The 114,890-nt window shown below is 73.0% G+C and carries 98 protein-coding genes, 1 pseudogene and 1 riboswitch (2 of these 100 only partly in view); of the genes and pseudogenes, 51 read left to right on the top strand and 48 right to left on the bottom strand.

Annotation, left to right across the window (positions count from 1 at the left end):
- On the bottom strand, positions 1–1,779 hold the 5' portion of the coding sequence (locus tag ACN9MM_RS05260; RefSeq protein ID WP_426362531.1) for a VanW family protein. 18 nt of this gene lie to the left of the window's left edge; 1,779 of the gene's 1,797 nt are visible here — the first part of the coding sequence; the start codon lies at positions 1,777–1,779; its stop codon lies beyond the left edge, outside the window.
- Between the two features lie 573 nt (positions 1,780–2,352).
- On the opposite strand from ACN9MM_RS05260, the gene ACN9MM_RS05255 reads away from it, so the two are divergent.
- The 4 genes from ACN9MM_RS05255 (at position 2,353) to ACN9MM_RS05240 (ending at position 9,213) form a co-directional block, all read left to right on the top strand.
- A complete protein-coding gene (locus tag ACN9MM_RS05255; RefSeq protein WP_382870858.1) occupies positions 2,353–2,682 on the top strand; it encodes a putative quinol monooxygenase in 330 nt (109 codons plus the stop codon).
- Between the two features lie 94 nt (positions 2,683–2,776).
- Positions 2,777–3,811 (top strand): LacI family DNA-binding transcriptional regulator, encoded by a 1,035-nt coding sequence (locus tag ACN9MM_RS05250; RefSeq protein ID WP_426362529.1) that lies wholly within the window; start codon positions 2,777–2,779, stop codon positions 3,809–3,811.
- 132 nt (positions 3,812–3,943) lie between these two features.
- Positions 3,944–8,422 carry an aminotransferase class I/II-fold pyridoxal phosphate-dependent enzyme gene (locus ACN9MM_RS05245; RefSeq protein WP_426362528.1) on the top strand — a complete coding sequence of 1,493 codons (4,479 nt, stop codon included), beginning with the start codon at positions 3,944–3,946 and terminating at the stop codon, positions 8,420–8,422.
- Positions 8,419–9,213, top strand: a complete 795-nt coding sequence (locus ACN9MM_RS05240) for a class I SAM-dependent methyltransferase (RefSeq protein ID WP_426362527.1) — start codon at positions 8,419–8,421, stop codon at positions 9,211–9,213. The genes ACN9MM_RS05245 and ACN9MM_RS05240 overlap by 4 nt, the downstream gene beginning before the upstream one ends.
- On the opposite strand, the gene ACN9MM_RS05235 is transcribed toward ACN9MM_RS05240, so the two are convergent.
- The 10 genes from ACN9MM_RS05235 to ACN9MM_RS05190 all read right to left on the bottom strand — a co-directional run bounded on the left by ACN9MM_RS05235 (position 9,204) and on the right by ACN9MM_RS05190 (position 21,970).
- Positions 9,204–10,478, bottom strand: a complete 1,275-nt coding sequence (locus tag ACN9MM_RS05235; RefSeq protein ID WP_426362526.1) for a beta-galactosidase — start codon at positions 10,476–10,478, stop codon at positions 9,204–9,206. The genes ACN9MM_RS05240 and ACN9MM_RS05235 overlap by 10 nt on opposite strands.
- Positions 10,475–11,569, bottom strand: a complete 1,095-nt coding sequence (locus ACN9MM_RS05230) for a glycosyltransferase family 4 protein (RefSeq protein ID WP_426362525.1) — start codon at positions 11,567–11,569, stop codon at positions 10,475–10,477. Before ACN9MM_RS05230 ends, ACN9MM_RS05235 begins: the two co-directional genes overlap by 4 nt.
- A complete protein-coding gene (locus tag ACN9MM_RS05225; protein ID WP_426362524.1) occupies positions 11,556–13,205 on the bottom strand; it encodes an ArnT family glycosyltransferase in 1,650 nt (549 codons plus the stop codon). Before ACN9MM_RS05225 ends, ACN9MM_RS05230 begins: the two co-directional genes overlap by 14 nt.
- The gene (locus ACN9MM_RS05220; RefSeq protein ID WP_426362523.1) at positions 13,202–14,074 is read right to left on the bottom strand and encodes a PIG-L deacetylase family protein; all 873 of its coding nucleotides are present in this window, start codon (positions 14,072–14,074) and stop codon (positions 13,202–13,204) included. Before ACN9MM_RS05220 ends, ACN9MM_RS05225 begins: the two co-directional genes overlap by 4 nt.
- Positions 14,056–15,900, bottom strand: coding sequence for a glycosyltransferase (locus tag ACN9MM_RS05215; RefSeq protein ID WP_426362522.1), 1,845 nt, complete (start codon positions 15,898–15,900; stop codon positions 14,056–14,058). Before ACN9MM_RS05215 ends, ACN9MM_RS05220 begins: the two co-directional genes overlap by 19 nt.
- Positions 15,897–18,359 (bottom strand): lipopolysaccharide biosynthesis protein, encoded by a 2,463-nt coding sequence (locus tag ACN9MM_RS05210; RefSeq protein ID WP_426362521.1) that lies wholly within the window; start codon positions 18,357–18,359, stop codon positions 15,897–15,899. Before ACN9MM_RS05210 ends, ACN9MM_RS05215 begins: the two co-directional genes overlap by 4 nt.
- Positions 18,356–19,807 (bottom strand): glycosyltransferase family 4 protein, encoded by a 1,452-nt coding sequence (locus tag ACN9MM_RS05205; protein ID WP_426362520.1) that lies wholly within the window; start codon positions 19,805–19,807, stop codon positions 18,356–18,358. The genes ACN9MM_RS05210 and ACN9MM_RS05205 overlap by 4 nt, the downstream gene beginning before the upstream one ends.
- 5 nt (positions 19,808–19,812) lie before the next feature.
- Complete coding sequence (locus ACN9MM_RS05200; RefSeq protein WP_426362519.1) at positions 19,813–20,562, bottom strand: glycosyltransferase; 750 nt, start codon at positions 20,560–20,562, stop codon at positions 19,813–19,815.
- Between the two features lie 144 nt (positions 20,563–20,706).
- Positions 20,707–20,880 (bottom strand): hypothetical protein, encoded by a 174-nt coding sequence (locus tag ACN9MM_RS05195; protein ID WP_426362518.1) that lies wholly within the window; start codon positions 20,878–20,880, stop codon positions 20,707–20,709.
- 295 nt (positions 20,881–21,175) lie between these two features.
- Complete coding sequence (locus ACN9MM_RS05190; protein ID WP_426362517.1) at positions 21,176–21,970, bottom strand: glycosyltransferase family 2 protein; 795 nt, start codon at positions 21,968–21,970, stop codon at positions 21,176–21,178.
- A 218-nt stretch (positions 21,971–22,188) separates the two neighbouring features.
- On the opposite strand from ACN9MM_RS05190, the gene ACN9MM_RS05185 reads away from it, so the two are divergent.
- From ACN9MM_RS05185 to ACN9MM_RS05160, 6 genes are all read left to right on the top strand, one after another.
- Complete coding sequence (locus tag ACN9MM_RS05185; RefSeq protein WP_426362516.1) at positions 22,189–24,024, top strand: glycoside hydrolase family 15 protein; 1,836 nt, start codon at positions 22,189–22,191, stop codon at positions 24,022–24,024.
- A gap of 46 nt (positions 24,025–24,070) precedes the next feature.
- The gene (locus tag ACN9MM_RS05180; protein ID WP_426362515.1) at positions 24,071–24,358 is read left to right on the top strand and encodes a hypothetical protein; all 288 of its coding nucleotides are present in this window, start codon (positions 24,071–24,073) and stop codon (positions 24,356–24,358) included.
- A gap of 187 nt (positions 24,359–24,545) precedes the next feature.
- Positions 24,546–25,622: a phosphatase PAP2 family protein gene (locus tag ACN9MM_RS05175; RefSeq protein WP_426362514.1), complete on the top strand. Its 1,077-nt coding sequence runs from the start codon at positions 24,546–24,548 to the stop codon at positions 25,620–25,622.
- A 43-nt stretch (positions 25,623–25,665) separates the two neighbouring features.
- Entirely contained in the window at positions 25,666–27,885 is a 2,220-nt protein-coding gene (locus ACN9MM_RS05170) for an NADP-dependent isocitrate dehydrogenase (protein WP_426362513.1), read from the top strand.
- Between the two features lie 118 nt (positions 27,886–28,003).
- Positions 28,004–28,297 carry a hypothetical protein gene (locus tag ACN9MM_RS05165; protein ID WP_382870892.1) on the top strand — a complete coding sequence of 98 codons (294 nt, stop codon included), beginning with the start codon at positions 28,004–28,006 and terminating at the stop codon, positions 28,295–28,297.
- Between the two features lie 86 nt (positions 28,298–28,383).
- Complete coding sequence (locus ACN9MM_RS05160) at positions 28,384–29,868, top strand: sigma-70 family RNA polymerase sigma factor (RefSeq protein WP_426362512.1); 1,485 nt, start codon at positions 28,384–28,386, stop codon at positions 29,866–29,868.
- 4 nt (positions 29,869–29,872) lie between these two features.
- Here the strand turns inward: ACN9MM_RS05160 and ACN9MM_RS05155 are convergent, their stop codons facing one another.
- From ACN9MM_RS05155 to ACN9MM_RS05140, 4 genes are all read right to left on the bottom strand, one after another.
- On the bottom strand, positions 29,873–30,361 hold the full coding sequence (locus ACN9MM_RS05155) for a CAP domain-containing protein (RefSeq protein ID WP_426362511.1): 489 nt from the start codon (positions 30,359–30,361) through the stop codon (positions 29,873–29,875).
- A 319-nt stretch (positions 30,362–30,680) separates the two neighbouring features.
- Positions 30,681–31,553 (bottom strand): universal stress protein, encoded by an 873-nt coding sequence (locus ACN9MM_RS05150; RefSeq protein WP_426362510.1) that lies wholly within the window; start codon positions 31,551–31,553, stop codon positions 30,681–30,683.
- Positions 31,554–31,692: 139 nt separating this feature from the next.
- A complete protein-coding gene (locus ACN9MM_RS05145; RefSeq protein ID WP_426362509.1) occupies positions 31,693–33,054 on the bottom strand; it encodes an acyl-CoA dehydrogenase in 1,362 nt (453 codons plus the stop codon).
- A gap of 260 nt (positions 33,055–33,314) precedes the next feature.
- Entirely contained in the window at positions 33,315–33,770 is a 456-nt protein-coding gene (locus ACN9MM_RS05140) for an RrF2 family transcriptional regulator (RefSeq protein ID WP_426362508.1), read from the bottom strand.
- Between the two features lie 452 nt (positions 33,771–34,222).
- Between ACN9MM_RS05140 and ACN9MM_RS05135 the strand changes: the two genes are divergently transcribed.
- Positions 34,223–35,086 (top strand): glutathione S-transferase C-terminal domain-containing protein, encoded by an 864-nt coding sequence (locus ACN9MM_RS05135; protein ID WP_426362507.1) that lies wholly within the window; start codon positions 34,223–34,225, stop codon positions 35,084–35,086.
- Between the two features lie 27 nt (positions 35,087–35,113).
- On the opposite strand, the gene ACN9MM_RS05130 is transcribed toward ACN9MM_RS05135, so the two are convergent.
- A complete protein-coding gene (locus ACN9MM_RS05130) occupies positions 35,114–36,151 on the bottom strand; it encodes an NAD-dependent epimerase/dehydratase family protein (protein WP_426362506.1) in 1,038 nt (345 codons plus the stop codon).
- A 143-nt stretch (positions 36,152–36,294) separates the two neighbouring features.
- On the opposite strand from ACN9MM_RS05130, the gene ACN9MM_RS05125 reads away from it, so the two are divergent.
- Entirely contained in the window at positions 36,295–36,540 is a 246-nt protein-coding gene (locus tag ACN9MM_RS05125) for a DUF5133 domain-containing protein (protein ID WP_426362505.1), read from the top strand.
- 115 nt (positions 36,541–36,655) lie between these two features.
- A complete protein-coding gene (locus ACN9MM_RS05120; protein ID WP_426362504.1) occupies positions 36,656–39,043 on the top strand; it encodes an ATP-binding cassette domain-containing protein in 2,388 nt (795 codons plus the stop codon).
- 43 nt (positions 39,044–39,086) lie between these two features.
- On the opposite strand, the gene ACN9MM_RS05115 is transcribed toward ACN9MM_RS05120, so the two are convergent.
- Both ACN9MM_RS05115 and ACN9MM_RS05110 read right to left on the bottom strand, forming a co-directional pair.
- Positions 39,087–39,698 (bottom strand): DUF6058 family natural product biosynthesis protein, encoded by a 612-nt coding sequence (locus ACN9MM_RS05115; RefSeq protein ID WP_426362503.1) that lies wholly within the window; start codon positions 39,696–39,698, stop codon positions 39,087–39,089.
- 205 nt (positions 39,699–39,903) lie between these two features.
- On the bottom strand, positions 39,904–41,175 hold the full coding sequence (locus ACN9MM_RS05110) for a D-alanyl-D-alanine carboxypeptidase family protein (RefSeq protein WP_426362502.1): 1,272 nt from the start codon (positions 41,173–41,175) through the stop codon (positions 39,904–39,906).
- Positions 41,176–41,515: 340 nt separating this feature from the next.
- Between ACN9MM_RS05110 and ACN9MM_RS05105 the strand changes: the two genes are divergently transcribed.
- Both ACN9MM_RS05105 and ACN9MM_RS05100 read left to right on the top strand, forming a co-directional pair.
- Positions 41,516–43,411 carry an NAD-binding protein gene (locus ACN9MM_RS05105; protein ID WP_426368679.1) on the top strand — a complete coding sequence of 632 codons (1,896 nt, stop codon included), beginning with the start codon at positions 41,516–41,518 and terminating at the stop codon, positions 43,409–43,411.
- 165 nt (positions 43,412–43,576) lie between these two features.
- Positions 43,577–44,782, top strand: a complete 1,206-nt coding sequence (locus ACN9MM_RS05100; RefSeq protein WP_426368678.1) for a cytochrome P450 family protein — start codon at positions 43,577–43,579, stop codon at positions 44,780–44,782.
- A gap of 84 nt (positions 44,783–44,866) precedes the next feature.
- On the opposite strand, the gene ACN9MM_RS05095 is transcribed toward ACN9MM_RS05100, so the two are convergent.
- From ACN9MM_RS05095 to ACN9MM_RS05075, 5 genes are all read right to left on the bottom strand, one after another.
- A complete protein-coding gene (locus tag ACN9MM_RS05095) occupies positions 44,867–45,097 on the bottom strand; it encodes a hypothetical protein (RefSeq protein WP_382870916.1) in 231 nt (76 codons plus the stop codon).
- A 62-nt stretch (positions 45,098–45,159) separates the two neighbouring features.
- Positions 45,160–45,633: an NUDIX domain-containing protein gene (locus tag ACN9MM_RS05090; protein WP_426362501.1), complete on the bottom strand. Its 474-nt coding sequence runs from the start codon at positions 45,631–45,633 to the stop codon at positions 45,160–45,162.
- 56 nt (positions 45,634–45,689) lie between these two features.
- Positions 45,690–46,895 carry an FAD-dependent oxidoreductase gene (locus ACN9MM_RS05085; RefSeq protein ID WP_426362500.1) on the bottom strand — a complete coding sequence of 402 codons (1,206 nt, stop codon included), beginning with the start codon at positions 46,893–46,895 and terminating at the stop codon, positions 45,690–45,692.
- Positions 46,892–48,436 (bottom strand): FAD-dependent oxidoreductase, encoded by a 1,545-nt coding sequence (locus tag ACN9MM_RS05080; protein ID WP_426362499.1) that lies wholly within the window; start codon positions 48,434–48,436, stop codon positions 46,892–46,894. The genes ACN9MM_RS05085 and ACN9MM_RS05080 overlap by 4 nt, the downstream gene beginning before the upstream one ends.
- Positions 48,433–49,902, bottom strand: coding sequence for an FGGY family carbohydrate kinase (locus ACN9MM_RS05075; RefSeq protein WP_426368677.1), 1,470 nt, complete (start codon positions 49,900–49,902; stop codon positions 48,433–48,435). The genes ACN9MM_RS05080 and ACN9MM_RS05075 overlap by 4 nt, the downstream gene beginning before the upstream one ends.
- 302 nt (positions 49,903–50,204) lie before the next feature.
- On the opposite strand from ACN9MM_RS05075, the gene ACN9MM_RS05070 reads away from it, so the two are divergent.
- Both ACN9MM_RS05070 and ACN9MM_RS05065 read left to right on the top strand, forming a co-directional pair.
- The gene (locus ACN9MM_RS05070) at positions 50,205–51,179 is read left to right on the top strand and encodes a hypothetical protein (protein WP_426362498.1); all 975 of its coding nucleotides are present in this window, start codon (positions 50,205–50,207) and stop codon (positions 51,177–51,179) included.
- 75 nt (positions 51,180–51,254) lie between these two features.
- A complete protein-coding gene (locus ACN9MM_RS05065) occupies positions 51,255–52,787 on the top strand; it encodes an amino acid permease (RefSeq protein ID WP_426362497.1) in 1,533 nt (510 codons plus the stop codon).
- 120 nt (positions 52,788–52,907) lie between these two features.
- Here the strand turns inward: ACN9MM_RS05065 and ACN9MM_RS05060 are convergent, their stop codons facing one another.
- A complete protein-coding gene (locus ACN9MM_RS05060) occupies positions 52,908–53,675 on the bottom strand; it encodes a GntR family transcriptional regulator (RefSeq protein ID WP_426362496.1) in 768 nt (255 codons plus the stop codon).
- 183 nt (positions 53,676–53,858) lie between these two features.
- Between ACN9MM_RS05060 and ACN9MM_RS05055 the strand changes: the two genes are divergently transcribed.
- A complete protein-coding gene (locus ACN9MM_RS05055; RefSeq protein WP_426362495.1) occupies positions 53,859–55,199 on the top strand; it encodes a DUF2252 domain-containing protein in 1,341 nt (446 codons plus the stop codon).
- A 28-nt stretch (positions 55,200–55,227) separates the two neighbouring features.
- Here ACN9MM_RS05055 and ACN9MM_RS05050 read toward each other — a convergent pair whose 3' ends face one another.
- From ACN9MM_RS05050 to ACN9MM_RS05000, 11 genes and pseudogenes are all read right to left on the bottom strand, one after another.
- A complete protein-coding gene (locus ACN9MM_RS05050; RefSeq protein ID WP_426362494.1) occupies positions 55,228–56,667 on the bottom strand; it encodes an NAD(P)/FAD-dependent oxidoreductase in 1,440 nt (479 codons plus the stop codon).
- A 23-nt stretch (positions 56,668–56,690) separates the two neighbouring features.
- Positions 56,691–57,263, bottom strand: coding sequence for a PadR family transcriptional regulator (locus ACN9MM_RS05045; RefSeq protein ID WP_426362493.1), 573 nt, complete (start codon positions 57,261–57,263; stop codon positions 56,691–56,693).
- A gap of 46 nt (positions 57,264–57,309) precedes the next feature.
- Positions 57,310–59,325: an FAD-dependent oxidoreductase gene (locus tag ACN9MM_RS05040; RefSeq protein ID WP_426362492.1), complete on the bottom strand. Its 2,016-nt coding sequence runs from the start codon at positions 59,323–59,325 to the stop codon at positions 57,310–57,312.
- Between the two features lie 167 nt (positions 59,326–59,492).
- The gene (locus ACN9MM_RS05035; RefSeq protein ID WP_426362491.1) at positions 59,493–60,356 is read right to left on the bottom strand and encodes an ATP-binding cassette domain-containing protein; all 864 of its coding nucleotides are present in this window, start codon (positions 60,354–60,356) and stop codon (positions 59,493–59,495) included.
- The gene (cbiQ, locus tag ACN9MM_RS05030; RefSeq protein WP_426362490.1) at positions 60,353–61,102 is read right to left on the bottom strand and encodes a cobalt ECF transporter T component CbiQ; all 750 of its coding nucleotides are present in this window, start codon (positions 61,100–61,102) and stop codon (positions 60,353–60,355) included. The genes ACN9MM_RS05035 and cbiQ overlap by 4 nt, the downstream gene beginning before the upstream one ends.
- 5 nt (positions 61,103–61,107) lie before the next feature.
- On the bottom strand, positions 61,108–61,788 hold the full coding sequence (locus ACN9MM_RS05025) for an energy-coupling factor ABC transporter substrate-binding protein (RefSeq protein ID WP_426362489.1): 681 nt from the start codon (positions 61,786–61,788) through the stop codon (positions 61,108–61,110).
- The gene (locus tag ACN9MM_RS05020) at positions 61,785–62,483 is read right to left on the bottom strand and encodes an energy-coupling factor ABC transporter permease (RefSeq protein ID WP_426362488.1); all 699 of its coding nucleotides are present in this window, start codon (positions 62,481–62,483) and stop codon (positions 61,785–61,787) included. The genes ACN9MM_RS05025 and ACN9MM_RS05020 overlap by 4 nt, the downstream gene beginning before the upstream one ends.
- 29 nt (positions 62,484–62,512) lie before the next feature.
- Positions 62,513–62,718: riboswitch (cobalamin riboswitch) on the bottom strand.
- Positions 62,719–62,796: 78 nt separating this feature from the next.
- On the bottom strand, positions 62,797–63,252 hold the full coding sequence (locus tag ACN9MM_RS05015) for a PTS-dependent dihydroxyacetone kinase phosphotransferase subunit DhaM (protein ID WP_426362487.1): 456 nt from the start codon (positions 63,250–63,252) through the stop codon (positions 62,797–62,799).
- Complete coding sequence (gene dhaL, locus ACN9MM_RS05010) at positions 63,249–63,869, bottom strand: dihydroxyacetone kinase subunit DhaL (RefSeq protein WP_426362486.1); 621 nt, start codon at positions 63,867–63,869, stop codon at positions 63,249–63,251. Before dhaL ends, ACN9MM_RS05015 begins: the two co-directional genes overlap by 4 nt.
- Before the next feature lie 25 nt (positions 63,870–63,894).
- Positions 63,895–64,887 (bottom strand): dihydroxyacetone kinase subunit DhaK, encoded by a 993-nt coding sequence (gene dhaK, locus ACN9MM_RS05005; protein ID WP_426362485.1) that lies wholly within the window; start codon positions 64,885–64,887, stop codon positions 63,895–63,897.
- 448 nt (positions 64,888–65,335) lie between these two features.
- A pseudogene (locus ACN9MM_RS05000) lies at positions 65,336–65,702 on the bottom strand (IS5/IS1182 family transposase); the annotation flags it as partial.
- An 89-nt stretch (positions 65,703–65,791) separates the two neighbouring features.
- Here ACN9MM_RS05000 and ACN9MM_RS04995 point away from each other — a divergent pair.
- The 10 genes from ACN9MM_RS04995 (at position 65,792) to ACN9MM_RS04950 (ending at position 74,237) form a co-directional block, all read left to right on the top strand.
- Positions 65,792–66,157: a hypothetical protein gene (locus ACN9MM_RS04995; RefSeq protein WP_426368961.1), complete on the top strand. Its 366-nt coding sequence runs from the start codon at positions 65,792–65,794 to the stop codon at positions 66,155–66,157.
- Between the two features lie 97 nt (positions 66,158–66,254).
- Entirely contained in the window at positions 66,255–66,623 is a 369-nt protein-coding gene (locus ACN9MM_RS04990; protein ID WP_426362484.1) for a hypothetical protein, read from the top strand.
- Positions 66,624–67,038: 415 nt separating this feature from the next.
- Positions 67,039–68,061, top strand: coding sequence for a helix-turn-helix domain-containing protein (locus ACN9MM_RS04985; RefSeq protein WP_426362483.1), 1,023 nt, complete (start codon positions 67,039–67,041; stop codon positions 68,059–68,061).
- 135 nt (positions 68,062–68,196) lie between these two features.
- Positions 68,197–68,556 carry a hypothetical protein gene (locus tag ACN9MM_RS04980; RefSeq protein ID WP_426362482.1) on the top strand — a complete coding sequence of 120 codons (360 nt, stop codon included), beginning with the start codon at positions 68,197–68,199 and terminating at the stop codon, positions 68,554–68,556.
- A gap of 159 nt (positions 68,557–68,715) precedes the next feature.
- Positions 68,716–69,171 (top strand): hypothetical protein, encoded by a 456-nt coding sequence (locus tag ACN9MM_RS04975; protein WP_426362481.1) that lies wholly within the window; start codon positions 68,716–68,718, stop codon positions 69,169–69,171.
- 109 nt (positions 69,172–69,280) lie between these two features.
- Positions 69,281–69,736 carry a hypothetical protein gene (locus ACN9MM_RS04970; RefSeq protein WP_426362480.1) on the top strand — a complete coding sequence of 152 codons (456 nt, stop codon included), beginning with the start codon at positions 69,281–69,283 and terminating at the stop codon, positions 69,734–69,736.
- A gap of 78 nt (positions 69,737–69,814) precedes the next feature.
- Positions 69,815–70,723: a hypothetical protein gene (locus ACN9MM_RS04965; RefSeq protein WP_426362479.1), complete on the top strand. Its 909-nt coding sequence runs from the start codon at positions 69,815–69,817 to the stop codon at positions 70,721–70,723.
- The gene (locus ACN9MM_RS04960; RefSeq protein WP_426362478.1) at positions 70,724–72,271 is read left to right on the top strand and encodes a peptidoglycan-binding protein; all 1,548 of its coding nucleotides are present in this window, start codon (positions 70,724–70,726) and stop codon (positions 72,269–72,271) included.
- A complete protein-coding gene (locus ACN9MM_RS04955; protein ID WP_426362476.1) occupies positions 72,268–72,981 on the top strand; it encodes an ABC transporter ATP-binding protein in 714 nt (237 codons plus the stop codon). Before ACN9MM_RS04960 ends, ACN9MM_RS04955 begins: the two co-directional genes overlap by 4 nt.
- Positions 72,975–74,237, top strand: a complete 1,263-nt coding sequence (locus ACN9MM_RS04950; protein ID WP_426362475.1) for an ABC transporter permease — start codon at positions 72,975–72,977, stop codon at positions 74,235–74,237. Before ACN9MM_RS04955 ends, ACN9MM_RS04950 begins: the two co-directional genes overlap by 7 nt.
- A 24-nt stretch (positions 74,238–74,261) precedes the next feature.
- Here the strand turns inward: ACN9MM_RS04950 and ACN9MM_RS04945 are convergent, their stop codons facing one another.
- The 5 genes from ACN9MM_RS04945 to ACN9MM_RS04925 all read right to left on the bottom strand — a co-directional run bounded on the left by ACN9MM_RS04945 (position 74,262) and on the right by ACN9MM_RS04925 (position 79,393).
- The gene (locus ACN9MM_RS04945) at positions 74,262–75,032 is read right to left on the bottom strand and encodes a hypothetical protein (RefSeq protein WP_426362474.1); all 771 of its coding nucleotides are present in this window, start codon (positions 75,030–75,032) and stop codon (positions 74,262–74,264) included.
- Complete coding sequence (locus tag ACN9MM_RS04940; RefSeq protein ID WP_426368676.1) at positions 75,016–76,245, bottom strand: hypothetical protein; 1,230 nt, start codon at positions 76,243–76,245, stop codon at positions 75,016–75,018. Before ACN9MM_RS04940 ends, ACN9MM_RS04945 begins: the two co-directional genes overlap by 17 nt.
- A 218-nt stretch (positions 76,246–76,463) precedes the next feature.
- Positions 76,464–77,126: a deoxynucleoside kinase gene (locus ACN9MM_RS04935; RefSeq protein WP_426362473.1), complete on the bottom strand. Its 663-nt coding sequence runs from the start codon at positions 77,124–77,126 to the stop codon at positions 76,464–76,466.
- 325 nt (positions 77,127–77,451) lie between these two features.
- Positions 77,452–78,690 (bottom strand): MFS transporter, encoded by a 1,239-nt coding sequence (locus ACN9MM_RS04930; RefSeq protein ID WP_426362472.1) that lies wholly within the window; start codon positions 78,688–78,690, stop codon positions 77,452–77,454.
- Between the two features lie 109 nt (positions 78,691–78,799).
- Positions 78,800–79,393, bottom strand: a complete 594-nt coding sequence (locus tag ACN9MM_RS04925) for a malonic semialdehyde reductase (RefSeq protein WP_426362471.1) — start codon at positions 79,391–79,393, stop codon at positions 78,800–78,802.
- A 116-nt stretch (positions 79,394–79,509) separates the two neighbouring features.
- On the opposite strand from ACN9MM_RS04925, the gene ACN9MM_RS04920 reads away from it, so the two are divergent.
- A complete protein-coding gene (locus ACN9MM_RS04920) occupies positions 79,510–80,016 on the top strand; it encodes a MarR family winged helix-turn-helix transcriptional regulator (protein ID WP_426362470.1) in 507 nt (168 codons plus the stop codon).
- A 61-nt stretch (positions 80,017–80,077) separates the two neighbouring features.
- On the opposite strand, the gene ACN9MM_RS04915 is transcribed toward ACN9MM_RS04920, so the two are convergent.
- Positions 80,078–80,227 carry a hypothetical protein gene (locus tag ACN9MM_RS04915; RefSeq protein WP_426362469.1) on the bottom strand — a complete coding sequence of 50 codons (150 nt, stop codon included), beginning with the start codon at positions 80,225–80,227 and terminating at the stop codon, positions 80,078–80,080.
- A 370-nt stretch (positions 80,228–80,597) separates the two neighbouring features.
- Here ACN9MM_RS04915 and ACN9MM_RS04910 point away from each other — a divergent pair, with 370 nt between their 5' ends.
- Positions 80,598–81,017, top strand: coding sequence for a TOBE domain-containing protein (locus ACN9MM_RS04910; protein WP_426362468.1), 420 nt, complete (start codon positions 80,598–80,600; stop codon positions 81,015–81,017).
- Between the two features lie 61 nt (positions 81,018–81,078).
- Here ACN9MM_RS04910 and ACN9MM_RS04905 read toward each other — a convergent pair whose 3' ends face one another.
- A complete protein-coding gene (locus tag ACN9MM_RS04905; RefSeq protein WP_426362467.1) occupies positions 81,079–81,468 on the bottom strand; it encodes a VOC family protein in 390 nt (129 codons plus the stop codon).
- 87 nt (positions 81,469–81,555) lie between these two features.
- On the opposite strand from ACN9MM_RS04905, the gene ACN9MM_RS04900 reads away from it, so the two are divergent.
- On the top strand, positions 81,556–82,602 hold the full coding sequence (locus ACN9MM_RS04900; RefSeq protein ID WP_426362466.1) for a molybdopterin-binding protein: 1,047 nt from the start codon (positions 81,556–81,558) through the stop codon (positions 82,600–82,602).
- On the opposite strand, the gene ACN9MM_RS04895 is transcribed toward ACN9MM_RS04900, so the two are convergent.
- The gene (locus tag ACN9MM_RS04895; protein WP_426362465.1) at positions 82,583–83,251 is read right to left on the bottom strand and encodes a DUF4097 family beta strand repeat-containing protein; all 669 of its coding nucleotides are present in this window, start codon (positions 83,249–83,251) and stop codon (positions 82,583–82,585) included. The two genes, ACN9MM_RS04900 and ACN9MM_RS04895, sit on opposite strands and share 20 nt — an antisense overlap.
- A gap of 295 nt (positions 83,252–83,546) precedes the next feature.
- On the opposite strand from ACN9MM_RS04895, the gene corA reads away from it, so the two are divergent.
- From corA to ACN9MM_RS04815, 16 genes are all read left to right on the top strand, one after another.
- Positions 83,547–84,629 (top strand): magnesium/cobalt transporter CorA, encoded by a 1,083-nt coding sequence (gene corA, locus ACN9MM_RS04890; protein WP_426368675.1) that lies wholly within the window; start codon positions 83,547–83,549, stop codon positions 84,627–84,629.
- Between the two features lie 134 nt (positions 84,630–84,763).
- Positions 84,764–85,627 carry an FG-GAP repeat domain-containing protein gene (locus ACN9MM_RS04885; RefSeq protein WP_426362464.1) on the top strand — a complete coding sequence of 288 codons (864 nt, stop codon included), beginning with the start codon at positions 84,764–84,766 and terminating at the stop codon, positions 85,625–85,627.
- Positions 85,628–85,733: 106 nt separating this feature from the next.
- Positions 85,734–86,060, top strand: a complete 327-nt coding sequence (locus ACN9MM_RS04880) for a cupredoxin domain-containing protein (protein ID WP_426362463.1) — start codon at positions 85,734–85,736, stop codon at positions 86,058–86,060.
- Between the two features lie 164 nt (positions 86,061–86,224).
- Positions 86,225–87,166 (top strand): SDR family oxidoreductase, encoded by a 942-nt coding sequence (locus tag ACN9MM_RS04875; RefSeq protein WP_426362462.1) that lies wholly within the window; start codon positions 86,225–86,227, stop codon positions 87,164–87,166.
- Between the two features lie 25 nt (positions 87,167–87,191).
- Positions 87,192–90,107: a BTAD domain-containing putative transcriptional regulator gene (locus ACN9MM_RS04870; RefSeq protein ID WP_426362461.1), complete on the top strand. Its 2,916-nt coding sequence runs from the start codon at positions 87,192–87,194 to the stop codon at positions 90,105–90,107.
- Between the two features lie 35 nt (positions 90,108–90,142).
- Positions 90,143–91,339: an FAD-dependent monooxygenase gene (locus tag ACN9MM_RS04865; RefSeq protein WP_426362460.1), complete on the top strand. Its 1,197-nt coding sequence runs from the start codon at positions 90,143–90,145 to the stop codon at positions 91,337–91,339.
- A 96-nt stretch (positions 91,340–91,435) separates the two neighbouring features.
- Positions 91,436–91,618 carry a CsbD family protein gene (locus ACN9MM_RS04860; RefSeq protein WP_426362459.1) on the top strand — a complete coding sequence of 61 codons (183 nt, stop codon included), beginning with the start codon at positions 91,436–91,438 and terminating at the stop codon, positions 91,616–91,618.
- Positions 91,619–91,799: 181 nt separating this feature from the next.
- Positions 91,800–92,123, top strand: a complete 324-nt coding sequence (locus ACN9MM_RS04855; RefSeq protein WP_426362458.1) for a plasmid stabilization protein — start codon at positions 91,800–91,802, stop codon at positions 92,121–92,123.
- 161 nt (positions 92,124–92,284) lie between these two features.
- Positions 92,285–94,684, top strand: coding sequence for a SpoIIE family protein phosphatase (locus tag ACN9MM_RS04850; RefSeq protein ID WP_426362457.1), 2,400 nt, complete (start codon positions 92,285–92,287; stop codon positions 94,682–94,684).
- A 160-nt stretch (positions 94,685–94,844) separates the two neighbouring features.
- Positions 94,845–95,855 carry a LacI family DNA-binding transcriptional regulator gene (locus tag ACN9MM_RS04845; RefSeq protein WP_382858468.1) on the top strand — a complete coding sequence of 337 codons (1,011 nt, stop codon included), beginning with the start codon at positions 94,845–94,847 and terminating at the stop codon, positions 95,853–95,855.
- 212 nt (positions 95,856–96,067) lie between these two features.
- Positions 96,068–99,406: a CARDB domain-containing protein gene (locus ACN9MM_RS04840; RefSeq protein ID WP_426368674.1), complete on the top strand. Its 3,339-nt coding sequence runs from the start codon at positions 96,068–96,070 to the stop codon at positions 99,404–99,406.
- A gap of 205 nt (positions 99,407–99,611) precedes the next feature.
- Positions 99,612–103,898, top strand: a complete 4,287-nt coding sequence (locus ACN9MM_RS04835; protein WP_426362456.1) for a discoidin domain-containing protein — start codon at positions 99,612–99,614, stop codon at positions 103,896–103,898.
- 229 nt (positions 103,899–104,127) lie between these two features.
- Positions 104,128–105,546: an ABC transporter substrate-binding protein gene (locus ACN9MM_RS04830; protein WP_426362455.1), complete on the top strand. Its 1,419-nt coding sequence runs from the start codon at positions 104,128–104,130 to the stop codon at positions 105,544–105,546.
- A gap of 82 nt (positions 105,547–105,628) precedes the next feature.
- Complete coding sequence (locus tag ACN9MM_RS04825; RefSeq protein WP_426362454.1) at positions 105,629–106,591, top strand: carbohydrate ABC transporter permease; 963 nt, start codon at positions 105,629–105,631, stop codon at positions 106,589–106,591.
- Between the two features lie 16 nt (positions 106,592–106,607).
- Entirely contained in the window at positions 106,608–107,483 is an 876-nt protein-coding gene (locus ACN9MM_RS04820) for a carbohydrate ABC transporter permease (protein ID WP_426362453.1), read from the top strand.
- A gap of 55 nt (positions 107,484–107,538) precedes the next feature.
- On the top strand, positions 107,539–109,143 hold the full coding sequence (locus ACN9MM_RS04815) for a glycoside hydrolase family 13 protein (RefSeq protein ID WP_426362452.1): 1,605 nt from the start codon (positions 107,539–107,541) through the stop codon (positions 109,141–109,143).
- 28 nt (positions 109,144–109,171) lie between these two features.
- On the opposite strand, the gene ACN9MM_RS04810 is transcribed toward ACN9MM_RS04815, so the two are convergent.
- Together ACN9MM_RS04810 and ACN9MM_RS04805 are read right to left on the bottom strand one after the other, a co-directional pair.
- Positions 109,172–109,423 carry an EF-hand domain-containing protein gene (locus ACN9MM_RS04810; protein ID WP_382858488.1) on the bottom strand — a complete coding sequence of 84 codons (252 nt, stop codon included), beginning with the start codon at positions 109,421–109,423 and terminating at the stop codon, positions 109,172–109,174.
- Positions 109,424–109,468: 45 nt separating this feature from the next.
- Entirely contained in the window at positions 109,469–109,834 is a 366-nt protein-coding gene (locus ACN9MM_RS04805) for a winged helix-turn-helix transcriptional regulator (protein ID WP_426362451.1), read from the bottom strand.
- Between the two features lie 212 nt (positions 109,835–110,046).
- Between ACN9MM_RS04805 and ACN9MM_RS04800 the strand changes: the two genes are divergently transcribed.
- Positions 110,047–110,574 carry an SRPBCC domain-containing protein gene (locus ACN9MM_RS04800; protein ID WP_426362450.1) on the top strand — a complete coding sequence of 176 codons (528 nt, stop codon included), beginning with the start codon at positions 110,047–110,049 and terminating at the stop codon, positions 110,572–110,574.
- Here ACN9MM_RS04800 and ACN9MM_RS04795 read toward each other — a convergent pair.
- Together ACN9MM_RS04795 and ACN9MM_RS04790 are read right to left on the bottom strand one after the other, a co-directional pair.
- A complete protein-coding gene (locus ACN9MM_RS04795) occupies positions 110,564–111,136 on the bottom strand; it encodes an antibiotic biosynthesis monooxygenase (protein ID WP_426362449.1) in 573 nt (190 codons plus the stop codon). The genes ACN9MM_RS04800 and ACN9MM_RS04795 overlap by 11 nt on opposite strands.
- A gap of 67 nt (positions 111,137–111,203) precedes the next feature.
- Positions 111,204–111,728, bottom strand: a complete 525-nt coding sequence (locus ACN9MM_RS04790; protein WP_426362448.1) for a hypothetical protein — start codon at positions 111,726–111,728, stop codon at positions 111,204–111,206.
- 294 nt (positions 111,729–112,022) lie between these two features.
- Here ACN9MM_RS04790 and ACN9MM_RS04785 point away from each other — a divergent pair, with 294 nt between their 5' ends.
- From ACN9MM_RS04785 to ACN9MM_RS04775, 3 genes are all read left to right on the top strand, one after another.
- Entirely contained in the window at positions 112,023–112,202 is a 180-nt protein-coding gene (locus ACN9MM_RS04785) for a hypothetical protein (protein ID WP_426362447.1), read from the top strand.
- 146 nt (positions 112,203–112,348) lie between these two features.
- Complete coding sequence (locus ACN9MM_RS04780) at positions 112,349–112,813, top strand: VOC family protein (RefSeq protein WP_382858500.1); 465 nt, start codon at positions 112,349–112,351, stop codon at positions 112,811–112,813.
- Between the two features lie 139 nt (positions 112,814–112,952).
- A complete protein-coding gene (locus ACN9MM_RS04775) occupies positions 112,953–113,555 on the top strand; it encodes a GNAT family N-acetyltransferase (protein ID WP_426362446.1) in 603 nt (200 codons plus the stop codon).
- A 15-nt stretch (positions 113,556–113,570) separates the two neighbouring features.
- On the opposite strand, the gene ACN9MM_RS04770 is transcribed toward ACN9MM_RS04775, so the two are convergent.
- Positions 113,571–114,890, bottom strand: partial view of an FAD-binding oxidoreductase gene (locus ACN9MM_RS04770; RefSeq protein WP_426362445.1) — the 3' portion only. The gene runs 69 nt beyond the window's last position; only the last 1,320 of its 1,389 coding nucleotides appear in the window; its start codon lies beyond the right edge, outside the window; its stop codon occupies positions 113,571–113,573.

Raw genomic sequence — 114,890 nt, 5'->3', positions numbered from 1 at the left:
CTGTCCGGTGCCCTGGCCGCCGTCCCGGCCCGTGTCCTCGGCGACCGGCTTGCAGGTCACCTCGTCGCGCGGGGTGTAGTGGGTCTTGTACGTCTCCCGCTTGACCTCGGTGCCGCCGTTCTTGAAGACGCGGTCCACCGAGATGTCGAAGCCTTCGAGGGGCGGCTGCGGGACACAGGCCTCGCCGGTGCCCTCGCGCTTCGTCGGCTGCGTGAGGTCGGTGCGCGGGCCCGCGACCGCCTCGACGGAGTCGTACTTCTTCGTGCCGAGGAAGCTGACGGTGACCGAGGAGTCCGTGGCGCCCGCCTTGATGTAGATCGGCTTGCCCGTGTCGTTGCGGAACTTCAGGTCGAGCGAGCCCCAGGCGACGGTCGCCTCGCGGCCGGCCGGGTAGCGCTCGATGTAGAAGGAGTGCGCGCCGTGCTCGACGGGCTGCACCCCGGCGAAGAACATCGCGTTGTAGACGGTGGTGGCCATGGCCGACACGCCGCCGCCCGGCGCCGAGCGGTACTGGCCGTCGAGGATCATCGTGCCGTCGACGAAGCCGTTGTCCGGGGTCCGCTCGCCGACCGTCTTGTTGAAGCTCCACACCTCGCCCGGCTGCACCAGAGAGCCGTTGATGAGCTCGGCAGCCCGGCCGATGTTCGTCGTGCGGTACGGGGCGGCGGGGAAGTTCACCGTGAACGTCGACATCTGCTCCTTGATGCCCAGGCGGGCCAGGGAGCCGGAGGACAGCTCGGGCTCGGTGACCGTGGTGGCCACCGGAGCCGTACGGGCCGCGTCGCCGGACTTCGTGAGCAGCGGGCGCACGGCGTCGCCCAGGGCCTTCGCGGTCACCTCGTGGCCCGGCCGGCCCTCCGACTCCACGACGACCTTGCCGTCCCGGACCCCGAGGGACGCCTCCTGGGGCGCGTTCGTCAGTGCGGCGAGGGGACGCGCCACGTCCGGGTCGCGCAGCAGGGCGTTCTCGTCGAGGGCGGCGGAGAGGCGTCCGCCGTCGTTCTTCACCGTGAGGTGGTCGCCGAGGGTGGCGGCGGAGATCCGCACCCGCTCGCCGCCCGCCGTCAGCGTCACCGGGCCGGAGAGGGCGGGCTTCGCGTACGTGTCGAGGAAACGGGACACCTCGGCGGCGGGCAGCTTCGGCTCGGTCACCGCGACGGGGAGCGTCACCGCGGCGGCGCCCGTGGCGGCCGGGTAGGCCGCGCGGAGGGTCTCGGCGGCCTGCCCGGCGTCGAGCTTCCGGCCCGTCACCGGCTGGGTCGCGACGGCCTTGCCCTCGCGGAAGGCGACGGATCCCTCGCGGACCGTCCGGTCGTTCTCCTTGGCCAGCTCGGTCACGGCGGCCCGGGTCCTGGCCTCGTCCTGCGCGTAGACCGGGCGGACCTCGCGCTCGCCGGAGGAGAAGAGCCGTCCGATGACGGTGAAGGGGTCCCGGGAGGGGTCCGCCGCCGCGTCGGCGGTCTTCGCCACGTCCACGGTCAGACCGGCGGCGGCCGGGTCCACGGTGGTGGCGCGGTCGCCGACCTTCACGGGTATCGGCGCCTTCCAGGAGGCCGGGGCCGCGGCCGTCAGCTTCGCCTCGGCCTCGGCGCGGCTCATGCCGCCGATGTCCACGCCGTCGACCCGGGTGCCGGCGGATATGTCGTTCCCGGTGGCGAGCAGCCCCGCCACGTACAGGCCGCCCGCGGCGACCGCGACCACACCCGTCGCGATCGCCGCCGTCCGCAGACGGCGCCCCTCGCGGGGCGTCGGGGCATGGTCGGTCGTGGAGCGGGGCACGCGCTCTCCCGGGGCGTCGAGGAAAAGGGCAACCAGACGACGGTACGCCGAAAGAGTGACTTCTGCACATAAGGTCGGTTTGACCTGCGGCGATACGGAGCGCCCCATTCCAGCCACGGAACGTGCCCCAGCCCCGTTGTGGTCCCGCACTCCGCCGGCGCGGCGCCCGCCCCGTTGTGGGCCCGCGCCCGCCCCGTTGTGGGCAGTCGTTCCGCCTGGGCCGCGCGCGCCCCGTTGTGGGCATGCGTTCCGCCGGGGCGGAACGGGTGGGCACAACGGAACGGCGCCCCGTGCCGGGCCAAGGCTTCCGCGCCCTGACCCGCACCCCGTGCACCGTCGCTGGTGGTGCGGGCCCAGGCGCGGAACGCGGAGGCGCCGCGAAGGGCGCCGTCCCGTGTGCCCACCCGTCCCGCCCAGCGGGACGATTGCCCACACGGCAGCGGGCGAAGGCCCACACGGGCGCGGGCGACGGCCCACCCGGGCGCGGGCCCGCACGACGGCAGCGGGCGCGGGCACAGGCAGAGGCGGACGGGTCGATTGGACTCGAGCGGCCCGGCCCCGCAGGCTGGGCGCATGATCTTCATCGCCGTTCGTTTCACCGCCCGCCCCGACCACGCCGACCGCTGGCTCGACCTGGTCGACGACTTCACCCGCGCCACCCGCGCGGAGCCCGGCAACCTCTTCTTCGACTGGTCCCGCAGCGTCGACGACCCGAACGTCTTCGTCCTCCTGGAGGCCTTCGCCGACGCCGAGGCGGGTGCCGCCCACGTCGCCTCCCCGCACTTCACCGCCGGGCTCGCCGCCATGGCGGGAGCCATCGCCACCACCCCCGAGATCATCAACGTCGAGGTCCCGCAGCAGGGCTGGGGCGCCATGGCCGAGCTGTCCCCGACCGGCCTCTGAGCCGTCCCCCGGCATCCCCGGGGCGGCGCCGTCCCGCCTGATAGGTTCGCGTGCACACGCAGGCGGGGCGGCGGCCCGAGGGGAGAAGCGGCACATGGCGGTGAGCGGGCGACAGACCGGCAGGCCCACCCTCGAGGAGGTCGCGGCCCGGGCCGGAGTCGGCCGCGGCACCGTCTCCCGGGTCATCAACGGCTCCCCGAAGGTGAGCGAACAGGCCAAGGCCGCCGTCGAACGGGCCGTCGCCGAGCTGGGCTACGTCCCCAACCGGGCCGCCCGCGCCCTCGCAGGCAGCCGCACCGACGCCGTCGCCCTGGTGATCCCCGAGACCGAGGCGCGGCTGTTCGCGGAGCCGTACTTCCTCGACATCATCCGCGGCGTCAGCACCGAACTCGCCGACGCCGACAAGCAGCTGCTCCTCACCCTCATCCGCAGCGAGCAGGAGCGGCAGCGCTTCGAGCAGTACCTCGCCGCGCAACGCGTCGACGGCGTCCTGCTCGTCTCCGTCCACGGCGACGACCCCCTGCCCGACCAGGTGCGCGCTCTCGGCCTGCCCGCCGTCCTCAACGGCCGCCGCACCGAGGCCGAGCGCGTCGCCTTCGTCGACTCCGACAACACCGGAGCCGGCCGGACGGCCGTCGCCCATCTCGCCGCCCGCGGCCGTCGCGCGATCGCCACCGTCACCGGACCCCTCGACATGTACGTGGCACGCTGCCGCCTCCACGGCTACCGCGAGGGCCTGACGGAGGCCGGACTCGCGCCCGACGAGACGCTCGTCGCCCACGGCGACTTCACCGAGGAGGGCGGCCGGCGCGCCATGCGGGAGCTCCTGGACCGCCGCCCCGACCTGGACGCCGTCTTCGCCGCCTCCGACGTGATGGCGGCCGGCGCCCGGAGCGTACTGCGCGAGGAGGGCCGCCGGGTCCCCGAGGACGTGGCCCTCGTCGGCGTCGACGACTCGGCCGTCGCCCGGCACATGGACCCGCCCCTGACGAGCGTCCGCCAGCCCATCGAGGAGATGGGCCGCACCATGGCCCGCCTGCTCCTCCAGGAGATCGTGTCCCCGAGCGGCCCGGACGAGCAGCCCCGCCGGATGCTCCCCACGGAACTGGTGGTCCGCGCCTCCTCCTGACTCCGAAAGCCAGGCACGGGGCGCCGAGATGCAGCCCTCCCCGGGGCCCCGGAGAATGGACCCCGTACGGGGTCCGTATCCGCGACCAGGGCGCTCCCGACGGCGTCCGACCCGGCAAGGGGGCGGTCGAAGATGCCGCAGCGCGAGCCGAACCGGACGCAGACCATGTCCGGGACACTGCGCCGCTGGACCCTGGTGTACCTCCTGATCGTCACGCTGCTGACGATCGCCTACCTGAACTTCCCCGCGCGCCACACCGTGCTGTGGGCGCTCATCGGACTGAGCGGCGTCATCGCCATCCTCGTCGGCGTCCGTCTGCAGCGGCCCGCCCGGCGCTGGCCCTGGCTGGTGCTGGCGGCGGCCAACCTCACCTTCGTGGGCGGCGACACCGCCTACAACGCCCTGGAGGCCTTCTTCGGCCAGACCAGGCCCTTCCCGTCCGTCGCCGACGCCCTCTACCTGGCCACCTACCCGCTGTTCGCGATCGGCCTGCTCGGGTTCATCCGCTACCGGGCCGTGGGCCGCGACCTCGCCGTCGTCCTCGACGCCCTGATCCTCACCTCGGGCCTCGCGCTGCTCTGCTGGGTCAACCTGATCAACCCCCTCGCCAGGAACGAGGACATGACCTGGACCGAGAAGGCCATCTCCATCGCGTACCCCCTCGGCGACGTGCTGATGCTGGCGATGCTCGCCCGGCTCCTCGTCCCCGGCGGGCTGCGCTCCCGGTCCGTCCAGCTCCTCACCCTCGGCACCTGCGGCATCCTGGCCTCCGACGTCATCTACGGCATCCTCCAGCTGAAGGGGACCTGGCAGGTCGGCACGCCCTGGGACCTCGGCTGGGTCGTCTTCTTCACCGCCTGGGGCCTCGCCGCCCTCCACCCCTCCATGACCGGCCTCACCGAGCGCGCCCCCGAACCGCCCCCGCGCATCGCCGAACGGCGGCTCGCGCTGCTCGCCGGAGCCTCCCTGGTCGCCCCCGCCCTCCTGTTCCTGCAGTCGCTGCGCCACGACCAGAGCAAGGACATCGCCGTCATCGCGATCTTCTCGGCGATCATGTTCCTGCTGGTCCTCGCCCGGCTCTGGGGCATGATGAGCGACCACGGCAAGGCCGAGGCCCGCGAGCGGAGCCTCCGGGTCGCCGCCGCCTCCCTCGTCGCCGCCCTCAGCCCCCGCGAGGTCGCCGGAGCCGTCGAGACGGCCTCCGCCACCCTCTTCGGCCCCGGCACCCCCCACCGGGCCCTCCTCCTCACCCGGGACCGCCGCGGCGGCCTCACCGCCGTGGCCACCGCGGACCACCCCTGGAGCTGCCGCACCGACGAGCTGACCAGGCCCCGCGGCACCGACTGGCCCGACATGGTCGCCGAGGGCACCCGGCTGCTCCCGCTGACCCGGCTCGACCCGTCCGTCGCCGCCGAGATCACGCCCGAGTCCCACGTCCTGCTCTGCCCCCTGGAGCTCCAGACGCCCGCGGGACGCGAACCGCTGCTCGGCGTCCTCCTCCTCGGAGGGCCGGAGAAGAAGCTCGTGGAGATCTCGGGACCCGCCCAGTCCCTCGCCTCCCAGGCCGCCTTGGCCCTCGAACGCTTCGGCCTCAGCGAGGAGGTCAACCGCCGCACCAGCGAGGCCTACTTCCGCACCCTCGTCCACAACACCTCGGACGTCATCCTGATCGTCGACGACGACGACACCGTCCGGTACGCCAGCCCCTCCGCCGAGTCCATGTTCGGCCGCTCCCTGCTGGCGGGCACCCCGCTCACCGACCTCGTCGCCCCGTCCGACACGGCGAGTGCCCTGCGCCTCGTCGCCGACGCGCGCGCCCGCGGCGCCGCCGACGCCCGGGACGACTGGAAGCTGCTGCACAGCGGCTCCGACGCACTGGAGGTCGAGGTCCGGTGCAGCAACCTCCGCGACGAGCGCACCGTCCACGGCCTCGTCCTCACCCTCCGGGACGTGACCGAGCAGCGGAAGCTGGAGCGGGAGCTGACCCACCGGGCCTTCCACGACTCCCTCACCGGACTCCCCAACCGCGTCCTGCTCCTGGAACGCATCGAGCGCGCGCTGCTCCGCGGCCGCCGCGAGTCCACCCTGACCTGCATGCTCTTCGTCGACCTCGACGACTTCAAGGTCGTCAACGACACCATGGGGCACTCCGTCGGCGACGAACTCCTCGTCGCCGTCGCCCGCCGCCTCGCCTCGGTCCTGCGGCTCACCGACACCGCCGCCCGGCTCGGCGGCGACGAGTTCGCCGTCCTCATCGAGGGCGCGCGCGAGCCCCGCGACGCCGAGGCCCTCGCGGCCGAGATCGTGCACACCCTCAGCCAGCCGTTCCACCTGACCGACGGCGCCGTCTCCGTGTCGACCAGCGTCGGCATCGCGACCGTGCTCGACAGCGCCCACGCGGAGGAGCTCCTCGGCCACGCCGACCTCGCCCTGTACGCCGCCAAGGCCGCAGGCAAGAAGCGGTGGCGGCTCTTCCACCCCGAGCTGCACTCACGGCTCGTCGCCCGGCACGAACTCCAGGCGGGCATGGACACGGCCATCGCCGACCACGCCTTCGCCCTGCGCTACCAGCCCATCGTCGAGGTCGACGGCGGCGCCCCGGCCGGTCTCGAAGCGCTCATCCGCTGGCCGCACGCCCGGCGCGGCATGGTGCCGCCCGACCAGTTCATCACCCTCGCCGAGGAGAGCGGCCACATCATGCCGCTGGGCGCCTGGGTCCTCGAACACGCGGCGCTCGACATCGCCCGCTGGCAGCGCTCCCACCCCCGCCGCACCCCCCTGCGCGCCAACGTGAACGTCTCCGCCCGGCAGTTCCGCGACCCCGGGTTCCTCGACGAGGTGCGGCGCGCCCTCCACTCCTCCGGGCTCGCACCCGGCTCGCTCGTCCTGGAGCTCACCGAGAGCGTCCTCATGCGCAGGGACGACCAGATCCGCACCACGATGTCCGCCCTCAAGGAGCTGGGCGTCGCCATCGCCATCGACGACTTCGGCACCGGTTTCTCCTCGCTCAGCTACCTCCGCGAGTTCCCCATCGACGTCCTCAAGGTCGACAAGTCGTTCATCGACGACCTCACCACCGACCCGCAGCAGGTGGCGCTCGTGGAGGGCATCGTGCGCATCGCCGACGTCCTCGGCCTCCAGGTCGTCGCCGAGGGCATCGAGCACGAGGAGCAGCGGTCGCTGCTCGCCGAGATGGGCTGCCGGTACGGCCAGGGCTACCTCTTCGCCCGCCCCATGACCGCCCACCAGGCCGATTCCTATCTGCACCGCGCCCCGTCGAGGGCGGCCGGTCCCGCCGCCCGGCCGGTCGTGCGGCTCGCGGGTCCCGTGTCCGCCGTCCGTACCGTCCGGCCTCCGCGCGAATCCCGCTGGCGGGACCTGGAACACCTCCAGCGGACGAGCCTCATGTGCGACGCCGTCATCGACGAGGTCGAAGGCCGCCGCATCCGCGTCGGCGACGACTGGCTCGTCGACTTCGCCTCCTGCAACTACCTCGGCTTCGACCTGGAACCCGAGATCATCGACGCGATCGAACCCGAGGTCCGGCGGTGGGGAACCCACCCCAGCTGGTCCCGGCTCATCGGCAGCCCCCGGCTCTACCCCCGCATCGAGGAGCGGCTCACCGAGCTCCTCGGTGCCCCGGACACCCTGCTGCTGCCCACCATCACCCTCATCCACCAGTCCGTCATCCCGCTGCTCGCCGGCACCGGACAGGTCTTCGTCGAGGCGCAGGCCCACCGCACCGTGTACGACGGCTGCGTCGGCGCCCGCGGACAGGGCGCCGAGATCCACCGCTTCCGCGCCGACCGGCCGGACGAACTGGGGGCGCTGCTGCGCGGCGCGCCCGCCGACGCCGGCCGGCTCGTCTGCATGGACGGCGTCAACAGCATGACCGGCAACTACCCCGACCTGCCCGTGCTGGCCCGGACCTGCCGGGAGAACGGCGCCCTGCTGTACGTCGACGACGCCCACGGCTTCGGCGTCATCGGAGAGCGCCGCCCCGGCGAGAGCAGCCCGTACGGCTCGCGCGGGAACAGCATCGTCCGCCACTTCGGCGAGACCTACGACAACCTGGTCCTGGTCGGCGGCTTCTCCAAGGCCTTCTCCTCCCTGCTCGCCTTCCTCGCCGTACCGCACTGGCTCAAGGACCACCTCAAGGTGGCGGCGGCCCCGTACCTGTACTCGGGGCCCTCACCGACCGCCTCGCTCGCCACCGCCCTCGCCGGACTCGACCTCAACGACCGGCGCGGGGACGAGATCAGGGCCCGGCTGTACCGCATGACGGCCCGCGTCCTCGCCCATGTGCGGGGCCTCGGCATCTCCACCCCCAACACGGACGGCCTGCCGATCATCGAGATCCCGCTCGGCGACTCCGCGGACCTCGACGCCGTCGCCGCCTTCCTCTGGGAGCACGGCATCTACGTCACCCTCGCGTCCTACCCGCTCGTCCCGCGCGACCGGGTGGGCTTCCGCATCCAGATCACCGCAGCCAACACCGACGAGGAGATCGAGCAGCTGTGCGCCGCCCTCACGGAACTCGCCGCGCGCTTCACCCTGCAGCCCGCCGAGACCCCCCGTACCGTCACCGCAGGAAGGCCGGCGGAGGAGTGAACGTCCCCGATCCGCCGGTCCCCGGGGAGACGGGCCGGATCCGCCGCAACCGCGACGCCGACTGGAACGCCTGGCCGGTCGACGACTACCTCGCCGAGAACTACCGCAGACTCCACCCCTGCGACGTCGGCGTCATCCGTCACCACGCCGCCGTCTACCGGCGGTTCGCCCCCGGGAGCCTGTCCCGCACCCTGGAGCTGGGCGCGGGACCCAATCTGTACCCGCTGATGCTCGCCGGGGCCGCCAGCCTCGTGATCGACGCCCTCGAACCCAGCGCCGCCAGCGTGCGCTACCTGCGCGCGCAGCTCGCCCACGGGATCGACGACAGCTGGGAGCCCTTCTACGCCCTCTGCCGCTCCCTCGACCCCGCCCTCCCCGACCGGTGCGCCGAGGCGCTCCGACGGGTGCGCGTCCTGCGGGGCACCGCCGCCGACCTGCTCCCGGGGACCTACGACCTCGCCTCGATGAACTTCGTCGCCGAGAGCGTCACCGAGGACTTCGACGAGTTCACCGCCGTCTGCGACGCCTTCGTCCACGCCGTGCGCCCCGGCGGCACGCTCCTCGCCGCCTTCATGGAACGCATGCCGAGCTACCGCATCGGCACCGGCCCGGTCTGGCCCGCCTGCCCGGTCGACGAGACCGCCCTGCGGGCCGTGTTCGTGCCCCGCACCACCGGCCTCCGGATCACCCGGCTCGCCAAGGACCGCACCCTGCCCGAGTACGGGGACACGGGCGTCCTGCTGCTCGTCGCCGAACGGCCCGGCGCGCCCGCGGCACCGGCTCAGGGGTGACGCCGGATCGTCTCGGCGTACCGGTCGAGCGAGGAGCCGGGCGTCCCGTCGTACAGGTGCCGGTCGAAGGCCCACATCATGCCCTCCAGCCCGCAGGACGCCATCTGCCGGTACGCCGTGTCGGTCACCCCGTCGTGGTACGGGGCGATCTGCGGCCCCGCGCTCTCCCCGGCCAGCCGGGTGAAGCCCGCGCTCCGGGCGACCGCCGTGACCCAGCGCGCCGAGGACCAGGCGCGCACCGCCGCGTCGTCCGGCGCCGACACGTCGACCCGGGCGTCGGCGGGCGCGCAGCCGTTGTCCCCGGGCCTGCCCGTGCCGTCCACCAGGGCGGTGGTCACGATCCGTACCGTGTCCCGGTGCTCGATCAGGCCCAGCGTCCGGAAGAAGCCCGCGCCCCTGCCGACGAGACCGATCGACGGCGAGCCGGCCAGCCGGGCGCCGACGGCCGCCCGCAGGTCGGAGGGGTAGAAGCCGGAGCCGGGCACGAGGACCTTGAGCTGCCCCCGGTAGCCGAGCGAGGTGTACAGGTCGATCTGCCAGTTCACGGCCCCGGCGAGGGCACCCTCGTACCAGTCGTACCAGCGGGCGGCGTCCGCGGTGGTGAACGGCCGCCCGTGGTAGGTGCGTTCACCGGGTCGCCAGCCCGGGAACGGGGAACTCGCCTGGGCGTGGCTGTCGTACGCCCAGAACGCGGCCGGGCCCTCGCCCTCCGGCGTCGGCGCCGGATAGGTGAACTCGCCGCTCTCGTTGACGCCGAGGCGTACGGCCCAGAAGGTGTCGAGGCCGATCAGCCGGTCCACCGCGCGCACGTAGTCGGCGACCCCCTCGCGCACCGGCTCGCTGAACACGATGTTCGGGGTGGTCGTGGACCGCCGGCCGAACTGGTCGGTCCAGACCGACTCCGGGTAGGCGTCCGGCAGCCAGGGCGGCGGATGGTTGAGCCCGAGGCTCGCCTCGACGCGCAGCCCCGCGTCCCGGAAGGCGGCGACCCGGTCCCGTACCTCGCGCGCGTACCCCTCGTCGTACACGCCCTGCTCCGGTTCGAGCCGGCCCCAGTCGATCTGCAGGTGCGCGACCCGGATGCCGTGCTCGTACTCGGTGCGCGCCCGCGCGGGATCGGTCTGGAGCGTGCCGTACCAGTACGGCGCCGGGCGCGGGTCCTCGCGCCGCAGCCCCCCGAGCGCCCCCACGAGCAGCACGAGCACCGCGAGCAGCACCAGGGTGCCCGGCACACCGCGGGCTCCCGTCCACCACGTCCCCGTCATGACAACTTTTCCCGGTAGAGCGCCGCGTACCGGGCGGCGAACCGCTCGGGACCGAAGTGGTCCTCGACCAGCGCGCGGCCCCGCTCCGCGAGCATGTCCCAGGAGCGCGGCTGGCCCAGCAGCCACGCCAGCTGCTGGCCCGTGCGGCGCGCGTCGCCCGCCGGGGCCCGCAGCACGGCGTGCCCGAAGTCGGCGAACTGGGGCAGGTCGCTGAGGATCGACGGCCGCCCGGAGGCCAGCGCCTGGAGCACGGTGAGCGGGATGTCCGCCTTGCCGCCGAGCACGGCCGGCGGGAACAGGAGCACCTGGACGGAGGCCAGCAGGGCGCGCATGTCGTCGACGTACCCGAGCACCTCGACATCGGGCAGCCCGGCCGCGCCGGCCCGCTCCCGCAGCGCCTCGTCGAGGGCCTCGCTGTCCTGCCCCGGCCGCCCCCGCATGGCGAGCACCAGCCGGAACCTGGCTCCTTCCCGGTGGGCCTCCGCCGCCGCCTCGATCGCGGTCTCCGCCCCGCCGTGCGGATCGTGGTGCCCGGCGAAGAGGACCGCCGGGAACCCCTCGGGGCGCGGCAGGTACGGCCACGCGTCGAGGCTGATCATGGGCGGCACGACCCGGACGTCGCCGAAGTCGGCGGCCCGCAGCCGGCGGGCCATCGACTCGGACAGGGCGACCGTCGTCCCGAGCGGACGGGTGCGGCGCAGATAGCGGCTGTCCATCACGCCGGGCACGGTGTGCACGACCGGCCGTCCGCCGAGCAGCAGCGGACGCAGCCAGGAGAAGACCGGGAAGGTGCGACCGATGGTCAGGAAGGCGTGCACGAGGTCGACCCGGCGGGCGAACACGGCCCCGGCGCACGCGGACTGCACCCGCTCGGGCACGTGCGGCACCCCGTCCCGCGAGAGGATGCGGACCGGGCGGCCGCGCTCCGGAGCGGCCTGTCGCCCGTCCGGCCACTGGCTGAACCACACGAAGTCCACGTCGGGCAGCGCCCCGAGCACGTCGGCGGCGAGCCGCACGTCACAGCCCTCCGACCCGTCCAGCGGACTGCTGGTCAGGAGCAGGACACGGGGCCGCCGCTCACCGCGGCGCATCGGGAACCTCCGCCGCGGGAGGCCCCGGCGCCGGCAGCAGCGGTCCGGCCGCGGAGCCGGGTACGACGAGGCGGGTGAGGTCCGGACCGGGCAGCGGCGAGGGCAGCCGGTACAGGGCGAGCGTGCCGTACGTGGGTCCGTGATAGGCGGCCACGGGCCGCAGCCCGTCCGTCAGCCGCCGCACCTCGGCGAGCGGGGAACGGCCGTATCCCTGCTCGATGACCCGCCACGGCACGACCAGGTAGTCGGCGTCCGCGGCGGCGCGCTCGCCGGGCGTCACCCAGTGGCCGAGCCGGTAGGTGCCGTCGAGGAGCCAGTTCGTGACGCCCTGGGTCCGCTGCCCGTCGACCGTGACGATGGCGGTGCCCGCCGGGACGTGCGTCAGCAGGTAGGCCCGGAGGCGCTGGAAGCCGTCGTCGGGCGTCCACCGGTTCTGGGCGTACACGGCGGCGGGCGTCGCGAGCACGGCGAGCAGGGCGGCGCCGGCCAGGACGCGCAGGGCCCGCCGGTGCCGGGACGGCACCGGGACGGTCACCGCGAGCGCCACCAGGTTCGGCACGAACAGCAGGTACAGGGCCTGCTCCTCCAGGGTCCCGATGGCCAGCGCGTACCCCAGGGTGACGATGGCCGAGGCGTGGAAGAGCGTGAGGAGCCGGTACACGGGCTCCTTGCGCCGCCACAGCAGCACCAGGGCCACCGGGGTCAGGGCGAGCAGCAGGTACGTGCCCGCGTAGCCCGGGAGTTCGTCGAGGAGCCGGCCCGAGAGCGAGGGCGTGCCCGCCGCGTTGAAGCCCGTCTCCTGCACCATCCCGAGGAGCCGCCGCACCCCGGACGTCTTCGCCTCCCAGAAGGCGTCGAAGTGCCCGAAGCCCGCGAGGAGGATCACGTACACGGCGTACGGAAGCACCGTCGCCGAGAGCGTCAGAGCCAGCAGGCGCCGGGGCGGTCCCCAGCCGAGCGCCAGGGCGGCGACCAGTGGCAGGACGGCGATCAGCGTCGCGTGGTCCTTCGTCAGGACCGCGAGGCCGAGGAACAGACCGGCGAGCAGGGCGCGGGCGCGGGGGCGGCCGGGCGGATCGGCACGGGCGAGCCCCACCAGGACCAGATAGCCGGCGAGGATCCACATCATCGTGGCGGTCTCCAGGAGCACCCGGTCGTTCTGCCGGATGCAGAACTGGTCCAGGGCGAACACCAGCCCGGCGACCGCGCCCGCGCGGGGCGAGCGCACCCGGGCGACGAGGAGGACGAGGAGGGCCGCGGTGACCCCGGCGAGCAGGGAGTTGAGCACCCGCGAGGAGTGCACGCCCGCGATGATGTCCGCATGCTCCCCGACGAGCTTGGTCCAGCCCGCCTCCAGGTAGAAGTAGCCGGGCGGGTGCAGGAAGAACAGACCTTCGCCGGTGCGGGGGAAGCCGCCCGCGGCGGCGCTGTCGCCGAGGCGCCGGTAGATCGGCTCGTCGATGAACACGTCCCCGGCCCGCCCGATCTCCACCAGGCGCAGCGTCACCGTGAGCAGCGCGGCCAGGGCCGCGTACACCCCGGCGGGGACGGGGCCCCGGGGCCGGTGCGGGCGCGCGGACGGCCACCCCGCCCGCGTGGTCCGGGCGGGCGCGGGTGCGGTGCGAGGAACGGTCACGGCACACCCCCGACGGTCCTGGCCCGGGTGCCGGGCGGCCGGGCGGCTGTCCGGGACACGGTCCCGGAGCCGGCCTCGGGCACCAGGTACACCTCGGGCGCGCGCGGTACGCGGCCCCCGGGGAACAGCGCGTCGGCCTGTGTCCGGTAGCCCCGGATCAGCTCGGCCTTCCGGTCGAGGTCCCGCTCCCAGGCGCGGGCCACCAGCCCGTTCCGGCGGGTGAACTCCGCGTCGGCGGCGGCCGACTGGTTGTACGGGAAGTCGCTGTAGTACACGACCCGGCGGCCGCTGCGTTCGGCGGCGGTGCGGACCAGGACGTGGTCGGCGTGCCCGCCCACGGCCAGGGGCGCGAGGACCAGGCCGCCGGAGCGGGCGGGCAGCAGCGCCTCGATGGTCTCCCCGACCGCGCGCAGGGTCTCGGCGTCGTGCGCGGAGACCCGGCCCCGGGTCAGGTGCAGCCGGTACGTCGGGTACACGTGCGCCACCTCGGGGAGCAGCCGGGCCAGCCCCCCGGTGCCCGGGCGGGGCCGCGGCAGCCGCCGGAACAGCCCGTCGACCAGGCCGGCGTGGTGCCATTCGGCGCCGAGCAGCTCCAGGACCCGCAGGTCCTCCGCACGCCGCTCGGCGAACAGCTCCTCCGCGTCCCCGGAACGGGTCTGCTTCAGGTACTGCCGCCCCGAGAGGGTGTACGGCGGCGGCGCGGCCTCCGTGAACAGCGAGGCGACCGTCACCGGGGCCCGCCGCCCGGCCCAGCCCAGCAGGGCGCCGCAGGACAGGACGGCGTCGTCCAGGTGCGGCGACAGCACGAGCATCGGGACGCAGGAGCCGACGAGGGTATGGACGAAACCCGTCAGCGGGTCGTCTGCCATGACGCCCCCCTCCTTCTCGGCCGCCGGTCGGCGGCGGGTGAGTCCAGAAGCCGGTGGGCCAGGGCCAGATAGCTGCCCGTCATCTCGTCCCACGTGTAGTGGCGCGCCGCGATCCCGGCGCGGTGGCCCAGCCGGCGGCGCAGCGCCGTGTCCGTGGCCAGCTCGGTCATGCGCCCCCCGAACGTCGCCACGTCGAACGGCGCCACGGCCACGTCGCCGCCGTCGCGCATCCAGCGCAGCGCGGGCAGGTCGAAGTGGAGCACGGGCTTGCCGTACGACATGCCCTCCAGGGCCACGAGGCCGAAGGTCTCGTGCCGCGAGGGCATCACCAGGAAGGCGCTGTCGCGCAGCAGCTGCCGCTTGCGCTCCTCGTCGGCGAAGCCCACCCAGTGGATCCGGCGCTCCGGGCCGCGGGTGTGCGCGGCGACCAGCGTCGCGAGGCGGCGCTCCTCGGCGGGGGTGCCGCTGCCCGCGAGCAGCAGGTCGAGCGGGGGCCGGGCCCGGTCGTAGGCGTCGAGCAGCAGGTCGATGCCCTTGACCCAGGTGTCGATCCGGCCCAGGAAGAGGATGAACTGTCCGGACCCGAGCAGGGACTCGTCGAGGCGGCGCTGTTCCACCCCGTTCGGGATGACCTGCACGTCGGCCCGGGGGCTGAACCTGCGGATCGCCGATCCGTCGGCGGCGTTCAGCGCCACGAGGTGCCGGTAGCAGCGCAGCCCGAGCCGCTCGACGAGGAAGAACGGCAGGTGGTAGCGGTGCCACAGGGCCTCCGCGCTGCGGCCCTGGTCGATGCCGACCACGGGGGCGCGCGTCATGAGGGGCAGGAAGCTCGTCGAGAACGGGGGAGTGAAGCTCTCCAGCCACAGGTCGTGCCGGATCCTGCGGGCCACGAACGGCAGCACCGAGAGGAACAGCAGCTGCCCGCCGCGCGGCCCGGCCCGGTTCACCGGCAGCCGGACGTACCGGATGCCGTCCCGGTCCTCGGTACCGCCGCGCCGCCCCGCCGTCACGACCGTCACCCGGAAGTCCTCGGCGAGCCGCCGCGCCACCTTCCCGACCACCAGCGCTCCGCCGCCCCGGTAGGCGGGGTTGTCCGCGTCGTCGTAGATCGACATCACCACGTGCCGCCGGTCCCCGGCCGCGCCGCCCTCCGGTTCGGCGACCGCCCGCTCCCGTTCACGTACCTCGTCGAGGATCCGCTCCAGAGCCGTGGCCGCCACCAGCGACGGGGCCCGCTCGCCGTCGAGCCGCGCGATGCCCGGCAGCCGGCGCGACCAGCTCCGGTAGCGGGCCCACCAGACGGTCGGCGGTCCCGCGATCTCCTCCCAGCCGCGGCCCCGTAGGGTCTCGGGACCGGTCTCCACCAGCAGGGTCAGACCGTAGCGGCCGGCGATCCGGCGGAAGGAGGCCGCCGCCGGGGAGGAGGCCGGCAGGTCGAACTTCACCAGCCCGTCGAGTGGCCCGCGGTCCGTCACGACCACGGCCTGCCCGCCGTGCGCCCGCGCCCGCACGAGCAGCCGGGCCACGGAGATCCGGGCCGCGAGCTCGCCCGCGTCGAGGAACGCGTGGGCACGGCGCCGCCGGGATCCCCGGCGCTCGGGATCCGAGGCGCGCCGTGCCCACCTGTCCCCGCCCGGGGCCCCCGTCTCCCGCGCGCGCGGCGGAACCGGGAACCAGCGGCACAGGAAACATCCGTAGCAGTGGGTCGTGACGACGGTGACCCCGCGCTCGCGGAGCAGAGTCGCGAGCCGGCGCGTCAGCGAGGACTTGCCCGCGCCGTCCGGTCCCGACACCGCGACGAGCAGAGGGCCTCGGTCGGTCGTCATGGCACCCGCCTCCGCAGCTTCTTGGCCATCACCAGGGGGACGCGCAGGGACGCCTCACGCGTCGCGGCCCGGACCCGGCCCGCGCCGAGGAGGTGCCCGGAGTGCTCGGCCCCGGCCCGGAGCGAGGTCCCCACGGGCAGCGGCAGCGGCAGCGGGACGGGCTCGCCCCGGTCGAGCCGCTCCATCGCCTCGACGGCGACGGCGAGCGCCGCACGGCCGCCCGCGCTCCAGCCTTCGCGGGCGGCCTCCCGGCGGGCCTCCGCGATCACCTCGGGGCGCAGCAGCGGCCGTAGCGCGAGGAGTTCGGAGAGGTCCAGAGTGAGGTTCTGGAAGAGGGCGTGTGCCAGCCAGATCCGCAGCCGGTCGGACGGGCACGGCGTCAGCCAGGCGTATCCGTCGGCCTCGCCGTCGGCGTGCGGCGGACGCTCGGCGCGCGCGAAGAGCCGCTCGGTGGGCACCACCGGAACGCCGAACCACGAGACCGAGCCGTGCAGGTGCGCCGCCGGGCCGCGCGGGGGTTCCAGCAGGACCTTGCTGGTGCGCTCCAGCCAGTACGTCGTGCGGTGCGCGTACCAGCCGTCGAGCGCGGCCTGCGCCGCCGGGAGCCGTCCCGGGGGCACCACCAGGTCGAAGTTGCCGTACACGTAGTCGCCGCCGAGGTCGGCCTTGATCAGGACGGTCGGGATGCCCGCCGAACGCAGCCGGTCCGTGGACTCCACGAGGTTCCGCCGGAACAGGCCCGTCGCGTTCTCCACCTCTTCGAGCGTCGTCGCGAGCTGCCGGGGGTACGCGCGGGCCAGTCGGCCCTCCACCTGGTTGAGGCGGGCCGCGGTCAGCGCGCCGAGCAGCTCCTCGTCGCCGGCGGGCCGGACCCGGCCCCGCCACACGGCGTCGACGAGCAGCGGCACGGTCCGCTCGTCGTGGGCCGCGGCCCCTGCTGTCGGCCGCTCGCCGGGGGCCGGCGCCGGTGTCCCGGGCCGGCCGGGGCCGGACTCCGCGACCGGGGCGGGAGGCGCGTCCCCGGCAGCGTCCCCGGCGGCGTCGGCCGCCGGGACGGGCGAGCCGCGCCGTCCGAAGAAGCGCCACAGCGCGACGCCGCTCACCACCACGGCGGCGGCGAACCAGGCGTGGGCGTACGGGCGGAGCAGCGCCATCGCGCCGGCCAGCGCGAGCAGGGGCAGCACCACCCCGGCGAAGGGACGTTCCGCCACCCCGAAGCCGTGGTGGCGCGCGTGCCGCACGCCGATCAGCACCAGGGCCGTGACCGTCCCGCACAGTCCACCGACCGCCATCCCGAGCACCCCGCCGACGGCCCAGCCGGACAGCAGGGCCGTCACGTACACGGCGAGACCGGCGAGGAGCGTCCGCAGGCAGGCGTAGTCGTTGACCGCCTGGGCGAAGGTCACGAGCAGGGCGAGCGCGCCGAGCGCCAGGCCCGACGTGGCGGTGCAGGCCATCAGGGTGGAGACCATGGAGTATCCCGGGGGGAAGATCTCGGCGAGCAGGGCGCCCGGAGCCGTCGCGGCCACCACGGTCAGCGGCAGCGCCACCGTGAGGTACATGCGCAGCGCGCTCGCCGTCAGCGGATCGCCCGCGCGCCGTCGCGACAGCGCGGGCAGGAAGGCGATGGACACGGCCCCGGCGAGGAACAGCGGCACCCGGCCGAGCATCACGGCCGCCTGGTAACTGGCCGCCGCGGCCCGGTCGGTGGGCAGCATCGCGACCAGGACGATGTCCACGGCGGCGAGCAACGCGACCACGCCCTGGAGCGAGGCGACGCCCGAGGCCCGGCGCCACAGCACCCGGTCGGCGGTCACCGCCCGCCAGGGGCGGCGCGGCACGCCGGGGAAGCGGCGCGGCCGGAAGAAGACGTACGGCAGGACGGCGATCCCGAAGGCCGCGAGGGCGCCGGTCTCGCCCATGCCGAGGGCGGTGACGAAGAACAGGCCCACGCCGAACTTGAGGGCGGCTTCCAGGGCGGTGAGGACGGCCAGCGTCCGCAGCCGCTCGGTGCCCTGGAGCCAGCCGGCGCTCACCCGGGTGACGTAGACGGCCATGGTGCCGCCGGCGATGACGAGGGTCGTCGCGGCGCTCGCGAACTCCATCGACACCGCCGCCACCACGAGCGCCGCGACGGTGCCGCCCGCGAACGCCGTGACCACGGCGAAGCGGACCGCCTCGCCGCGCTCGCCGTCCGAACGGGCACGGGCCAGGGCCTGCGCGAGCATCCAGGGCACGGTCACCACGGCCACCGCGGCGGTGCAGACGATGAGGCCCTGACCCGCGGCGAAGGTGGCGTACCCGGAGACGTCCAGGAGCCGGGTGAGGACCAGGGAGTACGCGTAGTTCAGCGCGCCGACCACGACCACGGCGGTGGCGATCCAGCGCGCGCCGTGCACCGCCGTGACCTCGTCCGGGTGGACGGCCGGCCGGGTGGCGAGGGAGCCGGAGGGCTTCACGGCCGCCTCCCCTGGGCCCGGCCCGTGGCGGACCCGTCGCCGGGCTCCGCCGTACCGAGCAGGACGTCGTGGCCGTTCGCCAGCGAGATGTCGGCCTCGGCGACGTCGAGGCGGCGCAGGGCGCTGAGCGCCCGTACCTCGTCGCAGCCGTGGAGGAGGAGCCGGAAGGCGTCGCCCTCGCGCCTCCAGACGTCGGTCTGGCGCAGGGAGCCCCGTACCGCCCGTTCGGTCGCGTCGGGGTCGGGGGACGTGAAACGGGTGAGCACCGACAGGTCGCTCGCGCTGCGCCGGGAGCGCCGGTGACGGTGGATGCGCTGAAGGTCCTCCAGGACGACCTGGGCGAGCCGCTCGGCACTGGCGTCCCAGGAGAACGCGTCGGCCCAGGCCCGGCACCGGAGTCCGGCGAGGCGCCGCGCCTCGGTCGTGGACAGCGCGTCGAGGGCGGCGGCGACGCCTTCCGCGAGATCCGCGCCGGGGTCGAGCAGCCAGCCGTTGACGCCCGGCCGGATCGCGTCCCGCAGCCCCGGCACGTCGAAGGCGAGGGCGGGTGTGCCGACGGTGTTCGCCTCGATGACGGCGAGTCCCCAGCCTTCCGCGACGGACGGCACCACCGTCAGCCACGCGTGGTGGAACAGCTCCTGCTTGCGCTCCTCGGTCACGTGTCCGTGGAAGACGACGGCGGAGCCCACGCCCAGTTCGGCGGCGAGCTTCCGCAGCCGCTCCGCCTCGGGGCCGTCCCCGCACACGTCGACGCGCAGCTCCGGACGGCGGCGCAGGAGCGCGGGCACGGCCCGCAGGATCAGGTCGACCCGCTTCTGCGGGACGAGCCGGCTGACGACGGTCAGCGCGGGCAGGGCGGAGCGGTGCCCGGCCGGGGCGGTGGGCGCGGGGCCGGGGCGCCCGTTGGGGACGATGTGGATCGGATTGCCGAAGCCGAGTTCGCGCCGGGCGCCCTCGCGGGTGGAGGGCGAGACGACCACCACCGGCCGGCCCCGGTAGACCCGCCGGCTGACCTGCTTCTCCAGGACCCGCCCCACGGAGTTCAGGGGCCAGCGGAAGCGGGTGTCGAACTGCTGCTGGTGGACGTGGTGGATGACGCAGACGTCCGCGGTCCAGCGGGGCGTGAACAGCGGGGAGAAGAACGGGATCCCGTTCTGGAAGTCGACCACGGCGTCGTACGCGTGACGGTTCCGCAGGAGATGGCCGGCGGCCGAGGCGTACACGCCGAAGGTGCCGCCGGCGCGCACGACGCGGATCCCGTCGCGGTACTCCCGGGCACGCGAGCCGGGGTACCGCGACGAGACGAGGGTGACGTGGGCTCCGGCCGCAGCGAAACGCCGGGCGATCTCCCAGCAGTACGCCTCGGCTCCGCCCGCGTCCGGATGGGAGGGGTCGCGCCAGTTGAGGAAGGCGAGGTCGGTACGGGCGAGCCGGTCGAGTGCGGTCACGGCGATCACCGGGCCAGCGAGATGCGGACGAGGTCGGCCATCGAGCGCAGTCCGTCGCGCCGTGCCGAGAACGTCGAGCCGGGAACGTCGTGCCAGACCACCGGCACCTCCACGACGTCCCGCCCGGCCCGCACGACCCGGGCGAGCAGTTCGACGTCGAAGGCGAAGCCGTCTATGTGGCAGTCCCGCGCGATCTCCCGGGCCAGCGGCCCGGGGAAGAACTTGAAGCCGCACTGGGTGTCGGCGACGCCGGGCAGCGACAGATGCGCGAGGGCGCGGAAGAGCAGGCCGCCGCCGCGCCGCAGCAGCGGCTGCTCCACGTCGAGGCGTGCGCCGGGCGCGTGGCGGGAGGCGATGACGGCGCCGTGGCCCGCCCGCAGCAGCCGCATGACCCGGTCCAGGGTGTCCACGGGGGTGGCGTTGTCGGCGTCGGCGAAGCCGATGAACCGGGCCGAGGAGGTCTCGATCCCGCGCCGGACCGCCGCGCCCTTGCCCTGGTCGCTGCAGCCGATGGCGTGGACGGGGACGGGGGAGCCGGCGAAGCGTCCGAGGACGTCGAGCGTGCCGTCGGCGCTGTTGTTGTCGACGACGACGACCGCCGAGGACCAGGGCCGTGCGGTCAGGTAGTCGACGGTGGCGGCCACGGTGGAGGGCAGTCGGCGCTGCTCGTTGAACGCGGGGATCAGGAGTTCCAGTTCCACCGGCGGGCGGACGAGCCGGCGGGGGAGCGGTGCGTGGGTGCGTGCGGCGGCCATCACGCCTCGCCTCCTCGGGGGAAGGCGCGGGGCGCGGGGCGCGCGGTCGCGCGGGGGATCGGTGCGTGGACGAGGGCCCGGCGGGCGGTGCCGCTGTCAGAGGGGCCGGTCGAGTCGCCCGCGGTGCGGTGGGGGGTGCCGCCGTCAGCGGGCCCGGGCGAGCCGGTCGAGCCGTGTGAACCCGGTGAACCTGATGAGCTGGGTGGGGCGGGTGGGCCCGATGGGCCGGCGCTTCGGCCCGAGCCGCGCCCGCGGCGTGCGGTGCGCGTGTGGGTCGTACGGGCCCGCCGGCGCCGCGCCGCGCCGCGCGGCCTGCACGCCCGGCTCCGGGGCGGAGGGGCGCCGAGGCCGATCCGGTCGGAGGCCCGGCGGACCGGGTGCGCGGTCGGGGGGTGCGGGGAGCGGCAGAGCGAGCGACGCCGGGCATCGGCGAGGGGCCAGTCGGTCACGCGTCGCAGCGGGTGCGGAACGGGTGCCACCGGAGTTCGGCTGAGGGGATGTGAGGTCACGACGAGCCTCTCCGTCAACCGACCCTGCCGAGGGTGTGCGCTCAGGGTCTGGTTTGTCCTGAAATGTTGCTTCTCTAAGCCGTAGCATCCTCCGGCCCGGTTCGTCAACCGGAGGGGTCGCGGGAGCCGCGGAACGGGCCGTGCGCCAAACGTGACAGAGCGTTGTGCGGCCGCTCGTCGAGGAGGGTGCCGAGGATCCGGGCGCCGTCGCGGAACGTACGGGGATGCGGCGGGCCGTGCCGGCCCACGTGACGGCGCGGCCGTTCGAGGCTCGGCACCTCGGCGACGCGCAGCCCGTAGTGGAGCGCGTGCGTGACGAGTTCGGCCCCGAGCTCGACACCGTCCTCGCGCAGGTCCAGGAGGTCGACGAAGGGCCGCCGGAACGCACAGAATCCGTACCAGAGGTCCGTGAGGTGCTGACCGTAGAGGCGGCGGGCGACCCGCAGCAGCGCGCGGTGCCCCAGACGCCGCGAGAGCGGATAGTCGGCGTAATCGCCGCCCGCGATGAAACGCGAGCCCTTCACGAAGTCGTAACCGCTTTCCAGGTAATGCAGGTAATGCGGGATCTCGTGCGGCGACATGCTCCCGTCGGCGTTCATGAGAACGACCAGGTCCCCGGTCGCCGCGAGCAGGGCCGCGTGCGGGATGTCGCCCCGCGTGGAGTCCCAGTCCCCGAGCGGCCGCACGTCCATCCCCTCCCGCGCGGCGCTCCGTCCGGCCCGCCCGCCGATCAGCACGACCTCGCGCACGCTCGACGGCACCTGGTCCAGGAGCCGGTCGAGCGCGGCTCCCGGGTGGGCGTCACCGGGGCGGACGGTGAGGACGAGGGTCACCGTCCGGGTGCCGGGGAGCGGCGTCCGGTCGGTCGACCGGCGCAGGGGATGCGAATCGCTGCTCATCGGGAATCGCTACTCATCGGTACGGCCCTCGTCGTCCGTCCGGCCGCTCGGGCGACCGGCCCGCGTTCTTCAGAATCCTGCGCCGGGGGGACCCCGTCAAGGACAGAGGAAGAATATGCGGACTTCCGCGGAGGAATGATCCGACCTGCCGTCCGGTCATTTCCGTCTGCCGTCAGATCAATTCTGCGCGCGGCCCGCGAGGGGAATACAATCCGGTCATGGCAGGGCGAATTGAGGACTACGCCCTCGTCGGTGACCTCGAGACCGCCGCGCTCGTCGGGACCGACGGGTCCGTCGACTGGTGGTGCGCGCCGCGCTTCGACTCGCCCGCCTGCCTCGCGGCCCTCCTCGGGGATCCCGGCAACGGCCGCTGGATCCTCGCCCCTGTCGGCAACGGCCGCTGCACGCGCAGGAGTTACCGCGGCGACACCCTCGTCCTCGACACCGTCTGGGAGACCCTGTCCGGAACCGTCCGGGTCACCGACTTCATGCCGCCGCGCTGCCAGGGGGAAGGCGCCGCGAGGATCGTGCGGGTCGTGGAGGGGATCGCCGGACGGGTCGCCGTACGGAGCGAGTTGAGGGTCCGCTTCCACCACGGCAGCATCGTGCCCTGGACCCGCTCGACGGACCGGCGCACCGTCGTCTCCGTCGCCGGACCCGACGCCGCCCACCTCTCCTGCGGGCCCGGCGTCGAACTGGACGTCACCCGGGAACGCACGAGATGCGAGTTCACCGTCACGGCCGGCCGGAAGGTCGCGTTCGTCCTCGGCTGGCGCCCCTCACACGCCTCCGCCCCCGCGCCCGCGTCCCTCGTGGACGTCGCCGCCGCCCTCGGCCGCACCCTCGCCTTCTGGACCGACTGGGCCGCGGCCCTCCGCTACGAGGGGCCCGCGCGCGAGGCCGTGATCCGCTCCCTGCTCACCCTCAAGGCCCTCACCTACGCCCCCACGGGCGGCATCGTCGCCGCCGCCACCGCCTCCCTGCCCGAGTCCATCGGCGGCCGCCGCAACTGGGACTACCGCTTCTGCTGGCTGCGCGACTCCACCTTCACCCTCTCCTGCCTGCTCCGCGGCGGATACCGCAGGGAGGCGCTGGCCTGGACCGACTGGCTGCTGCGCGCCGTCGCGGGCGACCCCGCCGACCTCCAGCCGCTGTACGGGGTCGAGGGCCAGCGCCGACTCGCCGAGACGAACGCCGACTGGCTGCCCGGCTACGAGAACTCACGGCCCGTCAGATTCGGCAACGCGGCCTTCGGCCAGTTCCAGCTCGACGTCTACGGCGAGGTGCTCAGCACCGTCTACTCGGCCGTGCGCGCCGGAGTCTCCCTCGACCCCGCGGCCTGGACCCTGGTGGCCTCGCTCCTGGAGTACCTCGGCGAGCGCTGGCAGGAGCCCGACGAGGGAATCTGGGAAGTCCGGGGCCCGCGCCGCCACTTCGTCCACTCCAAGGTCATGGCCTGGGTCGCCGCCGACCGCGCCGTCCGCCTCGCCCGCGTCGCCGGGCTGCGCGGCTCCCTCGCGCGCTGGCAGGCACTCCGCGCAGAACTGCACGCTGAGATCTGCACCCGGGGATGGAGCGAGGAGCAGGGCTCGTTCACCCAGTACTACGGCAGCCGGCAGGTCGACGCCACCGCCCTGCTGATCCCCCGGCTCGGCTTCCTCCCGGCCGCCGACCCGCGCGTGCTCGGCACCGTCCGGGCGATGGGGCGGCTCGACGACCACGGCTTCCTGCGCCGGTACGGCGACGTCATGGACGGCGGCACCCACGAGCTCGACGACCTCGGTGGCACCGAGGGGACCTTCGTCGCCTGCACCTTCTGGTACGCCGACGCGCTCGCCATGACCGGCCGCGCCGACGAGGCCCGGACCGTCTTCGAGCGGCTCCTCGACGTCCGCAACGACGTCGGGCTCCTCGCCGAGGAATGGGACCCGGTGGCCGGCCGCCAGCTTGGCAACATGCCCCAGGCGCTCAGTCATGTCGCCCTGGTGAACACGGCGTTCACCCTGTACGGCACCCGCCGCCACGACCGCGCGCGCCCCCTCGCCGTGGCATGATCACCGTGTCCTCCGGCGTGGGGCCGGAGAGACGGGGGGGTGGACCGTGTCCTGGTATATCGCGATCCCGAGCGTCGTGCTCGCGGCACTGGTGCTGGCCGGCGGGGTGGCCACGCTCCGCACCGGCTGGGTGATGCCCTTGCAGCGGGGGTGGGTCTACCGCCCCCGGCTCTTCGGCTGGGCGCAGGTGGCGCTGGCGACCATGCTGGCGCTCCAGGCGTCCACGGCGCTCCTCGACGACCGCGGCGCGCGCTCCACGGTGCAGGGGATCGGCCTGGGCTTCCTCTTCCTCGGACTGAGCGTCCTGACCCTGTCCCAGCGCCCGCCGCGCTAGCGCGGACCACGCCCTGCCTCGGACGCCGATCTCGCGCGGCAGCGGCATGAGAAGCGTCTCCCCCCCCGGAGGATCCGTGCGCTCGCGGGGGCGGACGCCGGCCCCGCCCGCCCGGTTCCCGCCCGGCGGCGTGTCGTTCGGGTGCGTCCAGCGGGCGCCACGGCCGCGCGTGGGTTCGAATCGGGGCATGGCTTCCTACGACAGGCTCCGCACCGGCGGCTCCCCGAGGCCGCCGAAGAACGCTGACACCTGGTGGTACGCCGCCGTGGCCGGCGAGGCCGCCGGCTCGTTCAGCACACGGGTCCGCACCCGGACCCGCCGTGCCTGCCTCGGGGCCGTCCTTCTCCTCACGGTCGTCTACGCGGGACTCGTGCTCACCGCGACCGGCCGCCGCTGGGGCGACGCCGCCGTGACCGGCCGCCGCGCCGACCCCGCCGCCGTCACGGTGCTCCGCGAGCACCCCTCCCTCGCCGGGGCCACCACCCTCTCCCTCGTCCTCGGCTGCGTCGCCCTCGTCGCCGTCGGTCTGATACGCAAGCGGTACGTCCTCACCGGCGCCGCCGCCGGAGGGGTCGTCACCGCCCTCGCCGTCACCGGGCTCCTCCAGTGGTACGCCCCCCGCCCCCGGACCGTCGACACCGCCGGCGCCCTCGTCCCGAGCGGCTTCCCCAGCGTCCAGACCACCCTCGCCCTCGGCATCGCCCTGGGCCTGGTCCTCGTCGTCCCCTACCGCTCCCGGGCCCTCGTCGTCGGCGCCGCCACCCTCTGGGCCGCCGCCGTCGGCGCGTACACCATCGCGACCGGGCAGCACCGGCCCGGCGACGTCATCGCCGCCGCCCTCGTCGTCCTCGCCGTGACCTCCGGCCTCCTCGCCGTCATCGCCCGCAAGGGCAGGGTCCGCCCGGGCCCGCGGCGGCGCGGGCCCGCCCTGCCCGGCCTGCCCGCGACCGTCCCGCTCGCCCTTCTCGCCCTGGCCGGCCTCGGCGCCGGGCTCTGGCTGCTCGGCGACACCCTCGCGCTGCCCGCCGCCGCCCCGTACGACCCGGTCCAGCTCCGGCTCGCCCACCGCTGCGGCCAGGCCCTCGCCGCGGGTGTGGCCGCCGCCGCGGGACTGACCCTGCTCGCCCTGCTCCGCCGCGTCGACGTGGACGGCCCCCCTGCCGCGTACCGGCTCGGAGGGCCCTTCGTCGAGGCCGCGGGCGTCCCGCACGACGGCGACCTCGTGGGGCCCTTTACGGAGGACCGCGATCACGAGATATCTTGATGTCGAGCAATCTCGCATACGCAGACGTGGAGCGGAGCACCCGGTGACTGACTCGACCATCATCTACACCCACACTGACGAGGCGCCTGCCCTGGCGACGTACTCGTTCCTGCCCGTGATCCAGGCGTATGCCTCGCAGGCCGGAGTCACGGTCGAGACGCGTGACATCTCCCTCGCGGGCCGCATCATCGCCGTCTTCCCCGAGTTCCTGGAGGAGGGCCAGCGCATCGCCGACGCCCTCTCCGAGCTCGGCGCCCTGGCCAAGACGCCCGGCGCCAACATCATCAAGCTGCCGAACGTCTCGGCGTCGATCCCGCAGCTCAAGGCCGCGGTCGCCGAGCTCCAGGCGCAGGGCTACGCCCTCCCGGACTACCCGGACGACCCGAAGACGGAGCAGGACAAGGACGTCCGCGCCCGTTACGACAAGATCAAGGGCTCGGCCGTCAACCCGGTCCTGCGCGAGGGCAACTCCGACCGCCGCGCGCCGGGCTCGGTCAAGAACTACGCCAAGACCCACCCGCACCGCATGGGCGCCTGGTCCTCCGAGTCCAAGACCAACGTCGCCACGATGGGCGAGAACGACTTCGCCTCCACGGAGAAGTCCGCCGTCGCCACGAAGGACGACACCCTCCGCTTCGAGTTCACCGCCGCCGACGGCACCGTCAGCGAGCTCCGTGAGCCGCTCAAGGTCATCGCCGGCGAGGTCCTCGACGCCGCCGTCATGCGCGCCGCCGCCCTGCGGACCTTCCTCGGCGAGCAGGTCGCCCGCGCCAAGGCCGAGGACGTGCTCTTCTCCGTGCACCTCAAGGCCACGATGATGAAGGTCTCCGACCCGATCGTCTTCGGCCACGTCGTGCGCGCCTTCTTCCCGAAGACCTTCGCCGCGTACGGCGAGGCGCTCGCCGCCGCCGGCCTCTCCCCGAACGACGGCCTCGGCACCGTCCTCGGCGGCCTGGACGCGCTCCCGAACGGCGCCGAGATCAAGGCCTCCTTCGACGCCGAGCTCGCCGAGGGCCCCGCCCTGGCGATGGTCGACTCCGACAAGGGCATCACCAACCTGCACGTGCCGTCCGACGTCATCGTCGACGCCTCGATGCCGGCCATGATCCGCACCTCCGGCCACATGTGGGGCCCGGACGGCCAGGAGGCCGACACCCTCGCGGTCCTCCCGGACCACAGCTACTCCGGCGTGTACCAGGCCGTCATCGAGGACTGCCGCGCCCACGGCGCCTTCGACCCGTCGACCATGGGCTCCGTCCCGAACGTCGGCCTCATGGCGCAGAAGGCCGAGGAGTACGGCTCCCACGACAAGACCTTCGAGATCGCCGAGGCCGGCACCGTCCGTCTGGTCGACTCCGAGGGCAACGTCGTCCTGGAGCAGGAGGTCGCCGAGGGCGACATCTTCCGCGCCTGCCAGACCAAGGACCTGCCCATCCAGGACTGGGTCAAGCTCGCCGTCACCCGCGCCCGCGCCACCGGCGCCCCGGCCGTCTTCTGGCTGGACGAGAACCGCGCCCACGACGCGCAGCTCATCGCCAAGGTGAAGCAGTACCTGCCGGAGCACGACACCGAGGGCCTGGACATCAAGATCCTGTCCCCGGTCGAGGCCACGAAGTTCTCGCTGGAGCGCATCCGCCGCGGCGAGGACACCATCTCGGTCACCGGCAACGTCCTGCGCGACTACCTGACGGACCTCTTCCCGATCCTGGAGCTGGGCACCAGCGCCAAGATGCTGTCGGTCGTCCCGCTGATGGCGGGCGGCGGCCTCTTCGAGACCGGCGCCGGCGGCTCCGCCCCGAAGCACGTCCAGCAGCTCGTCAAGGAGAACTACCTCCGCTGGGACAGCCTCGGCGAGTTCTTCGCCCTGGCCGCCTCCTTCGAGCACCTCGCGACCACCACGGGCAACCACCGCGCCCAGGTCCTCGCCGACACCCTCGACCGCGCCACCGGCACCTTCCTCAACGAGGACAAGTCGCCGACCCGTCGCCTCGGTGGTATCGACAACCGCGGAAGCCACTTCTTCCTGGCCCTCTACTGGGCCCAGGAGCTGGCCGCCCAGACCGAGGACGCGGAGCTGGCGAAGGCCTTCGCCCCGCTCGCGGAGACCCTCACCGCGAACGAGCAGAAGATCGTCGACGAGCTCGTCGCCGTGCAGGGCTCCCCGGCCGACATCGGCGGCTACTACCAGCCCGACCCGGCCAAGGCCGCGGCCGTGATGCGCCCGTCCGCCACCTTCAACGAGGCCGTCGCGTCCCTCGCCTGATCCGGCGCGAGCCTCCCGTCCGCAGCGGCGGGCGGCCCGTACCGCCCCGGCCGGAATCCCTCCGGCCGGGGCGGTCCCGTCGGTGGCGCATCTCACGTCCGGGTGTGAACCTGGATGGATGAGCTGGGCATCTTGGACGACCGCCGGTGTCTACACCGGGCGAGGTGGGGTGCTGACCGACGAGGCGGGCGTCGTCACGGGCGATCTGACCGTGCACACGACGTTCGCCGAGCGCGAGGCACGCGTGGCCGTGCAGTACAGCGGCGCATCCGACTGGTTCACCATGTCGGGCAGTCCCGTTCCGTGCGGATCGGAGGAGGAGAGCCGCGACCTGCACGACGCCGTCGTGGCCGCCGTCCGGGAGGGGAACGGGGCCACGGTCCCGATCCTGCCCGCGGCACCACCGGTGTAGCCGCGTCCGGCAGAAAGTGTTATCCCTCCCAAGCCCGCGGGTCTCCCCCTTCGGGGGACTCGGACCAGGGATGAGGGAGCAGACCCATGGACAGCGACGAGCGACGCACCACCGCCCTGGTAGAGGCGGCCAGGGCGGGTGACGCGAATGCCAGGGACACGCTGGTCCGCGACCACCTCCCGCTCGTCCAGAACATCGTCGGGCGCGCCCTCGACGGCCACGCCGACACGGACGACATCGTCCAGGAGACGATGGTCCGCGCCCTCGACGGCCTCACCGGCCTGCGCGACCCGTCCCGCTTCCGGTCCTGGCTCGTCGCCATCGCCATGAACGGGATACGGCGCCGCTGGCACGAGCACCGCCGGGCACCCGTGCCCGGCCTCGACCGGGCCGCGGACCTCGCGGACCCGGCCGGCGACTTCACCGACCTCACCATCCTCCGCCTCGGCCTCTCCGGACAGCGCCGCGACGTGGCCCGCGGGACCCGCTGGCTCGACGAGGACGACGCCGAGCTCCTCGCCCTGTGGTGGCTGGAGGCCGCGGGCGAACTCACCCGCGCCGAGCTCGCCGAGGGCCTCGGCGTCACGCCCCAGCACGCCGCCGTCCGCGTCCAGCGGATGAAGGAACGCCTGGACACCGGCCGCTCCGTGGTCCGCGCCCTCGACGCGCTCCCGCCGTGCCCGGACCTCGCGGCGACCGTCGCGACCTGGGACGGCCGGCCCTCCCCGCTCTGGCGCAAGCGCATCGCCCGCCATCTGCGGACCTGCGCCGACTGCACCTCCCGCGCGGCGGGCCGCCGGGGCCTCGCCCCCGTCGAGGGCCTCCTCGTCGGCATCGGCCTCGTCCCGCCCCTGACGGTCGCGGCCTCGGTCGCCGACCGGCCGGCGATGGAGTTCGCCGCCCACACCACCCCGCAGCCCGGCGGGACCGGCGCGGCCGGCCGGTGGACCCCGATGCGGCGCGCCTCCGCCGCCGGGGTCGCGGCCGTCGCCGTCCTCGGCGCGGTCGCCCTCCTCGTACCGCCGGAGCCGGAGGCACACGTCAGGCCGGGCCGGCCCGTCGCCGCACCCCCGGTGACGACCGCACCGGCCACCACCCCGCCGAGCCCGGTGGTCACCGTCGCCGCCCCCGCCCCGACGACAGCGACCCCCACGCCCCGGCGCACCCCGCGCCCGACACCGGTACCCGACCCGGGGGAGCGGGTCACCGCGCTCGTCAACAGGCTCCGCGCGGCGGCCGGCTGCGCCCCGCTGCGCACCGACCCCCGGCTGGTCGCGGCGGCCCGGGGCTACGCCCGGGACATGGCCGCACGCGGCTACTACGGCCACAGCAGCCCCGAGGGCGACTTCGCGGACGCCCGGATCACCGCCGCCGGGTACGACTGGAGCGCCTGGGCCGAGAACCTGGCGCGCGGCGCGGCCGACCCGGAGACCGTGGTGGAGGACTGGCGGGACGGGTCGATGCACGAGGAGAACATGCTCGACTGCCGGTACCGGGACACCGGCGTGGCGACGGCGCCCGGTCCCGGCGGCAGGATCTGGGTGCAGAAACTGGCCGCCCCCGCCTCCTGAGCGCTCAGCGGCGGGCGCCGAAGTCCTGCACCCACCAGGGCCCGTTGGCGGCGAGGTCCACCCCCACACCGATGTCCCTGAACGAGCAGTTGAGGATGTTCGCCCGGTGGCCCGGGCTGTCCATCCAGTCCGCCATGGCCCGTTCCGGGGTCTTCGGTCCCCGGTGGATGTTCTCCCCCCACGTCGACCACGTGTACCCGGCGCCGCTGATCCGGTCGCCGGCGTCCCGGCCCTCCGGGCTGTGGTGCTCGTAGTAGTCGCGGGCCGCCATGTCGTCGGCGTGTCCCTGCGCGGCGGCCCGCAGATGCCCCTCGGAGCGCAGCGGGCCGCAACCGGCCTTCTCCCGCTCGGCGTTGGCGAGCTCCACCACGTCCTGGACGTACCGCGCGGCCCTCCCCGCGGCGGCCGGCGCCCGGTGCGGGGTGGCCGCCGCGAGGGCCGTCGTACCGGTCGCGGGCGTGGCCACGTACATCCCCGTCAGGACCGTGAGCACGCCGGCCGCGGCTCCGACGAGGGTGACGGCGGTACGGAAGGACGGCCGGCGCGGCCCTTCCCCACCCTTTCTGCGGTGCCGGCCGCCGGCGCGCCCCGCCGGGCCCGGGGGCCGGCGGCGCGCGAAGGGGGAGGTGGGTTCAGGGTCTTCGGAGTGGCCGGGACGGTCGTGGTGCCGCATGGAGCTCCGCTCTCTCGCCGAGGTCGCCGGACGGGTCCGGCGCTGGGAGAGCCACCGGGGCGACGGCGGTAAGACTTTCCGGCCCCGGCCACCCCGACACTCCTCGTCAACGCAGCGCGTCAACCCATGTCCGAGCGTTTCAGCCCTGCGGGATTACCGCCACCGGACACGGCGCGAGGTGCAGCGCCGCGTGCGCGACGGAACCGATCCGCGGCCCGACCGCCCCGCGCCGGGCCCGCCGACCGACCACCAGGAGCTGCGCGCCGCCCGAGACCGACAGCAGCACCTGGCCCGCGCTGCCCAGCTCGACGTGCTCGGCGACCGGCACGTCGGGGTACCGCTCGCGCCAGGGGGCCAGCGCCTCGCGCAGCGCCTTCTCCTCGTACGGGACGAGCCCGCCGGCCTCGTCCGCGAGCCGCATCGAGGCCGGACTGTACGCGAAGAGCGGCGGCAGGCTCCACGCGCGCACGGCCCGCACCGTCGCCCCGCGCGCGGCGGCCGTCCCGAAGGCGAATCCGAGCGCCGCCGCGCTGTCCTCCGGGCTGCCGTGCTGGCCGACGAGCACGTACCCCGCGGGTGGTTCGGCCTGCTCGCCGTCGCGGGACCGCACGGCGACGACGGGGCGGGTGGCGCCGGCGATGATCTGCTGCCCGTACGAGCCGAGCAGGAAGCCCGTGACGGCGCCGTGGCCGCGCGAGCCGATGACGAGCATCTCCGCCCGCTCCTCGGTGCCGAGCAGCGCGGCGACCGGCGTGTCGGGCAGCACCTCGGCCGTGAGCGCGAGCCCGGGATGGCGCTCGGCGATCGTGGCCTCGGCCGCGCGCAGCACGGCGTACGCCGTGCGCTGCTGCTCATCGGGGTCCTGGACCAGGGGGAGGTCCAGCGGTTCCCAGCGCCACGCGTGCGCGAGCCGTAGCGGGAGGCCCCGGCGCAGGGTCTCGCGGGCGGCCCAGTCGGCCGCGGCGAGGCTCTCCGGAGAACCGTCCACTCCTGCGACGATCTCACGACTCATCAGGCTGCCTCCGTCGGTGCGGTGACGGGCCCGCCGGGCGGCCGGCCCTCCTCCCTCCAGCTTGGGCCCATCGGCAGGCCGGGGAGAGGGCCGGACGTCCCGACATGCCGGACCGTCCGTCCCTTTCCCCCGAGGGCGCTCAGGCCAGCAGGGTGAGCCGGGCGTGCGTGCCGTTGAGGTAGTGGTCCCCGATGTCCCGGAGCCGGTGGGCCGCCTGGGTCGGGGCGGTCAGCGCGCGGGCGTTGCGCCAGAAGCGGTCGAAGCCCGGCCCGCCGCGCCGGGCGTCGGCGCCCGTCGTGCCGTCGACGAGTTCGAGGATGCGGGTGGTGATGTGGACGGCCGCCCGGCCGGTGACGGTCTCGGCCGCCGCCACCAGGACGGCGATGTCGGCCCGTTCCTCCAGGCCGAGCTCCCACTCGGCGAGCAGCCCCCGGGCGAGGGCGTCCGTGGCCCGCTCCACCACCGCGGCGGCGGCGTGTGCGGCGGTCGCCAGCTCCCCGTACGCGAGGAGGAGGTACGGGTCGTCGCCCGCTCCGGCCGGCGCGGTGCCGTCCGCGGCCGACGGGCCCCCGACGCGGTCGCCGGGAACGGGTCCCGCCTGCCCGGCGCGGCTGATGTCGCGGGCCTCCGCGAGCGCGCCCTCGGCGATGCCGAGCCCGACCTGGACGAGGAGCAGCCGCAGGGCGAGCGGTGCGAGGGTGGCGAACGGCGCGACGGCGTGCTCGTCGTGCGGGAGGGCTCCGAGGACGTGCCCGGGCTCCACCGGGACGTGGTCGAAGGTGACGGTGCCGGCCCCGGCCAGTCGCTGGCCGACCCGGTCCGTACCGGCGTCCGTGAACACCCCCGGGTGGGCCGGGTCCACGAGGACCACCAGCAGATCTCCGGTGCCGCCGGGGCGCGCGCCGACGACGAGCCGGTCGGCGACCGTCACCCCGGAGGCGAAGGTGCGGCGCCCGTCGAGGATCCAGCCGCCGCCGGGGCCGTCGGCGGGGGTGAGCACCAGGCCGGGCTCGGACTCGGCGCGCGGCGGTTCGACGCCGCCGGCGAGCAGCCAGCGCTCCTCCGCCGTACACACGTCGAGGGGGAGTGCGCCGGGGGAGCGCGTGTCGCCGGTGTCGTGCGCGGGGCCGAAGAAGCGGCTGCTCCAGGACAGCGCGTAGTGGTGGGCGAGGAGTTCGCCGACCGAGCTGTCGGCGGCGGAGATCTCCCGCACGACCGCGCTGGCGGCCCGCCAGTCCGCGCCCCGCCGGCTCGCCCCCGGTGCCGTGAGGAGGGCGGGCAGTCCGGCCTCCTGGAGCCGGGCGACCTCGTCGAAGGGAGCCTTCCCTGCCCGGTCCCTGGCGAGGGCGTCGACGGCGAGGTCGTCGGCGAGCTCACGGGTGACACGGGGCCAGATCTCGTCGTCCGCGGGCCGGTCGACGGGCCGGTCCGCGCGCCGGCCGGGCGGTGCGGAGGCGGTGCGTATCGCTGGTCTCCGCGGCGATCTCCTCGGCGTACTCACGTCACCTCACCTGATCCCTAGTATCCCCACTGGAATAGTAGGGATACTGGCAGAGGCGATGGCCAGGACCCAAGGGGCGTCCACGGGCTGGACAAGGACGTACCGGTCGGCGAGACGGCGTCAGGTCCGCGCAGGTGACGGCGGGTTGACCTCCACGGTCAGGGGCTGGTCCGCGCTTCGGGGTCGTCAACGGTCAGGGGTTGGTCCGCGCTTCGGGGTCGTCCGCGGTCAGGGGTTGGTCCATGCCTCCGGGCCAACGGTCATGGGTTGGTCCACGCCTCCGGGTCGTCCGCGAGCGCGACGATCCCCGCCGGGAGCTCCGCCGCCGCGAGCTCCGCGAGCGACACCCCGAGCACACCGCGGACACTCGCCCGCAGCGCGATCCACAGCGTGAGCAGCGACTCCGCGGGACCCGTGTAGGACAGGTCCGGCGGCCGCTCCCCGCGCACCGAGACCAGGGGGCCGTCCACGCAGCGGATGACGTCCGCGACCGAGATCGTCTCCGCCGGCCGCGCCAGCCAGTACCCGCCGTTGCCGCCGCGCTGGCTCTGCACCAGACCGCCCTTGCGCATGTCGCCGAGGATGCCCTCCAGGAACTTGTGCGAGATGTCCTGGTCCACCGCGATGGCCTCCGCCTTCAGCGGCCCCGCGTCCTGGGCTGCGGCGAGCTGGAGGGCGGCCCGCACCGCGTAGTCGGCCCTGGCTGAAATGCGCATGCGCGCATTATTCCGCACGGGCGTGACCGGATCCGCGCGCCCGGCCCGTGGCGCGCGGGACGAGCCGTACCGCACCCTTGACGTCACTCGTGACCGGCCGGACACTCATGGACGGGAAAACCGAGCGAACAGGTAGGAAACCATGGGACGCACCGGCCGGAGGGACACCTCGACCGCCGCGCCCCTCCCGCGCCCGCTGCCCCTCACGTCCCGTCGGCACATCGATCTGCTGCGGGTCTGCAGCGCCGCGAGTCGCCGTTCCCGCCCGGGCGTCCCCCCGTCCGCCGAGGCCTGATCCGCAGGACCGGCCCCGGGCGCCCGCCGCGGTCCGCCCGTCTCCTCTTCCCGTACCTCTGCTGCCTCCGCGCCCCGCGCGACCCCCGCGTCACACCGTTGTGACCCGAGCCCCGCGCGCCGCCCGGCCCAGCACCGAGCACCCCCGAGGGAGAAGCATGTCCGTCGTCGTCCCGTCCTCGCTCCTGCCCGCCTCCGCCGCGCCCGTCTTCCGGGGCCGGATCGGCCGCGACGCGAGCAGCGGCCACTACGCCGTCCCGCACCGCTACCGCCTCCACGTCGACCCGTCCGACCCCCGGTGTCTGAGCATCGCCCTCACCCACGGCCTGCTCGGACTCGACGACACGCTCCCGCTCACCGTCCTCCCCGGCACCCCCGACACGCCCGACGGCGGATACGCCGTGCTCCGGCCGCTGTACGAGGCGAGCGCCCACCTCTACGCCGGGCCGGCCGCAGCACCCGTGCTCAGCGACGGATGGACCGGACGGATCGTCAGCACCCACGTCCCCGACATCCTGCGCGACCTCGCCCTGCGCTTCCGCGGCGACGGCCCCGACCTGCTGCCCGAGGAGCACCGCGACGCCGTCGACGCCGTCGCCGACCTCTGCGAGCGGAGCGTCAACCGGGCCGCCCAGCGCGCCGGCGAGCTCGGACTCGACGGCGAGGCGGCCCACCACGACCCGCTCACCGTGCTCTTCGCCGCGCTCGGCTCCCTGGAACGCCGCCTCGCCCACCGGCCGTACGTCCTCGGCGACACGCCGACCGCCGCCGACGTGCACGTCTGGGCCACCCTCGTCCAGCTCGACACCGTCCACCGCTGGCACCTCGACGCCGCCGCCATGGACCGGGTCGCCGGACACCCCGCGCTGTGGGCCTACGCCCAGCGCCTCGCCGCCCGCCCCGAGTTCGCCCGCCACCTCGACATCGAGGCCCTCCTGCGCCGCCACCGCGCCCACTGCCGGGGCCGTGAGGCCGCGGGCGCCGCGATACGGATCGTCGACTGGTCCGCCGCCCGGCGCTGACGCCCGCGGCGGCCCCCGCGCCGGACGTCAGCCGATGCGGTGCCCCGCCAAGGGGCCCGTGTCGTCGCCGGACCCCGCGCGGACCCCGCGCAGGAACGCCTCCAGGGCCTCCAGCGAGCTCGCCTCCGGCTCCCACCCCAGCTCCCGCCGGGCCCGCTCGGTGGCGAGCAGGGGCAGGTGCCGCAGCGCGTCGAACAGTCCCGGGGAGGCCCCCGCGAGCCGCAGTCGCCAGGCCGCCGCCACCGCACCCCGTACCGCGCCCGCGGGCACCTTCACCGGCCGGGCGCCCAGCAGCTCGCCCAGCACCGCGCCGTCGATCACCGGCTCCGCCGCCAGGTTGAACGCGCCCCGCACATCCCTCAGGAGCGCCCGCCGGTACGCGTCCGCCGCGTCCTTCGTGTGCAGGACCTGGAACCGCAGCCCGTCGAACTCCGGAAGCAGCGGCAGCAGATCGGGCCGCACCAGCTGCCCGGGGAAGAACCGCCCGGCGAAGATCCGCCGCTGCCCGCTCGCCGACTCCTCCTTGAAGAGGAACGCCGGACGCATCCGGACCACCCGGGTCTGCGGATGGTCCCGCTCGAAGGTGTCGAGGACCCGCTCCAGATAGGCCTTCTCCCGGGTGTACGCGGCGCCCGGCCAGCCGTGCGTCGGCCACGCCTCGGACACCGGCGCGCCGCCCTCGGGCCCGGGGGAGTAAGCGCCCACCGACGAGGCGTGCACCAGGACCGGCACCCGCGCCGCCGCCACCGCGTCGAAGACGCGGACCGCGCCCAGGACGTTCGTCCGCCACGTCTCCACGGGGTCGTGGGTCGGCCCGAACCGCCAGGCCAGGTGCACCACCGCGTCCGCGTCCGCCACGTACTGCGCGAGCCGGGGCGCGTCCCCCTCCCGGGACAGGTCCAGCTCCTCCCACTCCACCCCCGGAAGTTCGAGCCCCGGCCGGCGACGGGCGAGACCGAGGACCGAGCCCACGCCCGGATCCCCGGCCAGCGCCCGGACCAGGCTCGTGCCCACGTTGCCGGTGGCGCCCGTGACGACGACGCGCGAAAGCGTGCTCGGGTTCATGTCTCCGACCCTCCGCCATGGGCGGCGGAACCGCACTCCGGCGGCCGCACCGTGCCGGGACGGTCACGCACCGTGGCCGTACGGTTCGCGGGGGTGGCCCACGGCCGGGAACATGGAGCGACTGAGGAGACAGGAGAACGGCCATGCTGCTGCCCGACAGGAACACCGTCGACCGGCTGCTCCGGCACTTCCGCGCGCAGGAGCGGACCGTGCTGGACAGGCCGTGCGACCTGTCGGCCCGCCGACGCTTCGAGGACACGGCGTACACCCTCTGCGTCCTGATGGGAGAGCGCACCGCCGCCGCGGCCGTCCTCGCCGCGGAGCGGTACGTGAGATCGGGAGGAGATCAGGAATCGAGAAGCGTGGCCGTCGTGCCGCCACTAGCGTGACAGCCATGACCTTCGCTCACGTGCTCGACGCGCGCGCCGCACGCGACGTCCCCGACGTGACCGGCCACGGGCGCGAAGGCCCACCGTCACGAACCGCGCGAACGCTGGAGACACGATGAGCAAGGCCCCGAGGTCGGACCAGCAGGCGTCCGTACCCCACGCCGCCGACCGGCACGACCTGATCCGTGTGCACGGCGCGCGCGAGAACAACCTCAAGGACGTCAGCATCGAGATCCCGAAGCGCCGGCTCACGGTCTTCACCGGCGTCTCCGGCTCGGGCAAGAGCTCCCTCGTGTTCGACACGATCGCGGCCGAGTCCCAGCGGCTGATCAACGAGACGTACAGCGCCTTCGTCCAGGGCTTCATGCCCACCCTCGCCCGGCCCGAGGTCGACGTCCTCGAAGGCCTGACGACCGCGATCATCGTCGACCAGCAGCGCCTCGGCGCCGACCCCCGCTCCACCGTCGGCACCGCCACCGACGCCAACGCCATGCTGCGGATCCTCTTCAGCAGGCTCGGCAAGCCGCACATCGGCCCGCCCAGCGCCTACGCCTTCAACGTCCCCTCGGTCCGCGCGAGCGGCGCGATCACCGTCGAGCGCGGCAACAAGAAGACCGAGCGCGCGACCTTCGAGCGCACCGGCGGCATGTGTCCGGGCTGCGAGGGCCGGGGCACCGTCTCCGACATCGACCTCACCCAGCTCTACGACGACTCCAAGTCGCTCGCCGACGGCGCGCTCACCATCCCCGGCTACACCACGGGCGGCTGGAACTACCGGCTGTACAGCGAGTCGGGCCTCGTCGACCAGGACAAGCCGATCCGCAGGTACACCAAGAAGGAACTGGCGGACTTCCTCCACCACGAGCCGGTCCGGATGAAGATCGCCGGGATCAACATGACCTACGAGGGCCTGATCCCGCGCATCCAGAAGTCCTTCCTGGCCAAGGACAAGGAGGGCATGCAGCCGCACATCCGGGCCTTCGTGGAGCGGGCCGTCACCTTCACCACCTGCCCCGACTGCGACGGCACCCGGCTCAGCGAGGGCGCCAGGGCGTCGAAGATCAAGCGGATCAGCATCGCCGACGCCTGCGCGATGCAGATCAGCGACCTCGCCGCCTGGGTCCGCGGCCTCGACGAGCCGTCCGTGGCACCGCTGCTCACCGCGCTCCAGCTGACCCTCGACTCCTTCGTGGAGATCGGCCTCGGCTACCTCTCCCTGGACCGGCCGTCGGGCACGCTCTCCGGCGGCGAGGCGCAGCGCGTCAAGATGATCCGCCACCTCGGCTCCTCGCTCACCGACGTCACGTACGTCTTCGACGAGCCCACCATCGGCCTGCACCCGCACGACATCCAGCGGATGAACGACCTGCTCCTCCAGCTGCGCGACAAGGGCAACACGGTGCTCGTCGTCGAGCACAAGCCGGAGGCCATCGTGATCGCCGACCACGTCGTCGACCTCGGCCCCGGCGCCGGCACGGCGGGCGGCACCGTCTGCTTCGAGGGGACCGTGGTCGGGCTGCGGGCCGCCGGCACCGTCACCGGCCGCCACCTCGACGACCGGGCCTCCGTCAAGGAGTCGGTGCGCACGCCCACCGGCGCCCTGGAGATCCGCGGCGCCTCCACCCACAACCTGCGCGACGTCGACGTCGACATCCCGCTCGGGGTGCTGACCGTCGTCACCGGCGTCGCCGGCTCCGGCAAGAGCTCCCTCGTGCACGGGTCGATCCCCTCCGGCGAGGAGGTGATCTCCGTCGACCAGGGCGCGATCCGCGGCTCGCGGCGCAGCAACCCCGCCACGTACACCGGGCTGCTCGACCCGATCCGCAAGGCCTTCGCCAAGGCCAACGGCGTCAAGCCGGCGCTGTTCAGCGCCAACTCCGAGGGCGCCTGCCCCACCTGCAACGGCGCGGGCGTCATCTACACCGACCTCGGGATGATGGCCGGGGTCTCCTCGACCTGCGAGGACTGCGAGGGGAAGCGGTTCCAGCCCTCGGTGCTCGAATACCTGCTCGGCGGCCGGGACATCAGCGAGGTCCTCGCCATGTCCGTGACCGAGGCCGAGGAGTTCTTCGGCTCCGGCGAGGCGAAGACCCCCGCCGCCCAGCGCATCCTCGCCCGCCTCGCCGACGTCGGCCTCGGCTACCTGAGCCTCGGCCAGCCGCTCACCACGCTCTCGGGCGGCGAGCGGCAGCGGCTGAAGCTGGCCACGCACATGGGCGACAAGGGCGGCGTCTACGTCCTCGACGAGCCGACCACCGGCCTCCACCTCGCCGACGTCGAACAGCTCCTCGGCCTCCTCGACCGGCTCGTGGACTCCGGGAAGTCGGTCATCGTCGTCGAGCACCACCAGGCGGTCATGGCGCACGCCGACTGGATCATCGACCTCGGGCCCGGCGCGGGCCACGACGGCGGGAAGATCGTCTTCGAGGGCACGCCCGCCGACCTCGTCGCGGCCCGCTCCACCCTCACCGGCGAGCACCTGGCGGAGTACGTCGGCGCCTGACCGCACGGGCGGCGACCCGGGGCATCCGGCCGCGGGTCGCCGCTCAGCCCCGCGGGCGGGGGAAGCGCGCCCGGGGCGCGTCCACGCAGGTGTCCCGCGACGTGGGGCCGCCGAAGCGCAGTCGGTCGTACGCCGTGAACGCCGGCTCCAGGGCGTCGAGGGCGTCCACGCGCGCGTGGAGGGCGGCGCGCCACTCCGGCGAAGGGTCGTCCCCGGCCGCCGCGAGGCGTGCGCCGATCTCCGCCGTCAGCTCGTCCTTCCTGCGGATGTTCGCCGGGGTCACCTCGTGCAGGCACACGTACTGGCCGCTCACGTACGCCGCCCACTCCTCCTCACCCCGGTCCGGGTCCTCCCAGTGCCCGGTGAACCACGCGCGCAGACGGTCGACGCCCCCTGCCGCGTCGGCGAGCGCGAACAGATCGCGCGGCACCATCTCGGCGCCGTCCGCACGCAGGTAGCCGGGCAGCGGCAGCAGCGCCGCGAGCATCAGCCGCCGGACCTCGTCGGCGTCCCGGCCGAGCCCGGCGCACAGCGTGTCCAGCGGGACGAACTGGCGGGTGACGTACGCGTCGTCCTCGGCGGTCATCGGATGCGCGCCGTTGACCTCGCGGAACCGCTCGGCGATCCGTACGGCGGCGGGTGTCCTGTCCGTCATGGCACCACTCCTTCGGGACGTACGTCCGGGACGGTCCCGGACGGAGTCCCCGCAGGCTAGGGGCCGGACCGTGCGGCACCCACCGAACCATCGCCGGCGCGACCGGGACCGGGGTCTCCGTCCGCCCGGTGCGATCGGCCACCCGGGACAGCGGCGCCGCAGGGACCGGCCGCCCCGCCGGCCGGGCGGCGCCCCGCCGCGGGCGTCAGGACCGGTGAGCCGTTCTGCGCCGCCACCCCCACAGGGCGAGCGCGGCGGCGCAGGCCGAGCCCACCAGGGCCAGCGGCAGCCCCGCCGACGGACCCGTGCTCTCCGCCTCCGCCTCCGCCACCGCGGACGTGCCCGCGGGCGTGGCCACCGCCTCCGCCCCCGCCCGGGCCGCGCCCGCGGAGGCCGCCGCCCTGGCCGGCTTCTCACGGGCCACCGACACGGTCCGCGTGCCCGGGTCGGCCGCGGCCTTCGCCCGCACCGGCGCGAGGGAGCCCACCGGCTCCACCCGGCCCGCCGCCTCGAAGCCCCAGTCGAGCAGCGACCGCGCCTCCTCGTACACGGCGAACCCGCCGCCCTCCTGCGGGTTCATCACCGACACGACGAGCGTCCGGTCGCCCCGCCGGGCCGCCGAGACCAGGGTGTTGCCCGCGTTGCTCGTGTAGCCGTTCTTGATCCCGAGGAGCCCCGGATAGCGCTCCACCCCGTCCGCGCCCGTCAGGAGCCGGTTGGTGTTGGCGATGCCGTACGACCAGGAGCCCGCGGGGAAGTCCGCGTACGACGTCGAGCAGTACCGGGCGAACGCGGGGTCCTGGAGCCCCGTCCGGCCGAAGACCGCCAGGTCGTACGCGGAGGACACCTGACCGGGGGCGTCGTAGCCGTCCGGGGAGACCACATGGGTGTCCACCGCGCCCAGGGAACGGGCCTTCTCCTGCATCTGCCGGGTCATCGACTCCCAGCCGCCGTTCATCTCCGCCAGGACGTGCACCGCGTCGTTGCCCGAGCTGAGGAAGACGCCGTTCCACAGGTCCGAGACCTTGTACGTGTACCCCTCCTTCACCCCGACGAGGCTGCTGCCTGCCCCGATCCCCTCCAGCTCGGCATCGGCCACGGTGTGCTGCTCGGAGGGCCCGTGGTGGGGGAGCGCGGTCAGCGCGAACAGCGTCTTGAGGGTGCTGGCCGGCGGCAGCTTCCGGTGCGCGTTCCGCGCGGCGAGCACCTCGCCCGTGGAGGCGTCGGCCACCACCCACGAGAGCGCGGAGACCGAGGGCACCTCGGGCGCACCCGCCAGTCGCTGCACCTGGGTGCCCTTCCGGCCGAGCCGCGCCGGGTCGACGTGCCGGCGGGCGGGCGGGGTGGGTTCCCCGACCGAGGACACGGCGCGCGGCACCGGGCCGAGGGGAGAGGCGACGGCCGCCGGAACGGGCAGCACGAACAGCAGCGCCGCGGATCCGGCGGCGGCCTGACGAACAGCTGACGTGACGATCATTCAGTCACCGTAGGAAGGAGGTGCGGAGCGCGCAGATCGGAGTGCGCCGACCGGCGTAGCGGGTGTGGCGTACGGCGGCGCGTCGTGCGTCCGCCCGGGTGGTGTCCGGTGCGCGCGAGGCCCGCGGCCCGCCGTCGGCGCCGCAGGGCATCCTTGTGACGTGCCCTCACACCCGTACCAGAGCAACGCCGTTCCGGCCCGCGCGACCGGAGCGGTCCCCGCCGAACCGGCGGCCCGGTCCGTCCCCGGCCCCGCCCGGGCGGCCGGGACACCCGCCGGCCCCTTCGGCGCGCCCGCCCTCCGGAGCGAGCAGCCGTCCCGCACCGCCCCCACCGGGCACATGATCGTGTGCGGGGACGACGCCCTCGCCCACCGCCTCGCGCGCGAACTCCACGAGGTGTACGGGGAGCAGGTCACCCTCCTGGTGCCGGTACCGCCCGACGCGCCCCGCGCACCCGCGGGCCGCACCGGCCGGGCGCTCGCCCTCTTCGGCCGGGTGACCGCCGCCGTCACCCGCACCACCGGCGCCGGAACCCCGGCCGGATCCCCCGGGGACGGCGCCGACCCCACCGGAGCCCTGCGGGTCGTCGAGTCCGCAGAAGCGGACGACCGGGCCCTGGCGGACGCCGGGGTGGAGCGCGCCGCCGCCCTCGCCCTCGTCCACGAGGACGACGAGACCAACATCCGGGCCGCCCTCACCGCCCGCCGCCTCAACCCCCGGCTGCGGCTGGTGATCCGCCTCTACAACCGCAAGCTCGGCCAGCACCTCGAAACGCTCCTCGACCAGGCCGCCGCCGTCGCCGAACCCGGACTCGACCCCGAGAAGCTCGACGCCGCCACCACGGTCCTCTCCGACGTCGACACCGCCGCCCCCGGCCTCGCCGCGGCCGCCGTCGCGGGCACCAGCAAGGTGGTCCAGGCCGGGGGACTGCTGCTGCACGCCGTCGACCGGCCGCCCGTCGCGGGCCGGGCCCCCGACCCCGGTCTCTGCACGCTCGCCCTGCTGTCCGCCACCGCCGGCGACCCGGCGGGCTGCGAGGGCTCCGAGCGCAGCGGCGACGCCGGCCCCCGCCTCCTGCCCGACGACCGCACCGTCGCCGAGGCCACCGGAAGGGCCGCCGTCACCCTCGAAGCGGTCACGGCGGCGGGCCCTCCCCTCCACCCGGCCCGGCTCGCGGCCTCGGCGCTGCCCGTCGCCTCGCTCTTCTCCCGCCGACTGCGCTGGTCCCTCGCGGGCGCCGTCGCCGCCGTCCTCGCGCTCGCCCTCGCCTCCACCCTCACCACCGGCGACCACCCCCTGCACGCCGCCTACCTCACGCTCCTCGACATCTTCGCCATCGGCGACCCCGCCGTCGGCGAACCGACCGGCCGTCAGGTCCTCCAGATCCTCGCCGGGTTCGTCGGCCTCCTCCTGCTCCCGGTGATCGTCGCCGCCCTCCTCGAAGGCCTCGGCACCTTCCGCACCGCGACCACCCTCCGCCGACCGCCGCGCGGACTCTCCGGACACGTCGTCCTCCTCGGACTCGGCAAGGTCGGCACCCGCGTCCTCGCCCGGCTCCGCGGGCTCGGCATCCCGGTCGTGTGCGTCGAATCCGACCCGGAGGCCCGGGGCATCGCCGTCGCCCGCAGGCTCCGCGTGCCCACCGTCATCGGCGACGTCACCGAGGAAGGCGTCCTGGAGGCCGCCCGCATCCACCGCGCCCACGCCCTCCTCGCCCTGACCAGCGTCGACATCACCAACCTGGAGGCCGCGCTCTCGGCCCGCACCGTCACCCCCGAGCTGCGTGTCGTCCTCCGGCTGTTCGACGACGACTTCGCCACCGCCGTCTTCCGCACCCTCCGCACCGCCCACCCCGGAGCCCTGACCCGCAGCCGCAGCGTCTCCCACCTCGCCGCGCCCGCGTTCGCCGGAGCGATGATGGGCCGTGAGGTCCTCGGAGCCGTACCCGTCGAGCGCCGCGTCCTCCTCTTCGCCGCCGTGGACGTCGCGGACCATCCGCTCCTGGACGGCCGGACGGTCGCCGAGGCCTTCCGCCCCGGAGCCTGGCGCGTCATCGCCCTCGACGGACCCGGCGGCTCCGGCGAGGGCTGGCGCCTCAGGCCGGAGCGGCTCCTCGGGGCGCGGGACCGGGTGGTGGTGGCCGCCACCCGCCGCGGCCTCGCCGAAATCCTCGGCCGGGGCCGCCGGGACGACCGCGGAGCCGCGGACAACTCCGTACGGACGGAGCGCGGTTGACCGTAGGATCTGACCGCCCACGCGCCGGGACCGCCCGCGACAGCCCGCCCCGGCCCGTGCCGACCCACCGCCCCACCGCCCCACCCCGGTCCGTATCCGCAGTCAGGAGTCCCTTCGTTGAACACCCCGCGCCCCACCCCGGACACCGCCCGGCCGCCGCACCGCATGGACCCGGCGGGCGGCTGCCCCCACGCGGCGAACGCCCGGCTGCTCGCCGAGGGCGCCGTGGCCCCCGTGCTCCTGCCCGGCGAGATCGAGGGCATGGCGGTGCTGGGCCACGACGCGCTGCGCGACTTCCTCTCCCACCCCGACGTCGCCAAGGGACCCCAGCACTTCACCGCCCTCACCGAGGGGCGCATACCCGACGGCTGGCCGCTGCGGACCTTCGCCACCGTCCCCGGCATGACCACCGCCGACGGCGCCGACCACCGCCGCCTGCGCACCCTGGTCAGCAGCGCGTTCACCGCCCGACGGGTCGAGGAGCTCCGCCCGCGCGTCGAGGCGGTCACCGCCGGACTCCTCGAAGGCCTCGCGGAGGCCGCCCGCGCAGGCGACGGCGTCGCCGATCTGCGCCGCCACTACGCCCTTCCCCTGCCGCTCGGCGTCATCTGCGAACTCCTCGGCGTCGACCCGGCCCACCAGGACCGGCTGCACCACCTCTCCAGCCTGGTCGTCGCCACCGACACCGAGCCCGCGCGAGCCGTCGCCGCCAACCGGGAACTCGTCGAACTCCTCGGCTCCATCGCCGCGGCCAAGGCCGCCGCCCCCGGCGAGGACCTCACCAGCGCCCTCATCGCCGCACGCGACGAGGGCGGCGACCGGCTCAGTCAGCCCGAGCTCATCGGCACCCTGCTCCTGGTGATCATCGCGGGCCACGAGACCACCCTGAACCTCGTCACCAACGCGGTCCGCGCGCTCTGCGCCCACCGCGACCAGCTCGCCCTCGTCACCGAGGGCCGCGCCGACTGGGCCGACGTCGTGGAGGAGACCCTCCGCTGGGACAGCCCGGTCAGCTACTTCCCCTTCCGCTACCCCACCCGCGACCTCACCGTCGACGGGACCCTCATCCCCCGGGGCACCCCCGTCCTCGCCGGATACTCCGCGGCAGGCCGCGACACCACGGCGCACGGCCCGGACGCGGACCTCTTCGACATCACCCGCACGACGGCGGCGAAGCACCTCTCGCTCGGCCACGGCCCCCACTACTGCCTGGGCGCGCCGCTCGCCCGGATGGAGGCCGCGATCGCCCTGGAGGCGCTCTTCACCCGCTTCCCCGACCTGGACCTGGCGGTCCCGGAAGCCGAGCTGACGGCCCACGCCGGCTTCGTCGGCAACAGCGTCCGGTCCCTCCCCGTCCGCCCGGGCGCCTGACAGACGGGCGCCTGACGCACGGGCGCCTGACAGACGGGCGCCTGACGCACGGGCGCCTGACAGACGGGCGCCTGACGCACGGGCTCAGGCCGTCGCGGGGGAGGCCCGCAGGGAGGAGACGAGGCGCAGCAGCCGGTCCTCGTTCCCGGCGAGGCCCGCGGCGCGCAGCGCCTCGTCCGCCTCCGCCATCGGGTGAGTGAGCATCACCCCCGCGTACGGGGCCAGCTGCGGGTCGGTCAGCACGGCCTGCGTGGACTCGAGCAGCCGCAGGTACGCCTGGGCGGCCGCGCGCTCGGTGGCGGTGATCGTGGTCATGTCGGGCTCCCTCTCGACAGTTCGGCGCTCACCACCCTCTCCTACGGGTCTGACAATCGGGCTCAGGCCCGCCCGTCGAGGTGCGCCGCCAGCCGCTCCAGGAAGACCCGCTGCCCGGAGACCAGCAGCGGAGCGGCGGCCTCCGGCGCGAACCAGCCCACCCGGTCGATCTCCGGGAACTCCTCCCGCACCCCGGACCGGGGCGGCCACTCCATGACGAAGGTTCCCGGCACCACCGCCGCCGGGTCGAGATCGCCCTCGACGGCCCACACGGTGACGAGCTTTCCGTTCCGCTGGCGGGACTCGCCGAGCGCGAACCACTCGCCCTCCGGCGCCGGGAGCCCCAGCTCCTCCCCGAACTCGCGGCGCGCCGCCGCCTCCGGGGCCTCGCCGGGCTCGTACTCCCCCTTGGGGATCGACCAGGCCGACTCCTCGTGGGACGCCCAGAAGGGCCCGCCCATGTGACCGATGAGGACTTCGACGCCACCGCCCGTACGGCGGAAGACCAGGAGACCCGCACTGCGCTTGTCCGGCATGCGTCCAGTCTGTCCGAAAGGCCCGGCCACCGCAGCCCCCCGCGCGCGGTCCGTCGCTACTCCTCGGCGTCGACCGTCACCGGCCCGCCCGCGAGCGTCACACCCGTCGTCCACCGCGCCCCGAGCCGCACCGAACGCCAGGGGGCCAGCGTCCCGCCCAGCCGCTCCCGCCACAGCTCGACGCCGTCCTGGGTGACGGTCAGGACCGGGCGCACGAGCCGCCGCTCCGGCCGGACGAGCAGGGGCGCGGTCCCGGGACCGAGGAGCCCGGGCGTCACCCACCGCAGCGGACCGACCGCCGTCACGGGCACACCGGCCTCCGGCCAGGGGCGGCCGGCGAGCCGTTCGAGCACGGCCCCCGCCACGGCCCGCCCCTCGGCGGCCGCCACGAGCGCCGGCTCCACCCCGCGCAGGAGGTTGCCGACGGCGAAGACGCCGGGCTCGGCGGTGCGGAAGCCATGGTCCGTCAGGGGGCCCCGCGTGCCCGGGGCGAGGGGCAGTCCGCGGGCGCGGACGAGCTCGTGGTCCGGGATCCAGTCGCCGGTGAACACCACCGTGTCGCACCGCAGGACGCCCGCCCGCCCGTCGCCGCCCCGCACCGCGACCCCGGTCAGCCGGCCGCGTCCGAGCAGCTCCGTCACGACGGTCCCGGTGAGGACCGGAACCCCCGCGAAGGCGACCGCGGGGGAGGCGTGCCCGGTCACGACGGCCGCCACGTGCACCCCGGCCGCGCGCAGCGCCCGCACCGCACCGCGGGCCACCGGGTCGCCACCGACGACCACGGCCCGTCGTCCGATGTGTTCCCCGCGTGGCCCGAACCACCGGACGATCCGCTGGAGTTCGCCCGTGGTCAGCACTCCGGCGGGGCGTGTGCCCGGGACGAGCCGGGCGCTGCGGGGACGCTCGCGGGCACCGGTGGCGAGGACCACCGCGCGGGCCCGGACGCGTTCGAGTCCGGTCGGGGCGGTCACTTCCAGGGTGAGGGGCCCGGCCCACCCCGTGGCGGACACGCCGGTACGGACGGTCGCCCCCGCCCGCAGCGCCTGCCGCACCGCGCGCCGGGCGTACGCCGGGCCGTCCAGGGCGCGCCCCCGGGCGTCCGCGCCGAACCCCGGCCGTGGGCAGTGGCGCGGCACCCCGCCCGCCGCGGCGTCCCGCTCCAGGACCTCGACGCGGCCCGCGCCCGCCGCCGCGAGCCGGGCCGCCGCGGCGAGCCCGGCGGGTCCCGCGCCCACCACGAGGACGTCGACCGTACGGTTCACCGTGCCCACTCCCCGTACGGCCGCTGTTCGAACAGCGCCCGGACCTCCGCGCCGCAGTGGTGGCCCTGACAGCGGCCGCCCCGCGCGCGTGTCCTGCGCCGCAGTCCGTCGAGGCCACCGGGCGGGATCGTCGAGGCCAGCGCGGCCCGGATCTCGCCGCGGGTGACCCGCTCGCAGTGACAGACGACCATCCCGAACTCGGGATCCCGCGCGATGAGTCCGGCGTCGCGGTACGGACGCGGGAAGGCCTCGCCGAGGTTGGGCATCCGGACCGGGGCGAGCGGGCGGGCCGGGCCCGGTTCGAGGCCGCAGTCCGCGAGGAGACCGAGGACGTGCTCGGCGATGGCCAGGGAGGCGGTGAGCCCGGTGGAACGGATCCCGCCCACCGTCACGTACCGCAGCCCGGGATGGGCGGCGATCCGGTAGTCCTCCTGGCCGGTGGCGGCCCGCAGACCCGCGTAGACGGCGGTGACCTCCTCGTCGATCAGCGCGGGAAGGATCCGGCCGCCCTGCTCGCGCAGTCCGGCGAGCCCCTCCGCCGTCGTGCCCGTCGCCGTCTTGTCGCGCAGATCCTCGGCGGTGGGGCCGAGCATGACGTTCCCGTACACCGTCGGCGCGATGAGCACGCCCTTGCCGAGCGGCCCGGGGACGGGCAGCAGGATGTGCCGGACCAGATCGCGGGCGAACTTGTCGAAGACGAGCAGCTGGCCACGGCGCGGGGTGACGGTGAAGTCCTCCCGGCCGACCAGCGCGTCGAAGGCGTCGGCGTGCAGACCGCAGGCGTTGACGAGGAGCCGGGTCCGCAGCACCCCGCGCCGGGTGACGAGCCGGTGGTACGGGTCACCCGGACGCACCTTCTCCACCCGGCAGTTCAGATGCAGGTCGACGCCGGAGCGGACGGCCTGCGTGGCGTACGCGAGGGTGGTCGTCCACGGGCAGATCACCGACTCGCCCGGCACTTCGAGCGCCCCCAGCGCGCCGGGGCCCAGGTGCGGTTCGCGTGCGGCCAGTTCGGCGGGGCCGAGGATCCGGGTGGTGCGGTGGCCGTTGCGCGCGGCCTTCCCGGCGAGGCGGGGGAGCGCGGACAGCTGCTCCTCGTCCCAGGCGACGAGCAGCGCGCCGAGCGGCTCCACGGGGATGCCCGCCTCCCGGGCGTACCCGTTGAGCAGGCGGTGTCCCTCGCGGACGAGGGTGGCCTCCAGCGTGCCGGGCACGGCGTCGAAACCGGTGTGCAGAATGGCCGTGTTGGCCTTCGAGGTCCCGTCACCGACGTCGTTCGCGGCCTCCACGAGCGCGATCCGCAGGGGGTGCCGGGCCAGCGCGCGGGCGATCGCGGAACCGACGACCCCGGCACCGACGACGACGACGTCGTACTCCGCGGCCTCACCGACGGGGAGCGGCCCGCTCCGTGTGAGGTTCCCGGTCCGACCGGTGGGGAGAGGCCCGCCGGCGCTTCCCACCTCACCGGTGGGGACCGGCCTGCTGGGCGTGGCGCTTCCGGCCTCACCGGCGGGGACCGGCCCGTTCCGTGTGACGCTCATACGACTCCGCCGCCGGCGGCCGGGGTGCCCTCCGACCGCTCCACCAGCGCCGCGACCTCCGCGCGGAAGCGCCCCAGGCGCTCCGCCGCCTCGTCGGCCGGGATGCGCGGCTCGTACACGGCCGAGGGCTTCCACTCCGGCACGGCCTCGCGGAGCGAGAGCCCCGGCTGGAGTCCGAGCCGGGCGGCCGCGCCGACCCCGAGCGCCGTGGCGTCGGGCAACGAGGCCACCTCGACGGGCCGTTGCAGCAGGTCGGCCTGGGTCTGCATGAGCAGGGCCGACCGGGTCAGACCGCCGTCGGTGCGCAGCGCGGTGAGCGGCGCACCCCGGTCCGCGGCGGCGGCCTCGGCGAGTTCGACGACCTGCGCGGCGATCCCCTCGCACAGGGCGCGCACCAGATGGCCCGGGCCGGTGTCGAGGCCCAGGCCGGTGACCGAACCCCGCACGTCCCCCCGCCACCAGGGCGCGGCGAGCCCCGCGAAGGCGGGGACGAAGGTGACGCCGCCGCTGTCCGGCACGCCGCCGCCCACGGAGTCGAGCGCGTCGGCGCCGGTGATCACGCCCAGGTCGGTGAGCCAGCGCACGGCCGAGGCGACGGTGTACACCTGGCCGTCGAGGCAGTGGGTGACGCGCCCGCCGAGCCGCCAGGCCACGCAGCTCACGAGCCCGGAGGCGGTGCGCCGGGGCTCGGGTCCGGTCTGCGCGAGGAGGAAGGCCCCCGTGCCGTAGGTGCACTTGGCGGCGGCGGGGTCGTCGGCGCTCTGGGTGAGCAGCGCGGCCTGCTGGTCGACCATGAGCCCGGTGAGCGGCAGCGCGGGACCGAACGCGGTGGTGGTGCCGACCGGGGTGTCGCAGTCCACGACCCGGGGGAGCGACTCGCCGCCGAGCCCGTACAGGTCGAGGGCGGTCTCCGACCAGGCGACCGTGTCCAGGTCGAGCAGACCGGTCCGTCCCGCGGTCGCCGCGTCCGTGACGAACGCGCCGGTGAGCCGGTGGACGAGCCATGCGTCGCTGGTGGTGACCACGCCCGCGCCGGTGGCGTGGCGGCGGATCCAGGCCATCTTCGGCGCGGCGAAGTAGGGGTCGACCGGGAGGCCGGTGAGATGGCGCAGCTCCTCGGCGTGGGCGTCGAGCCCGGCGCAGACGGAGGCGGCCCTGCGGTCCTGCCAGACGAGGGCGTCGGTGAGCGGCTCCCCGGTGGCGGGGTCCCAGGCGAGCACGGTCTCGCCCTGGTTGGCGAGGCCCACGGCGACGACGCGGGTGTCCGCCTCGGCGAGCGCCGCGCGCCCGGCGGCGACCACCGAGTCGTACAGCTCACGCGGGTGGACCTCGACGAGGCCGCCGGGGAGGTACCGGGGCCGGACCGGTGCCGTTCCGGTGCCGAGGACACCGCGCTCGGGGCAGAGGACGAGAGCCTTCGTGCCCGACGTTCCCTGATCGACGGCGAGTACCGCTCCGCCCGTCATCCCGCCGCTCCCGTCGTTCGACCGCTCCGTGATCATCCGATCACCGAAAAGGGTCAGAGTGCCGTCGCCGGGGCCCTTCGTCAAGCCTCGGCGGGCGATCACGTCAGGTCCTCCGGCATACCTGACAGTAAGTCAAATTCAGTCGTTGGCTTAATAGTTACTGTCACGAAAGAAAGTGGACCGGTCGCATCCATCGCCCTCTATAGTGATCGCCGATCAACGGCCGGGACGCCCGCCGGGGGACTGACCACCCCCTCCATCCACCGAGGACCCATGTCATCCACACCACGCCCCACCCCCTGATGGCCGGACACGGCTTCCGGCCCGTCTACCATCCGGCCGGCCACGACCACGCCCTGCGCAACGCCGTCCAGGACTTACGGACCGGGCGCTGGGTGTCCATGGCCCGGCTGCTCGACGAGACCTCCGACTGGGAGGCCTGGACCCGGCGCACCCAGGTCCTCGCCGCCGTCGCGGCCGGCACCGACGTCGTACCCATCTGGCGGGCCGAACAGCCCGAGAGCCTCGCCGCCACCGTGATGCACAGCCGGGTCGCCGTGGAGCGCGCCGTACGCGCCCACCGCGCCGCCCACGCCCGGACCCGGGAGCTCTGGCAGGAGGCCTGGACCGCCTGCCGCGAGGCCGGCGACCGCTCGCCCGCCGACCCCGTGCCCTGGGTCGGCCTGATCGCCCTCGCCGCCCTGGACGGACGCCAGCGCATGGCCGAGCACCGGGTCACCCCGCCGGCGCCCATGCTGCCGCCCGGCCCCTGGGGCCTGCTCGCCGAGGTGGAGAAGCGCGACCCGCACAACCGCGAGGCCCACCACCGGATGCTCCAGTTCGTGTACGCCCGACGGCCCGGCCCCCTCTCCGAGGCCGTCAACTACGCTCACTGGGCCGCGAGCTCGGCACCCGTCGGCTCCGCCCTGCACGCCCTTCCGCTCTACGTCCGCGTCGAGCGCTACCGGCGCGAGCGCGGCCACGAGCGCGCCCTCGACCTGCACTGGGTCGCCGAGGACGCCGTACGCGACGCCCAGCGCGCCCTCGACACCTGGTTCTTCTTCTGCGCCACCGACGAGGCCTCGCTCCTCGACCTCAACCACCTGGCGCACGCCCTCTTCGGAGCCCTCCGGTTCGCCGACGCGGCCCGGGTCTTCGAGGCCCTCGGCCCGTACTACACCACCCTCCCCTGGGCCTACCGCACCGCCCACCCGGACGACCGCGCCCTCGCCGAGGAGGTCTTCCTGCGCGCCCGTGCCCGCTGTCTCGGCGGCTGACGCACCGCGCACCCCCGGCGCCCCCTGCTTCCACCCCCCACCCCCCCTCCCCCCCCTCGTCCCCCGGAGGCCCCCATGTCCCGCACCGAATCCCCGATCGACGCGATACGCAAGCCACCCCCGTCCCAGGACGACGAGGCGAGACTGAGAGAACTCGGCTACCAGCCCGTCCTCGCCCGCCGCATGGACGGCTTCGGCAACTTCGCGATCAGCTTCTCGGTCATCTCCGTCCTCTCCGGCTGCATGACCCTCTACGGCTTCGGCCTGGGCACCGGCGGCCCCTCCGTGATGCTGTGGGGCTGGGTCGGCGTCGGCCTCTTCGTCCTGTGCGTGGGCCTCGCCCTCGCCGAGGTCACCAGCGCCTACCCGACCTCCGGCGCCCTCTACTACATGGCCGACCGGCTCGGCGGGCGCCGCTGGGGCTGGTACACCGGCTGGCTGAACCTGCTCGGTCTGCTCGGCGCCATCGCCGGCATCGACTACGGCGCCGCCCTCTTCACCGGGGCCTTCCTCAACCTCCAGTGGGGCTTCGTGCCCACCCCGGAGTCCACCTTCCTCATCTTCCTCGCGATCCTGCTGCTGCACGCCGGGCTCAACCTCTTCGGCGTCCGCCTCGTCAGCGTCCTCAACTCGATCAGCGTCTGGTGGCACCTGATCGGCGTCGCGGTCATCGTCGGCGCGCTCGCGTTCGTGCCCGACCGGCACCAGTCCGTCGATTTCGTCTTCACCGAGTTCGTCAACGACACCGGCTGGGCCAACCCGTTCTACGTCGCCGCGATCGGCCTGCTCCTCGCCCAGTACACGTTCTCCGGCTACGACGCCTCGGCCCACCTCTCCGAGGAGACGTCCAACGCCTCCGTCACCGCCGCCAAGGGCATCGTCCGGGCCATTTGGGTCTCCTGGCTCGCCGGCTTCGCCCTCCTCGCCGGGCTCACCTTCGCCATCCAGGACTACTCCGCCACGCAGAACACCGCCACCGGCGTCCCGCCCGCCCAGATCTTCCTGGACGCGCTCGGCTCCGGCGGCGCCGCCGCGCTGCTCCTCGTGGTGATCGTCGCCCAGCTCTTCTGCGGCAACGCCGAGGTGGCCGCCGCGAGCCGCATGGTCTTCGCCTTCAGCCGCGACAACGCCCTGCCCGGCTCGGCGCTCTGGCGCAAGGTCAGCGGCAGCACCCAGACGCCCGTCCCCGCCGTCTGGCTCTCGGTCGCCGTGGCCGCGCTGCTCGCCGTCCCCTCGCTCTACTCGGCCACCGCCTACGGCGCCGTCACGGCGATCAACGTCATCGGCATCACGCCCGCGTACGCCATCCCGATCTACCTGCGGCTGCGCGCCGGGAACCGCTTCGTCCCCGGCCCCTGGAGCCTCGGCCGCTGGAGCAGGCCGATCGGCTGGATCGCCGTCGTCTGGGTGGCGTTCGTGACCGTCCTCTTCTGCCTCCCGCAGAAGTCCCCGGTGAACGTCGACACCATGAACTACGCCGCCATCGCGCTCGCCGTCGTGCTCGTCCTCGCCAGCGTCTGGTGGTACGTCGCCCGCCGCTCGTACGGCACGCCGACCGCGTACGGAACCGCCCGCGAGGAGGCGGAGATCGCCGAGGGCATCGTCTGACCCGCGGAACCCGGCTCCCGTCCCCGGACGAACCCGGCTCCCGTCCCCGGACGGACCCGCTCCCGTCCCCGGACGGACCCGGCTCCCGTCCCCGTACCGGACGGGAGCCGGGTTCCGCCGTCAGGCGCTGAACTCGTAGGTCCAGGCCGCCGACTGGGCCGAGAAGTCGATGTCCGTGATCTCCAGGGCGTGCCCGTGCTGGTCACTGACGACCCGGTGGACGACCAGCCGCGCCGCGCCGCCGGCCGCCGTCCCGGCCGGCCCGGGCGGCACGCCGACCGACTCGCGGTGGGTGATCCGCAGCCCCGCCTGGTGCATCCAGTGGTAGAGGAGCCGCAGGTCGGGCTGTTGCCGGCAGTCCCTGCCCCGCCGGTAGCGGGAGAGCTGGGGGATCTCGGCGAGGGCCGCCCGCGAGAACCACGACACCGCCCGCTGGAGCGCCCCGCCGTGCGGTCCGAGCACCGTGTGCCGGTGGACGAGCGTCGGTTCGTCGGGGGTCAGCAGGAGCCGGGGCGCCAGGGGAAGGGGCGGCGGCTCCCAGACGAGCGAGGCCCGCACCAGTGCCCCGGCCGCCCGTGGCCCGCCGGGGAACGTCGGACGGCGGGCGGTGAGGGGCGGGTCGGCCGGCTCGGGCCCGGTCGGGGCATGGGCGTCGTCGGCGGCGAAGGTGCCCCGCCGATCGGTGACCACGAGCCCTTCCTCCCTGAGGAGTTGGAGCGAGCTGCGGACGGTCTGCCGGTTGACGTGGTAGCGCTGGGAAAGCGACCGCTCCGACGGGAGCCGGCTGCCGGGGGCGATGCGCCGCCGGGTGAGGTCCTCGCGCAGCGCGGCGGCGACCCGGAGATAGAGCGGTACGTCCGCCACCGCCTCGGAATCGGGCTCGGCCATGATCAACCCTCTCTTTGCTCAGCGTGACAGCACGGGTCGTGTGGGTGATCAATTCCTATCATTGGTCTAAACCATTTTGCTAGGCCGGTCCGGCAGAGTGGCCGAAACGAGCGAGGCGCCCTGTAATGAGTTCCAGGTGACCGCGCCGAGACCACGTCGGCGGGAAGAGGCGGGTGAGGCCGGATGACGACACCTTCGGAGCGCGCCGCGCTGGGCAGGGCGGCCCGCAAACACGTCCCCCGTGCCTCCCACGGCCGCTGGATCCCCAGGTCGCAGCGCCCTGACCCGCTGGCGGTCCTGGAGCGCGAGTCCCTGGACCGGCTCCCCGACCTCGTCCCGCTCCGGTACGCCAGGATGGCCGTCTCGCCGTTCGCCTTCCTGCGCGGCGCCGCCGGAGTGATGGCCGCCGACCTCGGCGCCGAGCGCCACACCGGGCTCACCGTCCAGCTCTGCGGTGACGCCCACCTGCTCAACTTCGGCGTCTACGCCTCACCCGAACGGACGCTCCTCTTCGACGTGAACGACTTCGACGAGACCCTCCCCGGCCCCTTCGAGTGGGACGTGAAGAGACTCGCCGCCAGCGTCACCGTCGCCGCCCTCCAGAACGGCAGCACCAAGCCCAAGGCCCACCGCGCCGCGCTCGTCGCCGTCGAGTCGTACCGCACGACCATGCGCCGGCTCGCCGGCCTGGGCGAGCTCGACGTCTGGTACGAGCGGATCTCCGCCGACGACATCCTCCACGTCGTACGCCGCGAGGACCGCGCCCGCCTCACCAAGCGGCTCGCCGGCGCCCGGCGGCGCACCAGCCTCCAGGCCCTCGCCAAGCTCACCGAGAAGGACGGCGCGGGCCACCGGCGCATCGTCGACGACCCGCCGCTCCTCGAACGCGCCACGGACGTCGACCGGGTCACCCTCGGCAAGATCTTCAGCGACTACCGCAGCTCCCTCGCCGAGGAGCGCCGTGTCCTCCTCGACCGCTACCACTTCGTCGACGCGGCCCGCAAGGTCGTCGGCGTCGGCAGTGTCGGCACCCGCTGCTTCGTCCTCCTCCTCGAAGGCCGGGACGACAGCGACCCGCTCATCCTCCAGATCAAGGAGGCCGGCCGCTCCGCCCTGGAGCAGTACCTCCCGCCGACCGCCTACCCCCACCAGGGCCGACGCGTCGTCGCAGGCCAGCGGCTCACCCAGGCCGCGAGCGACATCTTCCTCGGCTGGATGACGGGACCCGAGCAGCGCCACTTCTACTGGCGGCAGCTGCGCGACATGAAGGGCTCCGCCGAGGTGGAGAGCATGTCCCCGGCCACACTGCGGGACTACGCGCGACTCTGCGGCCGGGCCCTGGCCCGCGCCCACGCGCGCACCGGCGACCGGCTCGCCATCGCCGCCTATCTCGGCGGCGGGGACGTGTTCGACCGTGCCGTGGCAGACTTCGCCCTCGCCTACGCGAGGCAGAACGCCGACGACTACGCGGTGCTGGGCGCGGCGATAGCGGCCGGCATGGTGACGGCGGCGCCGGGCGCCTGAGGCACCCGGCCGCCGTCACCCGTACGGTCTAGGCGTCGCGGCGCAGCGGCGGCTCCGCCGGAGTCTCCGCCACCGGGCGGCGACGCAGCGGCGGCTCCGCCGGTGTCTCCGCCACCGGGCCGAAGAGCACCGCCCTGGCCACGGGCGGGGCGAACAGGACCGTCAGCGGGGCGGTCAGGGTGAGCGCCGCGCGGAACGGCGCCCCCACGATCGGGTCGCCCGGGGCCCGCTCCGTCACGCGGCCCAGGTACCAGCCGACCACCTTGTCCATCGCGCCGGGCCGCACCGCGTCACCGGTGGCACCGGGCATCTTCTTGTCGGCACCCGCCGAGATGTCCCACGCCTGCTTCGAGGCGTCGAACAGGGCCCGCTGCACCACACGCGTGGTCGGGGTCCGCCTGGGGTCGGCCAGGGTCCGGCGCAGCGCGACCGCGCTGAGCGCGGCCACGGCCATGCCCTGCCCGTAGATCGGGTTGAAGGCGCACAGCGCGTCGCCGGTGGCGAGGAAGCCGGCCGGGCGGCGGCCCGGACGGTCGTACCGGCGCCGGATGTTGGCGGTCTTGCGGAAGCCGTACACCGGGGACTCCGGCTCGGCCCGCGACAGCCAGTCGCCGACCACCGGGTGCGGCAGCCGCTTCGCGTACTCCTCGAACGCGCCCTCGTCGGTGGGCGGTTCGTCGCCGCGCAGCCCGGAGAGGGTGACCAGGTGCCGCCCGTCGCCGAGGGGCAGCACCACACCGCCGTACACCTGGGTGGGGTTGGGCACGACGTAGTAGCCGAGCGCGTCGCTGTGCGGGTCCTCGGCGGGGGCGCGGTAGACGCGCGTGGAGTAGGCCAGGCCCGTGTCGAGGGTCTCCTCGTGCGGGGCCTCCGCGCCGATCCCGGCCAGCCAGTCCGCGGCCTTGGTCGACCGCCCGGAGGCGTCGACGACCAGATCGGCCTCCAGCGTACGGACCTCCTTCGCGGCCCCGCCCCCGGCCCCGCGCTCGCGCAGCCGTACGCCCCGGACACGCGAGGAGTCACCGAGCAGGCCCACGGTCTCGGTGCCCTCGACGACGTCGATGCGCGGGTCGGCGAGGACCCGCTGCCGCACCAGCCACTCCAGCTGCGGGCGCGCGCCGGTGTAGAAGTGCGCGGTCGCGGAGGTGCGGCGGAACCACCTGCCGTTCTGCCACTGCACCATGTCCTCGGGAACGCCCACCTTGGGCGCGCCGAGCTCCCCGAGCTCCTGCATGAAGCCCGGGAGCAGCTCGTCGAGGGCCTGCTGCCCGCCGGCGATGAGGACGTGGAGGTGGCGGCCCTGCGGGACGCCGGGCCGCGCGTCGGGCCCCTCCGGGTAGCGGTCGCGCTCGACGACCGTGACCTTCTCGGCGTGCTCGGCGAGTACCCGAGCGGCAAGCAGCCCAGCGAGACTTCCCCCGATGACCACCGCGTGACGTGTCGCGCGGCGCCCCAAGTCGTCGGCCATACCCGCCCTTTCGTGTCGTGGAACTACAACTCACCAGTATCCACGTCGGGGCGGGCCCCGTCGCCTGCCCCCAGCTCGGCCAGAGCGCTTGTCAGCCACTCCACCCAGAACCGCTCCAGATCCACCCCGCCCCGCAGGACCAGGTGCCGCAGCCGGTCCGGCTCGGTGCGGCGGCGCTCCGCCGGGAAGTCCCGGGCCTCGATCAGGAGGTACTCGTCCAGCTGGGCCCGGTGCAGGGACAGATGGCGCGACAGCTCGGCCCGCAGCCCCTCCGTGCCCACCATCGCCGCCGCCCGCATCCGGAGCAGCAGGGCGGACCGGAGCGGCTTCGGGTCCTCGGACCTGCCCACCCAGTCGCCGAGCTCCGCCCGGCCCGCGGGCAGCACCTCGTACTCCTTCTTCTGCCCTCGCGCGGGCACCGGAGCGGGCAGCGCGCGGATGTGCCCCGCCTGCTCCAGCTTCCCGAGCTCGCGGTAGATCTGCTGGTGCGTGGCCGACCAGAAGTAGCCGATCGACTTGTCGAAGCGGCGCGTCAGTTCGAGGCCGGAAGACGGCTTTTCGAGCAGCGCGGTGAGGATCGCGTGCGTGAGGGACATGCTCGCATCCTAGGTTCGGCCGGCCACGGTGATCACGGGGCGAGGGTCACAGGGTGGCGGCGAGCCGGGTGCCCTGGTCGATGGCCCGCTTCGCGTCCAGCTCGGCGGCGACGTCCGCGCCGCCGATCAGGTGCACGGAGCGGCCGGCCGCCACCAGCTGCTCGTACAGGTCGCGGCGCGGCTCCTGGCCGGCGCAGAGCACGACCGTGTCGACGGGCAGGAGCTGCGGCTCGCCGTCGATCGTGACGTGCAGGCCCGCGTCGTCGATCCGCTCGTACGAGACGCCCGCGACCATGGTGACGCCGCGGTGCTTGAGCTCGGTGCGGTGGATCCAGCCGGTCGTCTTGCCCAGGCCCGCGCCGACCTTGGTGCTCTTGCGCTGGAGCAGGTGGACCTGGCGCGGCGGCGCGTCGCGCTCGGGCGCCCGCAGTCCGCCGCGGTTCTCGTACGAGGTGTCGACGCCCCACTGGCGGAAGTACGTCTCGGGGTCCTGGCTCGCGCCCTCGCCGCCGTCCGTCAGGAACTCGGCGACGTCGAAGCCGATGCCGCCCGCGCCGATGATCGCGACCCGGTCGCCGACCGGTGCGCCGTCCCGGAGCACGTCGAGGTAATTGAGGACGCTCGGGTGGTCCTCGCCCGCGATCCCGGGGGTGCGGGGGGTGACGCCGGTGGCGACGACGACCTCGTCGTAGCCGTCCAGGTCGGCGGCGGTCACGTACGTGTTCAGGCGGACGTCGATGCCGTGCTCGGCGAGCTGGACGCGGAAGTAGCGCAGCGTCTCGTCGAACTCCTCCTTGCCCGGCACCCGCTTGGCGATGTTCAGCTGGCCGCCGATCTCGGCGGCGCCGTCGAAGAGGGTGACGGAGTGGCCGCGCTCGGCCGCGGAGACCGCGCAGGAGAGTCCGGCCGGGCCCGCGCCGACGACGGCGACGCGCTTGGCGAGGCGGGTGGGGGAGAGGACCAGCTCGGTCTCGTGGCAGGCGCGCGGGTTGACCAGGCAGGAGGTGATCTTCAGGTTGAAGGTGTGGTCGAGGCAGGCCTGGTTGCAGCCGATGCAGGTGTTGATCGTGTCCGCGCGGCCGGCCGTCGCCTTGGCGACGAAGGCGGGGTCCGCGAGGAACGGGCGGGCCAGCGAGACCAGGTCGGCGCGGCCGTCGGCGAGGATCTCCTCGGCGACCTCGGGGGTGTTGATGCGGTTGGAGGTGACGAGCGGCACGGAGACCGCGCCCATCAGCTTCTTCGTCACCCAGGTGTAGGCGCCGCGCGGCACGGAGGTGGCGATGGTGGGGATGCGCGCCTCGTGCCAGCCGATGCCGGTGTTGATGATGGTCGCGCCGGCGGCCTCGATCTCCTTGGCGAGCTGGACGACCTCCTCCAGGGTGGAGCCGCCGGGGACGAGGTCCAGCATGGAGAGGCGGTAGACCAGGATGAAGTCCTCGCCGACGCGCTCGCGGATCCGGCGGACGATCTCCAGCGGGAAGCGGACCCGGTTCTCGTACGAGCCGCCCCAGCGGTCGGTGCGGTGGTTCGTGGCGGCGGCGATGAACTCGTTGATGAGGTAGCCCTCGGAGCCCATCACCTCGACGCCGTCGTACCCGGCCTCCTTGGCGAGCTCGGCGCAGCGCGCGTAGTCCTCGACCGTCTGCTCGACCTCGGCGTCGGACAGCTCGTTCGGTACGAAGGGGCTGATGGGGGCCTTGAGGGGGCTGGGGCCGACGAGGCCGGGGTGGTAGGCGTACCGGCCGAAGTGCAGGATCTGCATCGCGATCCGGCCGCCCTCGGCGTGCACGGCGTCGGTGATCAGCCGGTGCTCGGCGACCTCGTCGGCGGTGGTGAGCTTGGCGCCGCCGTCCCAGGGCCGGCCGGCCTCGTTGGGTGCGATGCCGCCGGTGACGATGAGGCCGACGCCGCCCCGGGCACGCTCCGCGTAGAAGGCGGCCATGCGCTCGAAGCCGTGCTCGGTCTCCTCCAGGCCGACGTGCATCGACCCCATGATCACCCGGTTGGGCAGGGTGGTGAACCCGAGGTCGAGCGGGCTCAGCAGGTGCGGGTACGGGGTCATGGGGCGTCTCCTCGCGCAGGGGTCGTCGACCTCAGTTCTAGGTGACCCCGGACGCCTTCTGCAACTAGTTGCAGAAGAATCGGAGAGTGATGTCTACTACTCGGTAGCAAGACCTCCGCGCCACTCGGGACGCTCAGGCCGGGCGGCTGGAGCCTCACTCGGATCGCTCAGGCCGGGCGGCCCGGCCCCGCCACCTCGGCGGTGACCCACGCGTCCAGGTCCTCCGGCGTCCGGGGCTCCGCCGCGTCCGCGCCCAGCAGACCGTGGGCCCGCAGGAGACGGGCCACCGACGTGCCCCACGGGCGGCGTAGACGGGCCGCCGCCAGCAGGGCGTCGTCCGCGAGGAGCTCGGCGACCGGGCCCGTGCGCAGACCGTCGGGGGAGAGCACCGCCGCCCCGTCGGCCCAGCGCAGCGCCAGATCGACGTCGTGCGTCGCCATCACCACCGTCGTCCCCGTCGCACGGAGCCGTTCCAGCGCGTCGAGCAGCCGCTCCTGGCCGTGCGGGTCGAGTCCGGCCGTCGGCTCGTCCATGATCAGCACCCGGGGCCGCATCGCGACGGCGCCCGCGATCGCCGCCCGCTTCCGCTGCCCGTACGACAGGAGATGCGTCGGCCGGTCCTCAAGAGCCACGATGTCCAGCGCCTCCAGGGCCTCCCGCACCCGGAGCCGTACCTCCTCTTCCGGCAGCCCCAGGTTCATCGGACCGAACGACACGTCCTGACCGACCGAGGCCGCGAACAGCTGGTCGTCCGGATCCTGCACGACCAGCTGCACCGTGGTCCGCAGCCGGGTCAGCCCCTGCCGGTCGTACGCCACCTCCGCCCCGTCCAGGAGCAGCGACCCGCTCCCGCAGCGCAGACCCCCGCTGAGCAGCCGGAGCAGCGTCGTCTTGCCGCTGCCGTTGCGGCCGAGGAGCGCGATCGCGCGTCCCTCCGCCACCGCGAAGTCCACGCCCGACAGGACCGCGGGCCCGTCCTCGTAGGCGAAACCCGCCTTCACCAGCTCCACGACGGGGGTCGGAGACGTCACGGAAGGAACCTTTCCAGTACGAGGGTGAGGGCGACGAGACCCGCCAGGAGCAGGCCCGTCGCCGTGAGGAACCGCCGCGACACCGCGACGGCGGGCACCAGCACCCGCAGCGTCCCGTCGTAACCGCGCCCGGCGAGCCCCGACTGCAGGCGCTGCGCCCGGTCGAAGGCCCGTACGAACGTCGTCGCGCCGAGGCCGGCGAGCGAACGCCAGGTCGCGGCCCGGGTGGTGTGCCCGAGCCGGGCCGCCTGGGCCTGCCGGATCTTCGTGAGCGCGTCGAGCAGCAGGAAGATGATCCGGTACATCACGAGTGCCACGTCCACCACCGGTGCCGGGACGCCCGCCCGGACCAACCGGGGCAGCACGTCGGACACCGGCGTCGTGAAGGCGAAGAGCAGCACCCCGAGAGAGGCCGAGGCGGTCCGCAGCAGCAACTCGCCCGCGTGCACGGGACCGTCGGGCGCGAGGGCCACGAGCCCCCGCGCCCCGCCCACCTCGAAGAGCAGCGGGACCGCGCCCGTGACGCAGAAGCCGAGCGGGATGCGGAACGCCCGCCACAGCTGACGGCCCGGCACACCGGCCGGGCCGAGCAGCACCGCGAGCGTGGCCGCCGCCACGAGCACCGCGCCGGGCCACGGCGGCAGACCCACCGCGCACAGGGTCAGTCCGAAGCCGAGGAGCGCCTTCTCCACGGGATGACGGCGGCGCCAGCGACTGCTGTGCGCCGCCGCGTCGATCGGCAGCATCGGCGCTACGCGCCCGTGCCGTCGAAGGGGACGGAACCGTCGTCGGCCCCCGGGACCCCCGCCTCACCGACGACGGGCCGGGACCCGCCGCTTGCGGCACCGGCGCCGGCGGCACGGGAGGCTGCGCCGGCCCGCGGGGCGCGGGAGCCGGCGCCGGCACGCGGGGCGCGGGAGCCGGCACCGGTACGCGGGGCGCCGGAGTCGGCACCGGTACCGGTACCGGCGTGCGCGTCGGCCGAGTCCTCCCCGCTGGTCGACGTGCCGGAGACGGGCCCGTTCCCGGCCGTACCGGAGTCACCCTGCCCGACGGGACCGCCTTCCCCCGTCGCACTCTCCATCCCCGTCGCACCGTCCGTCCCCGCCGCCTCGGCGGCCTCCGCCGCCGCGCGGGCCGCGCCCTGGCGGCGGCCGCGCCGGAGGCCGAAGTAGTACGCGAGGACGCCGGCGCCCAGTGCCGCCTGGAGGGCGAAGAGCGCCGACTCGATCTCGCCGGACGGCGGCTCGTACAGCGGGCTGAACCACGGCTTGTAGTCCGGCTGGAGCTCGGTGATCGCGGTCTCGGCCTCCGCGTCCGACCCCGCGAACGGCTCTTCCTTGTGGTCGCCGAGGCCCAGCGCGAGCGGCAGGACCGCGAGCGCGGCGACGAGGAGCAGCAGCAGCGTGTTGATCTTCGCGTTACGGCTCATCGCGCGGCCACCTCCTCCCCTCGCTCCGCCTTCGGCCGGCCGAGGACGCCGAGCCGGACCAGCTCGCCCTTGCTGGACTGGGTGAGCAGCCGCATCACGAGCACCGTGAGCAGGCCCTCGCTCACCGCCAGCGGGATCTGGGTCACGGCGAAGATCCCGCCGAACTTGGCCAGCGCGCCGGGCACGCCGCTGCCGGGGTCGGGGAACGCCAGGGCCAGCTGCACGCTGGTGACGCAGTACGTGGACAGGTCGGCGACGAACGCGCCGAAGAAGACGGCCACCATCAGCGGCGTACCGAACCGCCGCAGCAGCCGGTACGTCCCGTAGCCCGCCCAGGGCCCGACGATCGCCATCGAGAAGGCGTTCGCCCCGAGGGTGGTCAGCCCGCCGTGCGCGAGCAGCAGGGCCTGGAAGAGCAGGGTGATCGTCCCGAGGACCGCCATGATCGGGGGTCGGAAGAGGATCGCACCCAGACCCGTACCGGTCGGGTGGGAGCAACTCCCGGTGACGGAGGGAAGCTTGAGTGCCGACAGGACGAACGTGAAGGCGCCGGACGCGCCGAGCAGCAGGGTGGACTCGGGGTTCGACCGCACCTCGCGGGTCAGCGCGCGCACCCCGTGGGCGACGAACGGGGCGGCCGCTACGCCCCAGGCGGCGGCGTGCACAGGGGGCAGATACCCCTCGGCTATATGCATGGTCGGTAGACCCTCTCCAGCACCTCGTGGATGGACAACGCACCCCGGCCGGTCTCCTGGCTGACGGTCATACGGCCCGACTCCGCCTTCCCACACCGTCGCGGTCTCCCGCGCCGGTCCAGTGGCTTCCCCGGGGTGTTCCCCCCGGGGATGGAGCCGGACCTCCCGATCACAGTGGCGAGGGCCGCACCGGTACCGCACCGGTTTCCCGTACACCAAGGCCCTGCGACATTAGTGTGTTGACCTGCTGGATCACAACACGGTCGCCACCCGGCGCGGCCCGTCGGTCACTCCCCGCACACGGCTCGGGCGCTCACTCCTTGCGGTAGGAGTACGCCTCCGAGGCCGCCGCCACCACCGCTTCGAGGTCCCCGCCGGCGCTCGCCGTGACCAGCGCGGCGACCGCGCCCTCGACGAACGGCGCGTCCACCAGGCGGGCGGCCTCGGGCAGTTCGTCGCCCTCGGCGAGCAGCGCCTTCACGGTGAGGACCGCGCTGCCCAGGTCGACCAGGAGCGCCACACCGGCCCCCCGGTCGACGGCCTTCGCCGCCTCGCAGATCAGCTCGGAACTCGTCCCGAGCCCGCCGTCCGCAGTGCCGCCCGCCGGCAGCAGCGGCGCGAGATCGCCGCCGCCCGCGAGGCCGCGGGCCAGCTCGGCCACCGCCGTCGCGACCGCCGCGCTGTGGGAGACGAGCACGATGCCGACGGGCGGGACCACGGGAGGCACGGCGGGCGGTTCTGTGGGCGGTTCTGCGGGCGTGGGGCTCATCGCACCCCCTCCGTGCGCGCGGTGTCGGCGAGCGCCGCGAACAGCAGCGCCGACGACGTCGCCCCCGGATCCTGGTGCCCGATCGACCGCTCCCCGAGATAGCTGGCCCGGCCCTTGCGCGCCTGGAGGGGTACGGTCGCGAGGGCGCCGCCGTCGGCGGCGGTCCGGGCCGCCTCGTACGAACTCCGGAGCCCTTCGACGGCGGGCACGAGCGCGTCCAGCATCGTCTTGTCCCCCACCTGGGCGCCGCCCAGCTGCGACACGGCGGCCACCCCGGCGCCGAGGGCCTCCGCCAACCGCACCCGGGTGACCTGCGCGTCCTCGCCCAGGGTCTTCCCGGCGCGCCGCAGCAGCGTCCCGTACAGCGGCCCCGAGGCGCCGCCGACCGTGGAGATCAGCTGCCGCCCGGCGGCGGTGAGCACCGCGCCCGGGCTCGCCGGCGGCTCCTTCGCCAGGATCTCCGTCACGGCGGCGAAGCCCCGCCGCAGATTGGCCCCGTGGTCGGCGTCGCCGATGGCCGAGTCCAGCTCGGTGAGCCGGTCCGCCTCCCGGTCGACGTCCTCGGCCACCGCGGCCAGCCAGCGCACCAGGAACCCGGCGCCGAAGGTCTCCGTCATGTCGCTCCCCATGCCCAATCCCGTCTCACCGGCCCCAGCGCAGCGCGGGCGTCTGCACCGGAGCGTCCCACAGACGCAACAGCTCCTCGTCGACCTCGCACAGGGTCACCGAGCACCCGGCCATGTCGAGCGACGTCACGTAGTTCCCGACCAGTGTCCGGGCCACCGGCACCTGCCGCTCGGCGAGCACCCGCTGCACCTCGGCGTTGAAGCCGTACAGCTCCAGGAGAGGAGTGGCGCCCATCCCGTTCACCAGGGCGATGACCGGCCCGGACGGGCGCAGGTCCTCGACGACGGCGTCCACGGCGAAGTCCGCGATCTCGCGGGAGGTCATCATGGCCCGCCGCTCCCGGCCCGGTTCGCCGTGAATCCCGATGCCCAACTCCAGCTCGCCCGCGGGGAGATCGAAGGTCGGGCTGCCCTTGGCGGGGGTCGTGCAGGCACTCAGGGCCACCCCGAAGGACCGGCACCGCTCGTTGACCCGTCGGGCGATCGACTCCACGCGCTCCAGCGGGGCGCCCTCCTCGGCGGCGGCACCGGCGATCTTCTCCACGAACAGCGTGCCGCCGGTGCCGCGCCGCCCCGCCGTGTACAGACTGTCCGTCACCGCCACGTCGTCGTCGACGAGGACCTTGGCGACCTGGATGCCCTCGTCCTCGGCGAGCTCCGCGGCCATCTCGAAGTTCAGCACGTCGCCGGTGTAGTTCTTCACGACGAAGAGCACCCCGGCGCCGCTGTCGACGGCGGCCGCGGCACGCACCATCTGATCGGGCACGGGCGAGGTGAAGACCTCTCCGGGGCACGCGGCCGCCAGCATGCCGTACCCCACGAACCCCCCGTGCAACGGCTCGTGCCCGGACCCGCCGCCGGACACCAGCGCCACTTTCCCGGCCACGGGCGCGTCCCGCCGCACCACGACCCGCCGCTCGACGTCCACGGTCAGCTCGGGATGCGCCGAGGCCATCCCCCGCAGCGCATCGGCGACGACGGTCTCAGGAACGTTGATCAGCATCCTCACGGGTGTCTCCTCGGGATTTCAGCGGCTGGACTCACTCTTCGGGTCTTCGCAGGTCAGATCGTGTTGCCGGGCTAGGTGATCTTGGCGGTACGCGGCGGTCGAAGGCGGCATCCGCCGGTGCTCATGCTGATCTGATGCGGACTTCTATGACGCTATGTCAGCTTAGTGTGGCGACGCGCCAGGTCTCGTCGAGATCTTTCCCTCGGTGGTATCGACAATCCTGCTGCGAAGGTCACGAGTGCTGCTCCGGCCCCAGGATTTCCGGGTCCGAGCGACCCCAGGGTGAAGGAAATCCGTGCTGCGCAGGACGTGTGGTCCGTAGGTGGTGCGACCTACACGCTGGATGCGGGAACCATCAGGAAGTACACGATGGCCCGGTTCGGATCGGCGTTCAACGCACCGACGGTCGTCGCCACCGGACTCGACGACGCGGTCCAGGGGTGGAGCCCGGCCGGCCAACCACGACGACCAGGCGGGTGTCGGCGTCGATGACGACCTGGTGGTTGGTGGAGTACCGGTAGTTCTTCGACCGCTCGGCGACGGTGTGGTCCCGGGTGGAGACCAGAGCGGCGTCCACGATGAGCACTGCATCCTTGGTGAACCGATTGCGCGATTCGTACGGTCAGGTTTGTTCGCCAGTACGCGGTGACCAGCAAGATCCGGTCTTCCAACGGGAGGATCCATGGTCGGCCCCTGCGGACCGCGTCCGCACCTGCGCGGCGCAGTACCGTCACCAGCTTCCCGAAGGCGCGCGGGCTCAGCCCGGAGAACGGGGCTATCCAGGACGGCTCCGACGCTGTGATCACACCAGTCAGTTCGAGATCATCTCGTCCATGTGACCACGTCTTCAGAAGGCCGCCGGGGGCTCTCGTCGGTCGTTCTCCTGAGCTGCGACACTCTGTATGTGATCTATCCCGCGACGGACCAGCTGTCATCTGCCGAACGCGCCTTCATGATCAACGCCACCGAGATCGACATCCTCCCCGGTGTCCGGGGCGATCTCGACGAGCCGCTGGTCTCAGGGCCCGCCTCGGCTCTCGTCCCGATCCTCCTTCCCCTCGTCGACAGAGGATGGATCGAAGTGTGCCGGCTCGTGCCGTGGACAGCGCCGGATGGCACTCTCGGTGAGCAGCCCGGTCCCCCCATTCCGAGGCAGGGCCTTCCTGCAGTTTTGGCGAACGCCGAGAACTGGGAGTACCCGCGATCCGGCACGTGGCTGGGGTGCCTCACACTGACTCTCACCGAAGCAGGGCAGGGGATCCCCCGCTGACACTCGGTCTCAACGGCAGCCCTCCATTCTCTGCAAGATCCTCCGCGGCCGCCGTCTCAGAGACGAAGGCGTTCCCGCGCCCTTCAGGAAGCGCCTGGTGGACGCGCTGTGCGACCCCACCAAGGCCCTCGACGGTGGTACGCGAAACCGCCCCGTCCAGATCCAGCACTTCGCCTGCCACGGCGATACCACCGACAAGACGGACCCCGACTTCGCCCTGCTGCTCGGCGGCCCGTACGGACGCGGAAGACGGATCTCGCTCCGCGCGATCAGACACGGGTTTCGGCAGCGGCAGCAGCGACTGGGATCCCCGAGCGGTGCCCGGGCGCTGATTGTCGCGAACGCCTGCGGGTCCGCGGTGATCGACAGGGCGAGCCACCGGTCCTTCCGGCTGTTCACCGACCGCGGCATTCCGCTCGGCTTGCTCTACGTCCTCTACGGCGACCCGTTCCTGGGGATCGGTTAGAGCGGTCGCCGGTCTGAGAGGAACTCGCGTCCCCTTCAGCGACAGCCCGACGGCCGACTCGGAGGCGTCGACCGCGAGCCCCCGGTGTCCGCGTTCCGGCGCCAGGGGTGTCTTTCACCATGTGCCAGGCGTCGAAGCGGTCCTCGTCGTGCGCGGGCGGTGGTTCCCGTACGGCGGTCGGCGTCGGCGCTGTAGGAGTCGCCCAACCCGGTCCCTTCCTCCTCGTCGGATCAGCCATGGCCGGATTCCGACTGTCGAGACCGCACTCCGAACAGCCCCGTGCGTCTGCTAATTGATCACCTGCCGATGGGGTGATGCACGGCTGTGCGACAAGCCGGCCAGGTGGCCGGCTCGTTGCCGTGTCGAGGTGTGGGGGGATCACATGGGTTCGCTGGCTCGACCAGATGCTGCCGGGGTGGGGGAGGACAGGTTCGACTGGTTCTGCGAGACGGTGTGCCGTGCCGTGATGCCCGTCAGGCTCAGCACACGGCATGCGTCCGACTTCCGGGCGAGCATGACGGAGCTGGATCTCGGCGCGGTGCGGCTGTCCGGCGTGGCCTGCTCGCCCGTGCACTCGCGCCGCACCGCGACGCATGTCCAGCGTGCCGATCCGGAGCGCCTGCAGCTGGCACTCGTCAGTCGAGGTGAGGTGTGGATCTCCCAGCACGGCAACGATGCGGTGGTCGCGGGGGGACTCGTGCTCACGGACACCTCACGACCGAGCGAGGGGGCGTGCGCGGCGGGGCGGATCGAGACGGTGGTCCTGCAGATCCCCCGTCAGGCGCTGGCGCTGAATCCCGACCGGGTGGACCGCCTCCTCGCACGGAGCCTGGCCGCGGAGGCGGGGTCGGGGGCGATCCTCGCCGACTTCCTGAAGACGCTGCACACACGAGGCCCGCAATGCCGCCCGGAGGAGCTGCGCGCCATGGGGTCCGTCGCCCTCGACCTGGCCACGGCGTTTCTCGCGCGGCAGCTCGGTGACCCCGGTGAGGCGCCTGCCGAGGCGCGGGCGCAGGAGACGTTGCTGCGGATCTACCGCTTCATCGAGAGCAATCTCGGTGACCCGGGCCTGACTCCCGAGGTGATCGCCGACCGGCACCACATGTCCGTGCGGGGTCTCTACCGCCTGTTCGGCGACCAGCCGCGGACCGTCGCGGCACACATCCGCCAGAGCCGGCTGGAGCACGCCCACAGCGACCTGGCACGCGGGGAACTCAGCGGTCAGCCCGTTCAGACGATCGCGGCTCGCTGGGGCTTTCCCAGCGCGACCGGGTTCAGCCGGGCGTTCCGCGAGGCCTACGGAATCAGCCCTGTCGAGCACCGTGCCCTCTCGCTCGCGGCCCCGCGGCACGCAGAGGAAAGGAATCCGGCAGGCCATGCACACCACGGCGCGCCGTACGGGCCTACATTCTCCGCTGGAGACAGCGCCACAGCGTGAACGGAGCCACGGGACAACAACCCGGCCCGACGCCCGGAATGCCATCGACAGTGGCATCGGCCTTTTGACCGCCGCATCTCCGTGCCCCTCGCCCTGCCCGCGAGGAGGCGTCCGACATTCATCTCAGGGGGACACATGAGCATGCGCAAGAAGGCCGCCACCACCGTCGCGGCCACTGCCCTGGCCTTCGCCGGGGTGCTGGGCTCCGCGGGACAGTCGTTCGCCGGATCGAACGGCCAGCAGATCCGTTTCCACGACACCAGCACCGTCGTCTACTCCATCCGCATCGAGGGCTACAACCAGAACGGCGAGCAGGTGTCGGGCTGCTTCTCCACGCCGAGCAAGGACACCTGGATCAACGGCTGGTGGTGGAAGGGCGAGGTCGGCGTCACCTTCTACCGGAACAACTCCTGTTCCTTCGCCACGTATTACGGCGACGTCGTCGCGTGGGTCCCCACCGAGCAGAGCGGCGACTGGACGACCGTCTACTCCTGACCCCGCCACGGGTCGCGGCGGGATGGTCCGCCGTGCTGCGCTCCGGCCCGGCAGCGGGACTGCCGCTACGGGGGCAACCAGCTCTGGTACGCCGGCGACATTCCCTGGCCCGTCGGCATCCCTTCGTGATTCCGGCCTGGATGAAAGAGAGAAACACTCATGATTCGACGCGTTTCGGCGATGCTCGTCGCCGCGGCATCCCTGTTCAGTACGGGAGTCATCATGGCCGCGCCCGCGCAGGCGGCCTCCTGCACCCCCGACAACGCCTGCCTCTACTCGAGCGCCGACTTCGAGGGCTTGAAGCGGGACGACTACAGATCCCAGACCTCATGGGCGTCCATCCACTACGACGGCTTCCCGGACGCCTTTCTCTACTGGAACGAGAACAGTCCGCTCAATGTCAGCTCGCTCGACAACTGGGACGTGGACACCAGGGTCTCGGTGTACTACCACTCCCAGTGGCAGGGGCCCTGCTTCAAGATCGAAAACTACGGGTCCGTGACCAACTTCGCCTACATCACCCTGAGCAGCGGCAAGAACGCCAACGACGTGATGGCCTCGCACCGCTTCGGCAACTACTGCTCGGGGACCGTCTACGACTCCTCCAGCTCCTGATCCCCGGCCCGTGACCGGGGTAGGGCGGAGGCCGATTCCGCCCCACCTCAGCACGTCAATCAACCCTCAAAAGCCGTCACTTCGGCTTGAATAGAAAAGAGGAACACTCATGATGCGACGCATTTCCGCGATGGTTGTCGCCGCGGCATCCCTGCTCGGTGCGGGAGTCACCATGGCCGCGCCCGCGCAGGCGGCCTCCTGCACCCCCGACAACGCATGTCTCTACTCGAACTCCGACTTCACCGGATACAAGAGGGACGACTACAACTCCCGCCACAACTGGGAGATCATCACCTACCCCGGCAGCCCCAGCATCCCGCTCTACGCGGGTGACAACTACCTCTACAACGTCAGCTCCATCGACAACTGGGACGTGGACACCAGGATCTCGGTGTACCGCGCCCCGTACCACCAGGGCCCCTGCTTCAAGATCGCGACCTACGGCTCTGTGAGCAACCTGGCGTACATCACCCTGAGCAGCGGCCAGAACGCCAACGACGTGATGGACGCCCACCTCTTCGGCAACAACTGCTCGGGGACCGTCTACGACTCCTCCGGCTCCTGATCCCCGGCCCATGACCGTGGTGGGGCGGAGGCCAATTCCGCCCCACCACAGCACATCCACTCTATCCAGGGGATCCCCTTGCGTTATACACGTATTGTCATCGCCGCCGGGGTCGGCACGCTCCTGCTCACCGGGTGCGCGGAAGAGTCCCCGCAAGGCGCCGGCGCCCACCCCTCCGCGGCCCGTGAGGTCGTCACCGAGGCCGACATCGTCCTCCCGGTGTCCGCCTACTTCCTCACCCCCGAGCAGCAGGCGCTGGTGGACACCGCGCAGTCCACCCTGGCCTCCGACTGCATGAAGCGGTACGGGTTCGACTGGCCGGTCACGAAGGCCGCGCCCGTCGAGGTCGTGAGCCGTCGCTACGGCGTGGTCAGCGAGAAGGTCGCCGCCGAGCACGGCTACCACATGATCCCGGTGGCAGGCGAGGACGAGCACGCCCGAGGCGCGGTGTCCGGCAGGGCCAAGCTCCCGCCCGAGGCGTACATGGTCTTCGGCGCCAAGGGCCCCAAGGGCGGCAAGGCGGTCTCGGGCGGTACCTACCGGGGCAAGGACATCCCCGAGGGCGGGTGCGTCGGGGAGGTCGGCCGCAAGCTGGGGCTCGACAAGGTGCAGAACCCCGCGAAGGGCAAGATCGGGCTGCTCAGCATCGACTTCTCCTCCTTCGACCAGGCCCAGAAGATGCCGGAGTTCATCAAGGCCCAGGACGCATGGGCGTCGTGCATGAAGAAGGCCGGATACCGGCACACCTCCTTCCTGCAGCCGGCCGAGAAGTACATGCTCCAGGGGAACTCCGCGTCGCCGCAGGAGAAGACCGCGGCCAAGGCCGACGTGGGGTGCAAGAAGGACGCGAAGCTCGCCACCGTGCTGCTCCGGCTCGAAACGCGGATCCAGAACGACTACATCGAGCAGAACGCCGCCGGTTTCGCCGAGATCAAGAAGGACCAGGAAGCGGTCATCAAGTCGGCGAACAAGGCATTGGCGAACTGAATGCGGAACGACGAACAGCCGTCCATGGACGCGGCCGAGACGGCCCGCGGCGGCGGGGGTGACGGTGTACGGATCAGGCGCCGCTGGCTCGCCCTGACCGCGTCGGCCGCGGTCGCGCTCACCGGGGCGGGCTTCGGGGCCTCCCTGCTGATCAGGTCGCCCGCCCAGGCGGCGGCGGACTCCCGGCCGCCCGCACCGTCCGTGATCACCGCTCCGGTCGAGTACCGGACACTGGCTTCCTCGGTGGTCCTTCGCGGCACCGTGGTCGCCGGTCAGAGCGTGGAGATCACTCCCGGCGGTACGGCGGACGGAGGCAGCCCCACGGTCTCCAAGCTGCCGCTGAAGGCGGGCGACCAGGTGCGCGCGGGACGGCTGCTGGCCGAGATCTCCGGCCGTCCGGTGATCGCACTCCAGGGCACCGTCCCGCTCTACCGAGACCTCAAGCCCGGCGCCCAGGGCAGTGACGTGGGACGGCTCCAGGACGCGCTCCACCGGCTCGGTCACTCCACCTCCCCCGACAACCGGGGGCGTTTCGGCGAGGGGACGAAGTCGGCGGTCACCGCGCTCTACGAAGCGCTCGGGTACGAACCCGTCGAGGTCGGCGGCGCCGAGGGTTCGGCCACCGTCACCTCGGCCGAAGCGCAGGTGACCTCGGCCGAACGAGCCGTGGACGACGCCGAAGACGCATGGAAGACCGCCGAGACCGCCTCCGGCTCCGGGGCGGGCCGCTCCGGTACGGGCTCGGGCAAGACGGCCGGCTCGACCGCGACGACCGCAGGAACGACCGCGGGAACGGCCGGGGCGGGCGGCGGCCGCGAACTGGAGGGCCTGCGCAAGGCTGTCGCCCGTACCCGCGAGGACCTGGCCACCGCACGCGAGGGCCTCGTCGCCGCTCGGGCCGCCTCTGGCCCCATGGTCCCCTCCGGCGAGGTCGCGTTCCTGGAGAGCTTCCCGGCGCGGGTTCAGGACCTTTCCGTACGGCTCGGCGCGAAGGTGCAGGGAGCCGTGATGACCGTCGCCGCGGGCCCCCTGGTGGTGCAGGGTTACGTGCCCGACCACCAGAAGGGCCTGATCAGGGCGGGCCAGAAGGCGGAGATCCTCTCCGAGGTCGACGGCGCCACCGCCACGGCCTCCGTACGGTCCCTCGCCACCACCCGTACGACGCCGCGTGCCGACGGCGACGCGCAGGACGGACAGCCCGCCGGTGGGCAGTCCGACGCGGACGGCTATCTGGTGACCCTCGCGCCGGGCCGGCCGCTGGAGGCCACATGGACCGGGCAGAACGTCCGCCTGACCGTCCAGGCCGCGACGACCGGTGGCAAGGTCCTGGTCGTGCCCGTCACGGCCGTGTCGGCCGGCGCCGACGGCTCCACCGCGGTCACCGTGGTCGAGGACGACGGCACGCAGCGCCGCGTCCGGGTGAAGCCCGGCACCTCCGGCGACGGGAGCGTCGAGGTCATCCCCCTGGACAGCGGGACCCTCGGCGAGGGCGACCGGGTGGTGACCGGCGTCCCGACGGATGCCGCCGCACAGGAGGCGACCGGATGACCGCGTCCCCGACCCCGTCCGTACCGCCCGTCATCGAGTTCCGGCAGGTCGGCCTCACGTACCCGGGGCCCCCGCCCATGCAGGCGTTGCGCCCCGGCGACCTCGCGGTCCACCGCGGCGAGTTCATCACCGTCGTCGGCCCCTCCGGATCGGGCAAGTCCACGTTCCTGAACATCGCCGGACTCCTCGACACCCCCACGACGGGCAGCTTTGTCCTCGACGGCATCGACACCGGCCGGCTCAGGGACACCGAGCGCACCACCTTGCGCGGCCGCCGCATCGGGTTCGTCTTCCAGGCCTTCCACCTGCTGCCGCACCGCAGCGCCCGCGAGAACGTCGAACTCGCCATGGTCTACAGCGGCGTCCCGCACCACGAGCGCCCCCAGCGAGCCCGCGAGGCGCTCGCTCGGGTCGGCCTCGGTCACCGGATCGACGCGCTTCCCACCCGGATGTCCGGCGGCGAACGCCAGCGGGTCGCCATCGCACGGGCCCTGGTCGCCCGGCCCTCGCTGCTCCTGTGCGACGAGCCGACGGGAAACCTGGACACGGGCAACGCCGAGGCGGTGCTCCAACTCCTCGAGGCCCTCAACGCCGAGGGCATCACGATCGTCCTCATCACGCACGACCCGGCCGTGGCCGCCCGCGGCCGACGGACGGTCACCATCCGGGACGGCGTACTGAGCGAGAGCGAGGAGGCACGCACATGCTGACCCGGAACCCAAAGGCGCGGCAGGCCGCGCCCCTGCCGCGCATCGGGCGCTCCACCTTCGTGCCACGGGACGTGCTGGCCGAAGCGCTCGCCGGAATGCTGCAGCGCCCCGCCCGCTCCGCGCTCACCATGCTGGGCACCGTCCTGGGCGTCGGTGCCTTCGTCGCCGTACTCGGCCTCACGGCCACCGCCTCCTCGCAGATCGACTCCCGCTTCAACGTGCTCTCCGCGACCGAGGTGACGGTCGAGGACATCGCCCGCGAGCAGGACGAGTTCGCCGACGCGGCGTTCCCGGACGATGCCTCGGACCGCGTCGAGCGGCTCAACGGGGTGCGGCACGCCGGCGTCCTGTGGACGGTGCAGCCCCGACAGAGCGCGGCCGAACTCACCGTCGCCGCCGCCCCGGTGGGCGACTCCACGGGGGAAGTCCTCAACGTCGTCGCCGCCGCCCCCGGTGCCCTGCTGGCGGCCGAGCCCCGGCTGTCCCAGGGCCGGCTGTACGACGACTTCCACACCGACACCCGCCAGCGTGTCACCGTGATCAGCTCGGGCATCGCCGCACGGCTGGGGATCACCACGCTGGAGACCAGACCGGCGATCTTCATCGGGGGGCAGCCCTTCACCGTCGCCGGCATCGTCGAGGACGTCCAGCGCCAGCCGGACCTGCTGCTCTCCGTCCTCGTGCCGGAGACCACCGCGGTGCAGCTCTGGGGGCGGCCCGCCCAGGGCGCCAGGATGCTCATCGCCACCGACCTGGGCGCGGCCCGTCAGGTGGCCGGGGAAGTACCCACGGCGCTGCGCCCCGACCACCCGGAGTACTTCAAGGCGATTCCCCCGCCCGACCCGAAGAGCCTGCGGTCCTCCGTGACCTCCGACCTCGAACAGCTCTTTCTGCTGCTCGCCGCAGTGTGCCTGGTCATCGGAGCGGTCGGGATCGCCAACACCACCCTGGTGGCGGTCCTCGAACGCACCGGGGAGATCGGCCTGCGCCGCGCACTCGGCGCGCAGAGGCGGCACGTCACCGCCCAGTTCCTCGCCGAGTCGGGCACGCTGGGCGCGTTCGGTGGACTCATCGGCACGGCCATCGGCACGCTGGCCGTCCTGGCGGTGGCACTGGTCAGGCACTGGACGCCGGTCATGCACCCGGTGATCCTGGCCACCGCCCCGCTCATCGGTCTGGCGACCGGGGTCGTGGCCGGAATCTACCCCGCCCGCCGCGCCTCCTCCGTGCAACCGGCCGAAGCCCTCCGCGGCTGACCGCGAGGACGGACGCCCCCAAGGTCAGACGGGTGGCGTCAGGTCGCTCTCGCTGATCGTGTACGTGAGCGGGGGGTAGGTGAAGTCCGTCTCGTTGTTCTCGCGGCGCCTCAGTCGGTAGAACTCGCGGCTCTGCTCCTCGTCGGCCGCCGTCAGGAGTGCGCCCTGCGGGAGGTAGGCCTGGCCGTCGCGATATCGGACGACGGTCTTCGACGTTCGGAAGGTCACGCCCAACCATGTGTTGTCCGCCCTCGGAGCGGGCGTGTCCAGGACGATTCTGTGCTTGAGGCGTCGATTCGACTCGACGGAGAACAGGACGATGCCGTGGTGAGTGAGAGGGATCTCGAACCTCTCGTCACCGGGTTCCTTCGATTCGACGATCAGCTTCCTCGGCGGGCTCGCCTCGGGACGTTCGTAGCAGGAGAAGACGGCGATGAACGACTCGTCGGCCAGGTCGAGAGCCTGGTCGGAATGGCTGCCCATGGTGGTGTACGCGTCGGTGTAGGTCTCGATGAGGGCGTTGTTGAAGCCGGTCGTGAGCGCTGCGACCTCTTCGACGCGGCGCGCCAGCCGGTCGTGTACCGGGCGGAAGCGCTGCGCCGGACTGCCGTATCGCGTGGTCGTGCGGACGAGAGGCACCCCACCCGTCTCGTCGACCCTGGTGAGCGTGGTGCCCCGGCGGCCCTTTCCCACGTCCTCGAAGCGAGCCGACGCGGACAGCTCCGCGAAGAGGTTCTCCTCCGTCGGCAGGGTGTACGCGAGGATCCGGTTCGAGATCTCAGACCCGGGGGGCAACGTAGTCTCCCGTGTTCATGCTGAAGCGGAATCGGTCGCCGTAGTCGATGAAGGACGTGGACCGGTTCTCCTCGGCGTACAACCTGCGCAGCTCGTCCATGCCGTCCGCGGTGGGTGGCTCCAGCTTCACCAGATCTCCGGCCGCCTTGAGGAACGTCTGGCCGTCCTCGTGCACGGCTTCGGTGCTCGAACAGCGCACGACGTATCCCAGGCGGGTCGGAAGCGACTCCGCGTCCAACGCCGACGGCCGGATCTCGTGCGTGTACAGGCGGTTGGTGGACAGCGGCATGAAGAAGACCGAGCCGGGGTGGAGCGTCACGGTGAACTGAGGGGGGAGTGTGACTCCGTCGCGTTCCTCGGGCGCATCCTTCAGTCGGAAGTGGAGTCTGGTCAGCCCGCTGACCCCCTTCACGCCGTAGTCGAAGGCGTCATCGGCCAGGGGTTCCAGCTCGTCGAGCCGGTCGTAGAAGGTGCAGAAGGCCATGACGCCGTTGACGGGCATGTCCTTGGTCTTGTCGGCATGGGACGAGATCCTGGCCTTGGACTGCTTGCGCTCGGCCGTGGCAAGGGTGTTGTGGTAGATCTGGGCCAGCACGTGATTGAGCGGTGCCTGGTTCCGGAAGACGGCGGCGGCCTCGCGGTTCAGATCCTCGACGATGCGCGTGTCCGTCGGGCCGAAACTCTCCGTAGGTCCCGAGAGGTTTGTGGAGCACCGGAGCAGACGGAAATGCAGCGCGTCGCCGTCTCGTGTGACGGGTGTCAGATAGATTCCGGTGCGATGGGCCGTTCCGGGCTTGGTGGACTCCGTCAGGGACTGGAACTCGTGTTCCGCCCGGATCCGTCCGAAGTGACCGGCGCCGAGCTCGAAGAACCGGCGGTAGTAGACGCCGACGCCGTGCACACGCACGGGAACTCGACCGAGGCCGACGGGAGTCCAGGATGCGTCGGCGTCCTCGCGGTATCCGTGGGAAAGCTCCCGGATGACGAACACCCGGGACGCCTGGCGCAGTTGGCGGTCGCTGAGCGCGGATATGTCGCCACACAGGTAGACAGTCCTCCCCGCGAGGTCGTGCGAACCGGAGGCGAGGTCCTCCGGCGTGATCGTGGACCCGAAGAAGTCCCTGATCACGTCGTCGTCCCGCAGCGTCGACGGCGCGACCAGGATGGTGCCGGCATCCTCGAGGCGGGCTTCTGTCAGCTCGGTTGTGTGCATCAAAAGGTGCCTGTCATTCGCAGATCTCGATGGATTGCTCAGAGCCGTGGAAACGGCAAAGGCCCGCACCCTTTCATTTGCGTCGTGAAGCGTAAACGAAAGGAGACGGACCGTTGGACCTTGATGCTCTCACGGGGGCTCCGCGGCGGGCAACGGGGTTCCGCCGTGGCGTGGCCCTGGTGCCGCACGCCCGGCGTCGGACCCGCTGCGGCGCGGAGTCAGGCGCGGCGCCGGGTCGCCGCCAGGGCGTCCTTGACCTCCTGCGCCACGCGGGCCGCGTCCTCGGGGTTGTTCACGATGTCCGTGTGGTTCATGTCCACGACGAGGACCTCACTGGCCGAGTAGTGCTTGTGCACCCAGTCGTCGTAGCCGGACCACAGGGTCCGGTAGTAGTCGACGAGGCCCTCGTCCTGCTCGAAGTCGCGTCCCCGCAGCCCGATGCGGTGCAGCACCGTCTCGAAGTCCGCCTTGAGGTAGACCATGAGATCGGGCGCCTTGCGGTACGGCAGGCCGTCGATCTCGCGCATCATCTCGTCGAGCAGCCCCTCGTACACCCGCATCTCGAGGGAGCTGATCCGGCCCAGGTCGTGATTGACCTTGGCGAAGTACCAGTCCTCGTAGATGGACCGGTCGAGCACGTTGTCGCCCTGCTTGTACGCCTCCTTGATCGAGGCGAATCGCGTCTGCAGGAAGTAGAGCTGGAGCAGGAAGGGGTAGCGCTTCGCCTGGATCTCCTCGGGGCTCGACGAGTAGAACAGCGGAAGGATCGGGTTGTCGTCCACGCTCTCGTAGAAGACCGCGCTGCCCAGCTCCTTGGCGAGCAGTTCGGCCACGCTCGTCTTGCCGATCCCGATCATGCCACCGACGCAGATCACCGGCATACCTCACTTCTCCCTGGGGGTCTTCTGTACGTGGACGGGGGCCGGGCCTCCCGCACCACTGAGACGCCCGTCAGTGGTCGCGCGATTCCCCAGGGAGGTCGTGATCAACGTCATGGAGTCCTGGGACGGAGACCCTGCCGTGGACCAGTCCGCTCTCCTCGACCGGCGTCCGCGTTTCCAGCGGCGCGCGGCGACAGGATGTAGCCCCGTGACCGCCATGAATTTTAGATGACGATTCGCGCTGTGGACTCACGCCTGCGGACGCACCTCCGCGGGGCCCTCACCCCGCGGGTCCGCCGCCCGGAGTCTGCGGCGCCCGAGGTGATCAGGCGCCCAGCGTGATCAGGGCTGCGATCGCCGGGCCGAAGGCACCGCCCAGCTGGTAGCAGAGGTTGAACAGGCCGATCGCCGTGGGGCGCTGCGCCGCCGGCGCCGCCTGGGTGGCGTAGACCGCGAGCGTGGCCTGGCCCGCGCTCGTCGTGAAGACGGCCAGCGTCGCGACGAGCAGGAGCAGCGGCGCCCAGGGGGTCAGGACGGCGGTGAGCGGGGCCAGTGCTCCGACCGTGAGCAGGATCGTCAGGACGCGCGGGCGGCCCAGCCCGGCCGAGGCGGCGGCCAGCACCATGGAGAGCGCGGAACCCGCCAGGAGAGCGACCAGCTGACCGGTGCCGATCGTGGACGTCGACCAGTCGGTACGGTCGCGCAGCAGCTGCGGGACGGTGAAGAGCAGCGTGAAGTACGAGGTCGCGAAGGTGCAGGCGAGCAGGGCGGACAGGACGAAGGCCCGGGTGCGCAGCAGGGTCAGGGGGACGAAGCCGGTGGGGTGGGACCGGACGTGCAGGGCCAGGAGCGCGGCCGCCAGCAGCGACGCGGCCACCGCGGGCAGCGGGTAGCGGGGGACGAGCACCAGGGCCGTCGCCGTCAGGACCAGCAGGGCGGCACCCCGGCCGTCGAAAGGGGTGCTCTGACGGGGCACGGACAGGTCGGCGCGGCGCATGACCGCCGGCACGGCCAGGAGGGCGACGGCCCCGACGGCGAGGGAGGCCCGCCAGGACGCCGCACCCGCTATGGCAGAACCGAGCAGCGGTCCGACCGCGCCCAGCGTTCCGAAGCCCGCCGTGATCACCCCCATGCGGCGGACCGAGCCCGCCAGGCTCATCGCCGCGGTGATCAGGCCCGCGCCGCCCGCCGCCTGGGCGGCCCGGCCCGCCATGGCCAGCGGCAGCCAGGGCGTCACGGCGACCACGGCGGTGCCGGCCACGATCAGGGCCGTGCTGAGCCGGAGCGTGACGCCCAGGCCGCGGCGGCGCAGCAGGCCCGCCATCAGCGGGGTGCCGACGGCCATGGCCCAGGCGAAGACCGTGACGAGCCAGGTCGCCGTGGCCGTACGGATGCCGAGCGAGCCGGCCATGTCGGGAAGGATCAGGACCGGGCTGTTGGCGCTCGCGGCGACCGGAGTGGCCAGCAACGCCAGCCACGCGGCAGGGACTTGACGAGGGGACGCGGCGGCGGGGGCCGGTGCCTCCGAGGCGGGGCGGGGGAGGCGGCGGGCAAGCAGGGACATGGCAGGCTCCGGAAGGCGGGAGGGGCGGCGTGGAGGGATGGAGGGCTGGGGGCTGGGGGGGGTCCCGGTGGACCGGCGGTTCAAGCGGGGCGTGCGGCCGCTCAGCCGCTCAGACGGTGGTGACGACCTCGTCGTAGTCCAGCCGCGGCGAGCGCGGGTACCAGGCGTCCGGTCCGGGGCGGCCGATGTTGACGATCATCAGGGGCGTGTGGTCGTCGTCCAGGAGTTCCTTCTGTACGCCCGCGAAGTCGAACCCGGTCATCGGCCCTGCGGCCAGCCCCGCCGCGCGCACACCCAGGATGAAGTACGCCGCCTGGAGCGTGGCGTTGAGGAAGGCGGACTCCTCGCGGACCGGACGCTCGGCGAAGAGGAGGTCCTTGGCCTGGGGGAAGTGCGGGAGGAGTGCGGGGAGCTTCTCGTGGAACTCGTTGTCGGCGGCGAGGATCGCGATCAGCGGCGCGGCCGCCGTCTTGCGGCGGTTCCCCTCGTCCATGAGGTCCACGAGCCGCTCGCGGGCCTCGTGGGAGCGGACCAGGATCACCCGCAGCGGTGACTGGTTGTAGGCGGTCGGCGCGTACTTGACGAGGTCGTGGATCGCCCGGACCTGGTCCTCGGTCACCGGCTCGGCGGTGAAGGTGTTGGCGGTGCGGGCCTCGCGGAAGAGGAGGTCCTGCGCGGCGGGGTGGAGGGCGAGCTCGGACATCGGTGTGCTCCTGTCGTTCAGCCTTGATAATCTCAACGTTGAGATAAAAGCAGCTCGACTCTCTCAACGTCAAGTGTCTTAACGTTGAGAAGATGTCCATTGAGAGGAGTGCGGCGATGAGCGATGCCGTGGACGCGATCATCGGGCAGTGGGCCAAGGAGCGCCCCGACGTGGTGGAGGACCTCTGGCCGGTACAGCTCTTCGGGCGGATCCAGCGGCTGGCCCGGGTGATCGACAAGTCCGCCAAGGCCGCGGCCGCCGCACACGGCGTGGAGCACGGCGAGTTCGACGTGCTCACCACGCTGCAGCGCTCCGGGCCGCCCTACACGCTCACCGCGGGCGCCTTCATCAAGGCGTCCATGGTGACCTCCGGCGCGATCACCAACCGCATCGACAAGATGGAGGCCAAGGGTCTGGTCGAGCGCGTCCGGGACGGCGACGACCGTCGCACCATCAAGATCCGCCTCACCGAGCACGGGCACGAGGTCACCCGGGCCGCCTTCGCCGACCACCTCGCGAACTACGCACAGCTGCTCGCCGACGTGGACCGCGACCAGGTCGACAAGGCCGCCGAGGGCCTGAGGCACGTGCTGGAGACCCTCGGCGACACGGCCATCGAGTGACGTGACGCGGCCGAGACGCCGTTCACCTGGCCGCTTCTCCCGTTCCTCCCGCCTGTCCCGCTCAGCCGTGGAGGGCGGCCCGGGCCAGGAAGGGCACGGTTGTTGCGGGCGGCGCGTCGGGCGCGGCCGGAGGGTGGAAGAGCAGCGGGACGGCGTTCGGTGCGCCGACGCTGCCCTGTTCGCGGAGCGCCGGAGGGGCCCCTATGCGCACCGCACACCGCGAGCGGTGCGCAGGGGCCTCCTGGCCGGCTGTACGTCGCGGTGAGAGCCACTCCGCCGCGCCGAGCCGGTGCGATGCAGTCAACCGGCCCCCCGTCGCCGGGGCGACTGGACGCGGACACGGAAAACGGACGCTCGCGGCCCGCGCGGGCCCGCTGAATCGTCCAAGAGTCCGAGGACGCGCTCCCGGCCTCAGACCTCGGGGAAGCGGAATGCGCGAGCGGAATCCGCGAGGGGAATGCGTCCATTCGGCTGGTGGATGCGATGTGCGCAGAGAGGAGGAAATTCCTCTCCGGTAGCGTCGGCCGTAGGCAGGTCACAGAAGTGACGACTGCTCGTTCCGGCTCTGTGAGGCGTGTTCCATGACCCTGTCCATCCGCAACCAGTTTCCCGGCACCGTCACCGCCGTCACCGCGGGCGAGGCCATGGCGTCCGTGAAGGTGCGCCTGGACGGCGGTCAGGACATCACCGCCGCCATCACCGCCGACGCCGTCAAGGACCTTGGCCTGGCCGAGGGTTCCGCGGTGAAGGCCCTGGTGAAGTCCACCGAGGTCGCCCTCGCGACCGGCCCCGTGGAGGGCATCTCGATCCGCAACCAGCTCCCCGGCTCCGTCACCGAGGTGTCGACCGGTGGCGCCATGGGCTCGGTGAAGGTCTCCGTCGCGGGCGGAGAGCTGACCGCCGCGATCACCAAGGACGCCGTGGAGGACCTCGGCCTGGACGCCGGCACCTCCGTCGTCGCCCTGATCAAGTCGACCGAGATCTCCCTCGCTTCCGCCTGATCACGCGTCGGACGCGTCGAGGGCCGCACCCCGCGCGGAGGTGCGGCCCTCGACGGCGGTCTTACGACGTCCAGCCGCCGTACGGCACGGTGATGAGTTCCATGGCGTGACCCGCCGGGTCCATGAAGTACACGCCGCGGCCACCGTCGTTGTGGTTGATCGCGCCGGGATGCTTCCTATGGGGATCGGCGTAGTGCTCGATGCCGCGCTGCCTGATCTTCGCGTACGCCGCGTCGAACTCCTCCTCGGAGACCAGGAAGGCGTAGTGCTGCGGCGTGATCCGGTCGGCGGGGATCGTGGCGAAATCCAGCGTGACCCCATTGCTCAGGACGACTGCGATGAACGGGCCCCACTCCGCGGTGATCTCAAGTCCCAGCAGGTCCGCGAAGAACTCCGCCGACTCCCGGTTGTCCCGGGCGTGGACGATCGTGTGGTTCAACTCGACGGGCAAGGAATGCCTCCACGGGCATCTCCTGACACCTCCATGCCTCACCCGGACGGCGACCGGCACGCGATGTCGTCTTGAATTCTAGCCGCCGTGGTCCGCACAGGGATTCGACAGGAGCCGACGCGATGCGGCGCGGTCCTCACCGGAGCCTCGCGTGGTGGGAGCCGGTGCGTCCCGCTGCGGGAGGCGGCGGGACCGACGCTCGCCGAGGACCTGCGTACCCTCCTGCCCCATCCGGCGTTCGACACGGCGGCCATGGACGGCTTCGCCGTGTGCGGCCCCGGGCCGTGGAGGGTGCGGGGCGTCGCACGGGCCGGGACGGCCTGGCGGGGAGAGCCGGCGCCGGGTGACGGCGTGGAGATCTCCACCGGAACCCGCGTTCCGGCCGGGGCGGTCACGGTCCTGCCCAAGGAGCTGGCGATGTTCGCCGACGGCCGCATGTGCGGACCCGCGCGGGCGGAAGGCCGGCACATCCGGCGTACGGGCGAGGGCGCGGCGGCCGGCGACCGACTCGCTCCGGCCGGAACGCGCGTCGGCCCGGCACGGATCGGACTTGCCGCCGCCTGCGGCCACGACAGCCTCCCCGTCCGTCCACGCCCCCGTGCCGGCCTGCTGGTCAGCGGCGACGAACCCGACTTCTCGGGTGTCCCCGGGGCCGGTCGGGTCCGCGACGCGCTGGGCCCGCCGCTCCCCGCCCTCGTCGCCGAACTCGGCGGCGAGACGGTGTCGTCGAGCCACGGACCGGACCTGCCGGAGGACGGCCTCGCCGCGGCCGTGCGCGTGTGCCGCGACACCGAGGTCGTCGTGGTCACCGGCTCGACCTCCGTCGGAGACACCGACCGGCTCCGCCGGCTGCTCGCCGACGCCGGGGCCCACATGGTCGTCGACGCCGTCGCCTGCCGCCCCGGCCACCCGATGCTGCTCGCCCGACTCCCCACCGGTCGCCGACTGGTGGGACTTCCGGGCCATCCGTACGCGGCCCTGGTCGCCGCCCGTACCCTGCTCGGCCCCCTGACCGCCGGCCTGTCGGGACGCCCCCTCCCGCCGCTTCCCTACCTGGCCGTCCGGGGCCGGGCTCGGGCGGCGGCTGGGGGTGCTGCCCGTCGGACGGGGTGGGTTACAGGCTGCGGGCGGTGATGTCGCCGTAGGAGGTGGTGGCGCGGATGTTCAGGGCGGGAGTGCCGTCGTTCTTCAGGGAGTTGGTGACGCGGCCGTAGGCGGTGCCGGCGTCGAGGGTGGCGGAGACGCCGGTGGCGGCGGCGATGGTGATGTCGCCCTTCTGGGTGGTCAGGGCGAGCGTGCCGCGAGTGGCCTCGGCGATGCGGATGTCGCCGCGCGCGGTGGTGATGTCGGCGGAGCCGGTCAGGCGGCCGATCTCGATGTCGCCGTCGGTGGCGGTCAGGGTCAGGTTCGCGGCCTCGTCGATGACGATCTCCCCGTAGGCGCCCTGGAAGGTGACGTCGCCGAGGCGTCCGGCGGTGCGGATCTCGGTGGCGGCGGCCTGGGCCTCGACGCGGGAGCCGGCGGGCAGCTGGACGGTGACCTCGATGGAGCCGAGGTTGTCGCCGAGGAGGTTGTTCTTCGTCTTGGGGACCTCGATGCGCAGGACGCCGTCGGTGTAGGTGACGTCGGTGCGCTGGGCGGTGTTGACGTCGCGGCTCTTGGAGGAGTCGGCGGGCTGGATGTCGACGGTGGTGTCGGTGCGGTCGGTGGCGACGATCCGGATGCGTCCGGCGGGGACGGCGAGGGTGGTGACGATGGCGGCGGCGGTGTCGAACTTTTGCACGGTGCTTCTCCTTGGTGGTGGCGGGCGGTTGTCCGCCGCGCTCTTTCCGATGAGGGAAAAGCTACGTTGCGTTCGAGCTTCCGGCAAGCGTGTCGTTGCGTGAAATCAGCATCTCCGCAGGTCACATACGTGATTTCATTGCAATGGTTCCGAATCTAACGCAACGAGACCCTCCGCATTGCGTTGCAATGGATGAGAGTGGACGTCATCCGCGGAGTGCTCGGGGGTCCCTGTCGTCGCGGAGCGGATTGCTGGCAGACTGGCTCGCCGTCCGCCGAAGGAGTACCCCGTGTCGATGATTCACCGCCTCCGCAGCGCCGTCCGCCGGACGTACCGGCGTGCCGTGGACCTCAGCCACCCGGCACGGTCGCCGCTCGGCAGCGCGGTGGTCAACTGCGTGGTCTACCGGGACGGTGTCCTCCAGGACGGGGTCCGGTCCGTCGAGGAGGCCGTACGGCGCGTCCGCACGTCGGGTGACGGGTTCGTGTGGATCGGTCTGCACGAACCGGAGGAGAAGGAGTTCGCGGGGCTGGCCGAACTGTTCGGGCTGCACCCGCTCGCGGTGGAGGACGCCGTCCACGCCCACCAGCGGCCGAAGCTGGAGCAGTACGACGACGTGCTGTTCGCCGTCTTCAAGACGGTGCGGTACGTGGAGCACGAGGAGCTCACCGCGTCGAGCGAAGTCGTGGACACGGGCGAGCTGATGGCCTTCACCGGGCCCGACTTCGTCATCACCATCCGCCACGGAGGGCACGGCTCGCTCGGCCCGCTCCGCGAGGCCCTGGAATCGGAGCCCGAGCAGCTGGCGAAGGGGCCCTCGGCGGTGCTGCACGCGATCGCGGACCATGTCGTCGACGACTACCTCGCCGTCGCCGACGCCGTACAGGACGACCTCGACGCCATCGAGACCGCGGTCTTCTCCGAGCAGGGCCACCGCGGTGACGTCGGCCGGATCTACCAGCTCAAGCGCGAACTCCTCGAACTCAAGCGGGCCGTGACACCGCTGGGCCGTCCCCTCCAGCGCCTCGCGGTCGAACCGGTGCCGATGGTCGCGGCGGGGATACGCGCGTACTTCCGTGACGTGGCCGACCACCTGGCACGGGTCACCGAGCAGGTCGCCTCGTACGACACGCTCCTCGACTCGATCCTCCAGGCCCACCTCGCGCAGGTGACCGTCGCGCAGAACGAGGACATGCGGAAGATCACCGCGTGGGCCGCGATCGTCGCGGTCCCGACGATGGTCTGCGGGGTCTACGGCATGAACTTCGAGCACATGCCCGAGCTGCGCTGGGCCTACGGCTACCCCCTGGTCCTCGGCGTCATGGCCGTCGCCTGCGTCGTCATCCACCGGGGCTTCCGCCGCAACGGCTGGCTCTGACTCCCGGCCCGGCCGGATCGTGCTGGTGATCTGACGGTCGGGAAGAGAAAAACGCGCGCGGTTTCGGACAACCCTGGGGGGCTTTCGCTGGTCGGAAGGGTGAGAACGAAACAGACGCAGGGGGGAACCCGATCATGTTCGAACGACGCAGGCCCGGGCTGAGGGCGGCGCTCGTCGCCACCGCCGTCGTGGTGACGACCACCACCGGCGCTGCCTCCGCCGTCGCCGCCCCGGCCACCGACCCGGTGGTGGCGACGCCCGCCTTCCACCTGTTCGGCGTCCACAAGCAGACCCACGAGCTGTGGGAGTGGTACAGCCGAGGACCGCTCCTCTTCACCGACGGCGGCGACGGGGTCGATCACTCGGACCTCGCCGACCTCATCCCCGTCGACAACAGCCACGACGGCGGGTACGGCTACGGCACGTGGCTCCTCCACAAGAACGGCCGGCTGGACTTCCGCGGCTTGGTCGGCAACCCGTGGCTCTCGACGAAGACCGTCGGCCGGGGCTGGGACATCTACCGCACGGTCCTCTCGCCCGGCACCCTCGGCGGAGCCGAGGAGGCCGACCTGATCGGCCTCGACAGGGCCGGTGTGCTGTGGAGCTACCTGGGTTACCCGGACGGCCGCCTCACCACCCGCGCGCGGGTCGGCGGCGGCTGGGGTCAGTACACCGAGCTGGCCGGCCAGGGCGATCTGACCGGTGACGGCAGGTCCGACATCATCGCTCGCGACAAGGCCGGTGTCCTCTGGCTCTACAAGGGCACGGGTGACTACAAGGCGCCCTTCGCGGGCCGTACGAAGATCGGCGGCGGGTGGAACGTCTACGACCGGCTGTTGTCGATCGGCGACGTCGACGCCGACGGCAAGGTGGACCTGCTGGCCCGGAAGACGACGGGCGAGCTGCTGCGGTACTCGGGAACGGGTGACGCGGCGCGGCCGTTCACGGCGCCGGTACAGATCAAGGGGACCTCCATGAAGGAGTTCAACCTCCTCTAGAAGTAAAGCACTTCGCGCGAGGCGGCCCCGTTCCCGGCGTTTCGGGTCCGGGGTCGCCCCCTGTCGTGACCGCCTCTGTCGCGACTCCTGGTCGCGGTCTGTGCGCATGTGGCGGAGACCGCCTGGTCCCGGTCCGGCGTCGGAGGCTCCGGTACGGACGGACGCCTCGGGGAGGCAGGTAATCACCCTCACGGTGACGGACTTCTACGGGACGACCGCCTTCGCCGCCGAGGCGGGGGTTCCCACCAAGCTGGTTCTTCGCGGGAAGGACTCGGGCGGCTGTGCTCGCGCCTTCACGATCCCGGCACTGGGCGTGCGGGAGATCGTCAAGGAGAACGGGGGCACCGCCATCGACCTCAGCACGCCCACGGCGGGGAAGCTGCGCTTCTCCTGTGCCAAAGGCATGCAGACCGGCGGCATCGACTTCGCGTGAGGAGACCTCCATGAGCCCGCTCGGCTTCATCCGCCGGCTGCGCGCCGCCGTCCGGGCCGGTGAGCCGCGGTGAGCCCGTGGTGAGTCGGCGGTGAGGGGGCGCTGTCACTGTCATGCCCGTCGCCGGATCGTCCGAGGCCCGGCCGCGAGACGGGGAGTACGTGATGGGCACGCAGAACGTGGAGAACGGCGTGGGCGCGCAGGGGAACGCGGAGTACGTGATGGGCACGCAGAACGTGGAGAACAGTGTGGGCGCGCAGGAGAACGCGGAGAACGTCGTGGGCGCGCGGGAGTTCACGGCGGGCACGCAGGAGATCGCGGCGGGCGCACGGGCGTTCGGGGCGGGCCCCCTCCGTGGTCGGACGGCGCTCGTGACCGGTGGGTCCCGGGGGATCGGGCGGGCCATCGCCCTGCGGCTGGCCGCCGAGGGGGCCCTGGTCGCCGTCCACTACGGCGGCAACGACGAGGCGGCCCGGGAGACCGTCGCGCGGATCCAGGCGGCGGGCGGCCGGGCCTTCGCCGTGCGGGCCCGGTTCGGTGACGACGGCGCGGTGGACCGGCTGTTCGAGGGCCTGGTCCCGGGACTCGCGGGGCGCGGCCTCGACATCCTCGTCAACAACGCCGGTATCGGTTCGGGGAGTTCGATCGCGCAGGTCACTCCGGACGAGTTCGCCAGGCTGCTGACCGTCAACGTCGCGACACCGTTCTTCGTGATCCAGCGGGCCCTACCGCTGCTCAACGACGGCGGTCGCGTCATCAACATGGGTTCGACGGCCAGCCGGTTCGCGGTGTCCACCCAGATCGGCTACACCATCAGCAAGGCGGCGATCGAGGCGATGGCCCCGTCGTTGGCCAACGAACTCGGCGCACGCGGCATCACGGTGAACACGATCGCGCCCGGTGCGGTCCGGACCGACATGACCGCCGGCTACACCGCCATCCCCGAGGTCGTCGCCGGACTGGAGTCGATCACCGCGCTCGGCCGGATCGGCGAGCCGGAGGACGTCGCCGACGTCGTCGGCTTCCTCGCCGGGCCGCAGGGACGGTGGGTGACCGGCCAGACCATCGATGTCTCGGGCGGGACGTACCTCGGCCCCCTCGCGTGATCACCGCTGGTGGATAATCGCCGGCATGCGGTTCTCCATCCTGGGCGAGACTCTGGCACGGCGCGATGACGGAACGGAGGTCCCGCTGGGCGGCCCGGCGCGGCGCGCGCTCCTGGCGCTGTTGCTGACGAGCCCCGGGGACGTGGTGTCGGCCGACCGGCTGGCGGAGGAGATCGCCCCCGGCGGATCCGTGTCCGCGCACGCGTTGCAGGCCCAGGTGTCCCGGCTGCGCGCGACCCTGGGCGCGGCGGCGATCGAGCGGGCCGGCGCGGGCTATCGCGTCGTCGTCGACCCGGACGACGTGGACGCCTGCCGGTTCGAGCGGCTGGCGGGCGAGGGCAGGACCGCGCTGAGCGACGGTGACTCCGCGCGGGCGGTCGCGCTGCTGCACGAGGCGCTGGGGCTGTGGCGGGGCGCGCCCCTGGCCGACATCGCCGGAAGCGAGTCGGCCCAGGCCGCGGTGGCCCGTCTTGAGGAGTGCCGGCTCGGAGCGCTGGAGGACCGGATCGAGGGAGAGCTGCGGCTCGGCAGGAGCCGGGCGGCCGTCCCCGAGTTGCGTGGACTGGTCGGCCGTCATCCGCTACGGGAACGGCTGGCGGGACTGCTGATGCGGGCGCTGTTCGCCGAGGGCGGGCAGGCCGAGGCGCTGGTGGTGTTCGAGGAGACCAGGCAGCATCTGGCCGAGGAGCTGGGCGCCGATCCCTCGGCCGAACTGGTCGCGCTGCACCGGGAGATGCTGAGCGTCGATCCCTCTCCCTCGCCCGTCGCGCCGCCCGCCCCGCTGACGTCCTTCGTCGGCCGCGCCGGAGAGGTGGACGAGATCGCCGGTCTGCTGCGCGTGGCCCGGCTCGTCACCCTGACCGGCCCCGGCGGCGTCGGCAAGACCCGGCTGTCGGTCGAGGTCGCCGGCGTCGCCGACGACGACGTGTGCTTCGTGGAGATCGCCCCCGTGCGCGACGGCACGGACCTGCCGCAGGTGGTGCTCGGCGCCCTGGGCCTGCGCGAGAGCGGGCTCCAGCCGGGAGGGGGCGGTCAGACGCCCACCGAGCGCCTGATCACGGCCCTGTCCGACCGGGTGCTCCTGCTCGTCCTGGACAACTGCGAGCACGTCATCGACGAGGTCGCGGCCCTGGCGGCACGGATGTTGGCGGCCTGCCCGCGACTGAGGGTCCTGGCGACCAGCCGGGAGCCGCTGGCGGTCATCGGGGAGAGCCTCTGGCAGGTCCGGCCCCTCGACGAGGCCGCGGCCGTACGGCTGTTCACCGATCGGGCCGATGCCGTGCGGCGTGGTTCGGCCGCCGACACCGGCAGGGTGCGACGGGTCTGCGCGGCCGTGGACAACCTGCCGCTGGCCATCGAGCTTGCGGCGGCGCGGCTGCGCACGATGGACCTCCACGACCTGGCGGGGCGGCTCGACGACCGGCTCGGGATGGCCACGGCCCGCAGCAACCGCACGGCCGACGAGCGGCACCGCACCCTGCGCTCGGTGGTCGCCTGGAGCTGGGAACTGCTCTCCGCGTCCGAGCAGCGGGCCGCGCGACGGTTCACCGTCTTCGCCGCGGGCGCGACGGCCGCCGCGGCGCGGCAGGTGTGCGCGTGTGACGGCGAGACGCTCGAGTCGCTGATCGACAAGTCGCTCCTGGAGTTCGCGGGCGGACGCTTCCGCATGCTGGAGACGATCCGTGCCTACGGCGCCGAGCGGTTGGAGGCGGCGGGCGAGGACGACACCGTACGGCGTGCCCACGCCCGGCTCGTCCTGGACCTCGCGAGGACCGCCGATCCGCACCTGCGCCGGGACGAGCAGCTGGAGTGGCTGGGAGTGCTGGCGGCCGAGCACGGCAACCTCCTTGCGGCCGCGCGCTGGGCGGTCCGGGCGGCCGAGTGGGGGACGCTCCTCGACCTGCTCGCCTCGGCCTCCACCTACCTGTGGATCCGTGGCCTGCCGGCCTCGGTCGCACCGCAGGCGGCGGCGCTGCTCGACGCCCTAGCCGCCCTAGACGCCCTCGACGCCCTCGGCGACCGGCCCCCGGCCGGGCTCGGCGAGGAGTACGTGGCCTGCGTCCTCCTCGCGGCGGCCGCGCCCGGCGGCTCCGCGGTGTGGCAACGGCACCGTGCGCGGGCCGAGCAGTCCCTGGCCGCCGCGTGGTCCGGCGCCTTGGCGGGCCGCCATCCGGCCGTCCTGCTGCCGTGGATGATGCGGAACGCCACGGAGGACGACCCGGGGCGGGCGTTCGCGCTGGTGGCCTCACAGCACGACTGCCCCGAGCCCTGGGTGCGGGCGCTCGCCCGGTACGTCTCCGGATTCGCGCTCCTCGGCGAGGGGGACACGGCGGGTGCCGAACAGGCCTTCGGCGCGGCCGTCGAGGGCTTCCGCTCGGTCGGCGACCGGTGGGGCAACGCGCTGGCCCTGGACGCGCTCGCCGGTCTGGCGGGCGCGAGCGGCGACCGTACGACGGCGATCGCCCTCACCGACGCGGCCCTCGCGCTCACCGAGCAGCTCGGCGCCCTGGAGGACAGCGCCGACCTCCTGGTCAACCGGGGCGATCACGTCGTCGACGACGACGCCCGGGCCGCCCGCGCCGCCTACGCGCGGGCCGCGGCCCTCGCGCGTCGCGCCGGCAGCTCCACCTACCTCGCCGCGGCCCTGCGCGGCCTCGGTGACATGGCCCTCCTCGACCAGGATCCGGCCGAGGCGGAACGCCTGTACACCGAGGCCCTGGAACGGACCGACCCGCACTGGGTCAAGAGCGCGGGAAACCGGGTGCGCACCCTCGCCGGGCTCGCCCGCGTCGCCGAGACGCGCGGCGACCGCACCACCGCCGTGGCCCGCTACCGTGATGCCGCCGACGCCGCGACGGCCGTACTGGGCGCCGCCGACCGGGATTCCCTGCGCATGATGGGCCTGCCCGAGTCCGTCATCGACGCGGTGAGTCCGCGGTGAGCCCGCGGTGAGCGGTCCCCCCGAAGCTGTCGCCCATGAAGAACAACAGCGTCCTCATCTCCGGCGCCTCCGTCGCCGGCCCCGCCCTCGCCCACTGGCTCCACCGCCACGGCTTCGCCCCGACGATCGTGGAGCGCGCGCCCGCTCTGCGTGACGGCGGCTACGCCGTCGACTTCCGGGGCGAGGCGCACCTGTCGGTCCTCCGCCGCATGGGGATCCTGGCCGACCTGGAGCGCGTCCGCACCGGAACGGGCTCCATGTCGTACGTGGACAGCACGGGCAAGCCCGTCGCCGAACTACCCGCCGACCTCTTCGCCGGAGACCTGGAGGTCCTCCGGGGCGACCTGTCCCGCATCCTCCACGACGCCACCGAGCAGCACACCGAGTACCTCTTCGGGGACTCCGTCACCTCCCTCCACGAGGACGCCGACGGCGTGACCGTCACCTTCGAACGCGCCGCACCGCGCCGCTTCGACCTGGTGATCGGCGCCGACGGGCTGCACTCCACCACCCGGCGCCTGGCGTTCGGACCGGAGAAGCGGTACGTGAGGCACCTCGGCGTCTACTGCGCGATCTTCACCACCGACAACCACCTGGGGCTCGACCACACCGGCCACGCCCACCGCACCGCGGGCAGGCTGGCGGCGATGTACAGCGCACGCGACAACACCGAGGCCAAGGCCGTGTTCTACTTCGGCTCGCCGCTCCTCGACCTCGACCGCCGCGACGTACCGCGACAGCAGGCCGTCCTCGCCGAGCACTTCGCCGGAAGCGGCTGGCAGAGCGACCGGCTGCTGGAAGACATGCGCCACGCCACCGACTTCTACTTCGACTCCGTCGGCCAGGTCCACATGGACAGCTGGACGCGCGGCCGTGTCGCCCTGCCCGGCGACGCCGCCTACTGCCCGTCCTCCCTGTCGGGCATGGGCTCGGGGCTCGCCCTCGTCGGCGCGTACGTCCTCGCCGGGGAACTGGCCGCCGCGCGCGGTGACCACCGCGTCGCGTTCGCCCGCTACGAGCGGGAGATGCGCGCGTACGCGGAGGGCTGCCAGAAGATGGGCGACGGCGTCGCCAGACTGATGGTCCCCGGGAGCCGTGTCGCGGCCTCGCTCCTCAACCGCTACTACAAGGTCATGCCCTACCTGCCGGGCAAGAACATGGCCGCCAAGATCGCCCGCAAGGCCGCGGAGAACATCACGCTGCGCGACTACGAGACGGTCGCCGCGCGCTGAGCGGCCTGCCTCGCATGGCATCCCCGTCAAGGGGTAGCCGCCAAGGCAGTCGGTACCCCGCAACGGTCGGTACCCGTCATCAGGGAGGCAGGCTCCATGGGCAAGATGAAGGGCAAGGCGGAGCAGATCAAGGGCAAGGCGAAGGAAGAGATCGGCTCGATGACCGACGACAAGAGCATGGAGATGAAGGGCAAGGCGCAGAAGGTCGAGGGTCGGGTCGAGGAGTCGGCGGCGGACGCCGCGGACCGGATGCGGAGGATGGGCGAGAAGAAGAGGTGAGCGGCACGCGGCGGCGGGCGCGGCAGGGACGCCGTGCCCGCCGCCGCGTGCCGGTCCGGGGGCCTTCCGGGAGGCGTGCGAGAGCGCGGGGCGGGTAGGCGCCCGCCATCATGTACGGGTGATCGGCCGCACCGTCCCCGCGGTGCCCTCCGGCCGGTCCCGTCCTCGCGAAGGAGTCGTCATGCCCCGAGGATCCAGCCCCAAGCGGGAGCGGCAGTACGAGCACATCAAGGAGAGCGCGGAGGAGCGCGGCGAGAGCCCGGAGCGGGCGAAGGAGATCGCGGCGCGCACCGTGAACAAGGAGCGGGCCCGCGCGGGCGAGTCCAGGACGGCGAGCAAAAGCTCGACCCAGGACATGTCCTCCGGCAAGCGCGGTGGACAGCGCTCCCACAGCGGCGCGCAGGGACCCACGTACGACCAGCTCTACGCCGAGGCGCAGCGCCGCAACCTGCACGGCCGTTCCTCGATGAACAAGGCCGAACTCAAGCGCAGGCTAGGCCACTGACACGCCAGCCGCGTTCCGGTACGACCACGGGTGTCACCCTCCGGGCCGAGCCGGACACGCCGTGCGAGGGAATACCCCTCCCGGCCCTTCCCGTCCGGCCCGGGGAGCCGCCCTAAACGGGAACAGAGCGACCGCACCCGCCGCGTGGCATGCTCATTTGTATGGAGGGCGATTCCGTGCTTCCCGCCGCCGGCGGCACGGCACCCGAGGTGCTCGCTCTCGCCAAGGTCGTGACGACGCTGCGTGCCGAGGTCGCCGACCTGGAGGGCGTGGCCTCGATGGCGGCCGTGGTCGAGCGGGCCAAGGGCGCGCTGATGGCCCAGACGGGCGTGTCGGCGGACGCCGCGTACCAGCTGCTGCTCGCCAGGGCCGAGAAGCGGCGGGGGACCCTCCTGGAGGAGTGCTGGATCCTCCTGAGCCGCCTCGCCCCCTGCCCCGCGCCGACGGCGCCGCGGAGTGCCTCCGAGCCGGCCCCGGTGTCGCCCCCTGCGGGCCGCCACGCCGTCGGCGACCAGGGTCCCGTCGGGTCCAGGGTGCTCCTCGCCCGGCTGGCCGAGGAGCTCGCCGGCGCCCGTACGGCGGACGACGTGGCGGAACTGCTGCGGGCGCTGCTCGGCGGGGCCGAGGGCGTGGACGCCGTCATGATCTACCGGCCGGCGGCCGCGGGAAGCCTGGAGCTGGCGGGGCACGCCGGCGTCGACGCGGAACTGGCCGAGCAGTGGAGTCACATCCCGCCGCTCGGCCGCGTGGCGGCGCTGGAGGCGACCATCACCCGCGAGGGCGTCTGGCTGGAGGACCCGGACGTGGACGCCGCCGCGTACCTGCTGATCGGAGACTCGCCGGAACGGTGGCCCTCGCGCGCCTGGATCGCCGTACCGGGCAGCTCACCCCCGACAGCGGTCGTGGGCTTCCTCCGCTCCCGGGCGGGCCCCTTCGACCCGCCCACCCGCACCCTCCTGCGGCGTGCCGTACGGCTCTGCGGAGGCATCCTCCGGGAGGCCCGGGAATCCCGCGGAACGGGCACGCCTGACGAGGACGTCGAGGCGGTGCAGAGCGTCTTCGACGCCCTTCCCGGACCGGTCGTCCTGCTCACCCCCGTGCGGTCGGAGGCGGGCGCGGTGGAGGACTTCCGCATCGACGCGGCGGCCCCGGAGTCCCTCGACGTGGCCGGACGGCGCGGGAAGGAGCTGGTCGGACGGCGGGTCCTCGAGACGTACCCCACCCTGGCGGGCAGCGCGCTCTGGGACGGCTACCTGGAGACGCTGACCACCGGGACGGTCTACGAGAGCGAACCCTTCACCTACGAGGAGGTGTCCGCGGGAGTTCCGAAGCGGTCGGTGTACTCGGTCCGGGTGTCCCGGCGGGGAGACCGGCTGGTGGTGTCCTGGATCCACCACGACACCGGCGATCGGGAGTCCCTCAGGCTCGCCGAACTGCAGCGCCTGGGCAACCTCGGCTGGGTGGTCTGGAGACCGGCCACGGACACGGTCACCTGGTCCGACCACGTCTACGCCGTCTTCGACCGCGACCCCGCGCTCGGCCCGCTACGGATGGGGGAACTGCCCGACCATCTGGTGGCGGACGACGTGCCGAGGCTGGCTGCGGCCCTCCGGCGGCTGCTCGATGACGGCAAGGCGGTCGACGAGTCGTTCCGTGTCAGAACGCCGAGGGGGGTGCGCCACCTGCGGATCGTCGCGAGGGTGCAGACCGAGGGGGACGGCGCCCCGGTCGAGGTGCACGGCTTCATCCAGGACCTCACCGAGCTCCGCGACGCCGAACGCGCCCTGGTCGAGAGCGAACGCGCCAACCTCGTCCAGCGCGGCATGCTCAAGGCCGAACGCGCGCTGGGCGCCCGCCTCAAGGAGACCCTGCTGCCCCTCCCCGAACGGTCGCTCGACCTCGCGGGGCTGTGCGTCGACGTCGCGTACGTACCCGCCGACAGCGGCGTGAACGTCGGGGGCGACTGGTACTCCGCGATCGAACTTCCCGACAAGAGCGCCCTGTTCGTGGTCGGTGACGTGGCCGGCCACGGGCTGCCCGCCGTCGGCACCATGGCGCAGCTGCGGTTCTACACCAAGGGCATGACCGTCACCGGTTCGGCGCTCCCCGACGTCCTCGGCAGGCTCAACACGCTCCTCCTCCACACGGCGACGGAGCCGGGCGGCGCCACCGCCACCATGGTCATGGGCCGCTACCGGCCCTGGGACCGGCGTCTGACCTGGGTACGTGCCGGGCATCTTCCGCCGCTGCTGATCCGCCGCGGCGAGGCGGGCTACCTGGCTCAGCCCGAGGGCTGCCTGCTCGGGGCCGAGTTCCATTCCGCGTACGGGCAGGAGACGATCGAGCTCCTGCCCGGGGACCACCTGCTCCTCTACACGGACGGCCTGGTGGAGGAACCGGGCGAGGACATCGAGGTGGGCCTCGGGCGGCTCGCCGAGACCGCGGTCAGGGTCCTGGCGGACGGCCGGAGCGAGATGATGGCCCGTACGCTCGCCGCGCTGCGGGCGGGAAACCGCGACGACATCTGCGTCCTGGACATCCTTGTCCCCGACGACCCCTGATCGCGCGGGACGGCCACGGAGGCCCCACCGGCGGCCCGGTACTTCAGGGAGGACCCACCGGCGGTCCGGTACTTCACGGAGGACCCGACGCAGCGGCGATTTGCGCGAGAACTGCAACTCACTGTCAAACTCTTGCGATGCTTGCGCTAGTCTTGCGTGTATGACGCGACGACTTGCTCAGGTGGCGAAAAAGGTGGGGGTCAGCGAGGCGACGGTCAGCCGTGTCCTCAACGGCAAGCCGGGGGTCTCCGAGGCGACCCGGCAGTCGGTGCTCACCGCGCTCGACGTGCTCGGCTACGAGCGGCCCACCCAGCTCAGGGGCGAGCGCGCCCGGCTCGTCGGACTCGTCCTTCCGGAGCTGCAGAACCCCATCTTCCCGGCCTTCGCCGAGGTCATCGGCGGCGCCCTCGCCCAGCAGGGCCTCACGCCCGTGCTCTGCACCCAGACCAAGGGCGGTGTCTCCGAGGCCGACTACGTGGACCTGCTCCTCCAGCAGCAGGTCTCCGGCGTGGTGTTCGCGGGAGGCCTCTTCGCGCAGGCCGACGCGCCGCACGACCACTACCACCAGCTCGCCGAGCGCAACATCCCGGTCGTCCTCATCAACGCCTCCATCGAGGGGCTCGACTTCCCCTGCGTCGCCTGCGACGACGCCGTCGCCGTCGAGCAGGCCTGGCGCCACCTGGCCTCGCTCGGGCACGAGAAGATCGGGCTGCTCCTGGGCCCCGCCGACCACGTGCCCTCCGGGCGCAAGCTCCAGGCGGCGCGGGGCGCGGCCGAGGCGGCCGGCACGCCGCTGCCCGACGCGCAGATCGTGCGCTCGATATTCTCCCTGGAGGGTGGGCAGGCCGCCGCCAACGGCCTGCTGGAGCAGGGTGTCACCGGCATCGTCTGCGCCAGCGACCCGCTCGCGCTCGGGGCGATCCGGGCCGCACGCCGGCGCGGGCTCCGCGTCCCCCAGGACGTCTCGGTCGTCGGCTTCGACGACTCCGCGTTCATGAACTGCACCGAGCCGCCGCTGTCGACCGTCCGCCAGCCCATCGAGGCGATGGGGCGGGCCGCCGTCGAACTGCTCTGCTCCCAGATCCAGGGCGTCCACTCCCATCCGGGCGAGCTGCTCTTCGAGCCCGAGCTCGTCGTGCGCGGCTCCACCGCCCCGCCTCCGGCGCGCTAGCGCGCCGCCGGGAGCGACGTACCGCTTCCTCCTCAAAGGCACCGTTTCCTGTCGTCGTTCGGACGGCTCGGGAAGCGGTGCCTTTGTCATTTCCCTGTCCGTTCCGTTGACAGCGTCGTCATCCAGTAGAAATCTGTGCCACCAGTAATCGCAAAACATTGACTGATTCACTCAAAAGATTGCGAGTCACTGTGTACGGACGACGACTGGCGATGGGGTGGCTGATCGCGGCCCTGGTCGCCCTCGGGCTGCTGCCCGTCCCCGCGCAGGCCGCCGCCGCGGCCGACACCGACCTCGCGCTCGGCAGACCGGCCACCGTCTCCGGCGCCCTCGGCGCCTACCCGGCGGGCAACCTCACCGACGGCAGCCAGGCCAGCTACTGGGAGGGCCCGGCCGGTGCCTTCCCGCAGTGGGCGCAGGTCGACCTCGGAGCGGCCGTCCGCGCCGACCGGGTCGTCCTCAAACTGCCCACCGGCTGGGAGGCCCGCGACCAGAACCTCTCCGTCCTCGGCTCCACCGACGGCAGCGCCTTCACCACGCTCGCCGGTGCCCAGGCCCGCCGCTTCGACCCGGCCGCCGCGAACGCCGTCTCCCTCGCCCTGAACGGCAGCCAGGTCCGGTACGTCCGCGTCCAGATCACCGCCAACACCGGCTGGAACGCGGCCCAGCTCTCCGCCGTCGAGGTGTACGGCGAGCCCGGCACCGTCGAGCCGCCCGTCGGCGGGACCAACCTGGCCCGGGGCAAGGCGGTCGAGGCGACCTCGGTCACCCAGAACTACCAGGCCGCGAACGCCAACGACGACTCCACCGCCACCTACTGGGAGTCGGCCGGCCTCCCCGCGAGCCTCACCGTGAAGCTCGGCGCGGACGCCGACGTCGAGGGCGTCGTCGTCAAGCTCAACCCCGGCCAGGCGTGGGGGCCGCGCACCCAGTCCTTCGAGATCCTGGGCCGTCCCGCCGGCGCCACCGCCTTCACCACCCTCAAGCCGCGCGCCGACCACGCGTTCAGCCCGTCCTCCGGGCAGAACACCGTGACCGTCCCCGTCACCGGCCGCTTCGCCGACATCCGGCTCACCTTCCACTCCAACACCGGCGCCCCCGGCGCCCAGGTCGCCGAGCTCCAGGTCCTGGGCACCGCGGCCCCCGCTCCCGACCTCGTCGTCACCGACCTCACCTGGACCCCGGCCGCCCCCAGCGAGACCGACGCGGTCACGGTCCGGGCCACCGTCCGCAACGCCGGTACCGCCGCGGCCCCCGCCTCCGCACTGAGCGTCAGCGTCGAGGGCGCCGTCGCGGGCACCGCCCAGGTCGCCTCCCTCCCGGCCGGGGCCTCCGCCACGGTCGACGTCCCCGTCGGCCGCCGGTCCGTCGGCGCGTACACCGTCTCCGCCGCCGCCGACCCGGCGAACGCGGTCGCGGAGCTCGACGACACCAACAACAGCCGCACCGCCGCCTCGAAGCTGACCGTCGGCCAGAGCCCCGGCCCCGACCTGATGGTCACCGGCATCACCGCCAACCCCTCGGCCCCGGCGGTCGGCGCGCCCGTCTCCTTCACCGTCGCCGTCCACAACCGCGGCACCACCGCGGTCCCCGCCGGAACCGTCACCCGGGTCACCGCCGGCACCACCACCCTCGACGGCACCACCGGCACCGTCGCCGCGGGTCAGACCGCCACCGTCGCGCTCTCCGGCACATGGACCGCCACCAGCGGCGGCGCCACCCTGACCGCCACCGCCGACGCCACCGGCACCGTGACCGAGACCGACGAGAACAACAACGTCTTCAGCCGGTCCCTCGTCGTCGGCCGCGGGGCCGCCGTCCCGTACACCGAGTACGAGGCGGAGGACGCCCGCTACCAGGGCACCCTGCTCACCACCGACCGCCTGCGCACCTTCGGGCACACGAACTTCGCCACCGAGTCCTCGGGCCGCCGGTCCGTCCGGCTCGACGGGAACGGGCAGTACGTCGAGTTCACCTCGGTCAACCAAGCCAACGCCCTCACCGTCCGCAACTCGATCCCGGACGCCGCCGCCGGCGGGGGAGCGGAGGCCACCCTCAGCCTCTACGCCGACGACGTCTTCGTACAGAAGCTGACCCTCTCCTCGAAGCACAGCTGGCTGTACGGCACCACCGACGACCCCGAGGGCCTGACCAACCGGCCCGGCGGCGACGCCCGCCGGCTCTTCGACGAGTCGCACGCGCTGCTCACCCGGTCCTACCCGCCGGGCACCCGGTTCCGGCTCCAGCGGGACGGCGACGACCGGGCGTCCTTCTACGTGGTCGACCTGATCGACCTGGAGCAGGTGGCCCCGCCCACGCCCCAGCCGGCCGGCTGCGTCTCCATCACCGCGTACGGTGCCGTGCCCAACGACGGCATCGACGACACCGACGCCCTCCAGCGGGCCGTCACCGCCGACCAGAAGGGCGAGATCGACTGCGTCTGGATCCCGGCCGGACAGTGGCGGCAGGAGCAGAAGATCCTGACCGACGACCCGCTGAACCGCGGGCAGTACAACCAGGTCGGCATCCGTGACGTCACCATCCGCGGCGCCGGCATGTGGCACTCGCAGCTCTACACGCTGACCCCGCCGCAGAACGCGGGCGGCATCAACCACCCGCACGAGGGCAACTTCGGCTTCGACATCGACGACAACACCCAGATCTCGGACATCGCCATCTTCGGCTCCGGCACCATCCGCGGCGGCGACGGCAACGCCGAGGGCGGCGTCGGGCTCAACGGACGCTTCGGCAGGAACACGAAGATCAGCAACCTCTGGATCGAGCACGCCAACGTCGGCGTCTGGGTCGGCCGCGACTACTCCAACATCCCCGAGCTGTGGGGGCCGGGCGACGGCCTGGAGTTCAGCGGCATGCGGATCCGCGACACCTACGCCGACGGCATCAACTTCGCCAACGGCACCCGCAACTCCACCGTCTACAACTCCTCCTTCCGCAACACCGGCGACGACGCCCTCGCCGTCTGGGCCAGCAAGTACGTCAAGGACACCTCGGTGGACGTCGGCCACGACAACCACTTCCGCAACAACACGGTCCAGCTCCCGTGGCGGGCCAACGGCATCGCGGTCTACGGCGGTTACGGCAACACCATCGAGAACAACCTGATCTCCGACACCATGAACTACCCGGGGATCATGCTCGCCACCGACCACGACCCGCTGCCCTTCAGCGGCCAGACCCTCATCGCCGACAACGCGCTGCACCGCACCGGCGGCGCGTTCTGGAACGAGGACCAGGAGTTCGGCGCCATCACCCTGTTCGCGCAGGGGCAGGGCATCCCGGGCGTCACCATCCGGGACACCGAGATCGTCGACTCGACCTATGACGGCATCCAGTTCAAGACGGGCGGGGGAGCCATGCCCGACGTCCGGATCAGCAACGTCCGCATCGACGGCACGGTCAATGGCTCCGGCCTCCTGGCCATGAGCGGGGCCCGCGGCAGCGCCACCCTGACGGGGGTCACCTTCGCGCACACGGCCGAGGGCGACGTCCTCGTCGAACCCGGCTCGCAGTTCGTCGTGAACCGTCCCTGATCCAGGCCCCGGAACGGCGGTCCGCCCACCGGCGGACCGCCGCTTCGGCATGCCTCCGCACGGCTCCTGACGCCTTCTCAACTCACGACGCCCAAGCGGTAGACGACCCCACGATCCTCTGGAACTCTCTGAGCGTCCCGCGCAAAGAAGTGACATTTGAGCGCGATTTCTGGACGTCATCCCCCCATGCAGAGAACGAGGAGCGATGAGGATCCGCAACTGGAGATCACGGTGCCTGGGCGCCGCGATCGCGACGAGCCTCCTGGCGCTGGGCGGTCCGCTGATGACCGCCCACGCGGCCGGCGGTCCCGACCTGGCCCTGGGCGACCCCGCCGCCGCGAGCAGCGCGCACGCCGAGTACGGCGCCGCGAACATCACCGACGGCAACCAGGGCACGTACTGGCAGAGCTCCGGCTCCGTCCTCCCGCAGTGGGTGCAGACCGACCTCGGCGCCGCCACCCGCGTCGACGAGGTGGTGCTCAGGCTCCCGGCCGGGTGGGAGAGCCGCAACCAGACGCTGTCCGTGCAGGGCAGCGCCGATGGCACCGCGTTCACCACCCTGAAGACCTCGGCGACCTACGCCTTCACCCCGGGCGCCGGGAACACCGTCACCATCGCCTTCCCGGCCGCCCAGGCCCGTTTCGTACGGGTCGACATCACCGCCAACACCGGCTGGACCGCCGCCCAGCTCTCCGAACTGGAGGTGCACGGTGCCGACGGCACCTCCCCGAACCTCGCCGCCGGCAAGACGCTCGCCGCGAGCAGCAGCACCCAGACCTACGCGGCGCCCAACGCCAACGACGGCAACCGCGCCACCTACTGGGAGAGCACCGGAGGCGCCTTCCCGCAGTGGCTCCAGGCCGACCTCGGCGCCGCCCTCCGCGTCGACCGGGTGGTGCTGCGCCTGCCGGACGGCTGGGAGAGCCGCAGCCAGACCCTGAAGATCCAGGGCAGCACCGACGGCACGTCCTTCACCGACCTGACCACCGCCCAGGCGTACGCCTTCGACGCGGCGGGCGGACGCAGCGCGACGATCACCTTCGGAGCCACCACCACCCGGTACGTCCGCGTCCTCGTCACCGCCAACACGGTGCAGAGTGCGGCCCAGTTCTCCGAGTTCGAGGTCTACGGGCCGACGACCGGGGACACCCAGGCGCCGACGGCCCCCGCGAACCTGGCCTACACCGAGCCGGCCTCCGGCCAGATCCGCCTCACCTGGACCGCGGCCACCGACGACACCGGCGTCACCGGCTACGACGTCTACGCCAACGGCACCCTGCTCACCAGCGTCGCCGGAAACGTCACCACCTTCACCGACACCCGCCCGGCGAACCAGACGGTGTCCTACCGGATCAGGGCGCGCGACGCGGCCGGCAACCAGTCCGGCGACTCCAATACCGTGACCCGGACCGGAGACGCCGGGGACACCCAGGCGCCGACGGCCCCCGCGAACCTGGCCTTCACCGAGCCGGCCTCCGGGCAGATCCGCCTGACCTGGACCGCCTCCAGCGACAACACGGGCGTCACCGGCTACGAGGTGTACGCCGACAACGTCCTGCGCGGCGCCGTCGCCGGGAACGTCACCACCTACACCGACGCCCAGCCCGCCTCCGCGACCGTCACCTACTCCGTCCGCGCCAAGGACGCGGCCGGCAACCAGTCCGGCGCGAGCAACAGCGTCACCCGCAACGGCAGCGGCGGCACCGGCTCCAACCTGGCCGTCTCCAAGGCGATCAGCGCCTCCTCCACGGTCCACACCTTCCTCGCCGCCAACGCCAACGACAACAGCACGGCGACCTACTGGGAAGGCGCGGGCGGCAGCTACCCGAACACCCTCACCGTCAAGCTCGGCGCCGACGCCGACCTCGACCGGCTCGTCCTGAAGCTGAACCCCGACACGTCCTGGGGCGCCCGCTCCCAGACGATCGAAGTCCTCGGCCGCGCGCAGGACGCCACCGGGTTCACGAGCCTCGTCGCCGCGAAGAGCTACGCCTTCGACCCCGGCAGCGGCAACCAGGTGACGATCCCGCTCACGGCCCGCACGGCCGACGTGCAGCTACGGATCACCGCCAACACGGGCGCCCCGGCCGGCCAGATCGCCGAGTTCCAGGTGATCGGCGTCCCCGCGCCCAACCCGGACCTGCGGGTCACCGGCCTGACCGTCTCGCCCGCCTCACCCGTCGAGTCGGACCCGATCACGGTGAGCGCCACCGTCCGCAACGACGGCAGCGCCGCCGCCCCGGCCAGCAGCGTCGCCGTACGGCTCGGCGGCACCAAGGTCGCCACCGCCGCGGTGGGCGCGCTCGCCGCAGGGGCCCAGACCACCGTGACGGCCGCGATCGGCGCCCGCGACGCCGGCTCGTACCAGCTCAGCGCCGTCGCCGACGAGGCGGACCAGGTCGTCGAGCAGAACGAGACCGACAACACGTACACCAGCCCCACCGCGCTCGTGGTGCGGCCGGTGGACAGCTCGGACCCGGTCGTCGCCTCGGTGAGCACCTCGCCCTCCAGCCCCTCGGCGGGCGACGCCGTGACCTTCAAGGTCGCGGTCCGCAACCAGGGCACGGTCGCCACCGCCGGCGGCGCCCACGCCGTCACGCTCACCCTGCTGAACGAGCAGGGCGGCACCGTGAAGACCCTCGCCGGCTCCTACAGCGGCGCCCTCGCCGCAGGTGCGCAGACCGTGGTGAACCTCGGCCCGTGGACGGCCGCGAACGGCTCGTACACCGTCCGCACGGTCCTCGCCGACGACACCAACGAGCTGCCGGTCAAGCGGCAGAACAACACCGCCACCCAGCCGCTCTTCGTCGGGCGCGGCGCGAACATGCCGTACGACATGTACGAGGCGGAGGACGGCACCGCCGGCGGCGGCGCGACCGTCGTCGGGCCCAACCGCACGGTCGGCGACATCGCGGGCGAGGCGTCGGGTCGCAGGGCGGTGAACCTGGACGCGACCGGCGAGTACGTCGAGTTCACCTCCCGGGCCTCGACGAACACCCTGGTCACCCGCTTCTCGATCCCGGACGCCCCGGGCGGCGGCGGGATCGAATCCACGATCGACGTCTACGTCGACGGGGTGTTCAGGAAGGCCCTGCCGCTCACCTCGAAGCACGCCTGGCTGTACGGCTCCGAGACCGCACCCGGCAACTCCCCGGGCGCGGGCGGCCCGCGGCACATCTACGACGAGGCACGTCTGATGCTCGGCGAGACCGTGCCGGCCGGCAGCCGGATCCGGCTCCAGAAGGACGCGGCGAACACCTCCACGTACGCGATCGACTTCGTGAACCTGGAGCAGGTCGCGCCGGTGGCGAACCCCGACCCGGCCGCGTACGCGGTCCCCGCGGGCTTCACCCACCAGGACGTCCAGAACGCCCTCGACCGGGTCCGCATGGACACCACGGGCGCCCTGGTGGGCGTCTACCTGCCGCCCGGCGACTACCAGACGTCGAGCAAGTTCCAGGTGTACGGCAAGGCCGTGAAGGTGGTCGGCGCCGGGCCCTGGTACACCACGTTCCACGCGCCGTCGACGCAGGACGACACGGACGTCGGCTTCCGCGCCGAGGCCTCGGCGAAGGGCTCGCTCTTCAAGGGCTTCGCCTTCTTCGGCAACTACACCTCGCGGATCGACGGCCCGGGCAAGGTCTTCGACTTCGCGAACGTGTCGGACATCGTCATCGACGACATCTGGAACGAGCACTTCGTCTGCCTCTACTGGGGCGCCAACACCGACCGGATCACGATCAGGAACTCGCGGATCCGGAACCTGTTCGCCGACGGGATCAACATGACCAACGGGTCCACGGACAACCTGGTGACCAACAACGACGCACGGGCGACCGGCGACGACAGCTTCGCGCTGTTCTCGGCGATCGACGCGGGCGGCGCGGACATGAAGAACAACGTCTACGAGAACCTGACCAGCACGCTCACCTGGCGGGCGGCGGGCGTGGCCGTCTACGGCGGCTACGACAACACCTTCCGCAACATCCACATCGCCGACACCCTGGTCTACTCCGGGATCACCATCTCCTCCCTGGACTTCGGCTATCCGATGAACGGATTCGGAACCGGTCCGACGACCTTCGAGAACATCTCGATCGTCCGCGCCGGCGGTCACTTCTGGGGCGCGCAGACCTTCCCCGGCATCTGGGTCTTCTCCGCCTCGAAGGTCTTCCAGGGGATCCGGGTCAACCACGTCGACATCGTCGACCCCACCTACAGCGGGGTGATGTTCCAGACGAACTACGTGGGCGGCCGGCCGCAGTTCCCGATCAAGGACACCGTCTTCAGCGACATCTCCGTCACGGGGGCGCGCAAGAGCGGTGACGCCTTCGACGCGAAGTCCGGCTTCGGCCTGTGGGCCAACGAGTTGCCCGAGTCGGGCCAGGGCCCGGCGGTGGGCGAGGTGACCTTCGACGGGCTCCGGATGAGCGGCAACGCCGTCGACGTCCGCAACACCACCTCCACCTTCAGGATCAACGTCAACCCGTAGCCCCACGGCCCCCGGTGAGGCCGGCGCGCACCGCTTCGGACGGTCCGCGCCGGCCTCACCCGCATGTGGTCCGCCCGGCCCCACATGCCGGGTTGCGCTCCACTGTCGAGCATTTACGAAATCAGCGCGATATCTTGCGTTCACTTGTCGCCGGTGGTTGAGTGTGGCGCACCCCACCCACGCACCCGAGTGGGGTGACCTCCACGCCCAGGCCCGAAGGGGACCACTCATGAGAAGTGCCCGGCTCCGCCGTACCCGCCGACCCGCCGCCGTCGCCCTCGTCTCCGCCCTCACGCTCACCGCCCTCGCCGCCTGCGGCACGAGCAGCAGCGGCGACAACGGCAACGGCGGAGCCGACACGAGCGGGTCCTCCGACCCCTCCGCGCCCCTCGACCCCAAGACCAAGGTCACGCTCACCATCGACTGCATGCCGCCGGCGGCCAAGGCGGCCGAGCTCAGGGAATGGAAGGCGGACGTCGCCGAGTTCAACAAGACGTACCCCAACGTCACCATCGAGGGCCGCTCCACCCCCGGCCAGTGCCTGGAGCCGCCGCGCTTCACCGCGATGCTCAAGGCCAAGTCGCAGCCGGACGTCTTCTACACCTACTTCACCGACCTGTCGCAGGTCCTCTCCGAGGACGGCGCCGCCGACATCAGCGCCTACGTCACCGACAAGTCCGTGCCGCTCCTCAAGGACATCGACCCCCACGTCCTCGGCTCCCTCAAGCAGGACGGCAAGCTCTACGGCCTGCCCACCAGCAACTACACGATGGGCCTGCTCATCAACCGCAAGCTCTTCAAGGACGCCGGCCTCGACCCCGACAACCCGCCGCGCACCTGGGAGGAGGTCCGGGCCGCCGCCAAGAAGATCGCGGGCCTCGGCGACGGCATCTCCGGCTTCGGCGAGTACAGCGCCGGGAACACCGGCGGCTGGCACTTCACCGCCCAGATGTACAGCCTCGGCGGCGACGTCGTCGACCCGAGCGGCACCAAGGCCGCCTTCAACAACGAGCTGGGCAAGCAGGTCGCGAAGAACCTCCACGCCATGCGCTGGGAGGACGACAGCATGGGCAAGACCCAGCTGCTCAAGTGGGGCGACCTCCAGAAGCAGATCGCCACCGACAAGCTCGGGATGTTCCTCGCCGCCCCCGACGACATCGCGTACATGGTCCAGCAACTCGGCGCGAAGTACGAGAACTTCGGCATGGGCCCGATACCCGGCGGCCGGAACACCCTCGCCGGCGGCAACAACTACATGGTCAAGAAGGGCATCCCGTCCGACAGGATCAAGGCCGCCGTCGCCTGGCTCAACTACAAGAACCTCACCGTCGGCAAGGGCCAGTTCGACTGGGCGCGCTCCAAGGCCGACGGCCTCCCCGTCGGCGTCCCCCAGCCCAACTTCTGGCTGAACGCGTCGAAGACCACGGACGACGCCAACCGCGTCCGGAACGCGACGATGCCCGTCGCCAACTTCAAGTCCTTCATGGACAACCCGGTCGCCGGCAAGGCCGAGCCGCCGAAGGCCCAGGAGGTCTACAAGGTCCTGGACAACGTGATGTCCGGACTCCTCACCAACAAGGACGCCGACGTCGACAAGCTCCTCGCCACCGCGGAGACGCAGGTCAACCAGGTCCTGGCCAACCAGTGACCCGCCCGGGCGGCGGCGGGCCGGCCCGGTCCGCCCCGCCCGCCAGCACCCTCAGCAGCGGCACCAGCACCAAGGAGCGATGATGCCGGCCCTCCGTACGATCCCGAGCAAGGCGGGAGCGGACCCCCTTCCCTCCCCACCCCCCGAGGTGGAGCCCCGCCCGGCCACCGGGCACTTCGCCACGGCCCTGCGGCGCAACCTGACCGCCCACGGCTTCCTCATCGGCGCCGTCCTCTGCTTCGCGGTGTTCTCCTGGTACCCGATGGTCCGCGAGTTCCTGCTCGCCTTCCAGAAGACCGAGAGCGGCCGCACCACCTGGGCCGGCCTCGACAACTTCCGTACCGTCGCGAACGACCCCGCCTTCTGGCAGGCCTGGGGCAACACCGTCCTCTACACGGCCTTCGCGCTCGTCCTCGGCTTCGCCGTCCCCTTCGTCGCGGCCCTCGTCATCAACGAGTTCCGCCACGCCCAGGGCTACCTCCGGCTCCTCGTCTACCTGCCCGTCATGCTGCCCCCGGTCGCCTCGGTCCTCCTCTTCAAGTACCTGTACGACCCCGGCTACGGGCTCCTCAACGAGCTCTTCGCGTTCCTCGGCCTGCCCGCGCAGCAGTGGCTCCAGGACCCCGACATCTCCCTGCTCGCCGTCGTCATCGCCTCCACCTGGATGAACATGGGCGGCGCGACCCTCATCTACCTCGCCGCCCTCCAGTCCATCCCCGGCGAGCTGTACGAGGCCGCCGAACTCGACGGCGCCGGCCTCCTCCGCAAGATCTGGCACGTCACCGTCCCGCAGACCCGGCTCGTCCTCTCGCTGATGCTGCTCATGCAGGTCATCGCCACCATGCAGGTCTTCGTCGAGCCGTTCCTGCTCACCGGCGGCGCCGGACCCGAAGGGTCCACCACCACCGTCGTCCACCTCATCTACCAGTACGCCTTCAGCTTCAACGACTACGGCGCCGCGGCCGCCCTCGGCCTGATGCTGCTCGTGCTCCTGGCCGGGTTCTCGGCCGCGTACGTCAAGCTCAGCCGCGCCGAGGACGAGTAGGACCGGGGAGACACACATGTCCACACGCACGCTCATCGCACCCGCCACGCTCGCCCGGCCCGGCGGCAGGGCCGCCTACCGGATCGTCCTCGGCCTCGTCCTCGTCCTCTTCACGCTGGTGTTCCTCGGCCCCCTCTACTGGCTGGCCTCCAGCGGCTTCAAGGACGCCCAGGAGGTCATCCAGACCCCGCCCACCCTGATCCCCGGCACCTTCACCCCGGAGAACTACACCCGGGCCTGGGAGGTCATGGACCTCTCCACCCTCCTGTTCAACACCCTCTACTACGCCTTCGGCGCCCTCGCCTTCCAGCTCGTCCTGGACGTCGCCGCCGCCTACTCGCTCTCCAAGCTGCGGCCCGTCCTCGGCAAGGCCGTCCTCGGCATGATGCTCGCCACCCTGATGATCCCGGCGACCGTCCTCGTCGTGCCCCAGTACCTCACCGTGCTCGACGTGCCGATCGTGGAGCGCAACCTGCTCAACAGCCCCTGGGTGATCTGGCTGCCGTCCGTCACCAACGCCTTCAACATCTTCCTGCTGAAACGGTTCTTCGACTCCATCCCCAAGGAGCTCCTCGACGCCGCCTCCATCGACGGCGCCGGCCCCCTGAGGATCCTCCGGTCGATCGTCCTGCCGATCTCCCGGCCGATCCTCGGCGTCGTGTCGATCTTCGCGGTCGTCGGCGTCTGGAAGGACTTCCTCTGGCCGATGCTGACGCTCCCCGACCCCGGCAAGCAGACCCTCAACGTGGGCATCTACTCCCTCTCCAACGGGGTCCCCGTCAACATCCTCATCGCCGCCCTCACCATCGCCGCGCTGCCGACGCTCGTCGTCTTCCTGATCTTCCAGCGGAACATCATGAGCGGCCTCACCGCCGGCGGCCTCAAGGGCTGACCCGCCCCACCCCCTCACCTCCACCGCACCCACCCCTGCCCGAAAGGACCCTCACGTGGCAGCCCTCGACCCGTCCCGCACCACCGACTGGTGGCGCGACGCCGTCATCTACCAGGTCTACCCGCGCAGCTTCGCCGACGGCGACGGCGACGGCACCGGGGACCTCGCGGGCGTCCGGGCGAGACTGCCCCACCTCGCCGAACTCGGCGTCGACGCGGTCTGGTTCACCCCCTGGTACGCCTCCCCGATGGTCGACGGCGGCTACGACGTCGCCGACTACCGCGCCATCGACCCCGCCTTCGGCACCCTCGACGAGGCCGAGAAGCTCATCTCCGAAGCGGCCGACCTCGGCCTCCGTGTCATCGTCGACATCGTCCCCAACCACGTCTCCGACCAGCATGCCTGGTTCAGGGCCGCCCTCGCCGCGGGACCCGGCAGCCCCGAACGGGCCCGCTTCCACTTCCGCCCCGGCCGCGGCGAACACGGCGAACTCCCGCCCAACGACTGGCCCTCCCAGTTCTCCGGCGACACCTGGACCCGCGTCCCCGACGGAGAGTGGTACCTGCACCTCTTCACCCCCGAACAGCCCGACCTCAACTGGTCGCACCCCGACGTCCGCCGCGAGCACGAGGACGTCCTCCGCTTCTGGTTCGAGCGCGGAGTCGCCGGTGTCCGCATCGACTCCGCCGCCCTCCTCACCAAGGACCCCGGCCTCCGCGACTTCGTCGAGGGCGTCGACCCCCACCCGTACATCGACCAGGACGAGATCCACGACGTCTACCGGTCCTGGCGCGCGATAGCCGACGCGTACGGCGGTGTCTTCGTCGGCGAGGTCTGGCTCCCCGACGCCGAACGCTTCGCCCGCTACCTCCGCCCCGACGAGCTCCACACCGCCTTCAACTTCAACTTCCTCGCCTGCCCCTGGGAACCCGCGCGGCTCCGCGCCACCATCGACGACACCCTCGCCGAGCACGCCCCCGTCCACGCCCCCGCCACCTGGGTGCTCTGCAACCACGACGTCACCCGCACCGCCACCCGCTACGGGCGCACCGACACCGGCTTCGACTTCGCGGCCAAACGGTTCGGCACCCCCACCGACCTGGAGCTCGGCACCCGGCGCGCCCGCGCCGCCGCCCTCCTCACCCTCGCCCTGCCCGGCTCCGTCTACCTCTACCAGGGCGAGGAGCTGGGCCTGCCCGAGGCCGACATCCCCCGTGACCGCATCCAGGACCCCATGCACTTCCGCTCCGGCGGCACCGACCCCGGCCGCGACGGCTGCAGGGTGCCCCTCCCCTGGGAGGCCGAGTCCTCCTCGTACGGCTTCGGCGCCGGGACGGAGCCGTGGCTGCCGCAGCCCGCCGACTGGGCCCGCTACGCCGTCGACCGGCAGACCGCCGACCCCGGCTCCATGCTCACCCTCTACCGCACGGCCCTCGGGCTACGCCGCACCGTGCCCGGCTTCGGCGACGGACCACTCACCTGGCTCCCCGCCGCGGACGGCGTCCTCGCCCTCGCCCGCGCCCACGGCCTGATCTGCGTGGTCAACCTCTCCGCCGCCCCGGTGGAGCTCCCCGCCCACGGCGAACTCCTCCTCACCAGCGGCCCGCTCGACGCCGGAGGCACCCTCCCGCCGGACACCGCGGCCTGGCTGCGCGCCTGAGCCGCTCCCGTCACCCGGGAGGAGGAGGTCACCAGCCGAAGCGGCGGTCGACCACCGCGGCGAACTCCTCCAGGCTCAGGACACGGTCGCCGTTCTGGTCGGCCGCGTCGAAGAGGGCCGCGGAGTCGTCGACGTCCCCGACCCCCCAGAAGGGGATCACTCCCTGCGCCGCGAGGGTGGGGCCCTTCTCCCGCAGCGCCCGGATGACCTCGGTACGGGTCAGCGTGCCGTCCTGGTCGAGGTCGAGCGCATCGAAGAGGATGCGGGCCTTGTCACTCATCGCGTGTCCTGTCAGATGGGGCCGGCCGAGGCTGCGGCCGGCGCGTCATGTGGGGGAGGACGCGTCGGCCGCCCCCGGGGTTGCCTCGTCGTCCGGCCCGTCGAACATCTCGCGGTTCCGGACGATCTCCCCCTGGTGCTCCCGTACCCACCCCACGACGTGGGCGACCGTACCGCCGAGCGAGCGGCCCAGCGGGGTGAGCGCGTACTCGACGCGAGGGGGCATCTCCGCGTACGCGGTCCGTGTGACCAGTCCGTCCCGGGTGAGGGCGCGCAGGGTCTGGCTCAGCATCCGTTGGGACACCCCGTCGATCCGTTCGTGGAGGGCCGTGAAGCGCAGCGGTCCCTCGGCGAGCGTGGTGACGACCAGGACGGTCCATCTGTCCCCGACGCGGGCGAGCACGTTGCGCACGAGACCGATGGTCGCCGCGCACTCCGGGGAAGGCCCGGCGGACGCGGGACCGGAACGCGGCGAGGACGCCAAGGTGCCGCTCCCTTCCCGTGCGTTGCTGACTTCGAAGTGCGTATCGGCGGGGCCTTGATCGTGGCTGCCGCACCCCCGTTACATACGGATGGTAACCACGGGGCCCCGCCCCGATCCGCCCCACATCGCATGAGGTGAGCATGACCCTTCCTGGATACCCCGCGCCGGAGGCGCGGTACGACACGTTCACGGTCGAGTCCCTGCAGGCCGTGCCGCCGGGTGCGGTGTTCGGGGCGTTCGCCGACGACACGGTCCGGCGCAGGTGGTTCAGGATGCCGGGCCGCCACGCCACGTACCGGCACGACTTCACCGTGGGCGGCGGCGAGGTCGCGTCCAGCGTGTTCCCGGTCCCGGACGCGGAGCCGGAGCGACTCGCCTACGCGTCCACGTACCTCGACATCACCCCGGACGCCCGGATCGTCTTCGCGTACACCTCCCGCGTGAACGACGTGCCCCGATGGTCGTCGCTCGTGACCGTCGAGCTGCACCCGGAGGGCGACGGCACCCGTCTGCGCTGGACCGAGCAGGCCGCGTTCCTGACCCCTTCCGCGGAACCGGCCCACGACCTCCCGCATCTGCGCGGCGCCACCCGCCTGCGGCTGAACGGCCTCCCCGCGGCCCTGGCGGCCACCGCAGGGGAGGCACCCCCGGGCGCCCCTACGGCGTGAGCCAGTCGCGCAGGAGTCTGCTCACGGTGGGCATCGCCACGTACGTCATCAGAACGTTGAAGACGCAGGCGACGACGGCGCTGCTGAGCAGTACGGGCAGGGCGGTGAGGTGCGGGGTGAGGAAGAGGGTGCCGAGCAGTGAGATCGGGTAGATCGCGAGCGTCGCGCTGATCGCCATCTTCCAGCGGGGCGGCGCGGGCCGCGTCGACCCCGGCTTCGCGAACCAGGTCTCCATCCCGGTGAGCCTGCGCCGTGCGATCTCCGTGTGGTGGTGTCCCGTGCAGTCGGCGAACCAGGCGGCCCGCTCGGGGGACTCCTGCCAGGCCCGACAGGCCTCCGCGTTCCGGAAGCGGTGCACGAGGAACCAGGGGGCGTCGCCGCCGGAGGACCGGAAGAGCCCGTACCCGAGGTGGCCGGGGAAGGTGGCCGCGGTGTCGAGGATGCCCTTCGCCCACTGTTCGAAGGCGGCTTCGTGGCCGGGCTCCACCCGGCGGGCTATCAGCAGCGTCACCTCGCCGGTGTCGGCGGGGACGGTGGCGTGCTCAAGGCTGACCGCGGTCACAGGTACTCCTCGTGATCACGTCGCGCCCGCCCCCACTGTACGCGGCCCGTGGGCGCCCGGTGGAGGGTCAGGCGGCGCGGCAGAGCGCGGCCGGGTCCGCCGGGGACGAGGCGCGGGCCACGGTCGCGGGCAGGGGGCGGGTGGTGGGGGCGGTGGCCGCCGCCCGCGAACGGTTCCGTGCGAAGACGACGAGACGCAGCACCGCGAACCGTGCCGCACCGGTGAGCGCGGAGGCCGAGAGGTAGACGACCTGCTCAAGGAGCGCACCGGGGGTCTCCACCAGCCATGACAGCGCGAACACCGCCAGACAGGTCACCGCGTACCCGGCCGCCGCGGATCCGGCCGACTGCGTGTGCTGGCGCCCGGTCGCGCGTCCGCCCGCGCCGAAGGTGAAGCGGGCGTGCAGCTCCGTGGCGAGGAGCGTCGAGACGACGGTGACCAGGGCGTTGGCGAGGGCCCAGGGGATCAGGCCGGCCAGGGCCGTGACGGCGAAGCTGGAGGCGATGCCGACCCCGCCGCCGCAGAGCACGAAGCGGGCGAAGGCGATGGGGGCGCCGGGCGCCGCCCGCTCCGGGTTCCTCGCTGTGTCCATGATCCGTCCGCCCCCGTCGATGCATCGTCCCGTGAAGCCCACCCTGGCCGGTGTGGCCACGCGTGCGCCGCTCGTGGTGCCATCATGGCGCATAAATGGCGTCATTGCGACCCCTTTACGGTGTCACCCCGGCCCGGGCGGGTGTGTCAGGGCTCCGCATGGAGTGCGCCGGTCCTCGTCAAGGTCGCGTCAGGGGCCGCCGGACGGGCCCCGGACCGGGGATAGCTTCGGTGCCACCCCCGGATCGCCTCCCCGCGTCCGGGGGCCGACCCTCCCCCCGCCAAGGAGCACCCCATGTGCCTGTTCCGGTACGACGACGATCCCGAGCCCGAGGAACGGCACCCGGCCGGACCCCTGTACGTCCCGGTCCGGCCGGGCGCACCCGCCGTGACGGTGCGGCTGACCCGGCCGCCCGGCGTCGAGCGGCCGACCGCCGACCCGACCCGTCCCGGGCTCGCGCCGCGCCCGAGCTGACCGGCCGGGCCGCCCGCGGCCCCCGTCAGGGCGATTCGGTGCCGGACCGCCGCGCGGCGCCGGAGCGCCACCCGAGGGTTCGGGATATCAGTGGTCGCACACGGCGGTCGGCGTCGATCGCCCCTGTCCGGAAAGGCGGGAGACCGGTGACCGTCCCACCCATCCCCGAGGGATACCCGCGCGTCACGCCGTACCTCTGCGTCGACGGGGCCGCGGCCGCGATCGACTTCTACGTCGCCGTGCTCGGCGCGACCGAGCGCATGAGGATGCCGGCGCCCGACGGCACCATCGGCCATGCCGAACTGGATCTCGGGAACTCCCTCATCATGCTCGCGGACGAGTTCCCGGACATGAACTTCCGCTCCCCGAAGGCCGTGGGCGGCACGCCCGTCACCCTGCACGTGTACGTCGAGGACGTCGACGCGGTCTTCGCCGATGCCCTCGCCCGCGGCGCCAAGGAGCTGTCGCCGGTGAAGAACGAGTTCTACGGCGACCGCACCGGCCAGTTCGAGGACCCGTTCGGCCACCGCTGGAACGTCTCCACGCACGTCGAGGACGTCTCCCCCGAGGAGATGGAGAAGCGGGCCGCCGAGGCCATGGGATCGAACTAGCCCGCCCCGCCGCAGGCGCCCGCGGCGCCCGCGGCGGTCGGACCGACCGGGAGGTGAACGCAGGGCGGCGCGGTGCTCGTGACCGTGCGGCGGTGAAACCCGGTGGTCCCGGGCCCGGGAGCGCCCCTAGCATCCGCCCATGACCGAAGACATCAGGATCGCGGGCGACGAACAGGACGCGGAGACCGGGAGGGAGCTCGCCTGGCGGGCCGGGCCCGTCGGCCTCGCGGCACTCGACACGGACGACGCCGAACTCGTGCACGGCTGGCGGTCGGACCCCGTCGTCATGCATCAGATGGGCATCTGGCCGCGCTCACTCACCGCCGTGCGCGAGCGCATCGAGCGCGACATCGATGACGACGACCGCGACGACTTCCTCATCCTCCCTCCGGACGGCGTCCCCGTCGGCTACGTCGGACTGACCAACCAGAACATGGTCAACGGCACGGCCGAGGTGGAGCTGATGCTCGACGCGCGCCACCGTGGGCGCGGCCACGCCACCGCCGCCCTCGACGCCGTGGTGGACCTGGCCTTCGGCGAACTCCCGATGTACCGGCTCACGGCGGAGACCCACGCCGACAACGTCCCCGCGCTCGCCGTCCTCGCGAGGTCCGGCTTCACCCGGGAGGGGATCAGCCGGTCCGCGTGCCTCCACCGCGGCCGCCGCCACGACCTCGCCGTGTTCTCGCTGCTCCGCCCCGAGTGGGAGGAGCTGGACCGGCCTCGCGCCTGGGACGCCTGATCGACAAGACACCCCCTAGCTCTCCGCCGGGGCGATGTTCTGGTTGTGGTGGAACACGTTGTCCGGGTCGTACGTCCGCTTCACGTCGGCCAGCCGGTCGTAGTGTCCGCGGTACGTGGCCCGGACCCGGTCCTGCGCCTCGTTCTCGCCGAGGAAGTTGACGTAGGCGCCGCCCATCGACTGCGGGTGCAGGGCCTCCCAGTAGTCCACCGCCCAGGTGCGGATCGCCTCCGCCTCGGACGGTTCGGGGCTGATGCCGCCGATCACGCCGGACCAGACCGCGTCCCGGTAGGCCCAGGCCGTGTCCATCGGGCCCACGCGGTGGGCCGCGGCGTCGACGGGGTACAGGTGCATCGTCGACAGGTCCGTCGGGATGTTCTCCAGGAACCTGCGGTGCACGTCGATCGCGTCCTCCGTGATCCGGTCGAAGAAGTCCCCGCGCCAGTACCACTGGAGGCCCTTCGGGATCAGCTCGTCGAAGAGCGACTGGAGGGCCGGGTACGGGATCGGCGTCGCGAAGTGGAAGGCGGGCGGGGCCGGATCGCCGACGGAGGCGAACGTCCTCGCGAGGCCCTCCTCGTCCGTCGCGCCGGTGGAGCACCACACCACGCCGCACATCTTCCTGCCGTGGATCTCCTCCGGGAAGGGCGGCCCGGGCGCGACCGTCAGCGTGGCGAAGAAGCCGTTCAGGTCCTCCGGGGCCGCCGGCAGGAACTCGCGGTACCAGCGCAGCACCTCCCCGATGTGCTCCGGCTCCCACAGGGTGACGCCGAGGCCGACGGTGTCCACCGGGTGCAGGGCGTACGTGAACGAGGTCACCACGCCGAAGTTTCCGCCGCCGCCGCGCAACGCCCAGAAGAGATCGGGGTGTTCGTCGGCCGAGGCGGTGACGACCGAGCCGTCGGCGAGGACCACGTCCGCCGCGAGGAGGTTGTCGATGGTGAGACCGTACGCGCGGGTCAGGTGCCCGTGTCCGCCGCCGAGGGTCAGTCCGCCGACGCCGGTCGTCGACATGATCCCGGCGGGTGTCGCGAGCCCGAAGCCGTGCGCCTCGTGGTCCAGGTCGCCGAGCTGACTTCCGCCGCCGACGAGGGCCGTCCGCGCCTCGGGGTCCACCCGCACCCAGCGGACGCCGGACAGGTCGATCATCAGCGAGCCGTCGACCAGGCACAGGCCGCCGCCGCTGTGTCCGCCGCCGCGGACCGCGAGGTCCATGCCGCTCTCGCGGGCGAACCGGACCGCGGTGCGGACGTCCGTGGTGTCGGCGCACCGCGCGATGACGGCCGGCCGGCGGTCGATCATCGCGTTGTAGATCGTGCGGGCCTCGTCGTACCC

This window comes from Streptomyces sp. E-08 (assembly GCF_049913095.1).
GTDB lineage: Bacteria > Actinomycetota > Actinomycetes > Streptomycetales > Streptomycetaceae > Streptomyces.
The sequence above is the reverse complement of the archived record's forward strand: the minus strand, read 5'-3'. Positions and strand labels throughout refer to the sequence as shown.

Bases quoted from the DNA above. Each gene is read 5' to 3' on its own strand.
- ACN9MM_RS05200 (WP_426362519.1), bottom strand. From the start codon at position 20,562: ATGGCCGCCGCACGCACCCACGCACCGCTCCCCCGCCGGCTCGTCCGC.
- ACN9MM_RS04825 (WP_426362454.1), top strand. From the start codon at position 105,629: ATGCCGGCCCTCCGTACGATCCCGAGCAAGGCGGGAGCGGACCCCCTT.
- ACN9MM_RS04855 (WP_426362458.1), top strand. From the start codon at position 91,800: ATGCCCCGAGGATCCAGCCCCAAGCGGGAGCGGCAGTACGAGCACATC.
- ACN9MM_RS04840 (WP_426368674.1), top strand. From the start codon at position 96,068: ATGGGGTGGCTGATCGCGGCCCTGGTCGCCCTCGGGCTGCTGCCCGTC.
- ACN9MM_RS05255 (WP_382870858.1), top strand. From the start codon at position 2,353: ATGATCTTCATCGCCGTTCGTTTCACCGCCCGCCCCGACCACGCCGAC.
- ACN9MM_RS04885 (WP_426362464.1), top strand. From the start codon at position 84,764: ATGTTCGAACGACGCAGGCCCGGGCTGAGGGCGGCGCTCGTCGCCACC.
- ACN9MM_RS04920 (WP_426362470.1), top strand. From the start codon at position 79,510: ATGAGCGATGCCGTGGACGCGATCATCGGGCAGTGGGCCAAGGAGCGC.
- ACN9MM_RS05065 (WP_426362497.1), top strand. From the start codon at position 51,255: ATGTCCCGCACCGAATCCCCGATCGACGCGATACGCAAGCCACCCCCG.
- ACN9MM_RS04935 (WP_426362473.1), bottom strand. From the start codon at position 77,126: ATGCCGGTGATCTGCGTCGGTGGCATGATCGGGATCGGCAAGACGAGC.
- ACN9MM_RS05075 (WP_426368677.1), bottom strand. From the start codon at position 49,902: ATGACGGGCGGAGCGGTACTCGCCGTCGATCAGGGAACGTCGGGCACG.
- ACN9MM_RS04940 (WP_426368676.1), bottom strand. From the start codon at position 76,245: ATGCACACAACCGAGCTGACAGAAGCCCGCCTCGAGGATGCCGGCACC.
- ACN9MM_RS05250 (WP_426362529.1), top strand. From the start codon at position 2,777: ATGGCGGTGAGCGGGCGACAGACCGGCAGGCCCACCCTCGAGGAGGTC.
- ACN9MM_RS04880 (WP_426362463.1), top strand. From the start codon at position 85,734: ATGTGGCGGAGACCGCCTGGTCCCGGTCCGGCGTCGGAGGCTCCGGTA.
- ACN9MM_RS05230 (WP_426362525.1), bottom strand. From the start codon at position 11,569: ATGCGCCGCGGTGAGCGGCGGCCCCGTGTCCTGCTCCTGACCAGCAGT.
- cbiQ (WP_426362490.1), bottom strand. From the start codon at position 61,102: ATGCTGCCGATCGACGCGGCGGCGCACAGCAGTCGCTGGCGCCGCCGT.
- ACN9MM_RS05110 (WP_426362502.1), bottom strand. From the start codon at position 41,175: ATGATCGTCACGTCAGCTGTTCGTCAGGCCGCCGCCGGATCCGCGGCG.
- ACN9MM_RS05140 (WP_426362508.1), bottom strand. From the start codon at position 33,770: ATGCGCATTTCAGCCAGGGCCGACTACGCGGTGCGGGCCGCCCTCCAG.
- ACN9MM_RS05025 (WP_426362489.1), bottom strand. From the start codon at position 61,788: ATGAGCCGTAACGCGAAGATCAACACGCTGCTGCTGCTCCTCGTCGCC.
- ACN9MM_RS04820 (WP_426362453.1), top strand. From the start codon at position 106,608: ATGTCCACACGCACGCTCATCGCACCCGCCACGCTCGCCCGGCCCGGC.
- ACN9MM_RS05185 (WP_426362516.1), top strand. From the start codon at position 22,189: ATGGCAGGGCGAATTGAGGACTACGCCCTCGTCGGTGACCTCGAGACC.
- ACN9MM_RS05015 (WP_426362487.1), bottom strand. From the start codon at position 63,252: ATGAGCCCCACGCCCGCAGAACCGCCCACAGAACCGCCCGCCGTGCCT.
- ACN9MM_RS04830 (WP_426362455.1), top strand. From the start codon at position 104,128: ATGAGAAGTGCCCGGCTCCGCCGTACCCGCCGACCCGCCGCCGTCGCC.
- ACN9MM_RS04970 (WP_426362480.1), top strand. From the start codon at position 69,281: ATGATGCGACGCATTTCCGCGATGGTTGTCGCCGCGGCATCCCTGCTC.
- ACN9MM_RS04950 (WP_426362475.1), top strand. From the start codon at position 72,975: ATGCTGACCCGGAACCCAAAGGCGCGGCAGGCCGCGCCCCTGCCGCGC.
- ACN9MM_RS05150 (WP_426362510.1), bottom strand. From the start codon at position 31,553: ATGAGTCGTGAGATCGTCGCAGGAGTGGACGGTTCTCCGGAGAGCCTC.
- ACN9MM_RS04875 (WP_426362462.1), top strand. From the start codon at position 86,225: ATGGGCACGCAGAACGTGGAGAACGGCGTGGGCGCGCAGGGGAACGCG.
- corA (WP_426368675.1), top strand. From the start codon at position 83,547: ATGATTCACCGCCTCCGCAGCGCCGTCCGCCGGACGTACCGGCGTGCC.
- ACN9MM_RS04925 (WP_426362471.1), bottom strand. From the start codon at position 79,393: ATGTCCGAGCTCGCCCTCCACCCCGCCGCGCAGGACCTCCTCTTCCGC.
- ACN9MM_RS04860 (WP_426362459.1), top strand. From the start codon at position 91,436: ATGGGCAAGATGAAGGGCAAGGCGGAGCAGATCAAGGGCAAGGCGAAG.
- ACN9MM_RS05095 (WP_382870916.1), bottom strand. From the start codon at position 45,097: ATGACCACGATCACCGCCACCGAGCGCGCGGCCGCCCAGGCGTACCTG.
- ACN9MM_RS05220 (WP_426362523.1), bottom strand. From the start codon at position 14,074: ATGGCAGACGACCCGCTGACGGGTTTCGTCCATACCCTCGTCGGCTCC.
- ACN9MM_RS04790 (WP_426362448.1), bottom strand. From the start codon at position 111,728: ATGGACACAGCGAGGAACCCGGAGCGGGCGGCGCCCGGCGCCCCCATC.
- ACN9MM_RS04850 (WP_426362457.1), top strand. From the start codon at position 92,285: ATGGAGGGCGATTCCGTGCTTCCCGCCGCCGGCGGCACGGCACCCGAG.
- ACN9MM_RS05080 (WP_426362499.1), bottom strand. From the start codon at position 48,436: ATGAGCGTCACACGGAACGGGCCGGTCCCCGCCGGTGAGGCCGGAAGC.
- ACN9MM_RS05190 (WP_426362517.1), bottom strand. From the start codon at position 21,970: ATGAGCAGCGATTCGCATCCCCTGCGCCGGTCGACCGACCGGACGCCG.
- ACN9MM_RS04785 (WP_426362447.1), top strand. From the start codon at position 112,023: ATGTGCCTGTTCCGGTACGACGACGATCCCGAGCCCGAGGAACGGCAC.
- ACN9MM_RS04810 (WP_382858488.1), bottom strand. From the start codon at position 109,423: ATGAGTGACAAGGCCCGCATCCTCTTCGATGCGCTCGACCTCGACCAG.
- ACN9MM_RS05235 (WP_426362526.1), bottom strand. From the start codon at position 10,478: ATGACGGGGACGTGGTGGACGGGAGCCCGCGGTGTGCCGGGCACCCTG.
- ACN9MM_RS05120 (WP_426362504.1), top strand. From the start codon at position 36,656: ATGAGCAAGGCCCCGAGGTCGGACCAGCAGGCGTCCGTACCCCACGCC.
- ACN9MM_RS04775 (WP_426362446.1), top strand. From the start codon at position 112,953: ATGACCGAAGACATCAGGATCGCGGGCGACGAACAGGACGCGGAGACC.
- ACN9MM_RS04980 (WP_426362482.1), top strand. From the start codon at position 68,197: ATGAGCATGCGCAAGAAGGCCGCCACCACCGTCGCGGCCACTGCCCTG.
- ACN9MM_RS04865 (WP_426362460.1), top strand. From the start codon at position 90,143: ATGAAGAACAACAGCGTCCTCATCTCCGGCGCCTCCGTCGCCGGCCCC.
- ACN9MM_RS04975 (WP_426362481.1), top strand. From the start codon at position 68,716: ATGATTCGACGCGTTTCGGCGATGCTCGTCGCCGCGGCATCCCTGTTC.
- ACN9MM_RS05020 (WP_426362488.1), bottom strand. From the start codon at position 62,483: ATGCATATAGCCGAGGGGTATCTGCCCCCTGTGCACGCCGCCGCCTGG.
- ACN9MM_RS05090 (WP_426362501.1), bottom strand. From the start codon at position 45,633: ATGCCGGACAAGCGCAGTGCGGGTCTCCTGGTCTTCCGCCGTACGGGC.
- ACN9MM_RS05060 (WP_426362496.1), bottom strand. From the start codon at position 53,675: ATGGCCGAGCCCGATTCCGAGGCGGTGGCGGACGTACCGCTCTATCTC.
- ACN9MM_RS05100 (WP_426368678.1), top strand. From the start codon at position 43,577: ATGGACCCGGCGGGCGGCTGCCCCCACGCGGCGAACGCCCGGCTGCTC.
- ACN9MM_RS05160 (WP_426362512.1), top strand. From the start codon at position 28,384: ATGGACAGCGACGAGCGACGCACCACCGCCCTGGTAGAGGCGGCCAGG.
- ACN9MM_RS04835 (WP_426362456.1), top strand. From the start codon at position 99,612: ATGAGGATCCGCAACTGGAGATCACGGTGCCTGGGCGCCGCGATCGCG.
- ACN9MM_RS04800 (WP_426362450.1), top strand. From the start codon at position 110,047: ATGACCCTTCCTGGATACCCCGCGCCGGAGGCGCGGTACGACACGTTC.
- ACN9MM_RS05055 (WP_426362495.1), top strand. From the start codon at position 53,859: ATGACGACACCTTCGGAGCGCGCCGCGCTGGGCAGGGCGGCCCGCAAA.
- ACN9MM_RS04910 (WP_426362468.1), top strand. From the start codon at position 80,598: ATGACCCTGTCCATCCGCAACCAGTTTCCCGGCACCGTCACCGCCGTC.
- ACN9MM_RS05215 (WP_426362522.1), bottom strand. From the start codon at position 15,900: ATGACGACCGACCGAGGCCCTCTGCTCGTCGCGGTGTCGGGACCGGAC.
- ACN9MM_RS05045 (WP_426362493.1), bottom strand. From the start codon at position 57,263: ATGTCCCTCACGCACGCGATCCTCACCGCGCTGCTCGAAAAGCCGTCT.
- ACN9MM_RS04845 (WP_382858468.1), top strand. From the start codon at position 94,845: ATGACGCGACGACTTGCTCAGGTGGCGAAAAAGGTGGGGGTCAGCGAG.
- ACN9MM_RS05105 (WP_426368679.1), top strand. From the start codon at position 41,516: ATGATCGTGTGCGGGGACGACGCCCTCGCCCACCGCCTCGCGCGCGAA.
- ACN9MM_RS04930 (WP_426362472.1), bottom strand. From the start codon at position 78,690: ATGTCCCTGCTTGCCCGCCGCCTCCCCCGCCCCGCCTCGGAGGCACCG.
- ACN9MM_RS04960 (WP_426362478.1), top strand. From the start codon at position 70,724: ATGCGGAACGACGAACAGCCGTCCATGGACGCGGCCGAGACGGCCCGC.
- ACN9MM_RS05125 (WP_426362505.1), top strand. From the start codon at position 36,295: ATGCTGCTGCCCGACAGGAACACCGTCGACCGGCTGCTCCGGCACTTC.
- ACN9MM_RS05050 (WP_426362494.1), bottom strand. From the start codon at position 56,667: ATGGCCGACGACTTGGGGCGCCGCGCGACACGTCACGCGGTGGTCATC.
- ACN9MM_RS05175 (WP_426362514.1), top strand. From the start codon at position 24,546: ATGGCTTCCTACGACAGGCTCCGCACCGGCGGCTCCCCGAGGCCGCCG.
- ACN9MM_RS05135 (WP_426362507.1), top strand. From the start codon at position 34,223: ATGTCCGTCGTCGTCCCGTCCTCGCTCCTGCCCGCCTCCGCCGCGCCC.
- ACN9MM_RS04870 (WP_426362461.1), top strand. From the start codon at position 87,192: ATGCGGTTCTCCATCCTGGGCGAGACTCTGGCACGGCGCGATGACGGA.
- ACN9MM_RS05040 (WP_426362492.1), bottom strand. From the start codon at position 59,325: ATGACCCCGTACCCGCACCTGCTGAGCCCGCTCGACCTCGGGTTCACC.
- ACN9MM_RS05245 (WP_426362528.1), top strand. From the start codon at position 3,944: ATGCCGCAGCGCGAGCCGAACCGGACGCAGACCATGTCCGGGACACTG.
- ACN9MM_RS04955 (WP_426362476.1), top strand. From the start codon at position 72,268: ATGACCGCGTCCCCGACCCCGTCCGTACCGCCCGTCATCGAGTTCCGG.
- ACN9MM_RS05130 (WP_426362506.1), bottom strand. From the start codon at position 36,151: ATGAACCCGAGCACGCTTTCGCGCGTCGTCGTCACGGGCGCCACCGGC.
- ACN9MM_RS05165 (WP_382870892.1), top strand. From the start codon at position 28,004: ATGAGCTGGGCATCTTGGACGACCGCCGGTGTCTACACCGGGCGAGGT.
- dhaL (WP_426362486.1), bottom strand. From the start codon at position 63,869: ATGACGGAGACCTTCGGCGCCGGGTTCCTGGTGCGCTGGCTGGCCGCG.
- ACN9MM_RS05115 (WP_426362503.1), bottom strand. From the start codon at position 39,698: ATGACGGACAGGACACCCGCCGCCGTACGGATCGCCGAGCGGTTCCGC.
- ACN9MM_RS05070 (WP_426362498.1), top strand. From the start codon at position 50,205: ATGGCCGGACACGGCTTCCGGCCCGTCTACCATCCGGCCGGCCACGAC.